The organism is Microbacterium amylolyticum (assembly GCF_011046975.1).
Taxonomy (GTDB): domain Bacteria; phylum Actinomycetota; class Actinomycetes; order Actinomycetales; family Microbacteriaceae; genus Microbacterium; species Microbacterium amylolyticum.
In genome coordinates this window covers 1,087,119-1,201,589 of the sequence record NZ_CP049253.1, presented here as the reverse complement: position 1 = coordinate 1,201,589, position 114,471 = coordinate 1,087,119, and the positions used below count along the sequence as shown (strand labels likewise).

106 protein-coding genes and 3 pseudogenes (2 of these 109 running past the window's edge) are annotated in these 114,471 nt (G+C 65.1%); 77 read left to right on the top strand and 32 right to left on the bottom strand.

The window, feature by feature from the left end; genetic code table 11:
* A protein-coding gene (locus G6N81_RS05800) for an alpha/beta fold hydrolase (RefSeq protein WP_165134330.1) crosses the window boundary here: on the top strand, positions 1-293 show its final stretch. Its footprint begins 439 nt before the window's first position; only the last 293 of its 732 coding nucleotides appear in the window; the start codon falls outside the window, past its left edge; the stop codon is at positions 291-293.
* Positions 294-381: 88 nt separating this feature from the next.
* The gene (locus G6N81_RS05795; protein WP_165134327.1) at positions 382-2,049 is read left to right on the top strand and encodes a hypothetical protein; all 1,668 of its coding nucleotides are present in this window, start codon (positions 382-384) and stop codon (positions 2,047-2,049) included.
* On the opposite strand, the gene G6N81_RS05790 is transcribed toward G6N81_RS05795, so the two are convergent.
* Together G6N81_RS05790 and G6N81_RS05785 are read right to left on the bottom strand one after the other, a co-directional pair.
* A complete protein-coding gene (locus G6N81_RS05790; RefSeq protein ID WP_165134324.1) occupies positions 2,038-3,015 on the bottom strand; it encodes a bile acid:sodium symporter family protein in 978 nt (325 codons plus the stop codon). The two genes, G6N81_RS05795 and G6N81_RS05790, sit on opposite strands and share 12 nt — an antisense overlap.
* Positions 3,016-3,112: 97 nt before the next feature.
* Positions 3,113-4,942, bottom strand: coding sequence for a helicase HerA-like domain-containing protein (locus G6N81_RS05785; RefSeq protein WP_165134321.1), 1,830 nt, complete (start codon positions 4,940-4,942; stop codon positions 3,113-3,115).
* Between the two features lie 103 nt (positions 4,943-5,045).
* Between G6N81_RS05785 and G6N81_RS05780 the strand changes: the two genes are divergently transcribed.
* From G6N81_RS05780 to G6N81_RS05750, 7 genes are all read left to right on the top strand, one after another.
* A complete protein-coding gene (locus G6N81_RS05780) occupies positions 5,046-6,212 on the top strand; it encodes an exonuclease SbcCD subunit D (RefSeq protein ID WP_165134318.1) in 1,167 nt (388 codons plus the stop codon).
* Positions 6,209-9,271, top strand: a complete 3,063-nt coding sequence (locus G6N81_RS05775; RefSeq protein ID WP_165134315.1) for an AAA family ATPase — start codon at positions 6,209-6,211, stop codon at positions 9,269-9,271. The genes G6N81_RS05780 and G6N81_RS05775 overlap by 4 nt, the downstream gene beginning before the upstream one ends.
* Before the next feature lie 9 nt (positions 9,272-9,280).
* The gene (locus G6N81_RS05770; protein ID WP_165134312.1) at positions 9,281-9,457 is read left to right on the top strand and encodes a hypothetical protein; all 177 of its coding nucleotides are present in this window, start codon (positions 9,281-9,283) and stop codon (positions 9,455-9,457) included.
* A 54-nt stretch (positions 9,458-9,511) separates the two neighbouring features.
* Positions 9,512-10,120, top strand: coding sequence for a nucleoside deaminase (locus G6N81_RS05765; protein WP_165134309.1), 609 nt, complete (start codon positions 9,512-9,514; stop codon positions 10,118-10,120).
* 97 nt (positions 10,121-10,217) lie between these two features.
* Positions 10,218-11,024 (top strand): MerR family transcriptional regulator, encoded by an 807-nt coding sequence (locus G6N81_RS05760; RefSeq protein ID WP_165134306.1) that lies wholly within the window; start codon positions 10,218-10,220, stop codon positions 11,022-11,024.
* Between the two features lie 100 nt (positions 11,025-11,124).
* A complete protein-coding gene (locus G6N81_RS05755) occupies positions 11,125-13,170 on the top strand; it encodes an NAD(+) synthase (protein WP_165137813.1) in 2,046 nt (681 codons plus the stop codon).
* A 51-nt stretch (positions 13,171-13,221) separates the two neighbouring features.
* Entirely contained in the window at positions 13,222-16,764 is a 3,543-nt protein-coding gene (locus tag G6N81_RS05750) for an AAA domain-containing protein (protein WP_165134303.1), read from the top strand.
* Positions 16,765-16,813: 49 nt separating this feature from the next.
* Here the strand turns inward: G6N81_RS05750 and upp are convergent, their stop codons facing one another.
* On the bottom strand, positions 16,814-17,446 hold the full coding sequence (gene upp / locus G6N81_RS05745) for a uracil phosphoribosyltransferase (protein WP_165134300.1): 633 nt from the start codon (positions 17,444-17,446) through the stop codon (positions 16,814-16,816).
* A gap of 146 nt (positions 17,447-17,592) precedes the next feature.
* Between upp and tadA the strand changes: the two genes are divergently transcribed.
* Positions 17,593-18,054 carry a tRNA adenosine(34) deaminase TadA gene (gene tadA / locus G6N81_RS05740; RefSeq protein ID WP_241245083.1) on the top strand — a complete coding sequence of 154 codons (462 nt, stop codon included), beginning with the start codon at positions 17,593-17,595 and terminating at the stop codon, positions 18,052-18,054.
* A 19-nt stretch (positions 18,055-18,073) separates the two neighbouring features.
* Here the strand turns inward: tadA and G6N81_RS05735 are convergent, their stop codons facing one another.
* On the bottom strand, positions 18,074-19,012 hold the full coding sequence (locus tag G6N81_RS05735; protein ID WP_165134297.1) for an LLM class F420-dependent oxidoreductase: 939 nt from the start codon (positions 19,010-19,012) through the stop codon (positions 18,074-18,076).
* Positions 19,013-19,058: 46 nt separating this feature from the next.
* Positions 19,059-19,385, bottom strand: a complete 327-nt coding sequence (locus G6N81_RS05730) for a cation diffusion facilitator family transporter (protein ID WP_165134294.1) — start codon at positions 19,383-19,385, stop codon at positions 19,059-19,061.
* A 55-nt stretch (positions 19,386-19,440) separates the two neighbouring features.
* Here G6N81_RS05730 and proC point away from each other — a divergent pair, with 55 nt between their 5' ends.
* Together proC and G6N81_RS05720 are read left to right on the top strand one after the other, a co-directional pair.
* Complete coding sequence (gene proC / locus G6N81_RS05725) at positions 19,441-20,280, top strand: pyrroline-5-carboxylate reductase (RefSeq protein ID WP_165134291.1); 840 nt, start codon at positions 19,441-19,443, stop codon at positions 20,278-20,280.
* A gap of 196 nt (positions 20,281-20,476) precedes the next feature.
* A complete protein-coding gene (locus G6N81_RS05720; protein ID WP_378731610.1) occupies positions 20,477-20,860 on the top strand; it encodes an NAD-binding protein in 384 nt (127 codons plus the stop codon).
* Here G6N81_RS05720 and G6N81_RS05715 read toward each other — a convergent pair.
* Positions 20,850-22,202 (bottom strand): TrkH family potassium uptake protein, encoded by a 1,353-nt coding sequence (locus tag G6N81_RS05715; protein ID WP_165134288.1) that lies wholly within the window; start codon positions 22,200-22,202, stop codon positions 20,850-20,852. The genes G6N81_RS05720 and G6N81_RS05715 overlap by 11 nt on opposite strands.
* Positions 22,203-22,207: 5 nt before the next feature.
* Positions 22,208-22,879, bottom strand: coding sequence for a potassium channel family protein (locus G6N81_RS05710; protein WP_165134285.1), 672 nt, complete (start codon positions 22,877-22,879; stop codon positions 22,208-22,210).
* 150 nt (positions 22,880-23,029) lie between these two features.
* On the opposite strand from G6N81_RS05710, the gene G6N81_RS05705 reads away from it, so the two are divergent.
* The 5 genes from G6N81_RS05705 (at position 23,030) to G6N81_RS05685 (ending at position 26,924) form a co-directional block, all read left to right on the top strand.
* Entirely contained in the window at positions 23,030-23,434 is a 405-nt protein-coding gene (locus G6N81_RS05705; RefSeq protein ID WP_165134282.1) for an ArsR/SmtB family transcription factor, read from the top strand.
* Between the two features lie 106 nt (positions 23,435-23,540).
* Complete coding sequence (locus tag G6N81_RS05700; RefSeq protein ID WP_165134279.1) at positions 23,541-24,458, top strand: ABC transporter ATP-binding protein; 918 nt, start codon at positions 23,541-23,543, stop codon at positions 24,456-24,458.
* The gene (locus G6N81_RS05695) at positions 24,455-25,219 is read left to right on the top strand and encodes an ABC transporter permease (RefSeq protein ID WP_165134276.1); all 765 of its coding nucleotides are present in this window, start codon (positions 24,455-24,457) and stop codon (positions 25,217-25,219) included. The genes G6N81_RS05700 and G6N81_RS05695 overlap by 4 nt, the downstream gene beginning before the upstream one ends.
* A 20-nt stretch (positions 25,220-25,239) precedes the next feature.
* On the top strand, positions 25,240-26,322 hold the full coding sequence (locus G6N81_RS05690) for a sensor histidine kinase (RefSeq protein WP_165134273.1): 1,083 nt from the start codon (positions 25,240-25,242) through the stop codon (positions 26,320-26,322).
* Positions 26,319-26,924, top strand: a complete 606-nt coding sequence (locus tag G6N81_RS05685) for a response regulator transcription factor (protein ID WP_206527935.1) — start codon at positions 26,319-26,321, stop codon at positions 26,922-26,924. The genes G6N81_RS05690 and G6N81_RS05685 overlap by 4 nt, the downstream gene beginning before the upstream one ends.
* A gap of 55 nt (positions 26,925-26,979) precedes the next feature.
* On the opposite strand, the gene G6N81_RS05680 is transcribed toward G6N81_RS05685, so the two are convergent.
* Positions 26,980-27,279 (bottom strand): hypothetical protein, encoded by a 300-nt coding sequence (locus G6N81_RS05680; RefSeq protein ID WP_165134267.1) that lies wholly within the window; start codon positions 27,277-27,279, stop codon positions 26,980-26,982.
* Between the two features lie 297 nt (positions 27,280-27,576).
* Here G6N81_RS05680 and G6N81_RS05675 point away from each other — a divergent pair, with 297 nt between their 5' ends.
* The 6 genes and pseudogenes from G6N81_RS05675 (at position 27,577) to G6N81_RS05650 (ending at position 29,481) form a co-directional block, all read left to right on the top strand.
* Complete coding sequence (locus tag G6N81_RS05675) at positions 27,577-27,744, top strand: hypothetical protein (protein WP_165134263.1); 168 nt, start codon at positions 27,577-27,579, stop codon at positions 27,742-27,744.
* A 198-nt stretch (positions 27,745-27,942) separates the two neighbouring features.
* Positions 27,943-28,041 (top strand): 30S ribosomal protein bS22, encoded by a 99-nt coding sequence (locus G6N81_RS05670; protein WP_003792170.1) that lies wholly within the window; start codon positions 27,943-27,945, stop codon positions 28,039-28,041.
* 317 nt (positions 28,042-28,358) lie between these two features.
* On the top strand, positions 28,359-28,649 hold the full coding sequence (locus G6N81_RS05665; RefSeq protein ID WP_165134260.1) for a rhodanese-like domain-containing protein: 291 nt from the start codon (positions 28,359-28,361) through the stop codon (positions 28,647-28,649).
* Positions 28,646-28,906, top strand: a complete 261-nt coding sequence (locus G6N81_RS05660) for a glutaredoxin family protein (protein WP_165134256.1) — start codon at positions 28,646-28,648, stop codon at positions 28,904-28,906. The genes G6N81_RS05665 and G6N81_RS05660 overlap by 4 nt, the downstream gene beginning before the upstream one ends.
* Positions 28,907-28,913: 7 nt before the next feature.
* Positions 28,914-29,129: pseudogene (locus G6N81_RS05655) on the top strand (molybdopterin-dependent oxidoreductase); the annotation flags it as partial.
* Positions 29,130-29,190: 61 nt separating this feature from the next.
* Entirely contained in the window at positions 29,191-29,481 is a 291-nt protein-coding gene (locus G6N81_RS05650; RefSeq protein WP_165134253.1) for a Dabb family protein, read from the top strand.
* Positions 29,482-29,543: 62 nt separating this feature from the next.
* Here the strand turns inward: G6N81_RS05650 and aspS are convergent, their stop codons facing one another.
* Both aspS and G6N81_RS05640 read right to left on the bottom strand, forming a co-directional pair.
* On the bottom strand, positions 29,544-31,322 hold the full coding sequence (gene aspS, locus G6N81_RS05645; protein WP_165134250.1) for an aspartate--tRNA ligase: 1,779 nt from the start codon (positions 31,320-31,322) through the stop codon (positions 29,544-29,546).
* A gap of 81 nt (positions 31,323-31,403) precedes the next feature.
* Entirely contained in the window at positions 31,404-32,612 is a 1,209-nt protein-coding gene (locus tag G6N81_RS05640; protein ID WP_241245082.1) for an LCP family protein, read from the bottom strand.
* Between the two features lie 184 nt (positions 32,613-32,796).
* Here G6N81_RS05640 and G6N81_RS05635 point away from each other — a divergent pair, with 184 nt between their 5' ends.
* A complete protein-coding gene (locus tag G6N81_RS05635; protein WP_165134247.1) occupies positions 32,797-33,753 on the top strand; it encodes a DUF368 domain-containing protein in 957 nt (318 codons plus the stop codon).
* On the opposite strand, the gene G6N81_RS05630 is transcribed toward G6N81_RS05635, so the two are convergent.
* Positions 33,750-34,382, bottom strand: coding sequence for a histidine phosphatase family protein (locus tag G6N81_RS05630; RefSeq protein ID WP_165134244.1), 633 nt, complete (start codon positions 34,380-34,382; stop codon positions 33,750-33,752). The genes G6N81_RS05635 and G6N81_RS05630 overlap by 4 nt on opposite strands.
* Before the next feature lie 18 nt (positions 34,383-34,400).
* On the opposite strand from G6N81_RS05630, the gene G6N81_RS05625 reads away from it, so the two are divergent.
* The 8 genes from G6N81_RS05625 (at position 34,401) to G6N81_RS05590 (ending at position 42,763) form a co-directional block, all read left to right on the top strand.
* Positions 34,401-34,823: a DUF3054 domain-containing protein gene (locus G6N81_RS05625; protein ID WP_165134241.1), complete on the top strand. Its 423-nt coding sequence runs from the start codon at positions 34,401-34,403 to the stop codon at positions 34,821-34,823.
* A complete protein-coding gene (locus G6N81_RS05620) occupies positions 34,814-35,422 on the top strand; it encodes a TlpA family protein disulfide reductase (protein ID WP_338144007.1) in 609 nt (202 codons plus the stop codon). Before G6N81_RS05625 ends, G6N81_RS05620 begins: the two co-directional genes overlap by 10 nt.
* A complete protein-coding gene (locus G6N81_RS05615) occupies positions 35,419-36,180 on the top strand; it encodes a cytochrome c biogenesis CcdA family protein (RefSeq protein ID WP_165134235.1) in 762 nt (253 codons plus the stop codon). The genes G6N81_RS05620 and G6N81_RS05615 overlap by 4 nt, the downstream gene beginning before the upstream one ends.
* Positions 36,161-37,840 carry a cytochrome c biogenesis protein ResB gene (gene resB, locus G6N81_RS05610; RefSeq protein WP_165137809.1) on the top strand — a complete coding sequence of 560 codons (1,680 nt, stop codon included), beginning with the start codon at positions 36,161-36,163 and terminating at the stop codon, positions 37,838-37,840. Before G6N81_RS05615 ends, resB begins: the two co-directional genes overlap by 20 nt.
* Before the next feature lie 38 nt (positions 37,841-37,878).
* The gene (gene ccsB / locus G6N81_RS05605; protein WP_165134232.1) at positions 37,879-38,871 is read left to right on the top strand and encodes a c-type cytochrome biogenesis protein CcsB; all 993 of its coding nucleotides are present in this window, start codon (positions 37,879-37,881) and stop codon (positions 38,869-38,871) included.
* A gap of 134 nt (positions 38,872-39,005) precedes the next feature.
* Positions 39,006-39,791 carry a DeoR/GlpR family DNA-binding transcription regulator gene (locus G6N81_RS05600; RefSeq protein ID WP_165134229.1) on the top strand — a complete coding sequence of 262 codons (786 nt, stop codon included), beginning with the start codon at positions 39,006-39,008 and terminating at the stop codon, positions 39,789-39,791.
* Positions 39,792-39,822: 31 nt separating this feature from the next.
* The gene (locus tag G6N81_RS05595) at positions 39,823-40,797 is read left to right on the top strand and encodes a 1-phosphofructokinase family hexose kinase (protein WP_165134226.1); all 975 of its coding nucleotides are present in this window, start codon (positions 39,823-39,825) and stop codon (positions 40,795-40,797) included.
* 1 nt (position 40,798) lies between these two features.
* Positions 40,799-42,763: a PTS fructose transporter subunit IIABC gene (locus tag G6N81_RS05590; RefSeq protein WP_165134223.1), complete on the top strand. Its 1,965-nt coding sequence runs from the start codon at positions 40,799-40,801 to the stop codon at positions 42,761-42,763.
* A 74-nt stretch (positions 42,764-42,837) separates the two neighbouring features.
* Here G6N81_RS05590 and trxA read toward each other — a convergent pair whose 3' ends face one another.
* Positions 42,838-43,212, bottom strand: a complete 375-nt coding sequence (gene trxA / locus G6N81_RS05585) for a thioredoxin (protein WP_165134220.1) — start codon at positions 43,210-43,212, stop codon at positions 42,838-42,840.
* 97 nt (positions 43,213-43,309) lie between these two features.
* Here trxA and G6N81_RS05580 point away from each other — a divergent pair, with 97 nt between their 5' ends.
* A complete protein-coding gene (locus G6N81_RS05580) occupies positions 43,310-44,098 on the top strand; it encodes a DsbA family protein (protein WP_165134217.1) in 789 nt (262 codons plus the stop codon).
* A gap of 4 nt (positions 44,099-44,102) precedes the next feature.
* The gene (locus G6N81_RS05575; RefSeq protein ID WP_165134215.1) at positions 44,103-44,939 is read left to right on the top strand and encodes a cytochrome c biogenesis CcdA family protein; all 837 of its coding nucleotides are present in this window, start codon (positions 44,103-44,105) and stop codon (positions 44,937-44,939) included.
* 50 nt (positions 44,940-44,989) lie between these two features.
* On the opposite strand, the gene G6N81_RS05570 is transcribed toward G6N81_RS05575, so the two are convergent.
* Both G6N81_RS05570 and G6N81_RS05565 read right to left on the bottom strand, forming a co-directional pair.
* Positions 44,990-47,992: a YhgE/Pip domain-containing protein gene (locus G6N81_RS05570; protein WP_165134213.1), complete on the bottom strand. Its 3,003-nt coding sequence runs from the start codon at positions 47,990-47,992 to the stop codon at positions 44,990-44,992.
* Positions 47,989-50,712 (bottom strand): MMPL family transporter, encoded by a 2,724-nt coding sequence (locus G6N81_RS05565; protein ID WP_165134211.1) that lies wholly within the window; start codon positions 50,710-50,712, stop codon positions 47,989-47,991. The genes G6N81_RS05570 and G6N81_RS05565 overlap by 4 nt, the downstream gene beginning before the upstream one ends.
* A gap of 78 nt (positions 50,713-50,790) precedes the next feature.
* On the opposite strand from G6N81_RS05565, the gene G6N81_RS05560 reads away from it, so the two are divergent.
* Complete coding sequence (locus tag G6N81_RS05560) at positions 50,791-51,441, top strand: TetR/AcrR family transcriptional regulator (protein WP_165134209.1); 651 nt, start codon at positions 50,791-50,793, stop codon at positions 51,439-51,441.
* Between the two features lie 67 nt (positions 51,442-51,508).
* Here G6N81_RS05560 and G6N81_RS05555 read toward each other — a convergent pair whose 3' ends face one another.
* The 3 genes and pseudogenes from G6N81_RS05555 to G6N81_RS12940 all read right to left on the bottom strand — a co-directional run.
* Complete coding sequence (locus G6N81_RS05555; RefSeq protein WP_165134207.1) at positions 51,509-52,495, bottom strand: o-succinylbenzoate synthase; 987 nt, start codon at positions 52,493-52,495, stop codon at positions 51,509-51,511.
* Between the two features lie 60 nt (positions 52,496-52,555).
* Complete coding sequence (locus tag G6N81_RS05550; RefSeq protein WP_165134205.1) at positions 52,556-53,638, bottom strand: lactonase family protein; 1,083 nt, start codon at positions 53,636-53,638, stop codon at positions 52,556-52,558.
* 316 nt (positions 53,639-53,954) lie between these two features.
* Positions 53,955-54,179 (bottom strand): annotated as a pseudogene (locus tag G6N81_RS12940) (LLM class flavin-dependent oxidoreductase); the annotation flags it as partial.
* A gap of 89 nt (positions 54,180-54,268) precedes the next feature.
* On the opposite strand from G6N81_RS12940, the gene G6N81_RS05540 reads away from it, so the two are divergent.
* The 8 genes and pseudogenes from G6N81_RS05540 (at position 54,269) to G6N81_RS05505 (ending at position 61,590) form a co-directional block, all read left to right on the top strand.
* A complete protein-coding gene (locus G6N81_RS05540; protein WP_206527910.1) occupies positions 54,269-55,168 on the top strand; it encodes a 1,4-dihydroxy-2-naphthoyl-CoA synthase in 900 nt (299 codons plus the stop codon).
* A 7-nt stretch (positions 55,169-55,175) separates the two neighbouring features.
* Complete coding sequence (locus G6N81_RS05535; RefSeq protein WP_165134200.1) at positions 55,176-57,308, top strand: UvrD-helicase domain-containing protein; 2,133 nt, start codon at positions 55,176-55,178, stop codon at positions 57,306-57,308.
* Positions 57,305-58,432 carry an AMP-binding protein gene (locus G6N81_RS05530; RefSeq protein WP_165134197.1) on the top strand — a complete coding sequence of 376 codons (1,128 nt, stop codon included), beginning with the start codon at positions 57,305-57,307 and terminating at the stop codon, positions 58,430-58,432. The genes G6N81_RS05535 and G6N81_RS05530 overlap by 4 nt, the downstream gene beginning before the upstream one ends.
* Positions 58,433-58,523: 91 nt before the next feature.
* Positions 58,524-59,165, top strand: coding sequence for a GntR family transcriptional regulator (locus tag G6N81_RS05525; RefSeq protein ID WP_165134194.1), 642 nt, complete (start codon positions 58,524-58,526; stop codon positions 59,163-59,165).
* A 250-nt stretch (positions 59,166-59,415) separates the two neighbouring features.
* Positions 59,416-59,778 carry a PIG-L deacetylase family protein gene (locus G6N81_RS05520; protein ID WP_206527909.1) on the top strand — a complete coding sequence of 121 codons (363 nt, stop codon included), beginning with the start codon at positions 59,416-59,418 and terminating at the stop codon, positions 59,776-59,778.
* Positions 59,775-60,152, top strand: a pseudogene (locus G6N81_RS05515) (RraA family protein); the annotation flags it as partial. The gene G6N81_RS05520 and the pseudogene G6N81_RS05515, both read left to right, overlap by 4 nt.
* A 113-nt stretch (positions 60,153-60,265) precedes the next feature.
* Entirely contained in the window at positions 60,266-61,222 is a 957-nt protein-coding gene (locus G6N81_RS05510; RefSeq protein WP_165134191.1) for a PrpF domain-containing protein, read from the top strand.
* The gene (locus G6N81_RS05505; protein WP_241245081.1) at positions 61,219-61,590 is read left to right on the top strand and encodes a VOC family protein; all 372 of its coding nucleotides are present in this window, start codon (positions 61,219-61,221) and stop codon (positions 61,588-61,590) included. Before G6N81_RS05510 ends, G6N81_RS05505 begins: the two co-directional genes overlap by 4 nt.
* Before the next feature lie 53 nt (positions 61,591-61,643).
* Here the strand turns inward: G6N81_RS05505 and G6N81_RS12560 are convergent, their stop codons facing one another.
* Positions 61,644-62,735: a hypothetical protein gene (locus G6N81_RS12560; protein WP_206527908.1), complete on the bottom strand. Its 1,092-nt coding sequence runs from the start codon at positions 62,733-62,735 to the stop codon at positions 61,644-61,646.
* A 156-nt stretch (positions 62,736-62,891) separates the two neighbouring features.
* Between G6N81_RS12560 and G6N81_RS05495 the strand changes: the two genes are divergently transcribed.
* Entirely contained in the window at positions 62,892-63,959 is a 1,068-nt protein-coding gene (locus G6N81_RS05495) for a hypothetical protein (RefSeq protein WP_165134188.1), read from the top strand.
* Between the two features lie 150 nt (positions 63,960-64,109).
* Here the strand turns inward: G6N81_RS05495 and G6N81_RS05490 are convergent, their stop codons facing one another.
* Positions 64,110-67,067 (bottom strand): AfsR/SARP family transcriptional regulator, encoded by a 2,958-nt coding sequence (locus tag G6N81_RS05490; protein ID WP_165134185.1) that lies wholly within the window; start codon positions 67,065-67,067, stop codon positions 64,110-64,112.
* Positions 67,068-67,144: 77 nt separating this feature from the next.
* Between G6N81_RS05490 and G6N81_RS05485 the strand changes: the two genes are divergently transcribed.
* Complete coding sequence (locus G6N81_RS05485; protein ID WP_165134182.1) at positions 67,145-68,110, top strand: 1,4-dihydroxy-2-naphthoate polyprenyltransferase; 966 nt, start codon at positions 67,145-67,147, stop codon at positions 68,108-68,110.
* Positions 68,111-68,129: 19 nt separating this feature from the next.
* Here the strand turns inward: G6N81_RS05485 and G6N81_RS05480 are convergent, their stop codons facing one another.
* Entirely contained in the window at positions 68,130-68,303 is a 174-nt protein-coding gene (locus G6N81_RS05480) for a hypothetical protein (protein WP_165134179.1), read from the bottom strand.
* A 22-nt stretch (positions 68,304-68,325) separates the two neighbouring features.
* Between G6N81_RS05480 and G6N81_RS05475 the strand changes: the two genes are divergently transcribed.
* Positions 68,326-68,706, top strand: a complete 381-nt coding sequence (locus G6N81_RS05475; protein WP_206527907.1) for a helix-turn-helix transcriptional regulator — start codon at positions 68,326-68,328, stop codon at positions 68,704-68,706.
* A 56-nt stretch (positions 68,707-68,762) separates the two neighbouring features.
* Here the strand turns inward: G6N81_RS05475 and G6N81_RS05470 are convergent, their stop codons facing one another.
* Positions 68,763-69,059 carry a DUF4229 domain-containing protein gene (locus G6N81_RS05470; protein ID WP_165134176.1) on the bottom strand — a complete coding sequence of 99 codons (297 nt, stop codon included), beginning with the start codon at positions 69,057-69,059 and terminating at the stop codon, positions 68,763-68,765.
* 69 nt (positions 69,060-69,128) lie between these two features.
* On the opposite strand from G6N81_RS05470, the gene G6N81_RS05465 reads away from it, so the two are divergent.
* The 5 genes from G6N81_RS05465 to G6N81_RS05445 all read left to right on the top strand — a co-directional run bounded on the left by G6N81_RS05465 (position 69,129) and on the right by G6N81_RS05445 (position 73,746).
* A complete protein-coding gene (locus G6N81_RS05465; RefSeq protein WP_165134173.1) occupies positions 69,129-69,521 on the top strand; it encodes a PLD nuclease N-terminal domain-containing protein in 393 nt (130 codons plus the stop codon).
* Positions 69,487-71,211, top strand: coding sequence for a 2-succinyl-5-enolpyruvyl-6-hydroxy-3-cyclohexene-1-carboxylic-acid synthase (gene menD / locus G6N81_RS05460; protein WP_165134170.1), 1,725 nt, complete (start codon positions 69,487-69,489; stop codon positions 71,209-71,211). The genes G6N81_RS05465 and menD overlap by 35 nt, the downstream gene beginning before the upstream one ends.
* A gap of 156 nt (positions 71,212-71,367) precedes the next feature.
* Positions 71,368-72,447 carry a carbohydrate-binding protein gene (locus G6N81_RS05455; protein WP_165134167.1) on the top strand — a complete coding sequence of 360 codons (1,080 nt, stop codon included), beginning with the start codon at positions 71,368-71,370 and terminating at the stop codon, positions 72,445-72,447.
* Complete coding sequence (locus G6N81_RS12935; protein WP_165137807.1) at positions 72,408-72,494, top strand: LPXTG cell wall anchor domain-containing protein; 87 nt, start codon at positions 72,408-72,410, stop codon at positions 72,492-72,494. Before G6N81_RS05455 ends, G6N81_RS12935 begins: the two co-directional genes overlap by 40 nt.
* Before the next feature lie 133 nt (positions 72,495-72,627).
* Positions 72,628-73,746: a glycerate kinase gene (locus tag G6N81_RS05445; RefSeq protein ID WP_165134164.1), complete on the top strand. Its 1,119-nt coding sequence runs from the start codon at positions 72,628-72,630 to the stop codon at positions 73,744-73,746.
* On the opposite strand, the gene G6N81_RS05440 is transcribed toward G6N81_RS05445, so the two are convergent.
* Complete coding sequence (locus G6N81_RS05440; RefSeq protein ID WP_165134161.1) at positions 73,743-74,297, bottom strand: DUF402 domain-containing protein; 555 nt, start codon at positions 74,295-74,297, stop codon at positions 73,743-73,745. The two genes, G6N81_RS05445 and G6N81_RS05440, sit on opposite strands and share 4 nt — an antisense overlap.
* Positions 74,298-74,331: 34 nt before the next feature.
* On the opposite strand from G6N81_RS05440, the gene G6N81_RS05435 reads away from it, so the two are divergent.
* From G6N81_RS05435 to G6N81_RS05420, 4 genes are all read left to right on the top strand, one after another.
* On the top strand, positions 74,332-75,585 hold the full coding sequence (locus G6N81_RS05435; RefSeq protein WP_241245080.1) for an isochorismate synthase: 1,254 nt from the start codon (positions 74,332-74,334) through the stop codon (positions 75,583-75,585).
* 90 nt (positions 75,586-75,675) lie between these two features.
* Positions 75,676-76,335: a class I SAM-dependent methyltransferase gene (locus G6N81_RS05430; RefSeq protein WP_241245122.1), complete on the top strand. Its 660-nt coding sequence runs from the start codon at positions 75,676-75,678 to the stop codon at positions 76,333-76,335.
* A 50-nt stretch (positions 76,336-76,385) separates the two neighbouring features.
* Complete coding sequence (locus G6N81_RS05425) at positions 76,386-77,447, top strand: polyprenyl synthetase family protein (protein WP_165134155.1); 1,062 nt, start codon at positions 76,386-76,388, stop codon at positions 77,445-77,447.
* 55 nt (positions 77,448-77,502) lie between these two features.
* Positions 77,503-78,876 (top strand): FAD-dependent oxidoreductase, encoded by a 1,374-nt coding sequence (locus G6N81_RS05420; RefSeq protein ID WP_165134152.1) that lies wholly within the window; start codon positions 77,503-77,505, stop codon positions 78,874-78,876.
* 102 nt (positions 78,877-78,978) lie between these two features.
* On the opposite strand, the gene G6N81_RS05415 is transcribed toward G6N81_RS05420, so the two are convergent.
* The 5 genes from G6N81_RS05415 to G6N81_RS05395 all read right to left on the bottom strand — a co-directional run bounded on the left by G6N81_RS05415 (position 78,979) and on the right by G6N81_RS05395 (position 83,418).
* Entirely contained in the window at positions 78,979-80,433 is a 1,455-nt protein-coding gene (locus G6N81_RS05415; RefSeq protein WP_165134149.1) for a DEAD/DEAH box helicase, read from the bottom strand.
* 225 nt (positions 80,434-80,658) lie between these two features.
* Complete coding sequence (locus G6N81_RS05410) at positions 80,659-81,522, bottom strand: MurR/RpiR family transcriptional regulator (protein ID WP_206527906.1); 864 nt, start codon at positions 81,520-81,522, stop codon at positions 80,659-80,661.
* Positions 81,500-82,177, bottom strand: coding sequence for a PhnE/PtxC family ABC transporter permease (locus G6N81_RS05405; protein WP_165134146.1), 678 nt, complete (start codon positions 82,175-82,177; stop codon positions 81,500-81,502). Before G6N81_RS05405 ends, G6N81_RS05410 begins: the two co-directional genes overlap by 23 nt.
* A 105-nt stretch (positions 82,178-82,282) precedes the next feature.
* Positions 82,283-82,921: an amino acid deaminase gene (locus G6N81_RS05400; protein ID WP_165134143.1), complete on the bottom strand. Its 639-nt coding sequence runs from the start codon at positions 82,919-82,921 to the stop codon at positions 82,283-82,285.
* A gap of 5 nt (positions 82,922-82,926) precedes the next feature.
* Positions 82,927-83,418, bottom strand: coding sequence for a YajQ family cyclic di-GMP-binding protein (locus G6N81_RS05395; RefSeq protein WP_165134140.1), 492 nt, complete (start codon positions 83,416-83,418; stop codon positions 82,927-82,929).
* Between the two features lie 72 nt (positions 83,419-83,490).
* Here G6N81_RS05395 and G6N81_RS05390 point away from each other — a divergent pair, with 72 nt between their 5' ends.
* Genes G6N81_RS05390 through G6N81_RS05375 form a run of 4 tightly spaced genes read left to right on the top strand, consistent with a single transcriptional unit; the run spans position 83,491 to position 86,236 of the window.
* Complete coding sequence (locus G6N81_RS05390; RefSeq protein WP_241245079.1) at positions 83,491-83,958, top strand: S-ribosylhomocysteine lyase; 468 nt, start codon at positions 83,491-83,493, stop codon at positions 83,956-83,958.
* Positions 83,955-84,653, top strand: coding sequence for a 5'-methylthioadenosine/S-adenosylhomocysteine nucleosidase (mtnN, locus tag G6N81_RS05385; RefSeq protein ID WP_165134137.1), 699 nt, complete (start codon positions 83,955-83,957; stop codon positions 84,651-84,653). The genes G6N81_RS05390 and mtnN overlap by 4 nt, the downstream gene beginning before the upstream one ends.
* Positions 84,650-85,525, top strand: a complete 876-nt coding sequence (gene truA / locus G6N81_RS05380; protein WP_165134134.1) for a tRNA pseudouridine(38-40) synthase TruA — start codon at positions 84,650-84,652, stop codon at positions 85,523-85,525. The genes mtnN and truA overlap by 4 nt, the downstream gene beginning before the upstream one ends.
* A gap of 36 nt (positions 85,526-85,561) precedes the next feature.
* On the top strand, positions 85,562-86,236 hold the full coding sequence (locus tag G6N81_RS05375) for an endonuclease/exonuclease/phosphatase family protein (protein ID WP_165134131.1): 675 nt from the start codon (positions 85,562-85,564) through the stop codon (positions 86,234-86,236).
* Between the two features lie 9 nt (positions 86,237-86,245).
* Here G6N81_RS05375 and G6N81_RS05370 read toward each other — a convergent pair whose 3' ends face one another.
* Complete coding sequence (locus G6N81_RS05370; protein ID WP_165134128.1) at positions 86,246-87,016, bottom strand: HAD-IIB family hydrolase; 771 nt, start codon at positions 87,014-87,016, stop codon at positions 86,246-86,248.
* Positions 87,017-87,258: 242 nt separating this feature from the next.
* Between G6N81_RS05370 and rplM the strand changes: the two genes are divergently transcribed.
* From rplM to G6N81_RS05335, 7 genes are all read left to right on the top strand, one after another.
* Positions 87,259-87,705 (top strand): 50S ribosomal protein L13, encoded by a 447-nt coding sequence (gene rplM, locus G6N81_RS05365; RefSeq protein WP_165134125.1) that lies wholly within the window; start codon positions 87,259-87,261, stop codon positions 87,703-87,705.
* A gap of 27 nt (positions 87,706-87,732) precedes the next feature.
* A complete protein-coding gene (gene rpsI, locus G6N81_RS05360; protein WP_165134122.1) occupies positions 87,733-88,200 on the top strand; it encodes a 30S ribosomal protein S9 in 468 nt (155 codons plus the stop codon).
* 8 nt (positions 88,201-88,208) lie between these two features.
* Complete coding sequence (glmM, locus tag G6N81_RS05355) at positions 88,209-89,570, top strand: phosphoglucosamine mutase (RefSeq protein WP_165134119.1); 1,362 nt, start codon at positions 88,209-88,211, stop codon at positions 89,568-89,570.
* A 248-nt stretch (positions 89,571-89,818) separates the two neighbouring features.
* Positions 89,819-93,400 carry an LPXTG cell wall anchor domain-containing protein gene (locus G6N81_RS05350; RefSeq protein WP_165134116.1) on the top strand — a complete coding sequence of 1,194 codons (3,582 nt, stop codon included), beginning with the start codon at positions 89,819-89,821 and terminating at the stop codon, positions 93,398-93,400.
* A gap of 66 nt (positions 93,401-93,466) precedes the next feature.
* Complete coding sequence (locus G6N81_RS05345; protein WP_165134113.1) at positions 93,467-95,029, top strand: SpaH/EbpB family LPXTG-anchored major pilin; 1,563 nt, start codon at positions 93,467-93,469, stop codon at positions 95,027-95,029.
* Between the two features lie 131 nt (positions 95,030-95,160).
* Positions 95,161-96,084, top strand: a complete 924-nt coding sequence (locus G6N81_RS05340) for a class C sortase (protein ID WP_241245078.1) — start codon at positions 95,161-95,163, stop codon at positions 96,082-96,084.
* Between the two features lie 267 nt (positions 96,085-96,351).
* Positions 96,352-98,712, top strand: a complete 2,361-nt coding sequence (locus tag G6N81_RS05335) for a carbohydrate binding domain-containing protein (RefSeq protein ID WP_165134110.1) — start codon at positions 96,352-96,354, stop codon at positions 98,710-98,712.
* Positions 98,713-98,881: 169 nt separating this feature from the next.
* Here the strand turns inward: G6N81_RS05335 and G6N81_RS05330 are convergent, their stop codons facing one another.
* A complete protein-coding gene (locus tag G6N81_RS05330; RefSeq protein WP_165134107.1) occupies positions 98,882-99,811 on the bottom strand; it encodes a Ppx/GppA family phosphatase in 930 nt (309 codons plus the stop codon).
* A 139-nt stretch (positions 99,812-99,950) separates the two neighbouring features.
* Here G6N81_RS05330 and coaA point away from each other — a divergent pair, with 139 nt between their 5' ends.
* The 11 genes from coaA (at position 99,951) to G6N81_RS05275 (ending at position 111,363) form a co-directional block, all read left to right on the top strand.
* Complete coding sequence (gene coaA / locus G6N81_RS05325; protein ID WP_165134104.1) at positions 99,951-100,895, top strand: type I pantothenate kinase; 945 nt, start codon at positions 99,951-99,953, stop codon at positions 100,893-100,895.
* A 370-nt stretch (positions 100,896-101,265) separates the two neighbouring features.
* Positions 101,266-102,855 carry a substrate-binding domain-containing protein gene (locus G6N81_RS05320; protein WP_165134101.1) on the top strand — a complete coding sequence of 530 codons (1,590 nt, stop codon included), beginning with the start codon at positions 101,266-101,268 and terminating at the stop codon, positions 102,853-102,855.
* A 115-nt stretch (positions 102,856-102,970) separates the two neighbouring features.
* Complete coding sequence (locus G6N81_RS05315) at positions 102,971-104,572, top strand: helix-turn-helix transcriptional regulator (RefSeq protein ID WP_165134098.1); 1,602 nt, start codon at positions 102,971-102,973, stop codon at positions 104,570-104,572.
* A gap of 101 nt (positions 104,573-104,673) precedes the next feature.
* Positions 104,674-106,527, top strand: a complete 1,854-nt coding sequence (gene glmS, locus G6N81_RS05310; protein ID WP_165134095.1) for a glutamine--fructose-6-phosphate transaminase (isomerizing) — start codon at positions 104,674-104,676, stop codon at positions 106,525-106,527.
* A 121-nt stretch (positions 106,528-106,648) separates the two neighbouring features.
* Positions 106,649-107,005: a holo-ACP synthase gene (locus G6N81_RS05305; RefSeq protein WP_165134092.1), complete on the top strand. Its 357-nt coding sequence runs from the start codon at positions 106,649-106,651 to the stop codon at positions 107,003-107,005.
* Positions 107,002-108,126 carry an alanine racemase gene (gene alr / locus G6N81_RS05300; protein WP_206527905.1) on the top strand — a complete coding sequence of 375 codons (1,125 nt, stop codon included), beginning with the start codon at positions 107,002-107,004 and terminating at the stop codon, positions 108,124-108,126. Before G6N81_RS05305 ends, alr begins: the two co-directional genes overlap by 4 nt.
* Before the next feature lie 94 nt (positions 108,127-108,220).
* Entirely contained in the window at positions 108,221-108,685 is a 465-nt protein-coding gene (gene tsaE / locus G6N81_RS05295; protein WP_378731552.1) for a tRNA (adenosine(37)-N6)-threonylcarbamoyltransferase complex ATPase subunit type 1 TsaE, read from the top strand.
* Between the two features lie 50 nt (positions 108,686-108,735).
* Entirely contained in the window at positions 108,736-109,356 is a 621-nt protein-coding gene (gene tsaB / locus G6N81_RS05290) for a tRNA (adenosine(37)-N6)-threonylcarbamoyltransferase complex dimerization subunit type 1 TsaB (protein WP_165134071.1), read from the top strand.
* Positions 109,353-109,853 carry a ribosomal protein S18-alanine N-acetyltransferase gene (gene rimI / locus G6N81_RS05285; RefSeq protein ID WP_165134068.1) on the top strand — a complete coding sequence of 167 codons (501 nt, stop codon included), beginning with the start codon at positions 109,353-109,355 and terminating at the stop codon, positions 109,851-109,853. The genes tsaB and rimI overlap by 4 nt, the downstream gene beginning before the upstream one ends.
* On the top strand, positions 109,850-110,923 hold the full coding sequence (gene tsaD, locus G6N81_RS05280) for a tRNA (adenosine(37)-N6)-threonylcarbamoyltransferase complex transferase subunit TsaD (RefSeq protein WP_165134065.1): 1,074 nt from the start codon (positions 109,850-109,852) through the stop codon (positions 110,921-110,923). Before rimI ends, tsaD begins: the two co-directional genes overlap by 4 nt.
* Positions 110,923-111,363, top strand: a complete 441-nt coding sequence (locus G6N81_RS05275; RefSeq protein WP_165134062.1) for a hypothetical protein — start codon at positions 110,923-110,925, stop codon at positions 111,361-111,363. The genes tsaD and G6N81_RS05275 overlap by 1 nt, the downstream gene beginning before the upstream one ends.
* A gap of 80 nt (positions 111,364-111,443) precedes the next feature.
* Here G6N81_RS05275 and G6N81_RS05270 read toward each other — a convergent pair whose 3' ends face one another.
* The 3 genes from G6N81_RS05270 to G6N81_RS05260 form a co-directional block, all read right to left on the bottom strand.
* Positions 111,444-112,766 (bottom strand): ABC transporter substrate-binding protein, encoded by a 1,323-nt coding sequence (locus tag G6N81_RS05270; protein ID WP_165134059.1) that lies wholly within the window; start codon positions 112,764-112,766, stop codon positions 111,444-111,446.
* Positions 112,767-112,865: 99 nt separating this feature from the next.
* Positions 112,866-113,504 carry an EamA family transporter gene (locus G6N81_RS05265; RefSeq protein ID WP_378731545.1) on the bottom strand — a complete coding sequence of 213 codons (639 nt, stop codon included), beginning with the start codon at positions 113,502-113,504 and terminating at the stop codon, positions 112,866-112,868.
* 57 nt (positions 113,505-113,561) lie between these two features.
* Positions 113,562-114,471, bottom strand: the 3' portion of a protein-coding gene (locus G6N81_RS05260) for a mechanosensitive ion channel family protein (protein ID WP_165134056.1). It continues 185 nt past the right edge of the window; only the last 910 of its 1,095 coding nucleotides appear in the window; its start codon lies beyond the right edge, outside the window; its stop codon occupies positions 113,562-113,564.

Below are 114,471 nucleotides of genomic sequence, written 5' to 3'. Positions count from 1 at the left end.
CGATTCCCGTTCCTGCGCGCGTGGCATCTGATCCGATCCGGCTGACGAACGAGCGCCGGTGGGAGGTGCCCGTGACGGTGCTCGCGACATCGTTCCCGTGTGATCAGATCACCCAGCTGATGGAGTCGGGGCACCCGATGACCGCTGAGCTGATGGCGATCCGCCAGCTAGAGATCATCGACCTCCCCACGGGGCACTGGCCGCAGCTCACAGAGCCGGAAGAGACCTCCAGCGCGCTGGCGGAGGCGCTGGAGGAGACGGGCTCGATCGAGGCGGCGAGCTTCGACTTCTGATGCCGGGCTGACCCCCCTTTCTCCGCGTGCTCCGGCGCATACTCTCGGTCGCCGCTCGCACAAATGTTTACGCGATAGCGTGAAGGAGATGCGACACGTTTCAACCGCCGCGCAGGCGCGCGAGCTCTCAGAGGAGATCGTCGCGGGTCGCCCGCGCCCGCTCGTGCTGATCAGCACGACGTTCGCCGGTGCGTATGAGTTCGACCCCGATGTGATCGCGAGCCGAATCGGACCGACCGCCGAGGTCGTCACGGCGGAGTCGGGTGATGCCACGCGCGTCTTCGAGGCGCCTCCTCTGAAGACGCGTGCGTTCAACGGCGCTGCGCGCGTGTTTCACGCCGATGGGATGGCGGGCCCGATTCGGTTCATGCCACGAGACAGCGTTGAGGACCTCATCGGTGATGTTCCGATGGAGGCCAGGCTTTCTCTGGCGCCGCGCCAGCAGCCGCGGCGCGAATCCGCTCGCATCGTCAGCGCCGATCCGACACTGGGTGTTTTTGGCAACCTCGATAACGGCGCCCTGGTGAAGGTGGTGTGCGAGGGGCCCGATGACCTGCACCTTGCCGTTGACACGGGAGTCGTTGTGGAGGGGGAGCTCCGCGATCACACCCTTCACGTTCTCCGCGTTCCGTTCGACCCGTGTGCCTACCCGGAGGGAACGGTCACGCTCGGTCTCGTGACGGGTGCCACAGAACGCCGCGCGCGGATCATCCTCCACCCCGATCAGGACGAGATCGTGCTGCGTCGCCGCGACGTGTTCCTCGATCCGGACGACGCTGACGTTGTCTCAGATGTTGTTTCCGTTGGCGATGTCGTCCGCGTCGGTGTGCGGTGGGAAGACGGCGAGATGGCGCTGTCTCTCGTCGAAGTGGACGGCGAACTGACCCCACCCGCCGCGTTCGTTGCAGGGGGACTTCCCTGGTTGTCCGAGCACGACGGCGAGGATGACGCAGACGAGGCGGAGGCCGAGCCGACAACTGAGGAGCCCTCGCCCAGAGCGTCGGAATCGACGCCTGCTCCCGCCCCATCCATATCCGACCGAGTGGTTCTCGAGCAGGTCCGCAGCATTGCGCACGACGTGCGCGAGCTGCAGCACGGGATGTCGTCTCTCCACTCGCTCGTTGCGCGACTGGACCCTCCCCGGCAGGTCGCGGACGCGGGCGGAAACGGTGGTGTGTCGCGGGCGCAGTCGGACGCGCTGAAACGAGACCTGGCCAAAGCGGAGCGTGCCCTTGCCGAGGCACGCGAGGCGCGAACGTCTGCCGATCGCTCACGGCGCGAGGCAGAGAAACGCGCGCAGACCGCCGAAGCACGGCTGGGAGGACCGAGCCGTGCGGAGCGACAGGCCCAGTGGCCGAGCGTCGAACAGTGGCTCCGACATGAGATCTACCTGGCATGGGTGGGGCGCGTGCACGCAGGGGAAAAAGCGCGGATGCCGCTTCCCCCGTACGACATCGGCCCTGATTTCCCGGGGGATCTGACGGCGCTGACCGAGCCGCAGTTCGGCAAGACCTTGCGCGCCATCATTGACGTTCTCACCGGACGGGCAGAGCAGGTGTCCGGCCGTGACCTGCACCGGTTGCGTACATCGGACGCGGGCGGCTCACCCTATGTGACGCGCGAGGATGGCGCGTCGGCGTACCGCTGCGCGATCGAGATCAACACGCCGTCCGCACGCCGCCTGCACTACTGGCAGCGCCCGGATGGCGTGATCGAGCTGGCGCGCGCCCGAGAACACGACGCGTCAGGAATGTGAGCCGCCTTCGTCGGTGATCGGGCGACGGCCCATCACCATCGCGAAGATCGCCCCGGACAGGTTGTGCCACACGGAGAAAACGGCGGCGGGAAGCGCGGCAAGCGGTGAGAAGTACGTGGCGGCGAGGGACGCAGCCAGACCCGAGTTCTGCATGCCGACTTCCACGGCAATTGCGCGCCGTTCGCGCTGCGACATGCGCAAGGCTATCGCCGAGAGGTAGCCGAGCAGCAGCCCGAATCCGTTGTGAAGGAAGACCGCCAGGAAGACGAGCAGCCCCGCTTCCACGATGCGGTCGGAGCTCGCGCCAACAACGGCGGCGACGATGAGCGCGATCGCGGTTGTCGACACCCATGGCAGAAGCGGCTGAGCGCGCTCGACCAATCGCCGCAGCAGGAGTCGCACGATCAGACCGGCGACAACGGGCAGAAGAACCGTCTGCAGAATCGACACCATCATCGACGTAAACGGAACCGACAGGAACTGCCCCGCAAGCCAGAGCGTCAGCAGCGGCGTCAGAATGGGCGCGAGCAGGGTCGAGCATGTCGTGACGGTGACGGACAAAGCGGTGTCGCCACGAGACAGGTAGGCAACGACATTGGACGCCGTCCCGCCGGGAGCGCAACCGACGAGGATAACGCCAGCGGCAAGTTCTGCCGGCAGCTGGAGTACGAGCACGATGATCCAGGCCGCCAGCGGCATGATCAGGTACTGCAACACCACGCCGATCAGGATCATCCACGGCCGCTTCGCGATGCGGGTGAAGTCGGGGAGCGTGAGAGTGAGACCCATTCCGAACATCACAACGCCGAGCAGCCAGGGGATGATCTGCCCCAGTGGCGCAACAACGGTGGGAAGCGTGAAGCCGATGATCCCGGCAACGATGACGAGAATCGGAAAGACCGTGACGGCGAGCCGTGCGGCCCGATCAGTGCTTGGCGACGGGGTGGAGGTAGCGGGCGCGCTCATCCCTCTTGATTACCACGCTCGCCCTTCTCTCGCGCAATTTGCGCAGGGGGAGGGGTGTCACAAGACTCCTGAGCGGCAGATTGATTAGGGGCGGCCTTTACCGTCGCCGCCCGTTGCCGAACAGCCCACGGACAACGCCGTTGACGACCTGTTTGGTGAGGGCCGAGCCGAGAACTTCGTCGAGGACCGACTTTTGGGGGCGGCGGGCCGCGGTTCTGGTGCGCGGTGTGGCCTGCTGACGCTGGGACGCAGCGAGCGCCTTGGCATACTCCCGGTCGGCTTTTTCACGCTCTTTGTTGGCCTCAGCTTCCGCCTTGAGGCGCGCCGCCTCTTCTTCCGCTGCCCGCTCGGCGGCGTCCGCGGCGTTCATCTTGGCCGTGAGGATCTCGTGTGCGGACTCGGCGTCGATAGCGTCGGCGTACTTGCTGAGCAGGGGCGACGCCAGCATCGTTTTTTCGATCGTGCCGTCGGGGGCGATCGTCATGAGCCCTGCCGGGGCAAGAACGCGTGTCCAGGCAACGGGGGTCGGGGCGCCTTTTTCGTTCATGACGGTGACAATCGCCTCGCCCGTTCCGAGCTCCTGCAGCACCCGATCGAGGTCGTAGCCGGACGTCGGGTATGTGCGCACCGTTGCCTTCAGCGCCTTTGCGTCATCCGGGGTGAAAGCGCGCAGAGCGTGCTGAACACGGGAGCCGAGCTGGGCCAGCACATCGCTCGGGACATCCTTGGGCGTCTGGGTGATGAAGAACACGCCAACGCCCTTAGAGCGAATGAGGCGGACGGTTTGCACGATCGATGCCAAGAAGTCCTTCGACGCATCGCGAAACAGCAGATGTGCCTCGTCAAAGAAGAACACGAGCTTCGGCTTTTCCGGATCGCCCACCTCGGGGAGCGTTTCGAACAGCTCGGCCAGCAGGTACATGATGAACGTCGAAAACAGGGCCGGTTTTGTCGCGACGTTGGGCAGTTCGAGCAGATTGAGAATGCCCCGGCCGTCGTCTGCGTGCCGAATGAAATCGGAGACATCGAACTCGGGCTCGCCGAAGAACTGTTCGGCCCCGTCCGCGGCGAACGCGACCAGCTCGCGAAGGATCACGCCTGCGGTTGCCTTGGAGATTCCTCCGATCGCTGCCAGTTCGTCCTTTCCGCGATCGCTGGTCAAGAACGACAAAACGGCGCGGAGATCTTTGAGGTCCACGAGCGCCAGCCCGTTCTGGTCCGCGTAGTGGAACACCAGCTGCAGGCTGGATTCCTGCGTGGAGTTCAGGCCCAGCACCTTGCTCAGAAGCAATGGGCCGAAGCCGGAGACGGTGGCCCGCACAGGAATGCCGCTGTGTCGATTGGATTCCCGGTCGCCGCCCAAGGCAAAGAACTCCGTGGCAGATGCCTTCGGCTGCCAGTCCTGTCCGATGCCGGCGGTGCGGCGCAAAAGCCCCTCGCTGGCTTCTCCGGCGACCGCGACGCCCGAAAGGTCGCCCTTCATATCCGCGGCGAAAACGGGAACGCCCTTGTCTGCCAGCTGCTCGGCAATTCCTTGCAACGTGCGGGTCTTTCCCGTTCCGGTTGCCCCCGCGATGAGGCCGTGCCTGTTGAGCATGCGCAGAGGAATCCGAATCTGCGCCTTGGGATCCGGTGATCCGTTGACGAGGACCCCGACATCGAGCGACTCGCCCGCGAACGCGTAGCCTTCGACGACGGCCTGAACCTGGTCGGCAGTGAGCGGGCCGGTCGCTTCGACGGTTTCCGCCGTCGCCGTAGCGGCAGGCTTGTCGTCCTGAGCCTTCTCCGGGGACAGCCTCGACGCGGCGGCCGCTTCTGCTGCCGCCAACGCCGCATTTTTCTCCGCGAGTTCGAGGGCCGCGCGCGCGGCTTCCGCTTCAGCGCGGAGGCGGACCAGCTCGGCATCAGGAGTTTCAGGCTCGGCCATGCGATGATCCTATCGACGGCGGACAGCCACAGGGAAGGGCTACAACGCACTCCGTCCCTGTGTCTCCCGCAGGAATGTCAGGGCCCATCGATAGCGTGTCACCATGCGGATCCTGCACACCTCCGACTGGCACATCGGGCGCTCATTTCACGGGCACTCGACGCTCGATGCCCTGGGTGGTGTGCTGGAGGAGTTGGCGGGGCAGGTGCGCGACCACCAGGTCGATGTGGTGATCGTCGCGGGCGACATCTTCGATTCCTCCACGCCCGCCGCTGGTGCGTACACCCTGCTCACCAATGTGCTCCAGGCGATCCGCGCTGCGGGGGCACAGATTGTGCTCACCAGCGGAAACCACGATTCGGCGGCCAGGCTGGGCTTTCAGGCCGCCTTTCTGGGGCAGGCGGGGGTGCACGTCATCACCCAGCCGCTCTCGGTTGGCCAGCCCGTCACAATCGAAGACGACAGCGGCCCCGTGCACTTCTACGGCGTTCCCTACCTCGAGCCCGCTCTGGTGCGGCATCTCTGGCCCGAAGCCCAGATGCGCACACAGGAACAGGCGATGCGCCACGCGATGTCACTGATCGCGGCCGATCGCCAGCAGCGTGGCGGTCGCTCTGTGGCGATCGCCCACTGCTTTGCGGCGGGCGTCGAGCCCACCCCACAGCTGGAGCGCGAGGTGCGCCAAGACCTTGCACAGGGCCGCCTGGATGTTGTTCCGTTGATCGATCTGGCCGGCCCCGATTACGTCGCTCTCGGTCATATCCATGGCAGGGCAACCCTGGATGAGCGCATCCGCTACTGCGGCGCGCCCCTGCACTACAGCTTCGGAGAAGGGCATAAACCGCGCGGCTCCTGGCTGGTCGACATCGACGCCTCCGGGCAGCTCGATGTCTCATGGCTGGATCTCCCGGTTCCGCGCCGTCTCACCACTTTGCGCGGCACGCTCCAAGACCTCCTGGACAACACGGAGTACGACGCACACACAAACGATTGGGTCTGCGCCGTCCTCACCGATCCCACCCCGCAGACCGAGCCGATGCGCAAACTTCAGGCGCGCTTCCCCTTCTGCGCCACCATCCAGCCCGATCCTGATCGCACCGACACCGGCCCCGCGCGTACCTACCGCGACCGCGTGCGAAAAGGCGCATCAGACGCTCAGCTGGCCGGCGACTTTCTCGAACTCGTTCGCGCCGGAGACGGCGCAGAAGAAGAGGAAAGACAGCTGCTGGCCGAGGTCATCTCCGAGTATCGCGCGGGGGCTCAGGCATGAGAATCCACCGCATCGACGTGGAAGGGTTTGGTCCGTTCCGCACCAGGCAGAGCATCGACCTCGATGCCTACGCCGACGATGGCATCTTCCTGATCTCCGGGCGTACCGGAACCGGTAAGTCCAGCATTCTCGATGCCGTCTGTTTCGCGCTGTACGGCACGACGCCCCGCTACGACGACACCGAGAAGCGGCTTCGCAGCGATCATGCCCAACCCGGTGAACCCACCGAGGTCGCCGTGGAGTTCACCGTCGGCGATCGCATGTGGCGTATTGAGCGCAGCCCCGGGTATCCGCGTCCGAAGAAGCGTGGCGAGGGCATGACGACCGCTGACCCCTCCGTCGAGATGTATGAACGCATCGACGGCGAATGGCAGGGGAGAGCCGCACGAGAGCGAGAGGTCAGTCACCTCGTTGGCGAAGTCGTGGGCCTGAACCAACAGCAGTTTCTCCAGGTCATCCTTCTCGCGCAGGGCCGGTTCGCACGGTTCTTGCTGGCGAAGAACGACGAACGACAGGTTCTCCTTCGCACTCTGTTCGGTACCCGCCGATTCGAAGAGTACGAAACCTCGCTCGACGACCGCCGCCGTGCTGCTCAAGCAGCCGCCGCCGAGCAGACCCAGACTCTCCGGCTGATCCTCGATCAGGCGGCCGACGACATCGCCGCCGTCGAGCGGCGTGTTGCGGACGGCAACGAATCCGCTCCGCCGTCTGATGCGGCCCCCGCCCCCTCCGTCGAGCACGACATCGCTCGTCTTACCGCGGCCGCAGATCACGCCGAGGGGCTCGAAACCGCGGTAACGCAGAAAGAAGCCGCGCTTCGCGCCGCTCGTGACGACGTCGAAAAGGCCCGCGACGAGCGCCGCGCCGTGCACGAACAACAGACGCGGCGCAACTTAGCTCGCGCGCGGATCAAGCAGCTCGATCTCGCCGCTGCCGCCACCGATACGGTGCGCGCCGAGCTCGCCGCCGCGCGTCGCGCCGAGACCGTCCGCCCCGCGATTGATGCCGCCGACCGCGCCCATGAAGCGGCGGAGACCGCAGCAGAAACGGCGCACGCCGCACGTTCCGCATGGGTCGAGGCTCTGGCCGATGTGCGCACACAGCGCGGCGACGCGGAAGGAATCCCGCTCCCCGCCGAAGACGCCGAACCCGAGATCCTCGACGGCTTCGCCGCCGATGTGCAGCGCCTGATCGGCGGATGGGAACCCCTGCGCCAACAGGAGACGCAGCTGGCCCAGCGCGCTGACGATATCGAGCGGCAGCGCGAGCATCTCGCGACGCTCGAGACGCGTGCGTACGACATCGAGGCACAACGGAACGCGTTGCCGGAGCGCATCGACAGCGTCAACAACGACATCTCTCGGGCCACCGAGCGCGCGTCGCGTCGCGAGGCCGCCCAGAAGCACATCTCGGATCTTGAGGCGCAGTTTTCGGCCCTCAATGAGGTCAAGCGCCTCTCCACCTCCTACGCCCAGGCTGTGCGCGCCGCATCGGCCGCCGTCGAAGCTCGCGCCGCGGCCGAGCACCATCTCAACCAGCTTCACGCGCGCCGGATCGCCGGCATCGCCGGAGAGATCGCCGACGTGCTTGTCGCCGGTGAGCCGTGCGCCGTGTGCGGGTCAACGGAGCATCCCGCTCCCGCGCCGCGCTCTGACGACCCCGTCACCCCCGAGCAGATCGACGCGGCAGACACCGCGCGCGCTACAGCCGCGGGCGAAGCCGACCAGGCGCAGACCGCGCGTCAGCAGGCCGAGCTTTCTCTTCGAGACGCCGAGAACCGTGCCGGTGGCCGCACCGAGGTCGAAATCAGCGGAGATCTCCTGGCCGCGCAAAAGCAAAAGGACGACGCCGAGGCCGCCCTGCGGGAAAAGTCCGCCCTCGAACGACAACGCGACGACCTTGCCGACGCCGAAAAGCGGCTGGAGCGTGAGGGACGCGATATCGCGTCACAGGGAGGAACCCTGCGCGGTAAAATCGAAGAAATCGCGGCCACCTGGGAAAAAGACAACGCAGCGGTCCAGAGCGCGCGCGGCGCTTTCTCCTCCGTTGCCGCCCGCATCGGCGTGGCCCAGCGGCTTGCATCGCGTGCGACGGTCTGCTCAGACAGCCATCGCGAAGCTGACCGATCGCGCGTAGCCGCCCGCACCGCGGCCGAGGCCCGAGAGCAGGTGCTGCGCGACAACGCCTTTGTCAGCGTCGACGACGCCCGCGCCGCTTCTCGCCCCGCTGCGGAGCGCGAGCAGATGGAGCAGCAACTCGCACAAGCAGAGGCCGATCGCGCCGCGGCGCAGCAGACGATCACCGAAACGGCCCATCTGCCCGCCGAACTCGTCGACCTCGACAGTGTCGAACAGGCGCTCCTGGCTGCGCGCGAACAGCATGAGACGGCCGTCGACGCGCGCAGCGGAGCGCAGCACCTCACCCGCGCCCTCCGCAACGCCGCCGCACGGGCAGAGCAGGTGCACGCCCGAATCGCCGATGCGCTGCGCCGCGCGACCGTTGTCACGCGGCTCGCCGACACCGTTGCCGGGCGACCGCCCAACACCAAACGGATGAACCTCGAAACCTTCGTCCTCGCCGCCGAGCTCGAGGAAATCGTCGAGGCCGCCAACGTTCGCCTCGCCGAGATGAGTGCCGGCCGGTATTCCCTGCTGCATTCCGACGCCCTCGCGCGCCGAGGAGCCGCATCCGGGCTGGGCATCGAGGTGATGGACAGTTACACCGGTCAGGCACGCCCGCCGCACTCGCTGTCCGGCGGCGAAACCTTCCTCGCCTCACTCGCCCTCGCTCTCGGACTCGCCGAGGTGGTCACGGGACGAGCCGGCGGAATCCGCCTCGACACACTCTTCATTGACGAAGGCTTCGGCTCCCTCGATGGCGAAACGCTCGAAACGGCGATGCGCACCCTCGACGAGCTCCGCCAGGGAGGGCGCACCGTCGGCATCATCAGCCACGTCGACGCGATGAAGGAGCAGATTCCCGCTCAGCTACGCGTCCGCCACACGCGCGAAGGGTGGAGCATCGTTGAGCAGGACACCCCGACGAGGTCCGCCCCATAGGATGAACGCATGAATAAAGGAACGATCTGGACGATTCTTGGGGTTATCGTCGCCGTTGTTGTGGCCTTCTGGATCGTCAACTTCCTGCTGTCGGCGATCTTCATCCTCTTCAAGCTGGCGATCGTTGCCGTGGTCGCCGTCGTGGTCTACTTCGGGCTGCGGACGCTGTTCGCGTCGCGCAACTAACCAGCGTGCGCTGCGAGACGCATATCTGAAACACATGACGATTAGCCTGATCGCATGTCTCACCCAGCCCTCGCAACATCCTTCGCTCTGAGCCTTCCCTCGTGGGTCGTCGACGAGCTGCCCACCCTTCCCGATGCGCTCCCCACGCACGCCGAGCGAATGGCTCTCGTTAACCGTCTGGCTGATCGCAACTGGCGTGAAGGCAACGGCGGGCCGTTCGCCGCGATCGTCGTCGAGCGCGACAGCGGGCGCCTCGTCTCGGTCGGCGTCAATGTTGTCCTTTCCACCGGCATCTCGTCTGGACACGCTGAAGTCACGGCGCTGGGTCTGGCCCAGCAGTCACTCGGCGCCTGGGATCTCGGTGGCGAAGGCCTGCCAGAACACGAACTCGTCGTCAACTGGCGGCCCTGCGTCCAGTGCTACGGCGCCGCAATGTGGTCGGGAATCACCTCCCTCGCTATCGCAGGCCATGGCCCCGAATGCGAAGAGATCACCACCTTCGACGAAGGCCCCATGATTCCCACGTGGGCAGAGGACTTCGAGGCGCGCGGTATCACCGTCACGGTCGACATCGCCAAGCCCGAAGCTGTCGCCGTTTTCGAGGCGTACCGAGAGGCGATCGACCATGGCAACATCACGGTGTATAACGCTCGCGGCGCCTGAGCACATCAGAACACGGGCCGGCACAGGCAACGGCTCTGGGCACCGGCATGAGATCGTGTTTGACTCTGACACTGTGGCAGATGGAACAAATGGAGTCATGTTATCCATCGGAGTCTTTGCGCAGATCGGTCAGGTGACGCATCGCATGCTGCGGCACTGGGATGCGTCCGGCCTTCTCGTCCCCGCCCACGCGGACGAGTTCTCGGGCTACCGGTCGTACGATCCGTCGCAGTTGGAACGACTGCACCGCATCGTCGCTCTCCGCCAGCTCGGATTCGGCCTCGCCGACATCGCCGACTATCTCGACGCGGGTGTTGACGCCGAACGTCTCGCAACGCTGTTGCGGATACGGCGTGAGGAGATCGCCCGCGAACACGAGCTGGCGGCAGCGCGGCTATCGGACGTCGAGCGCAGACTCCACCTCATCGAACAGGAGACGTCCATGACCACCATCGAGATCATTACGAAGCCGCTTCCCGCCGTTCGCCTTGTTGCCGCGAGCGGTGTTCCGACCGGCGGCGACGTTGCCACTCTCGTCACGGGTCTCTTCGACCGCGTATCCGATGCCGTCGGCAACGTGAAGGGCGCTTTTGACGTGCCGATCGCGCAGTACGACCTCGCCGACGGAGAGCTGCACGTGACAGCGGGCTACGAGTGGAAGGGTGATGCCCCGGACGGGGCGAGCATCGTGGAACTGCCATCCGTTCGCGATGCGGTCTGCGGGATCCACATCGGTCCGATGTCGGGAATCGGTGCGAGCTGGCAAGCCGTTCACGTGGAGATCGCCGCCCGCGGTCTGGTTCCGGCCGGTCCGTGCCGCGAGTTCTACGTCCGATCCCGTTCGGATGATCAGTCCGACTGGGTGACGGAGCTGCAGCAGCCCGTCGCACCGGCCCGATCCTGAACCGACGCGACACCAGCGCCCCCGGCGGCGAGGGGTTCCCCAGAACCGCTCGCCGCCGGTCCGCGCGTGCCAGACTGGTCGGGTGAGCGGATTCGATTTCATGAACGCGTATGGGCACGGCTTCGCGCGGGTCGCTGCCTGCCACACCCCCGTTCGCGTCGCTGACCCCGACGCCAACGCCGAGGCCGTTCTCGCGATGGCACGCCGGCTTGACGACGAATCCGTTGCCGTCGCGGTGTTCCCCGAGCTGTGCCTCACGGGGTACGCCATCGATGACCTGGTGATGCAGGACGCGGTCCTCGAAGGAGCGCTGCGCGCCGTTGAGTACATCCGGGATCAGTCAGCGTGGATCATGCCGGTTCTCGTCGTCGGCGCACCGATCGTGCGCGGCGGACGCATCTACAACTGTGCCGTGGTGATGTCCCGCGGTGAAATTCTTGGCGTCGTTCCGAAGTCCTCCCTGCCGAACTACCGCGAGTTCTACGAGCGCCGCTGGTACGCGCCCGGCGACGATCAGCGCGGAACGATCACTCTCTTCGGAGAGGAGATTCCCTTCGGCCCGGACCTGCTGTTCACCTGCTCCGACGTTTCCGGTCTCACGATCCACGTCGAAGTGTGTGAGGACATGTGGGTTCCCGTGCCGCCCTCGGCGAAGGCCGCCCTGGCCGGCGCCACGGTGCTGCTGAACCTCTCTGGCAGCCCGATCACGATTGCGCGGGCGGAGGAGCGCCGCCTGCTCGTCCAGTCCGCCTCTTCACGCTGTATCGCGGCGTACGCATACGCCGCCGCTGGGCTGGGGGAGTCGTCGAATGACCTCTCCTGGGACGGGCAGACGATGATCTACGAGGGCGGCACGCTGCTCGACGAGACCGAGCGATTCCCCGAAGGGGCCACCGCGTCGATCGCCGACGTTGACCTGGACCGGATCAGACAGGACCGCCTACGGCAGGGAACGTTCGACGACAACCGCCGCACGAACGCTACCGACACCGATTTCCGGCAGATCTCCTTCGAGCTGCGCCCGCCGAAGGGAGACATCGGGCTGCGACGAACGGTCGATCGCTTCCCGTTCGTGCCAGCGGACGCTTCGCGCCTCGCACAAGACTGCTACGAGGCGTTTAACATCCAGGTCGCCGGCCTCGTGCAGCGCATGCGCCAGATCGGCGACCCCAAGCCCGTTATCGGCGTCTCGGGCGGCCTCGACTCCACGCATGCACTCCTCGTCGTCGCCAAGGCGATGGACCTCATGGAGCGTCCCCGCGCCGACATCCTCGCGTACACAATGCCGGGCTTCGCAACGAGCGATCACACAAAGGCGAATGCGATCGCGCTCGCCGAATCGGTAGGGGCGTCGATCGAGACGATCGATATTCGCCCCGCAGCAACAGAGATGCTTACGCAGATGGGACACCCCGCCGGTTCCGGCGAGCCCGTGTATGACGTGACGTTCGAAAACGTGCAGGCCGGTCTGCGGACCGACTATTTGTTCCGTCTGGCGAATCACCACGGCGGCATCGTGATCGGAACGGGCGACCTCTCGGAATTCGCTCTCGGCTGGGCGACATACGGCGTCGGCGATCAGATGAGCCACTATGCCGTCAACACCGGGGTGCCGAAGACGCTCATCCAGCACCTGATCCGGTGGGTCATCTCCGAGGGAGAGGCGCAGGGGGTCACCGCGCGCGAAACGGAGGTGCTGCGTTCGGTTCTCGGCACCGAGATCAGCCCTGAGCTGGTGCCGGCGGGCCAGGACGGCAAAGCGCAGTCCACCGAAGACACGATCGGTCCGTATGCCCTGCACGATTTCACCCTGGCGCAGGTGCTTCGGCACGGCACGCGGCCGTCGAAGATCGCTTTCCTTGCCGCGCATGCGTGGACGGATCCGGATGCGGGCCGCTGGCCGGCGGGCTTCCCCGAAGACGAGCACTATGCGTACGACCTCGCGACGATCATCCGCTGGGAGCGCGTATTCCTCAAGCGATTCTTCGGTTTCGCGCAGTTCAAACGTTCCGCCATGCCCAACGGTCCCAAGGTCTCCCACATCGGTTCGCTCTCCCCACGGGGAGACTGGCGTGCGCCGAGTGACGGCAACGCCGCGGCATGGCTGGCTGAGCTCGACAGCAAGATTCCCGAAGAACTGCGCTGAGGCGAGCCCGCCGGGCGGTGTTTCGTCACACCACCCGAATACGGTGGAGACATGCGCATCGCTTCTGACCCTCGTCGCCTCATCTGGAGCGCGAGCGATCTCACGGCCGCGTCAGAATGCGAGTTCGGGTGGCTCCGCCAGATCGACGCGAGGCTCGGGCGGTGTGCGCCCGTTGACGACCCCGAAGATGCCATGCTGCGCCGCGCGGCGCAGCTCGGAGATGCGCACGAGCTTCGCACGCTTGAGCGCTATCGTGAACGTTTCGGTGACGCGGTTATCGACATCGCCCGCGTTTCCGCATCGGATGACGACGCCATGGGGGTGGCCGTCGCTGACACCAACGAAGCGCTCGCCGATCCCACGGTGCAGGTTCTGTTCCAGGCGGCGTTTCGCGCCAACGACTTCGTCGGATTCGCCGACTTCCTGGTGCGTGACGAAGACGGACGTTGGCGCGTACAGGACACCAAGCTCGCCCGCACAGCGCGGGTGACGGCATTGATGCAGCTATCGGCATATGTCGATCGCCTCGATCAGCAGGGCATCCCACGCGCCGACAACGTGGACCTGCTGCTCGGAGATGGCACAACCTCCGTGCACCGCACGGCGGACCTCATGCCGCTGTTTCATCTACGGCGCGAGCGTCTGCAGGCGCTCATCGCCGATCGCCGTATCGACGCCGACACCAGCCACCCCGCGATCGCCTGGGGCGACGCGCGCGGAAAACTCCGCATTCTGGCCTGCGGTGCGTGCGCAGCGTGCCGTGCCGAGATCGAACAGCAACGCGACATCCTCCTTGTCGCCGGTCTGCGCCCCGCCATCGCCGAACGGCTGCGCGCGGCGAGCATTCACACCATCGATCAGCTCGCTCAGACAGACGCGGCTCCGCCGCGGATAGCCAACGATACGTTCGACTCCCTCCGCACGCAGGCGCGTCTTCAGCTCGCCACCGAACAACGTCCTGACGATGAGCCGCTGTACGAGGTCGTCAATGAAGCCGCGCTCGGCGCGATGCCACGCCCTGACCTCGGAGATATCTTCCTTCACCTCGATCGTGATCCGTTTTTCGCGGATCGCGCGGATGACGGCCGCACCGAATGGGGGCTGAGCTATCTGCTTGGCTGGGGTGATATGCGCCAGCAGCACTCGACGTTGTGGGCGCACGATCTGCCCGGAGAACGACGGGCGCTTGAGCGCTTCTGCGACTTCCTCCAACAGCATCGACGCGCGCACCCGCAGGCGCATATCTTCCATTTCCGGCCCGACGCACCGGCCATCCTCGCCCAGATGGCGGCGCGCCACGGCTCGCGCGAGACCGATATCGACCGATTGCTCGGCGATGAGACATTCGTCGACCTCTTTCCGATCGTGAAGAACGCCCTCCGGATCGGAACGCGGTCGTATGACATCACGGCACTCGAACCGCTCATCATGGGGCCCGAAAGACGCGAGCGGCAGGGCGAGCCCACGCACAGTGCCCTTCGGTATGTCGAGGCGCGTGCGCTGCGTGAAGCGGGGCACGATGATGACGCGCGGGACATCATGATGTCGATCGCGGCCGACAACGGCTACGCGTGCCTCACCACTCGGCGGCTGCGCGACTGGCTCGTCGAGCGCGCAAAAGAAGCCCGGGTCACACCGGCTCGCGAGGATGGCCGCATCAGCGATTCGTACGAACCCTCCCCGCGCGCGCTTGCCCTCACTGCGCGCGCCGACGAACTGCGTGACGTGCGTCTCGCGCAGGATCCGGCGTCCTCCGCGAGCAACGATGAAAACGCACTGCGGCTGGCGGCAGCGGCGATCGACTATTACCCGCGTGAAGCGCGTTCCTTCTGGCAGGCGCACTATGAGCGGCTGCGTGAGCCCATTTCGCTGTGGGGAGAAACGAAGGACGTCATTGTCGTCGATATCCGCCGCTCGGACGTTCTGGACGACTGGCACATCCCCGAGGGCAGCCGCGCTGAGCGGCGGGTGCTCGAACTGCGCGGAGCGCTGGCGCCCGGAACGCGGCTCAGCGTGGGCTCCACGCCCTCGCTTCTGTACACATCACCCGCGCCGTTCCCCACCGAGGGGTCTCAGCGATGGCTTCATGTTCCTCACGAGGCGCGTGTCGTCGACGTCCTCGACGACGGTGTGATCGTCGAGGAATACGCGATCGGCGGACGCACGTGGCGAGAGCTTCCCGTCGCCCTCACCCCGCCGTCCCCGCCGAAGGCCGGCGCGCAGCAGGGCGCCATCGAAGCATGGGCCGATGGCATCCTCACCCGCGGCACTCACATCGGCGCCTCCGACGGCGCCTTCCCCATTGATCCCGCCACCGATCTGTTGCGATCGCTCCGCGCCGATCACCACTCGGGGCGCGTCGTGTCGTCATCGATCGGCAGCGACATCGACGCGATCGTGTTTTCGCTTCTCAGCGTGCCGACGTACCTCGCCGTCCAGGGCCCGCCGGGAACGGGAAAAACCTACGTCGGCTCTCACGTGATCGCCCGGCTCGTCAACGAGCACGGCTGGAAGGTAGGCGTGGTCGCTCAGTCCCACGCCGTCGTTGAGAACATGCTCGACCGCGTCGTCGCGGCGGGAGTGCCGCAGGGGCACGTGGGAAAGGTTCTCAAGGGCGCTGCCCGCGCTGACGGGCAGTCCTTCACGGTGCTACCGCGTAACGGGCTCAGCGCGTTTCAGCAGCAGCGCACCAAGGGATACGTGATCGGAGGAACAGCCTGGGACTTCGCCAACGTCACGCGCGTCGGGCGTCGTGAGCTCGATCTGCTCGTCGTCGATGAGGCGGGACAATTCTCTCTCGCGTCAACGATCGCCGTGTCGATGTCGGCGCGGCGGCTTCTCCTCCTCGGCGACCCACAACAGCTGCCCCAGGTCAGCCAAGGGACGCATCCGGCGCCGATCGACCAGTCGGCGCTCGGCTGGGTAATGCGCGACCAACAAGTGCTACCCGAGGGGCACGGATACTTCCTCGCGCGCACCTGGCGCATGCACCCCGACGTTGCCACTCCGGTATCCCATCTGTCCTACGGCGGACAGCTGCGGTCACGCCCCGGCGCCGACCTGCGCCACGCCGAGGGAATCGAACCGGGCGTGCATCCCATCCCCGTTCTGCACACGGGAAACGCCACAGACTCACCAGAAGAAGCCGAACAGGTCGTGCGCATCGTCCGCGACGTCATCGGGCGGCCATACGTCGATATCGACATCGACGACGAACAGGAAGCGACGCCGTGCGAACCCCGGCCGCTCGATCAGGCGGATGTCATCGTTGTTGCCCCCTACAACGCTCAGCAGCAGACCGTCGAACGGGCGCTCGCCGCAGCCGGATTCCGGGATGTCCGGGTGGGAACGGTCGATAAATTTCAGGGCCAGGAAGCGGCCATCGCCATCATGACCCTTGCCGCTTCCTCCGGCCGCGATGCCCCGCGTGGAATCGACTTCCTGCTGCTGCAGAACCGCTTGAACGTAGGCATTAGCCGCGCCAAAGTGGCGGCCTATCTGGTGCACAGCCCGCTTCTGCTGGACGATCTGCCGTTCCGCGCCGAGTCCGTCGCGCGTTTGAGCGCCTTCGCGCGGCTGGTCGGCCGGGGATAACACTCAGGCGCCGCGCCCCGAGGGGACGCGGCGCCTGAGAAGGTCGCGGTTAGACGGTGCCGTAGAGGCGGTCTCCGGCATCGCCGAGGCCCGGAACGATATAGCCCTTTTCGTTCAGGCCATCATCCATCGCCCCCAGCACGAGGTTCACGTTGCGATCGCCGACGAGCGCCTCCAGCGCCTGCACGCCCTCGGGAGTTCCGAGCAGGCAGACCGCCGTGACGTCCGTTGCTCCACGGTCGAACAGGAACTTGATCGCCGCGGCAAGAGACCCGCCGGTGGCGAGCATCGGGTCCAGAACGAAGCACTGTCGTCCCGCGAGATCGTCGGGCAGACGCTCCGCGTATGTTGACGGCTTAAACGTTGTCTCGTCACGAACGATGCCGACGAAGCCCACCTCGGCGGTCGGCACGAGCTTGGTCATGCCCTCCAGCATGCCGAGCCCGGCGCGGAGAATCGGCACGACGAGTGGCTTCGGGTCGGCGATCTTCACGCCGTTGGTCACCATGACGGGGGTTTCGATTTCGCACTCTGCAACGCGGACATCGCGGGTGGCCTCATAGGCAAGCAGCGTCATCAGCTCTTCCGTCAGCTGACGGAACACGGGCGATGATGTCGACTTATCGCGCAGAACGGTCAGCTTGTGGGTGATGAGCGGATGATCCGCAATGTGCACGCGCATGGTTTAAGGCTACGGGACGGGCATCCGATTCTTCCTAGAGTTCTCGGCATCTCGTACCCTCCCACCCGCATTTCATGATTTCTGGCACTTTTCGGCCCCGGCCCGGGGCCGAAAAGTGCCAGAAATCATGAAATAGGCTCGGGGCTATGGAGCCGCGTGAAGCCGATGTCAGGGCGATGCGACGCGCGCTCGCGCTCGCACACGAGGCGGCGGGCGCCGGGGAGGTGCCCGTGGGCGCGGTTGTGGTCGGCCCGGAGGGGCAGATCATCGGGCAGGGCCGGAACCTGCGCGAGAACACCGCCGACCCGACGGCGCACGCCGAGGTCGTCGCGATGCGCGAAGCCGCTTCGGCGATCGGGTCGTGGAACCTCGACGGCTGCACGCTGGCGGTCACCCTCGAACCGTGTCTGATGTGCGCGGGGACGCTGTTGCAGGCCCGCATTTCTCGCGTGGTCTTCGGCGCGTGGGACGACAAGGCCGGCGCCGCCGGATCGATGTATGACGTCGTGCGTGATCGCCGGCTGCCCCATCGCGCCGAGGTCGTCGGCGGCGTCCTCGAAGAAGAGACCCGAGCGGTGCTTGCGGAGTTCTTCGAGGAACGCCGCTGAGGAGACACGCCTGAGCGGATCAGCGCAGCTGGGGCAGCACCTCTTCGCCGATAAAGGCAATGTGGTCGAGATCGGTCATGTCGATGAGCTGGAAGTAGATCCGTTCCGCACCCTGCTCGATGAGGCGTCCCGCCCGTTCGACGATGTCGTCGGCGGAGCCAGCAAACGTGTGATCCTGGCGGAACTGCGCCAGGTCAACGCCCGTTGCGGCGGCGCGTCGCTCAACGTCCTGCGTGGTGGCGCCGCCCAGAGTCGTCAGGGCCACCGTGAGCTTGAGGCTGGCGGGATCGCGATCGATCCGTTCGCACGCCTCGCGCGCCCGTCCCCACCGATCGACGACGACCTCTTCCGGCTGGAACGCCACATTGAACTCGGTTGCGTGTTCTGCGGCGATACGGGGCGTGCGCTTGAGGCCCGCGCCGCCAACGATCACCGGGATGCGGGACTGCACCGGCTTCGGGAGGGCGGGGGAGTCCGTGAGCTGATAGTGGTCGCCGTCGAACGAGAACGTGGCGCCGGCTGGTGTCTGCCACAGCCCATTGACGATGGCGAGTTGTTCTTCGAGGAGGTCGAAGCGTTTGGCGGGGAATGGAATTCCGTATGCCGCGTGTTCGTCGCCGAACCACCCGGTTCCGAGACCGAGCTCAACGCGGCCTCCCGACATCTCATCCACCTGCGCAACCTGGATCGCGAGGATTCCGGGAACGCGGTAGGTCACGCTGGACACGAGGGTGCCGAGGCGGAGCGTTGTGGTTTCGCGTGCGAGGCCGGCGAGGGCGGTCCAGGCATCGGTGGGCCCGGGCAAGCCATCGACGAAGTCACCCATCGCCAGATAATGATCCGAACGGAAGAAACCGTCGAAACCGGACGCTTCGGCCTGCCGTGCCATGACAAGTTGGGTGGCGTAGGACGCCCCCTGCTGGGGTTCGGTAAAGACGCAGAACTCAGGAGTGGCCATGCGCCCATCCTGGCATCATGCCGTCGCGCCAGGGAACCGTTTTCCGCTAATCGCTGGACTTGAAGACGAACGCCTCGGTCGGCGGCTCGGTCGATCGCGGTTCAACGAAGATCTCGGGTTCCAGAACCACGTGCACAACGGAGGCTTCTGCTTCGCGCACGCGCTGTGCGACACGGGCGATGTCGGCCGTGACGTCCCGCAGAGCCTTGTTGTGGGGGACACCGATGTGCGCGGCGATGACGAGCTCACCGGATGCGGTGGGGAGGGCGCGGATATCGAGTACCTCGCGCACTTCTGGCCCCTTTTCGATCGCGCAGATGATCGCATCGAGCTGAGAAGCGGACAGGGCCTGATTTCGGTCGTGAGCGCTCATGACCGAAGCCTACTCCGACCCCGTTCATTTCTCAGGTATGCCTTAGCGTGGGGATATGGCTGAAGCACTTCCCTCTGTGGCATTTGTCGGCGCTGGTTCGATGGGCGGCTCCATCCTCAAGGGCCTTGTCGCCAGCGGAATCCCCGTTGACGGCGGCATTTATGTAACTAATCGCTCGGCGGCGAAGGCGGAGGCTCTCTCCTCGCTGGAAAACGTCACGAGCATCGCGCTGGAAAACACGCCAGACGGCAACGTCGACGCGGTTGCCGCGGCGCGTGTTGTGCTCGTGGGCGTGAAGCCGTACATGATCGCCGACCTGCTGGACCAGATCGGACCGCATCTGCGGGAGGACGCGATCGTTGTGAGCCTCGCGGCCGGCATCACGATCGCGCAGTTCGAAGACAAGCTCGGGCGCACCTCGGTCATCCGGTCGATGCCGAATACGCCGTCGACCGTTGGCAAGGGCGTGACGGGCCTTGCGGCTGGCACATATGCCAGCGAAGACGACATGGCGATCGTTCGCCGTCTGTTTGAAACCGTTGGCGACGTTGTTGAGGTGTCGGGGGACGATGGGATTGACGCGATCTCCACGATCTCCGGGTCCGGTCCCGCCTATGTCTTCCTCTTCATCGAAAAGATGATCGAGGCCGCGAAACACCAGGGTTTCGACGACGACACAGCGCGCCTGATCGCGGAGAAGACCTTCATTGGTGCGACGACGTTCCTCGAGGCTTCCGGACAGCACCCGGCCGACCTGCGTCGAGGCGTGACCAGCCCGAAGGGCACAACGCACGAGGCCGTCGAGACGTTCCAGGCGGCAGGCCTGGGGGATCTCTTCGTCCGAGCGACCGACGCCGCCTACGCGCGTGCGAAGGAACTCGCCGCCGAGGGGTGATTCTCGCCCGCGGCGCAGCGCTCCGCTGGCGAGAAACGGGCCCGATGGTGCTCCGGCGGCGCCGGCAGTTCGCGGGTATCACGCCGGCTCTTGTGCCCGGTCGCAGAAGGAGTAATGTCAGCGCTCGTGATTCGATTTCGGGCGCCGAAGGCGCTGTCGAACAGGGGGGCGTGGCCTCCACCCTGCACAGGCGATTGTGACGGGCTTCGGTGTTGCTCTTGCTGTCGGAACTGTCCTTCTGTGGCTACCGGTTTCGGCGGCTGACGCGCACCGCACGACCTTCGTCGAGGCGCTGTTTACCGCGACCTCGGCCCTGTGCGTGACCGGCCTGGGTCGATTCGGCCGAGCCGTGGCGCTCGAGTTGATGGCGCGGGGGACAGAGGTGCTCGGCATCGACGCATCGGAAGACCGAGTTCAGGAGCTCAACGGTGCGCTGACACAGGTTGTGCGTGCGGATGCGACGAAGGAGGACACTCTTCGTCAGCTCGCTGTTCATGAGTTCGATCGTGTTGTGATCGCCATTTCCACCGACCTCAAAGCGTCGATCTCGTGCGCCAACGAACCGAGCATCACCCGATGATTGGTCGTTCCTCGGGGTAGGTGAAGTGCACATCGCGCTGTCGCGCGGTCAGCGATGCGGCGAGGGCGATGGGGCCAACGCGGCCCGTCAACATCAGAATCGAGAGCACGATCTTGCCGAAGCCGTCGAGCTCGGCGGAGAGCCCGACCGACAGCCCGCACGTCGCAAATGCCGAGATCACCTCGAAGAGAATGTCGGCCAGCTGGGCGTTGTTCGTCATCGCGATCAGCAGCGATCCACCGAGAACGAGTGATGCCCCGAGGAACGTCACCGAAATCGCAACGCGCAGAGCACCCTCGGGAATGCGTCGCCGGGCCGCCATGACATGGTGCGTTCCCTTCGCCTCAGCGACGATCGCGAGGAACAGAACGGCGAGGGTGGTGACCTTGATCCCACCTGCCGTTGACGCCGATCCACCACCGACGAACATCATCGCGTCCGTGATCAACATCGACGCCGTTGACATCTCGGAGGTATCGACGACGTGGAACCCGCCGGATCGCATGTTGATCGAGGCGAACAGTCCTTGGAAGAGGCGGTCGCCCACCGCACGATCACCGAGCGTCGCGGGATTTGCCCACTCGGTCACGAGCCATCCCGCCATGCCGACGACGAGGAGAATGGACGTCGTCACGAGAGTGAGCTTGGTGTGCAGCGACCAGTGCTTGACCATCCACTTCGCCCGAACGAAGTTCAAGAACACGGGGAAGCCGAAGCTGCCGACAAAGACACCGATGGCAACGGCGCCGAGAACGACGTAGTTGCCATCGAGATCGGCAAGGCCGCCGGAGTGCACGACGAATCCGGCGTTTCCGAACGCGGAGATCGCGTAGAAGATTCCGTGCCAGATGCCGATTAGCCAGTCGCCATCGGCCACGATGAACGCCGGGATGAGCACCGCCATCAGGGCGCCCTCGGCGATGAATGTCACCGCGAGCACGATGCGCAGCAGACGCCAGACATCACCGAGGTCGCTGGCTCCGACCATCTCGCGCGCCATGATCTTGCTGCTGAGCCCAAGCCGTTTCGTGACAACGCGGGCGAAGAGAAGAGCGATGGTGACAACGCCGAGTGCGCCGACCTGGATCGCCGCGAGGATTACGATTTCGCCGAAGAGCGACCAGTGGTCGGCCGTGTTGACTGTTGTCAGACCGGTGACGGTCACAGCGGACACCGCTGTGAAGAAGGCATCGGACAGTGGTGTGATCTGGCGATTCGCCGACGCGATCGGGAGGCTCAGCAGCGCCGTGAAAACCAGTGCCGCGAACGCGAAGACGAGAACCGCGGTGCGCGCGGGCGACCGGCGGATCACATCCCTGAAGAAGCCGAGAACGACCCGCATGGCCGTCAGCGGTCGAGTGCGGCGAAGCGCTCGACGTTGGCGTTGGTTCCGGAGACGATGATCAGATCGTGGTTGGTGACAACCGTTCCGGCCTCGGCGTAGTGGAACGGTTTCCCGGGGCTCTTCACACCGACCACCGTCACCTTGTACTTCGATCGCACACCAGACTCCATCAGAGGAACGCCCCGGATGAACGTCGGCGGGAACATCTTCGCGAGCACGAAGTCGTCGTCGAAGCGGATGAAGTCGAGCATGCGCCCGTTCACGAGGTGCGCGACACGCTCGCCGGCCTCACGCTCGGGGTAAATGACGTGGTTCGCGCCGACGCGCGAAAGGATCTTTCCGTGCGACTGCGAAACGGCCTTCGCCCAGATTTGCGGCACCTTCAGATCGACGAGATTCGCGGTAATCAGAACGGAGGCCTCGATCGACGAGCCAACGGCGACGACGGCCACCTGAAAGTCTTCTGCGCCGATCTGCTTGAGGGCCTCGAAGTTGCGCGCGTCGGCCTGCACCGTGTGCGTGACCCGCTCCGACCACTTCTGCACGAGGCCCAGGTCGGTGTCGATCGCGAGAACATCGCGATCGAGTCTGTCCAGCTCTCCGGCGCAGGCGGCGCCGTAGCGCCCCAAACCGATGACGAGCACGGGCGCGTCAGAGCTGATCTGCTCAACCAAAGAAGGGCCTTTCAACGATTCCGCAGAGCGGAAATGTCACGTGCCGCGGGGGGTTGCGGCGTGTGCGACTCTACAACGCAAGCCTCCAGAGCACACGAACCTTTCGCATTCCGATATCGAATATGCCTCGAATGCCATACTGTGATGGCTATGGCGGACATCTTCGACGTGATTGCAGACGGGACCCGGCGCGACATTCTGCAGTTGCTGCTGCGTCGCGATCAGGAAACCGAGGCCGGGACCAGCGTCTCGGAGATCGTCGGCGAGCTGTCAGTGAGCCAACCCACCGTCTCCAAACACCTTAAGGTGTTGCGCGAGGCCGGGCTGGTCAGCGTGCGAGAAGAGGGGCAGCACCGGTTCTACCGGCTGGAACCCGAACCCCTCGACGAGGTGGACGATTGGCTCGTTCCGTTCTTCGTCGATGAGTCGGATCTGGCGGCCGAGGCAGCGCATTCGATTTATGCGCCGCTTCCCGAGCAGGCATCCAAGCTGGCCGAGTCGCTCGGACGCACGGCCGCGGTTGTACAAACGGCGCTCAAGCGACTCGGAGCCTGAGCTTTCGCTCGACGCGTGTGTCTGCAGCGCTCGTGTGACATTCGTCACCGTCAATCGATGACACGCGGGGATCGCCACGGCGGCTGATCCGCGACACGCTGGGGGAATGGACACCTCACTGGCTGTCGCGATGAGCGGCGTCGTTAAAGAGTTTCGAACGAGCGATGGCGCTTTTCGCGCCGTTGGCGGAGTCGACCTGGAGATCGCGCGCGGCGAAATCGTCGCCCTGCTAGGTCCGAACGGCGCGGGAAAGACAACGTCTCTCGACATGGTAACGGGGCTGACAGCTCCCACCGCCGGCAGTATCACTGTGCTCGGACGGAGCCCGCGCGCCGCAATCCGTGAAGGTCTCGTTTCCGCCGTTTTGCAGTCTGGCGGGTTGCTCCGAGACCTCACCATTCGAGAAACGATCACGCTCATCGCGTCGACGTTTCGTGATCCGCGGCCCGTCGATGAGGTCATGGATCGCGCGGGCCTCACAGCGCTTCATAAGCGCCGGGTATCGAAGTGCTCGGGAGGAGAACAGCAGCGTCTGAGGTTCGCCCTCGCACTCCTGCCGGATCCTGAGCTCCTCATCCTCGATGAACCCACCGCCGGAATGGATGTCGCGGCGCGCGCGGAGTTCTGGGACACGATGCGCGAAGATGCGGCCGGCGGGCGTACCGTGATTTTCGCGACGCACTACCTCGAAGAGGCGGATGCCTTCGCACAACGCGTCGTGATGATGGCGGCGGGCGCAGTCGTCGCCGACGGAACGACCGCTGAGATTCGTTCGGCAGCGGCGGGCAGGCGGCTCACGGCATACGTCGCTCCGGCGCAAGAACGGGAGGTGGTTGCTCGCCTGAGCGGCCACGACGCCGTTGTCTCGGTATCCGGTGATGCGGGTCGCATTGTGATCCGTTCGTCCGATTCGGATGTCGTGGCACGGATGCTCCTCACCGAGCTCGGCGCGCGAGACCTGGAAATTTCGGGAGGGTCGCTTGATGACGCCTTCCGTGCCATCACGGACGGAGCAACGCGATGAACGCCACGTACTTCCGCATCGAGCTGACGCGCATCACGCGCGACATTGCGTCGATGTTCTTCATCGCCGTCCTTCCCGCTCTGCTCTTCGTGATTTTCGGGGCTGTGCAGGAGTACGGCCAGGAGTCGGCCGGCCATGGCAACGTCTCCTTCTATGTCATGGTCGGCATGGCGGCATACGGGGCCATCACCGCAACAGTGGGCGTCGGTGGGTCAGCCGCTGTTGAGCAGATGCAGGGATGGGGGCGGCAACTCGGCCTGACACCCATCGCTGATGCGACGTTTGTCACAACGAAGGCCGCAGCAGGCTTCGTCATCTCCGTTGTTCCCGTCGCCATCATCTACGTGCTGGGCGCGCTGACGGGTGCGGTGGCCGAAGCGCACGTGTGGGTGCTCAGCGCGGTTATCGTGCTCGCGGGAGCGGCAGTTTTCAGTTTCTACGGCCTGATGGTCGGGCTGTTGTTCCGCAGCGAGGGCGCTGTGAGCGCGGCAAGCGGGTCGCTCGTGATCCTGGCGTTCCTCGGCAATGTGTTCTTTCCGCTATCCGGTGTTTTCCTCGAGATCGCGAAGTTCACGCCCCTGTACGGGTACGTCGCCCTGGCGCGGTATCCGTTGACCGAGGGATGGATCGCGGCGACCGGGTCGAATAGCGAACCGACGCAGGATCCGCTGTGGGTGCCGATTCTGAACCTCGCGGTGTGGGCGACCGTCTTCGTCGTCTCGACGCTCCTGCTCGCGCGCCGGGGTCGCTCGCGGCAGTGAACGATGCCACGATAAACGCCATGAATGGCAATGGGCGCTCACGGGACCCGTGGGAAACGTTCGCGCCCGTTTTCGGAATCGTGTGGGTGGTTTTCCTCTTTTTCCCGATCTCGGCGGCCCTGCGCTCGGATGCGCCGGGGCGGATGATCGCCGTTGTTCTGCTGGTGCTCTTCGGTGTCGTGTACATCGCCGCTTTTATTTGGATGAACGCGAGCGAATCGTGGGAGCAGTCTCGGCGGCGCGGGCTGCCGGCGGCAGGAGTGCTCATTGGCCTCATGGTCGGTGCGTGGGCACTCACGGACATCGGGGCGCTCGGAGCGACGGCGTTCATCATCTCGCTGACGATGTTCGCCGGGCCCAAGGCGCAGTCGATCACGATCGCCACGATCCTTCTCATCACGCACGTGAGTGTTCTGCTGTTATCGGGGGACATCGCCGAGAACTGGGTGTTGTTCGTTCCGCCCGCCCTCGCGTACGTGACAACGGCTACCGTTCGCCTGCTGGTGGCCGCCTCGGAGAGGCACGATGCGATGGAGCGGCAGATCGCCGTTGTCGCCGAGCGTGAGCGCGTCGCCCGCGATGTGCACGATGTGCTTGGACACAGTCTCACCGTGGTCACGGTGAAGGCGGAGCTCGCGGAGCGCCTCGTCGACATCGACGCGGAGGCGGCTAAGCGCGAGATCGCCCAGATCCGCAGCCTGTCGCGTGAAGCGCTCGCCGAGGTGCGGGCCACCGTGGCAGGGTTGCGGGTCGCACGCCTGTCCGACGAACTGGAGGCGGCGCGCGCGGCGCTTAGCGACTCCGGAATCAGCGCATCGATCGCCGGTGAGGCCGAGAGAGTTGATCCGCGGCACCGCATCGTCGTCGCCTGGGCGCTGCGTGAGGCGATCACCAACGTTGTGCGACACTCACGGGCGTCCCGTTGCGAGGTCACGCTGATGCCGGACGGCATTGTGATTGAAGATGACGGTATCGGGACACCGGCCGACGTCGCCGCCACGGGCCTGCGAGGGATTCGTGAGCGTGCGCGCGCCGCGGGTGCCACGCTCACGGTCGACCAACCCGCGACCGGAGCAGGAACGCGTGTGGAGGTGCGATGGTGATCCGGATCTTGCTGGCTGACGACCAAGCTCTTGTTCGTGGCGCGCTCGCCGCGCTGCTCCGACTCGAGCCGGACATCGATGTCGTTGCCGAGGTGGGACGTGGTGACGAGGTTCTCGCCGCTGCGCATAACACCTCGCCCGATGTCTGCCTTCTGGACATCGAGATGCCAGGAGCGGATGGCATCGCTGCTGCCGCTGAGCTGTCGTCGGAGCTGCCCGGTGTGCGCACGATCATCGTGACGACCTTCGGGCGCCCCGGCTATGTGCGCCGCGCATTGGAGGCGGGGGCGAGCGGGTTCGTCGTCAAAGACACTCCTTCCGCAGAACTCGCCGATGCCGTGCGACGGGTCCATGCCGGGGAGCGGGTTGTCGATGCCGCGCTCGCCACGGAGTCACTGATCAGCGGCGCCAACCCACTGACGGAACGCGAGCGTGATGTGCTTGCGGCGTCGCTCGACGGTGCGCCTATCGCCGATGTGGCGCAGGTGGTTCATTTGTCGCAGGGAACTGTTCGCAATTACGCGAGCGCGGCGATCGCGAAGACGGGAGCGGCCAACCGCGTCGAGGCCGCTCGCGCTGCCCGTGACCGCGGTTGGCTGTAAATAGTCCGCTCGCGAAAGGTGTGGTGGCGACCCGCGCCCCTTTCGCGAGAGGGCCTCAGAACTCGATGCCGCAGAGTTCGTTGAGCTGCGCGGACGCCGCGTCGACCTCGGCGGCAATGGCTTCGAACTCGACCGCGTTCTCGTCGATCACGGCCGACCATTCCCCCATCGCCTGCGTGGACTCTTCGAACTGCGCCATGTCCTCAGGGTCGTTCAGGTCGAGTTCCTCGAAGTCGGGCATCTCCGGCATCCCGTCGGCAACGCTCTGAGACCCGCCGCCGGAGCAAGCGGCAAGTCCGGCGGGAATCAGGGCGAGGGCGCCGATGGTGGCGGCGATGCGTCGGATGGTCGTCATGGGATCCTCCGGTCGGAGTGGAGGAGAAAACAGAGGTATCGGACGTTCCCCCGCTCCACCCGACGAACGACCAGAGTGCCGGTCGGTCTGCGCGACTCAGCGCTGATGACGCCTGTGGCTGAACAGCCATGCACCCCACGACGCGGCAAAGACGAGGATGCCAGCGCACCGGACGATCGCGATGTCCGCGTCGGACGGCGCCCGATGAGAAGACCGAGGATGACCACAACGTCCCTTGCCCGAGGTCGCGACCCTTTCCGCTCTGGATGACACGCCGCGAGGGAGGGAGAGGGGAAGATGGCCATTGCGCTCGTTGTCATGGGCCGTGAACGGTGGAATGAGGCGGCGCTCGAGGGCGACATCGCTGCCGCACGTGCGCACGGTTTGTCAGATGAGGAGGTTGTTCAGCGCGAGAGCGCCCTCCACGACACGGTTATCGGGGCGGACGATGTTCCGCGGCTGTGACACACGCGCTCGCAATCGGGCATGACCTGGGCCGGCGCGGCGAACCCGCTCTCGGCAGGGATGGCGGAGTCTGAGTGCTGGCCGAATTCTCTCTCACCGGGGGATCCTGTAGGATGACCCGAGGCACTTTTTCTGCCGTGCCCGGACGTCGGCACCACGTCGTGCCAGGCGTCCAACCTAGACATTAGTGAGGTTCCCATGGGTTCTGTCATCAAGAAGCGCCGCAAGCGTATGGCGAAGAAGAAGCACCGCAAGCTGCTTCGTAAGACCCGCCACCAGCGCCGCAACAAGAAGTAAGGCGCACGTCCATTTACGCCGGTTCCGTCACCAGACGGGCCGGCGTTCTTGGTTTTGGGGGACTGTCTCGACATCGCCGGGTGCGGCGACACGGCAGGAACGGATGGCGATATGGACGAGCCGATGGATCAACCCGAGCAGACCGAGGCGCCCATGATGGAGCCCTGCGAGATGTGACGTCCGGCGCTGCCTCGTGCAACAACACAGCGAGGCCCAGACCGATCTCTTCCGGGGAAACAGCGTCGGATATCTCCGGGAGCGGTGAGATTGGTTGGTGAAATCGACTGCGCAGTGTTGCGGTGCGAGACAATGGAGACATGGACGAGATCACTGTCGCCGAGCTCGCGGCGCGCACGGACACCCCCCTCATCGACGTGCGGGAAGAGGCCGAATTCGCGGCAGGGCGCGTCCCGGGGGCCATCAACGTGCCGCTGTCACAGCTGGGGGATCGGCTCGAGGAGCTGCCGCCGGAGTTTGACGTGATCTGCAAGATCGGTGGACGCTCGGCGCAGGTGCAGGCTGCCCTCGAGCCGCGCGGATACGCGGTGACCAATGTCATGGGCGGAACCGATGCGTGGATCGAGGCCGGCTACGAGGTCGAAAAGTGACCGAGCTGACCATCATCGGGAAGCCGGATTGTCACCTCTGCGATGTTGCGCGAGACGTCGTCGAACAGACGCTTGCCGACCTCCCGGAGGACCTCGCCGAATCCATCGAGGTGACCGAGCTGTCGATTCTCGACGACCCGGCGCTGTATGAGACATGGTGGGAGAGGATTCCCGTTGTACTCATCGACGGCGAACTTCATGCCCACTGGCGCCTTGCCCAGGACCGTCTCTCGAAAGCGCTGTGCGCCCGTTCGTGAAGGAAGAGGCTCGTCGACCGCGACGAAGTGGGTCGTGGACGTCGAGGTCACGCGCTTCGACCGGGCACGTGCCTATTGGACGGACCGCGGCTGGTCGGAGCGCGGACCCATCAAATTGCACTCGCGGATCGATGTGCCACGGCAGGATGCTGTTGACGCAGGCGAGACGGTGGTGGCGGGTGTCGCCTGGCAGCAGCACACCGGTCACCACACCGTGCGGATCACGGCACGCTAACCCGACCGGCTCTAGGCTGATAAATCCACCCCCTCGCAAAGGAGCTCCTGTGATCCGCCACATCGTCCTGTTCCAAGCAGCAGATGGAACACCCGTATCGCAATTGCAGGAAGCCGCCGACGCGCTCGAGGCGCTCGTCGGAAAGATCCCCGGCCTCATCTCGATGACGGCGGGCGTGGAGGGCGTTGGCCTTCCCGGAAACTACGACCTCGGGCTCGTGGCCGAACTGGAAGACGAAGCGGCGCTGACCGTCTACGCCGACCACCCCGCGCATCTTGAGGTCGTCGCTTTGGTCGGCGCCTTCAAGGTGGGGCGCGCGGGCATCGACATCCGCGTCTAAGCGGCCCGCACAGCACTCGGCCCCCGCATCCGTTGGGATGCGGGGGCCGAGTGCTGTGCGGGTTACGCCTCTTCGTCGTCTTCGGGGGTGAAGTCGACGCCGGTCTCGGCGCGCTGCTCTGCCGGAATGGGGGCGGGAGCCGCTGTCAGCGGGTCGAAGCCGCCACCCGACTTCGGGAACGCAATGACTTCGCGGATCGAGTCGGCGCCAGCGAGAAGCGACACAACGCGGTCCCAGCCCAGGGCGATGCCGCCGTGAGGGGGAGCGCCGAAGGAGAACGCGTCGAGCAGGAAGCCGAACTTCTCCTGCGACTCCTCCTTGCTGATGCCCATCACATCGAAGATGCGCTCCTGAACATCGCGGCGGTGGATACGAATCGAACCGCCACCCAGCTCGTTGCCGTTGCAGACGATGTCGTATGCATAGGAGAGCGCCTCGCCCGGGTTCTCCTCGAAGGAGTCGAGCCATTCGGGCTTCGGCGAGGTGAACGCGTGGTGCACAGCGGTCCACGCCGAGTTGCCGAGGTCCACATCGTCATCGTCCTGGCCAGTGGGCTTGAACAGCGGTGCATCGACAATCCAGACGAACGCCCAGTCGCCGTCAACGATCTGGCCAGTCTGCTTGGCGATCTCCACGCGGGCGGCGCCGAGGAGGGCACGAGCCTCTGAGGTGGTTCCGGCGGCAAAGAACACCGCGTCGCCCACCTTCGCACCCGTTGCTTCCGCCAGGCCGGCGCGCTCGTCATCGGAGAGGTTTTTGGCCACGGGGCCGCCGAGCGTTCCGTCTTCGAGGAACGTGACGTAGGCCAGCCCGCGCGCGCCGCGAGACTTCGCCCAGTCCTGCCAGGCGTCGAACTGGCGACGGGGGAGGCCAGCGCCGCCCGTCATGACGACGGAACCGACGTATTCCTGCTGGAAAACGCGGAACGGGGTGTTCTGGAAGTACTCGGCCAGCTCGACGAGTTCGTTGCCGAAGCGCAGATCGGGCTTGTCCGAGCCGTACAGGCGCATCGCATCAGCGAAGGTCATGCGGCGGATCGGCGTCGGGATCTCGACGTCGATCAGGCTCCACAGCTCCTTCACGAGCTCCTCGCCCAGCGCGATGATGTCTTCCTGGTCGACGAAGCTCATCTCGATGTCGAGCTGGGTGAACTCCGGCTGACGGTCGGCGCGGAAGTCTTCGTCGCGGTAGCTGCGGGCGAGCTGGTAGTACTTCTCCATGCCGGCCACCATGAGCAACTGCTTGAACAGCTGGGGCGACTGGGGCAGCGCGTACCAGGAACCGGGGTTGAGGCGCGCCGGAACGAGGAAGTCGCGGGCGCCCTCCGGGGTCGAGCGCGTCAGCGTCGGGGTCTCGACCTCGACGAAGTCGTGGCCCTCGAGCACGCGACGTGCCGCCTGGGTGGCCTTCGAGCGCAGACGCAGAGCGGCTGCGGGAGCAGGGCGGCGAAGATCGAGGTAGCGGTGCTTGAGGCGTGCCTCTTCTCCGATCGTCTCCTGGCCATCGAGCGCTGTCGATACCTGGAAGGGCAGCGGCGCCGACTCGTTGAGGACCTCGACCTCAGCGGCGATGACCTCGATGTCGCCGGTGGGGAGGTTGGGGTTTGCGTTGCCGTCCGGACGGGCCGAGACCTCGCCAACGATCTTGAGGACGAACTCGCTGCGAAGCGGGTGGGCGATGGCTTCGTCACGGATGACGACCTGAGCGATGCCAGAGGCGTCGCGGAGGTCGATGAAGGCAACGCCTCCGTGATCGCGACGACGATCGACCCAACCCGAGAGGGTGACGGTCTGACCGATGTGCTCGGCTCGTAGTGAGCCGGCCGGATGTGTGCGCAGCACGGAGAATCCTCCAGATCGAGAAAACGGGATGCCCGCCATCCTATTGCGCGAGCCTGTAATCCGCGTCTGTGTGCAGGCGCGCTATCCGCAGATCGCCGCGTCTGCCGTGCGGGCGGTGGCTTCGATCTGATCGGCGGTCGACTCAGCGTCCGTGAATCCGTCGGTGAAATCGTCGGGGGCGGGGGTTGCCTCGGCGATCATGCCGGTTTCCGGATCCTCGACCATGTCGGCATCCTCATCCTCGGCAGGCGCAAGGTTGATGGGTTCGTCGGCAATGAGGGCGTCCCACACGAGCTGGGCTTCGGGAGCGGGATCGATCCGGTTCGGGTCGCTGACGGCCTGTGCCCACGGCATGGTCACAAACGTGATGTTCTCCATGCCAACGGCGTTAATCCGCATCGCGAGACCGGCCAGGCGCGTCACGGAGTTGAGGCCCTCATCCACGGTCAGAGAGGACGTGATCGCGTCGACAAGCCCGTACAGGCGATCGGGGCGGGCGAGTACTTCGGTTGCGGTGGCTCGCTGAACGATCGCCGACATGACCATCTGCTGATTCTCGAGGCGCGAGATATCGCTCCCGTCGCCAATGACATAGCGAACGCGGGCGAGCGCAAGCGCGTCCTGTCCGCCCAGTTCCTGCTGTCCTGCCGGCAGATCGAGCATCGAGTGGCCATCGCGAATCGGCTCGTCGAGACACACTTGGATGCCACCGACCGCATCCACGACCGTTTCGAATCCGTCGAAATTCAGCGAGACCACGTGGTCGATGTCGACGCCCGTTAACGCCTCGACGGCCAACACCGAGCAGTGCTCACCGTAGTTATAGGCGACATTGACCAGCCCGTAGCCACCGGCGAACGCTCCATGGCCGACGTCCTGGCATGCGGGCATCGTCACGAGCGTGTCGCGCGGAATCTGCACGGCGTCGATGCGCTCGTTGTTTCCCGCGATGTGCACCAGCATCATCGAGTCACTGCGACGCGTGCCGTCATCATCCCCGAAGCGTCCTTCGCCCGCGTCGCGGCCGTCAGACCCGAGGACGAGAACATTCAGCGGTTCGGTTCCCACCTGGACGTTCGCGCCGGACAGCGACGATTCGAAATCCTGTCCCGCGCTGAGCTGCACAACCGTGAGGTTGCCGTTGAGGCGCGCAATTGCGGCAATCGCGATGAACGCGAGAACGACGATCACGGCGAGAACGGAAAATAGCACCGTTCGACGGCGTCGGCCGACGCGCAGCATGTCCGTGGCGGCGTGTTGCGCCAGGGGCGGGTATGAGGGAGACGTCACAAGTGCATACTCAACCCGGTTTTCGTCATAAATCTCAATTCGGTAACGCAACTGCCACGAAGTCCTCAGCAGGCGCATACGCAAAACCGCGGCGGGAGATGCGCTGATCGCGCCGATCGAGTCTTCCCAGGAACCCGCCGGTCGCGCGGGTAGTGTCGGGGCGGACCATCACGAGGGAGCACGAATGACGAACGACACCGCACAGGCACCTGCGCCGCGGAGGGGGAGCCTTGCACAGGCCCCACTCAACGTTGTCCGGGGCGGTCTGATCGGCCTGGCGGAAACTGTTCCGGGCATTTCCGGCGGCACCGTTGCCCTCGTGGTCGGCGTGTACGAGCGCGCACTCGATGCGGCGGGTGATCTCGGCGGCGGCTTCGCCGCTCTCGTGAAGGGACCCGATCACTGGCGTGGGTTCACGCGCCGCATGGCCGCCGTGGACTGGTGGCTCATCGGCCCGCTTCTGGTGGGAATGGTCGTCACGGTGTTAGCCGCGGCCGGAGTTGTCGTCGGCTTCGTCGACGGGCACCCGGAGAACTCTCGCGGCCTGTTTTTCGGCCTCGTCGCCGCAAGCCTGATCGTGCCGTTTCAGATCATGCCGAAGGGGGTCGGTCGCGGGCGGATCGCGATCGACATCGCCACGGTCGTCGTCGCCGCCGTCATCGCGTTCGTGCTCGTCGGGTTCGCCGGCGGCACCGCGATCGCCTCGCCGCCGTTCTGGGCCGTGTTCCTCGCCGCTGCTGTTGCCGTGTGCGCCCTCGTGGTCCCGGGCATCTCCGGATCGTTCTTCCTGCTCGCCATCGGCCTGTACTCGCCGACGTTGACGGCCGTCGACGAGCGCGATCTGGGCTACATCGCCGTGTTCGCGGCCGGGGCGATCGTTGGTTTGCTAACGATCGTGAAGATTATCCGCACGCTGCTGCGCACCCGCCGCCGCGCCACCCTGCTGGTGATGGCCGGCCTGATGCTGGGCTCGCTCCGTGCGCTCTGGCCCTGGCAGGGCGGTGAGCACTCCGCCGATGGCGCGGGATCGCTTCTGGCGCCAACGGAGCCGCTCGTTCCGATCATCCTCGCGGTTGTCGGAGCCGGCGTCGTGATCGCCCTGATCATCGCCGAGCGCGTTCTGCAGAAGCGCGCCTCTTAAACGGCCCCGAGGTCGATGCCTGCTGCGGCGGGCTCCGCGTAGGCCACCTCGGCGAATCCAGTGGGGCCGGTTCCCGGCCGTTCGAAGCTCGTCACACTCGACAGCGCGCATCGCCGCTTGGTGGGGGAGTGCGCGAGCGTCTCTCCGGCGACCGCGAGATGGGCGATCCAGATGGGCGCCTGGTGCGAAACGATGACAACATCTCCGCCGTCGGCCGCGTCCCATGCCGCGTGCATCGCCGTGACGACGCGCTGCGAAATCGACGCAAACGGCTCGCCCCAGCTCGGCTTCGACGGGTTCACGAGAAGGCGCCAGTTGAGCGGGTTGAGCACCGCTTTTTTCATCCGCTTTCCGGCGAAGGCATTCCACGGTTCGATCACGCCCTCGTCGATCACGGGGGTGAGATCGAAGATCTCGGCGAAGGGCTCGGCCGACTCCTGGGCGCGCTGCAACGGTGAGCAGACGAGCCGCGTGACGGGTCGTTCGAGTGTCGAGATGTGCTCAGCGGCGGCATGGGCCATGCCGCGGCCGGCCTCGCTGAGGCCGTAGCCCGGGATCCGTTCATAGAGAACATGCTGGGGATTGTGGACCTCTCCGTGACGGACGAGGTGGAGGCGCTCAGCTGGCATGGCGCCTACGCTACCGGGGTGACCTCCCCTCTGCGGTTCCCCTGGCCTCTGGCGCTCGGCATCGATGCCGTGCTCGTGACGTGCTTTGTCGTGTTGGGGATGGGAAGCCACCACGATCGGTGGGGCGTGGCGGATCTTGCGCTGGTGGCGTGGCCGTTCCTCGTTGCGCTCGCCGCGGCCTGGGCGGTTCCGGTCGTTCGCCGGAGGCCTCGTGGACTGGGGCTTCCCGCGCTGATCGTCGCGCTGGTGACGGCTCTCGGCGGACTCGCGCTGCGGGTGTTGACCGGTGGGGGATTCGCCCTGTCTTTCGCGATCGTCACCCTCGTCGTCATCGCGGCTTTTGTGTGGGGATGGCGCGTGATCGTCGCGGTCGCGGCCTGGCTTCGTCGACGCTCAGCCTCCTCATTACTACAACGCGTAGAATTACTCGGGTGCCCCTGACGAACCTGATCCGACGCGCCTGTGCCGCCGCTTCGATCGCGATTCTTGCCGCGACGATCGCCGCCTGTTCAGTCGACCCCGTCACGAAGCAGTACCTCGAGGGCGAAAACGCCGGTTACATCTCCGGAGAGTTCCGTGTGACGGAAATCGCACCGGAGGATCGTAGCGACCCCGTTGCCTGGGCCGGCGTGACGGAACACGGCGACGACCTCACGAGCGTCGACACCGCCGGCAACGTCACGGTTGTGAACTTCTGGTACGCCGCGTGCGGCCCCTGCATCGTCGAGGCCCCCGATCTCGAGGCGGTCTGGCAGGAGTACCAGGATGAAGACGTCAGCTTCGTGGGCGTCAACACCTACGACCAGGCGGAGACGGCGATCTCCTTCGCGATCGACAACGACGTCACCTACCCGAGCATCATCGACGTGAACTCGGGGGCCGTGAAACTCGCGTTTGCGGCGGCGACGCCGATTCAGGCGACGCCGACGACGCTCGTCCTTGATCGCGAGGGACGGGTCGCCGCTCGCATCGTCGGTCAGCTTGAGGGGCCGTCGATCCTTTCGACCCTCGTGCGCGAAACCCTCGAAGAGACCGCATGAGCGTCGAATACCTCGTCGGCGCCGGGACCCTCTGGGCGGCTCTGCCGATCGCGCTTCTTGCCGGACTGATCTCGTTTCTCTCGCCCTGCGTTCTCCCCCTCGTGCCCGGCTATCTCGGTTTCATCTCGGGATCCGTCACGCCCGCACGCGAAAACGCTGACGGACAGCTACGCCTTGCCGCCAGGGGCCGGCTTCTCGGTGGTGTTCTGCTGTTCATCGCCGGATTCACGGTCGTGTTCATAGCGATGAACGTGCTGGGCGGAAGCGCCGGAATGTTCTTCCTGCAGTACAACGACATCATCACGCGCGTGCTCGGCGGCGTTGTGATCCTCATGGGGATCGTGTTCCTCGGCGCCTTCGGTGTGATGCAGCGCGCGATCAGGCCGAGTCTCAACGGAGACCTGGGGCTCGTAGGCGCGCCCCTTCTCGGCGTGGTCCTCGGTATCGGCTGGGCTCCGTGCATCGGGCCAACGCTCGCCGTGATTATTGCGATGTCATACGGCACGGGCGATCCGTGGCGCGGCGCGCTTCTCGGCCTCGTCTACTCCCTCGGCCTCGGCATCCCCTTTATTCTCGCGGCGCTCGGCTTCGGCTGGGCCAGCCGCTCCTTCGCGTTCTTCCGCCGGCACGTGCGCGCCATTAACGTCGTCGGGGGATCGCTTCTGATTCTCCTGGGCGTGCTCATGGTGTCCGGCATCTGGGGGATCCTCATGTCACGTCTTCAGGTGGTGATCAGTGGTGTCGTCCTCCCGATCTGACCTCGCGAACAACTCGGATGCGGATCCGAAGCGGCCGTCCGACCACATCGATGCGGCGCTGTCCTCGGCGCCCGTTTCGCCCAAACTGGGCGTGATCGGGTGGATTCGCTGGGGCTGGCGGCAGCTCACGAGCATGCGAACGGCGCTCGTGCTGCTCCTTCTGCTGGCAATCGCCGCGATTCCGGGGTCGATCTTCCCGCAGCGGATGGCGAACCCCAACGGCGTCACGCAGTGGCGGTCGGACAACCCGGATCTGTTCCCGATCCTTGATGCCCTGCAGCTGTTCGATGTGTATCAGTCGGCATGGTTCTCGGCGATCTATCTGCTGCTGTTCATCTCGCTGATCGGCTGCATTCTTCCGCGAACGAAGCACCACTTTGCGGCGCTGCGTTCGAAGCCGCCCCGCACACCAGCGCGGCTGTCACGGCTGGCGGATTTCCGCTCCGAGACCGTCGCCGGCATTGATGCGGATGAGGCGATCACACTGGCGGAGAAGCGCCTGCGCAAGCAGGGCTACCGTGTGAGCCGATACCGGGACGGCGGATCGACATCCGTTTCTGCCGAGCGTGGATACTTGCGCGAGACGGGCAACCTCGTCTTTCACGCATCGCTCGTCGGCATCCTCGTGACGGTCGGCGTTGGCGGTCAGTTCGCCTACACGGGGCAAAGCGTCATTATCGAGGGCACGACGTTCGTCAACACGCTGTTGAACTACTCGTCGATGAACCGCGGACGCTTGGTGTCGGACGACGCGCTCGCGCCGTATTCCATGACGCTGGACACGTTCGATGTCGACTACGTTCCCTACGGCGAAGCCGGGCGTGGACAGGCGATGAATTTCTCGGCCAACGTCACGATCCGCGAACCCGACGGATCCGCCGCCGAAGAGTCGGTGCGCGTGAACCACCCGCTTCGTGTTCACGGCGACGCCATCTATCTGCTCGGCAACGGCTACGCGCCGACGATTACGGTGCGAAACGGCGACGACGACATCGTGTTCCGCGACCATGTGCCGTTTCTCCCACAGGACAGCAACATGACGTCCCTGGGCGTGATCAAGGTCACAGACGGTCTTGAGGAACAGATGGGCTTGGTCGGGTTTTTCTACCCCACCCAGAACGAAATGGAAACGGGTGCCTTCACGTCGATCTTCGGCGATCTGCTCAACCCTGTTGTCACGCTGAACGTCTTTGAAGGCGATCTCGGCATTGATGACGGAACCCCGCGCTCCGTCTATGCGCTCGACACGTCCGACATGGAGCAGCTGACGGGCGGCGACACGGAGATCGACTCGATCGAGCTGTCGCCGGGGCAGACCGCTGAACTTCCCGGCGGTCGCGGCAGCGTGACGTTCGAAGACGAGACGCCAGAGGACGCCGAGTGGAACGAGACGGGGTACACACAGTCCGTCAAACGGTTCGCCTCCCTGCAGATTCATCACGATCGATCCACAACGTGGGTCTTGGTGTTCTCCACCCTTGCCGTCGCCGGCCTGATGACGGCCCTGTGGGTTCCGCGCCGTCGCCTCTGGGTGAAGGCCACTCCCACCGGGGAGGACGTCACACTCGAATACGCTGGTCTCGCCCGCGGTGAGGACCCCGCGATTCGCACTGCTGTCGATCACCTCGCCACAGGGCACAGCGAACAGCTGCGCTCCTGACCGGCTCCATCGCTCACACCTGAACCAAGGATCGTCACATGTCCGTCGTCCTCCTTCCCGCAACCATCGCCTGGGCGCCGTCCGCGAATGCCGCCGTGCTCGACTCGTGGTCACGCGTCATGCTGTGGACGGCGATCGCCGTGTACGTTTTCGCCTTCATCGCGTACGCCGTCGACCTCGCGAACCGTGCCGGAGCCACCGCGAAGGCGCGTGACCGTGTCGGTGCAGCCGGCGAAGCCATGCCCGCGGTGCCGCAGGATGAGGGGACGCAACGTCCCGAGCGACGCGTGATGGCGCGGGTGGGGGCAACGCTGACGTGGATGGCGTTCCTCCTGCACCTGGGAGCGACGATTTTCCGCGGACTGGGCGCCGGGCATGTGCCGTGGTCAAACATGTACGAGTTCGCCATGACGGGAACTCTTCTCATGACGGCCGTCTACCTCGGGACACTGTTCTGGCGCGATCTGCGCTTCCTCGGCACGTTCATGACGGGCCTCATCACGGTTCTTCTGGGATCGAGCATCCAGTTCTACACGCAGATCGTTCCCCTGATGGACCCGCTGCAGTCGGCGTGGCTCGTCGTGCACGTCTTCGTCGCTTCGCTGTCCACGGCGTTCCTGGCATTGGCGTTTGCGCTCAGCGTGTTGCAGCTGCTTCAGGCGCGACGCGAGGCGAAGGCCGAAGCGCCCGCGCGGAGCCTTCTGCGCACGTTGCCGGCGGCGGAGACGCTCGAGAACCTCTCGTATCGCCTTGCGATCATCGGCTTCGTCTTCTGGACCTTCACACTGATCGCCGGTGCGATCTGGGCGCAGGAGTCCTGGGGTCGGTACTGGGGCTTCGACACGAAGGAAGTCTGGACCTTTATCATCTGGGTGCTGTATGCCGGGTACATTCACGCGCGTGCGACGCGTGGCTGGCGTGGCACACGGTCGGCATGGTTGTCGATCGTCGGCTTCGTGGCCGTGATCTTCAACTTCACGATCGTGAATATGTTCTTCGAGGGCCTGCACGCATACAGTGGGCTGAACTAAGGCGTGAAGAAGGAGCCCGGCCGGAAAATATTCCGGCCGGGATTCTTCGTGCGCGTGCGGGAACGTGCGCCACTCGGAATGTTGTTTTGTGTTGCTCTGTGTTGTAATCTGTGGTTAGTCCACAGGGGAGTGACATGTACGCAACGGAGCGCCAAGAGAACATCGCGCGAGAAGTGCGCCAGAACGGCAACATCTCCGTGCGTGACATCGCCGAGCGATTCGACGTCACAACCGAAACGGCCCGCCGCGATCTCGCCGCCCTCGAAAAGCACGGCCTCCTGCGCCGCGTTCATGGCGGCGCAGTGTCCGCCGAGCGCGCAAGCATTACGGAAACGGGCGTCGCCGAACGCCAGCACTCTCACGAAGCGGAGAAGACGCGCATCGCCACGCTCGCCCTCTCCGCCGTTCCCGCCGGATTTCGCGGATCGGTGCTCGTGGATGCCGGAACGACAACGGGCGCACTCCTTGAACCGCTCGCTGCGCGCCTCACAGGCGGCCGTGCGGAAATTGTCACGAACGCCGTCGCCCACGCCGCGGCGCTTGCTGGGCGAGACGGCCTCGACCTGACGGTGCTTGGCGGTCGCGTGCGCTCCGTCACCGGTGCGGCCGTGGGAGCAACAACCGTCGCCGCCCTCGAAGCGATCCGGCCCGACATCGCCTTCGTCGGAGCGAACGGCCTCAGCGCGGCGTTCGGTTTGAGCACCCCCGACCCCGACGAAGCCGCCGTGAAACGGGCAATGGTTACCGCCGCTCGTCGCACGATCGCGCTCGTCGACTCCTCCAAGTTCGACGTCGAGTCCCTCCATCGATTCGCCGAGCTCTCCGAGATCGATGTTCTCGTCACCAACGAACAGCCGAGCGCCGACCTGGCAACGGTGCTCGCCGCGCACGACGTCGAGGTCTGGGACGGTACCCCGTGATTTCCGCCCGCCGCCGAAAGGATCCGGCATCATGATCGTCACGCTCACCGCCAATCCGTCGCTTGATCGCACGGTGGAGCTCACCGCGGCGCTCGCCGTCGGCGAGGTCCAGCAGGCCGCCGCCGCACGGGAAGACGCCGGGGGAAAGGGCATCAACGTGGCTCGTGTGCTCGCAGCCGCGGGTGATGACGTTCTGGCCGTGCTTCCGCTTGCTGAGGGCGATCCCTATGCGGCGGCGGCTGAGGGCCTCGTGCCGCTCGTCGCCGTTCCCGTTTCCGGTCGCGTCCGCGCCAATCTCACAATCACCGACCCGGAGGGCACAACGACCAAGCTCAACCTACCGGGCGCCACTCTTTCCGCGGCCGAACAGGAAGCGCTTATCGACGCCGTCGTCGCTGCGTGCGCCGAGCACCACCCCAGCTGGCTCGCTCTGTGCGGTTCGCTCCCGCAGGGAACGTCGCCCTCCTTCTACGTCGATGTCATCCGTGCTGTGCGCACGCGCGTCGACGCTCCGCCCCTCATCGCCGTTGACACCTCGGGTGATGCCCTGACCGAGACGGTCGCACACGGCTACCCCGACCTGATCAAGCCGAATGAGCTGGAACTGGCCGAGTTGGTCGGACAGACGCTACCCGCCGATGTTCCCATCGAGCAGGCCGTCAACGTTCTTGCCCGTGACCTCGTTCCCCACAAGGTGGGCGCGGCGCTCATCACGCTTGGCGGAGACGGTGCGGTCCTCGTGCGCGACGACGTATGGCACGCCTCGATTCCGCCCGGGGTCCAGGTCCGATCAACCGTCGGAGCCGGCGACAGTTCCCTCGCCGGATTCCTGCACGCGTTTTCCCGCGGGGGCAGCGAACAAGAGTTGCTCGTCAGCGCCGTTCGCCACGGATCCGCAACAGCTTCCCTCCCCGGTACGCAACTCGCGACACCGGATGACCTCCCCGGCGGCACCGTTGCCGTCACGCACCTTTCCGCAGCACACACCTCCCAGAAGGGGACCTGACATGTCCACCATCACTCCGGCCCTCGTCAGCCTCGACGAGAACCTCGGCTCCGACAAGGAATCGGTGCTGCGGGCGCTCTCCGCGCGCTTCGCCGCAGAAGGCCGTGCAGGCAGCGCCGACGACCTCTTCGTCGCCGCCTGGGCGCGCGAGGAAAAGGATGCAACGGGTCTGCCCGGCGGCATCGCCATCCCGCACGCCAAAGCCGCTACCGTCACCGAAGCCTCACTCGCCTTTGCTCGGCTGACACCCGGTGTCGACTTCGGCTCGTTCGACGGCCCGAGCGACATCGTCTTCATGATCGCGGCGCCCGACACGGCTGCTGAAGAGCACCTCGCGGTGCTGTCGCAGCTCGCCCGCCACCTCATGAACGAGGACTTCACGGATCAGCTCCGACGTGCAACGACCGACGACGAGGTCGTCGCGATCGTCCGCGAGGCGATCGGCGAAACCGACGCACCGGCACAGGACGTCGCGGAACCCGCTGCGGCACCAGCCGCGGACGGCCTGTCCATCCTCGCCGTCACCGCCTGCACCACCGGAATCGCCCACACCTACATGGCCGCCGACGCTCTCGCGAAGGCCGCCGGCGAGGAGGGCGTCGAGTTCGCCGTTGAAACCCAGGGGTCGAGCGGCTTCACCCCCTTCACACGGGAGCAGATCGCCGCCGCAGACGCCGTGATCTTCGCCGTTGATGTCGACGTTCGCCAGCCCGAACGCTTCGCCGGGAAGCCCGTTATCCGGCGATCGGTGAAGGCCGGAATCGAGCACCCCCGGGACATCGTTGTCGCCGCGGCGCAGGCAGCAACCGATCCCAACGCGGAGCGCATCTCTGGTGACCCCGCGGCCGCGACGGCGCCGGCGCAGGCGGAGAGCTGGGGCAAGCGCATCCAGCGCATCCTCATGACCGGTGTCAGCTACATGATTCCGTTCGTTGCCGGCGGTGGACTGCTGATGGCTCTCGGCTTCCTCTTCGGCGGTGCGGACATCACGGACAACGCAAACAGGTTCGCCCTCGAGAACGCCCTCTGGAACCTCCCCGAGGGCGGACTGACGGCGTACCTCGGTGCTCTCTCGTTCACGATCGGCGCCCTCTCGATGGGCTTCCTCGTTCCCGCCCTCGCCGGCTACATCGGCTTTGCGATCGCCGATCGCCCCGGTATCGCCCCCGGCTTCGTTGCCGGAGCGGTTGCCGTGTTCATGAACGCCGGCTTCCTCGGCGGCATCGTGGGTGGTGTGCTGGCCGGACTGGCCGCCTGGTGGCTCGGAACGCTCAACGCCCCGCGCTGGCTCCGCGGACTGATGCCCGTTGCGATCATTCCGCTGCTCGGATCGATCTTTGCTTCCGGTCTCATGCTGCTGTTCCTCGGCATGCCGATCGCCGCGCTCATGAACCTCATGGAGGGCGGACTGACCAACCTGGCGCAGTCGGGCCTGCTGCCGATCGTCGGCGTCATCGTCGGCGTCATGATGTGCACCGACCTCGGTGGCCCCATCAACAAGGTGGCCTACGCCTTCGCCGTTGCCATGCTCGGCCAGGCCACCGCGGCCAACCCCGAGGGGTACTACATCATGGCCGCCGTGATGCTGTCGGGCATGGTCCCGCCGATCGCGATGGCGCTGTCGTCCACTGTTCTCGCTCGCTCGCGTTACTCGGCAGCCGAGCGCGAAAACGGCATGGCGGCATGGCTGATGGGCTTCTCGTTCATCTCCGAGGGTGCGATCCCGTTCGCCGCAGCCGACCCGCTGCGCGTTCTCCCGTCGGTGATCGCGGGAGGGGCCGTGACCGGCTTCCTGTCGATGCTGTTCCTCGTCCAGTCGCAGGCACCCCACGGCGGCATCTTCGTTCTGTTCGCGATCAGCCCCATCTGGGGCGCGCTCGTGGCGCTGTTCGCCGGTGTGATCGTGTCGGCCATTCTGGTGAGCGCGCTGAAGTCGATCGGCGCAAAGCAGGTCGTCGAGGCCTGATCCGACCCGGAGAAACACGAAGGTCCGGCCAACCGATTATCTCTGCTGGCCGGACCTTCGTGTTTCTCAGGACATCAGTTGTCGGCGTCAGCCTGCTGTTCAGCGACCTGGCGGCGAACGTCTTCCATGTCGAGGCCGCGCACAGCCTCGATCACCTGATTCAGCCCCTGCTCGGGCAGCGCACCGGGTTGGGCGAAAACGCCGATGCCATCGCGGAACGCCATGATCGTGGGAATCGACCGGATCTGGAACCCGGCCGCGAGCTCTTTTTGGGCCTCGGTGTCGATCTTTCCGAACGTGATGTCGGGGTTCTCTTCCGATGCCTTTTCGAACACTGGGCCGAACTGTTTGCACGGGCCGCACCAGTCGGCCCAGAAGTCGAGGAGGACGATGCCGTCCTGTTCGATGGTGTCGTTCAGGTTGTCCTTCGTGATCTCTGTTGTGGCCATTCCCCGAGCCTACGCGCCGTATGCGGCACGGGCACGGTCGGTCTCGTTTTGGCCACAGCGTCGGGCCGCCTCAGGAAACGGTGATGGGATGGAGCCGATGAATACCACCTCCCGCACCGCCGGCCGATCGTCCCTTCTGCGATGGCTGGTTCCCGTCGTGATTGTCGTGATCGCCGTCGTGTTGATCGCCATCGTCGTCATCCAGGCGGGACGGGATAATGACGCGCCTCCCAGTAGCGCGCCGTCGGCGCAGGTGACGGCCACGCCGCCCGCCGCCGAGGAGACAACGGAGCCCTCCGCTTCGGAGCAGACGGAGGAGCCCGAGCGCCCCGATGCCACCATGTTCGAGCGCCGAGTCGAGGGCGATCCGCACACTCTGGGCCCCGTCGACGCCCCGGTCGGACTTGTTGTGTACAGCGACTACCAGTGTGGATTCTGCGCCTCCTGGAACGCGGACACCCTGCCCGAGCTGGCGCGCTACGCCGAAGACGGCAAACTCCGCATCGAGTGGCGTGATGCCAACGTGTTCGGCGATGCCTCCGTTCGCGCCTCGACCGCCGCCTACGCGGCCGGGCTGCAGGGGGCATTCTGGGAGTACCACGACGCGCTGTTCCCCGATGGGGCGAAGCGTTCCGCCGACCAGCTCAGCGAGGATGCTCTGGCCGAGACCGCACGCGACCTCGGACTTGATGTTGAGCAGTTCCGGGCCGACTTCGCCTCCGAGGACGCCGCGATGGTGATCCAAAATGACATGGCCGAGTCACGCGGAATCGGTGTGACGAGCACCCCCAGCTTCCTCCTCGGTGGACAGCCGATCGTCGGCGCACAACCCACCCAGGTGTTCGTCGACGCGCTCGAACAGGCTCTCGCCGCGGCCGGAGAGTAGCTCCGTGGAGATCGGTTTCGTCGCGGCGTTCTTCGGAGGCGCGCTCGCGCTGCTGAGCCCGTGCAGCGCTCTGCTGCTGCCGGCGTTCTTCACGGCGACCGTCGGCGCGCGAATGCGGCTGCTGGTGCACGGGGCCGTCTTCTATGTCGGCCTCGCCGCGACGCTGGTGCCGATCGGCCTCGGCCTGGGCGCGCTGGGCACTCTTCTGGCCGATCAGCGCGGCGCCGTGATCGCCTTCACATCGATCGTGCTCGTCGTGCTGGGCGTGCTGCAGGTTCTGGGGTTCGGTTTCGACCTTTCGCGTGCCGTTCCCGGCATGAGTTCGGTGCAGCAGAAAGCTCACGCCGCCAGCGGTCTCTTCCGGACCCTGCTCCTCGGGGCCGCGGGTGGCATCGCCGGATTCTGCGCCGGCCCCACCCTCGGAGCAGTGCTGACGATCGCGCTCGCGCAGGGGAGCGCTGCGATCGCCGGCGTGCTCCTTGCTGTGTACGCGGCGGGCATGGTTGTCCCGCTGATCATCATCGCCGCACTCTGGAATCGGCTGGGCGATCGGGGCCGGCGCGTTCTGCGCGGCCGCACCTTCCGCGTCTTCGGACGCGAGTTCCACACCGTTTCCGTGATCACCGGATTGTTGATTATTGCCGTTGGCGTCCTCTTCTGGACGACGAACGGGCTGGTCAGCGTTCCGTCGCTGGTTCCCGCGTCCGTTCTGGCGTCGCTCCAGACGAGCGGCGCTGTTCTCGCGAATCCGATCGTCGACGTTCTCGCGATTATCGCGGTCGCGGCCCTGGCGCTCGTCGCGTGGTGGGCGGCACAGCGCCGCCGCACCCCGCGAGCGTAGCCGTCCGGTTGGCTCGCACCCCGTTTGCGAGAGGGGCACGAGCCAACCGGTCACGCCGCCGCGACGACCTGTTTCGCCGGCAGCGTGCGGCGCGCCTGAGTTGCGATGATGCTCGCCGCGAACGACAGCGTTGCCCAGATGATCAGCGCGACAACGGCTCCTCCCACTCGCCCCGATCCTGTCACCTGAGACAGAAGTGCCGTCACGGCGGGCGCGGCAGGAAGAACACCCGCGATGTCCACGAGGAACGCGGGCGCGGTCGAGATGATGCCGACAGCGATCGTCAGGGCACCAGCGATCGCTGCGAGCCAGCGGCCCGCGCCGCCGAACACGGCCACGAGAGCCTGGTGTACGGCCGCGAACGCGACACCGATGAGGGCGCAGAGGCCGACGATCGCCCATCCGGTTCCGAACGTGTAGTCGCTGACGAAGTTGAGCACGACGCTAACGAGGAGTCCCTGGACGGCGCCGATCGCGGCACCGGGGAGAAACGCGAGGCCCGCGAGCGAGAACGCTCCTCGGCGTGAGGTCAAAGCACCGCTGCTCACGGGCCGCAAGGCCATGAATGTCGCCAGCCCGCCGAACCACAGCACGATCGCCGCGAGCAACGGCGCAGCAGCATTTCCGAAAACGTCGAAGCCAGCATCGCCCGATGAAACCGGCGCGCTCACGACCGACGCGAGGTCGGACGCTTCGTCGTTCGTAAACCGGGGGAGCTGATCGACGGCTTCGCCCAGGCCGTCGCCGAGTTCGCCGGCCCCGCTGGAGAGTTCGCCGATTCCGTCAGACAGCTCACCAGCGCCGTCCGCGATCGCGCCCGTTCCGGTTGCCAGCTCCTGGGCACCGTCGCGCGTCTGGAGTGCGCCGAGACCGAGCTGGTCAGCGCCGCTTCCTAGGGCGAAGGCGCCACCAGCAAGCTCATGGGCTCCGTCAGCGAGGCCCCCCGCACCGCTGGCGATGGCACCCGTTCCGCTTTCGAGCTGACCGGCGCCGTCGACAAGCTGGGGCGCCCCGTCGGCCAGCAGTCGCGTGCCGCTAGCCAGCTCCGCCGCGCCGGGAGCGAGCTGGTCGGCGCCGTTCGCGAGTTCGTGCGCACCGCCGGCCACCTGCTGTGCGCCGGGGGCGAGCTGGGCCAGGGCTGAACCGACCTCGGAGACGCCGCCGGAGAGCTGTTCGGCTCCCACCTCGAGCTGGTGGACGCCTCCGCTCAACTGCTCTGTGCCGTCTGCCACCTGTCGTGCGCCGGGCGCGAGCAGGGCGACGGCATCGGCAACCTGAGCTGTTCCTCCGGCTAGTTCGCGTGCGCCGGGAGCGAGCATCGCCGCTCCGCTCTCGAGCTGCTGGGCGCCCTCGTGCGCCTGTGCGGCGCCGTCTGCGAGGGGCGTGATGCCGCCGGCGAGTTCCGTAACGCCCGCCGAGAGCTGCTGCGCTCCCTCGTCGACCTGCGTCGAGGCCTCGGCGAGTGCACCTGTTCCGTCGGCGACGTCGCGCGCGCCCGGTGCGATGAGAGCCAGTTGCTCGCAGACCGCCTCGCCGCCGCCCATGGCGACGCAGTTCGCGGCCAGTTGCTCGATGCCGTCCGCGACGCCCGCTGAGCCCGCGGCGAGACCGGGGCTGACGCCGTCACCGCGGAGGCCCGTGGCGATCGCTGTTGTCCCCTCGGCGACGCCGCGTGCTCCGTCGGTGAGTCCGGGCTGCTCGCCCGTTCCGTTAACGCCGTTCGCAAGCTGTTCCGCGCCGTCCGCGAGCTCACCAATCGAGGGAACGAGCCCCGGCTGTTCGTCGGTTCCGCTGAGCCCCGCGACAAGCGCGTCGACACCGTCAGCCAGCTGCGTCGCGCCACCGGCAAGCCCCGGGGAATCGTCTCCGCCGATAAGGGCGAAACGGAGTTCTTCGATACCAAGGGCAATCTGATCGGCCCCGGCCGCGAGTCCCGGCTGTTCGTCTGTTCCCACCAGGCCGGTGCGAAGATCACCGATTCCATCGGTCAGCTGCCGCGCTCCATCAGCCAGTCCGGGCTGGCCGCCGGCTCCCTGCACACCGGCGGAGAGCCCGCTGATGCCGTCGGCGACTTGTTCTGCGCCATCGGCGAGACCGGGCTGCTCGCCCATTCCTGAGAGCCCGTCGCGGATGGCGCTGATTCCGCCGGCAATCTGATCGGCGCCGTCTGCGAGCCCGGGCTGGCCGCCTGCGCCGGTGAGCCCTGCGGCGACCTCGGCGAGTCCGCGCGTCAGCGCCGCGGCTCCTCCGCTTAGCTGCGCTGCGCCGCCCGCGAGATCGTCTGCCCCCGCGGCCAGCTGGGAGGTTCCGTCTCCGAGCTGGAACGCGCCATCGGCGATGTCGTTCGTTCCTCTGGCCAACTGGGCGATGCCGTCCGCAAGGGAGAATGCGCCGTCTGATAGCTGTTCTGCGCCGCCGGAGAGTTCGGATGCGCCGTCCTGAGCGCTCGTGGCGCCGTCCGCGAGTTGGTGGGCACCGTTTGCCGCTTCTCCCAGCTGATCGCCGAGTTCCGTGAAGCTGAGGAAGACGTTCTCGAGGGTGGCTTCAGATATCGTCGCGCCCATGGTCTGCGCGGCGATTGTGGCAACCTGCTGGGTGATCAGGCCGTCAACCATGCGGGCGTCCGTGGCCGTTTCGACCTGGATCGTTGCCTGTTCGGGAGAACCATCTCCCTGGAGGGCATCGGCGGGCGACATCATCGCGGCGCTGAAGCCGGCGGGGATTGTGATGACGGCCTGGTACAGCCCATCGGCGATGCCGTCGGCGGCATCTTCGTCGTTGGAGATTACCCAGTCGAGGTTGCTGCCGAGATCATCCGATCCCGTCACGAGTCCCGCTGCGAGCTGCCGGCCGAGGGGAATGGGCTGGCCGTCGATTTCGACGCCGTCGTCGTTGTTCACGATCGCCGCCGTCATGTTGTCGAGGCGATCGGCGGGGGAGAACAGGGCGCCAACGAGCACCCCGCCGATGAGGGCGGGCAGCAGGACGATGCCGACGATCGTCACCCAGGTGATGGGGCGGCGGGCGCTTTCGCGTTCGAGAAGGGAAGTCATGCGTTCACCTCGGTGGGGATCGTTGCGCGGGTGACGGTAAGAGTGGAAGCGCCGGGACGGCCGGCGTTGTCGAGGAAACGCGTACCGCTGTCAGCTGAGTGGGCCGTGACGACCACGGTGAGCGGTTGGGTTTCGTCGTCCGCTCGGATCACGGCGGCAATGTCCTTGCGCGCGGTGGGGCTGAGGTCGTCCGCCCCGTCGATCAGGACGATGCGTGCGTTGGCGTCCAGTGCCGATCGTATGGCGGAGCGAGGGTTCGGGGCGCTCTGCAGCAGTGCGAGACCGACGTTGGCGCGTACCCATCCCGCGCGGGATGGCAGGAGGCGTTCGCCCACGCGCAGGAGGCTGTTGTCGTCGGGTGAGACGCGCCCGGCGAACGCCAGAAGGACGGCGCGGGACACGTGGGGGTCGTCCGACGCGAGCACGAGGGATTCCCCCTCGGCGACGCTGACATCGATGCCCTCGACGATTGCGTGATCATCTGCCCGGATTGTGAGGCTGCGGGCGGCGATCGCTGCGGGGCGTTCTGGCCAGCCGGCCAGTTGTTCCTCGCGTTCGACCGCTTCTCCCTCGATGTCGAGGTGGGGCAGGCGGCGGGCGAGCCAGCGCGGCAACCACCAGGCCTTCGTTCCGAGCAGTGCCATGATGGCGGGGACGAGCGTCATGCGAATGAGGAACGCGTCAACGGCGATGCCGACCGCAAGGGCGAGGGCGATCGGTTTGATGTTGCTATCACCCTCGGGGACGAACGCGGCGAACACGGCAAACATGATCACAGCGGCGGCCGTGACGACGCGCGCGGACGCGGTGTAGCCGGATCGGATCGATTCGATGGCGACGTCGCGGGTGGCGCCGAAGCGCTTGGAGCGGTGCACGTACTCTTCGCGCATCCGGGAGACGAGGAACACCTCGTAGTCCATGGCGAGTCCGAAGAGCACTCCCATCACGACGATCGGCATAAAGGCGATCACGGGGCCTTCCTTCGTGACGTGCAGTGCCTCGGCGCCCCAGCCCCATTCGAAGACGGCGGTAACAACACCGAAGGCCGCGAGGATCGACAGCAGGTAGCCGAGTGTTGCCTTCAGCGGCACCCAGAGCGACCGGAACACGATCGTCAGGAGTACGAAGGAGAGCCCGACGACGAAGATGCCAAAGGGCAGGAGAGCGTCAGCCAGTTGGTCAGAGATATCGATGGCAACGGCCGTGAATCCGGTGACCTTGATGTCGATTCCGAACTCGTCGTGCCATTGCTGCTGGTGAGAGCGGAGCTCGCGAACCAGGTCACTTGTTGCAGGGTCTGACGGCCCGGTTTCGGGGATGACCTGCACGATCCCGGTATCGGCGGTTTCGTTGGGGGTCGCGAGAACAACATCGGCGACGCCGTCGATCTTCGCGACCTCGTCTCCGAGGTCTTCCATGAGCGTCAGCGGGTCGTCGCTGGTGATGATCGTTCCCGTGAGGATGAGGGGCCCGTTCACGCCCTCTCCGAAGTTCTCAGCGGCGAGGTCATAGGCCTGACGTGCCTGGTTCTGTTCCGGCAGCACACCGGCGTTCGGCAGGGCGAGCTGGAGGTTCGCCGCTGGCAGGGCGACGATGCCGAGGCCAAGAACAACAGAAACGGTTGTGACGATGGGGTGCTTGGTGACGAGCGTCACCCAGCGGCGGGCGAAACCGCGATCAGCCGGCTTCTTGGGGGCGCGCCCCGCCGCGCGATGACCGACGAAACCGAGGAAAGCGGGCGTGAGACTGACCGAGATCAGAACGGCGATGGCGACGGCTGCTGCCGCGGCGATACCCATCGTTGTGAGGAAGGGGATTCCCGCGAACCCGAGCCCGATCAGAGCGATGAGCACGGTGACACCCGCAAACACCACGGCGGAGCCCGCTGTTCCGGTTGCGCGCGATGCGGCGTCCTCCGGCGTCGTCCCCGCGCGGATGGCGTCCTGCGCCCGGGCCGCGATGAACAGAGAGTAATCAATCCCAACGGCCAGGCCGAGCATGAGTGCCAGCATCGGCGTTGTCGCCGACACCGTTGCGAACTGCGTTGTGGCGAGAAGGCCGAGCATCGAGATCCCGACGCCGATGAGAGCAACGGCCAGGGGGACGCCCGCCATGGCGACGGCGCGGAAGGCGACGATCAGCACGATGAGCGCCACGATCACGCCGATGACTTCGACAATCGACAGCGCGGGCAATTCTGCCGCGTAGAGGTCGCCGCCGAGCGCCGTGATAGAGCCCGGCGGGAGTTCGTCGCGAAGCTGATCGACCCGGTCTTCCACGGCAGTTGTGACGGCGGGGTCGATGGTTGTTGCCTGTCCGTCGAGCTGGAGCTGGACGATGGCTGCGTTGCCGTCATCGGAGATCGAGCCGTCGACAAGGCCCTCGTAGGGGGAGGTCACGGCGGACATCTCCGGTACCTGTTCGAAATCGGCGATGGCGGCCTCAATCGGCTCGCGATATGCGGCGTCGTCGACGGCGGCGCCGTCTGCCGTGACGATGATGATCTGTGCGCCGGTGCCGGCCACCTGCGGGAAGGTGCGGTTGAGCTGCTCCAGTCCCTCCTGCGATTCGGTTCCGGGGATGGAGAAGGAATCGTCGAAACCCTTGTTCAGGGTTAGCGCCGAGCCTCCCATGATCACGAGAAGCAGAATCCAGGTCCCGAGAACGCGCCAGGGGTGGCGGAAGGACCAACGTCCGAGGGATGACAGCAGGGTGGACACGGATGAGCCTCCGGGTCGATGTCGGATCTCGATACAGATGTGTATCGAATACATTTGTGTATCGTAGCGGGTGTGGAGATGAGTGACGCACAGGTTTCGCGCGATGCGCCGCGCGGCCGTAATCGTGAGGCGACGACGGCGCGCCTTCTTGATGCGGCCGCCGAGGTGTTCGCCGAGGTCGGGCTGGGAGCGGCGTCCGTCGAAGCCATTTGTGAGCGCGCCGGATTCACTCGCGGGGCGTTCTACTCCAACTTCGCGTCGAAGAACGAGCTGTTCCTGCGCCTTGCCGCCCGCGTCTCGCACGAGCGCACGGCGGCGGTGCACGAACGCGTGATGAATCTCGAGCAACCGCTCGACCCGTACCGTGTTGAGGACCTGGTGCGCGTGCTCGGAGATGTCACCGAGGACACGTTTGAGATTCTCCTCTTCACCGAAATCGCTGCACAGGCGATGCGCGATGCCGAACTCGGCGCGATGCTCCATGCCGAGAACGAGCGCATGACCGACCAGGTTGCGCAGATCATCGCAACGATCGCGGACCGTGGCGACATCCGTCTCCGCGTTGCGCCGCGCGATGCCGCCCGTCTCTTGCTGGCCGTGTGGAGCGATGCGACACAGCGCGCAGCCCTTGAGCGCGCGGATGCCGAGCGAACGATTGCGTTGCGTGCCGACGATGTCGGGCGGGCCGTGCGCCTGATTGTCGACATCTCGGCGTCACCAATCGAGTAAAGCGCGGCGGCCGTTCGTCACCACACGCTTGCGGTGCGGACCACCGCGGGAGCGTGACCCGGTCCTGCTAACGCGACGTCAGTTCCTGATGGCAGGCGCGAATCCGAGCCTCCCACCAGGCGCGGCGTTCTGCGCTCGCCGCATGCTCATCGAGGAGGTGGCCATCGGGCGTGATGCGGGCCACGGGAATATAGCCGTCGACGGGCTTCAAGGGGGTGGTTGTTACGTCCGCGGCGAGGAGCGAGGCTGTTCCGAGTCCGCAGTCGTAGTCGAGTGTCGGAAGCGCCGCGGCGAGGTGTGCGCCCTGGGCGAGGCCGATGGAAGTGTCGATGGCTGAAGAGACGACGGCGGGCAGACCCGTGCGCTCCACGATGTCGAGGGCGCGACGGACTCCGCCGAGCGGCTGGGCTTTGATGACCATGAGGTCGGCGGCTTCTGCGCGGGCAACGGCGAGTGGGTCTTCAGCGCGGCGGATTGATTCGTCCGCGGCGATCGGGATGTCCCAGTCGATCAGACGTCGACGGATCTCGGCCAACTCCTCCACGGAACCGCACGGCTGTTCGGCGTACTCGAGGTCGTAGGCGCTGAGCGCGTGCAGCGCGGTTTCCGCTTCATCCACATTCCACCCGCCGTTGGCGTCAATGCGCACACGCCCTTCCGGGCCCATGGCGTCGCGAACGGCGGCGACACGGGCAACGTCGTCATTCAGAGTTTGGCCGCGTTCGGCCACCTTGACCTTGGCGGTTCGGCACCCGTCGTACCGGGCAAGGACGGTGGGAACGTCACCCGCGTCGATGGCGGGGATGGTGGCGTTGACGCCGATTCGGTCGCGCCGCGAGGCGGGCTGCGGGTCGAAGGCGAAGTGGATCGCCGACTCCAGCCAGGTCGCGGCCTCCGCCGTGTCGTACTCGAGGAAAGGAGAGAACTCCGCCCACCCCTCCGGTCCTTCAAAGAGAGCGGCCTCGCGGTGATCGACGCCGCGGAATCGCGTGAGAAGAGGAAGGGTCACGACGCGCAGCGTGCCCAGCAGATCATCCAGCGCCGGCAGGTTCATGTGCCCATCCTGCCGTGCGGTGCGCCCGGACGCGAGTGATGTTCCGCGCGTCGAATCGAGTTAGCCGATCGGCAGAATGTGCTGCGGCGTGGGGTGTTCGAGCCGATGGCGCACGCGGCCGGGCAATCCCGTTCGTTCGTCGAGGGACAGCGAGACGATTGCGTTCGAGTTTTGTCCGGCGACGAGCAGGGCATCACGCACGATGACGTGGTGGCGGGGCACGCTGATGCCGGAGTCCGCCGTGGCAATCGGACGGAGCGATTCGCCATTGCCCTCGACACGGAGCACGGCGATTGCGTTACTCTCCCCGCGCAGACCGGCGTACACGAACTGGCGGTCGCGTGATGCCGTCAGCTCGGCCGCCGTGTCGCCGAGGAGGCCTCCCGCCGGGCAGGCGGAAACGATTCTCCACGCGCCGGCGCGGTCGGGGGCGAGGGTGAAGACCTCGCACGAGAACTCCGTGACAACATGCAGGTGCCCGCTCGGGTGGACGAACATGTGGCGTGGTCCGACACCGTGCGGGAAAACGATCTGGTGATCGGGAACGAGGCCGCGTGTGCCAAGGCGCCAGATTCGGACGAGGTCGTAGCCGAGATCTGTTGTGGCAACGCGCCCGTCGGGGAGGAACGCGGCGGCATGCGCCCGCGTGGGGCGTTCCTCCTCCTCGTTCGGCTCTTCGCTGAGGAGGAAACCTGACGGAGCCGCCTGCGACACCACTGCCCGATAGGGGTCCTCTGCGGCGGGCGCGAGCGACGGCTTGTCAAGCGAGCCATCAGCGCCGAGCGGAATGTGAACGACGCGGCCATCACCCCAGCACGAGGCGATCAGGCACGTTCCGTCGGGTGCGACGGCAAGGTGGCACACGGCCTCGCCGGCGGGGACTGTTTTTCCGAGCGGGGTCAGCGACTCCTCGCCCGTGCGCCGGTACGCGCCAACGCGGCCGCTGCCTTCCAGCGCGGCATAGACAACGTCGAGGTGTGGATGGCGCGCGAGCCACGTCGGCGATGGAGCCTCGACGGCCAGGCCGCGGAGGGCAAGATCACCGCTTGCTAGCGGCGAATCCGCATCGCCTGCCGTGATCGCACCGATTCCGGTTCCATCGGCGCCCATGTCTGCGCCGCGTGCGCCCGTCCAGAATCTCATTCGGCCATCCTGCCGTATGTGGGCTAGGGCGTGTCTCACAATTGATCGCCGACTGCGCAGGCCGTGAGCACGCGCCTCGCGGCGTTGTCATCGGTCGACGATGCCCCGCATCGACTCCCTCTTCCGCCTGGCGATGCACGCACTCACGGCCTTGCTCGTTGCGGCTCCAATTATGAGACACGCCCTAGTTCTTGCTGTCGCGCCAGGCCAACCACCGTGAGACGAGGTCAGTGTCGATGTCCGGCCCGGAAACGCCGAGCGTGAACAGGCGCACTCCCGCGTCGAAGAGCGCATTTACGGCGTCCTCGTCACGCCCCTTGAGCTCGTTCGAGAGCACGAGGGCACCCAGCTCGATGCGCTCGGTCTGCTCTGCCCACGCGGCCAACATTGTCCACGATTCGAAGTGTGTGCCGTCGGGATCGCCGCTCAGCGTGAAGAAGTGATCCCAGTTGAACAGGACGTCGACGCCCAGGTCTTCCAGGCGCGCGGCGGCGTCGCGGATGCCGGCGTACGAGGTGTGGTGCTGGGGCTGGATCTGCACGCCGAGGCGAGTCGGAACTTCGGTGTTGACCTTGCCGACAGATAGGCCCCGTCACGCCGCTGCGGAACGCCCGGCGTAGGCTGGGAGGCATGGTGTCCGACATCTTCGATCCCGAACTGTGGGATCCCGCGCCGCACTCCGACGGGTATCGCGACATTACGTCGCACGTGTCGAAGGACGGCCGTATCACCCGTATCGCGTTTGACCGCCCCGAGGTGCGCAACGCCTTCCGGCCGGCCACCGTGGACGAGCTGCACCGGGCGCTGGAGATCGCACGCACGGACGCCAGGGTGGGAGTTGTGCTGCTCACCGGCAACGGGCCGAGCTCCAAAGACGGTGTCTGGGCATTTTGTTCGGGCGGCGACCAGCGCATTCGCGGCCGCGATGGCTACAAGTATTCCGACGCCGATGGTGAGGTCACGGATCCTGCCCGCGCCGGACGCCTCCATATTCTCGAAGTGCAGCGGCTGATCCGGTTCATGCCGAAGGTCGTGATCGCGGTTGTTCCCGGGTGGGCAGCAGGCGGAGGACACTCCCTTCACGCGGTGTGTGATCTGACGATCGCCAGCCGTGAGCACGCAAAGTTCAAACAGACCGACGCCGACGTCGGTTCCTTCGACGCGGGGTACGGATCGGCCTACTACGCGAAGCAGATCGGCCAGAAGTTCGCGCGTGAGGTCTTCTTCCTTGCGGAGGAGTACTCCGCGACGCGCGCCTACGAAATGGGCGCCGTGAACCGCGTTGTCGCGCACGACGACCTCGAGAACGAGGCGATTGCGATGGCGCGAACGATCCTCGGGAAGTCGCCAACGGCGATCCGCATGCTGAAGTACGCCTTCAACGCGGCTGACGATGGCATGGTCGGCATGCAGCTGTTCGCGGGGGAGACGACGCGCCTGGCGTACGGCACCGATGAGGCCGTTGAGGGGCGTGATTCCTTCCTGGAAAAGCGCGACCCCGACTGGTCGGCTTTCCCGTATCACTTCTGAGATCGTGGTGGCGCGGGAATGGCGTCCATCGCCCTGGGCCCGTCTCTTCATTCGCAGCGGCGACTGGGCGATCCGAGTGGATCGCGAGCGCATCGCGATTAGGTGCGGCGGCGACGTCGTCACCACCCCGCTGACTGGGGAGAGCCTGCGCCTGCGGCGGGGACGGGTGTGGAATGACATTGTTCTGCCCGGCGGCGATCAGATACTCACCGGTCTGAGCCGCCGGGACCGGGCGACGCTGGAGAACGAGATCGGCGTGCGCCTGCTCGAGAGGATGTGCACGGAATGGTCTGCCGCCTTCGGCCGGTCCGTTGCGGACAGAGTGCGACACCGGCGCTGGATGGCTGAGCGATTCATCGGTGACTGGGATCGCACGCGTATGGCGCTTGTCCGCGACAAGGAGGCGTCGTTTCAGGCGCTCCGGGGCCGTGCGCGGCGCGGAGGGCTCGACGAGACGGCGGCGGCGGCCGTGCACGCTGTGCACACGCCCTCCTCTGTGCGCGACGCGGTCGATGACGAGAACGAGGCGATTTTCCGGGCTGAGCTGAAGGCCGAAAGGCACTTTCTCCGTTCGATCGAGAAGACGCCGCTCACGCGCGAGCAGGCGCGGTCGGTGATCACGTTCGACAACCGCGTGCAGCTCGTGGCCGCAGCAGGGTCCGGAAAGACATCGACGATGGTGGCGAAGGCCGCCTGGGCCGTGCACAAGGGCATTGCCCGGCCCGATGAGGTCCTCATGCTCGCCTTCAACCAGGCCGCGGCGCAGGAGCTCGAACAGCGCACAACGGAGCGTTTTCGGGCCGCAGGACTCTCCGGAACGGTGCGCGCGATGACCTTTCACGCCTTCGGGCTGCGCGTGATCGGGGAGGCGACGGGGCGAAAGCCGTCCGTCTCCGAGAGCGTCGTCTCGGATGAGGGCACCTCGCTCATGACCACCCTCATCGCGCAGCTGGCAGCCAGCGACCCCGCGTTCGCGGCCGCCTGGCGCATCGTGGGTGACGGATCAGAACAGCTCGTGCGCACGGCCCTGTCCCACGCCAAGAGCAACGATCTTTCCGACGCTCAGCTTCGCGAGCGCGCCCGGGCCACCGAGGACCTCGAGCTGGCCGAGGCATTCGTCACGGTTCTGACGGCGGTGCGTGCCGCGTGGGATGCGCATCTTCGTGCGGAGGGAAGCGTCGATTTCGATGACATGCTGAACCAGTCCGCCGAGCTCATCGAGAGCGGACGATGGTCATCGCCGTATCGCGTCGTTCTTGTTGACGAGTTTCAGGATGTTTCGCGCGCCCGCGCCCGCTTGGTCAACGCTTTGCAGAACGGTGGCGAGAGGCATCTCTTCGCGGTCGGGGACGACTGGCAGTCGATCTACCGTTTTGCCGGTTCCGATATCACCGCCATGACGCGCTTCGAGGACATGTTCGGCCTCGCACAGGTCCTGAAGCTGACGCGAACGTTCCGCAGCGGCGCGGAGCTGAGCCGTGCGGCGGGCCGGTTCGTGATGAAGAACCCGGAGCAGATTCGTAAGACGGTGCGGTCGACCCTCTCGCATCCCGATCCGATCGCGCTCGAGTTCGTCGCCGGATCGGGGGACGCCCGCGAGGCGATTGCTCGGCATCTCGCTCAGATCGCAGCGCGCCTCGGCCCGGATGACACGGCAACCGTGAAGATTCTGGGGCGCTTTCGGCGGGACGAGCAGTTCCTCCCCGACACGGCCGACGACCGGTTGACGATCGAGTTCCAGACCATGCACGCGTCAAAGGGGCTGGAAGCGGACCACGTCATCCTGCCCGCGATGAACCAGGGCGGATTCCCCTCGACGCGGGAGGAGGACGCGCTCCTGCGGCTGGTCCTTCCGAGTGGCGACGCCTTTCCCTTCGCGGAGGAGCGGCGCTTGTTCTACGTCGCGCTTACACGGGCGCGGAAGAGCGTTCTGCTGGTGGCAGACGAGAACCGGCCATCGGAATTCGCGATGGAGCTTCTCGCTGATGGTGTTGTCACGGCGAACCGCGATGTTCACGTCTGCGTGCAGTGCCGACGCGGGGTACTCGCGCGACGGCGCGGTGCCTCGGGGGATTTTCTCGGCTGTTCGCGCTTTCCCGCCTGTCGCCACACGGAAGAGCATGCGAGGGTGGCCACATGAAACTCGAGCGGATCAGCAGCGACGATCCGCGTGATGTTCTGCGCGCGCTCCGCGGTGCGGTGCTCGGGGCCGGGCCCGCGATCGCCCTGGGCGGCGCACCGAAGCTGCCCGAAATCGTGCCGCCCGGAACCGGCGTTGTGATCACAACGTCGGGATCGAGCGGTGTCCCCAAGTCTGTCGCCCTGTCACGGTCGGCTCTCACGGCGGCGGCAATGGCTACGGCGGCGCGCATCGGTGACGGGCACTGGCTTCTTCCCCTGTCCGGAGGGTATATCGCGGGGGTGCAGGTGATGGTCCGCGCGCTGGTTGCGGGGCGTGATCCGGCAATCCTCGCCGGTCACTTCTCGGCGAGCACCTTTACGCATGCCGTCGGCGGCATGAATTCCTTCCGTGATGGCGCGCGGGTGCCCCGTTACACCTCCCTCGTTCCGGCACAGCTGCGCACGCTCGTTGACGCGGCAGAAGAGGACGAACGAGTCCGCGAAGCGCTGGCGTCGTTCGAGACGATTCTCATCGGCGGGCAGCGCCTTCCCGATGCCCTGCGGGACCGCACGATCGCTCTGGGCGCCCGCGTTGTGCGCACGTACGGCTCAACGGAGACCAGCGGCGGGTGCGTCTACGACGGTGCTCCGCTGGACGGGGTGGAGGTGGCGGCGCGTGGCGGCGAACTCCGAATCTCCGGTCCGCAACTCGCCGACGGCTACCTGGGTGACCCCGAACTCACGGAGAGAGTATTCGTCACGGAGGCCGGTCGCCGCTGGTATCGCACCGGTGACGCCGGTGACGTCGTAGACGGCGTTGTCGACGTCTCCGGCCGCGTTGACAATGTGATCATCTCCGGTGGGGTGAATGTGTCCCTCGATCGCGTTGAGCGCATTGTCCGAGAGATTCCCGGCCTCGACGATGCCGTTGTTGTTGGCGTCGAACATGACAAGTGGGGACAGGTGCCCGTCGTCGTCGCGCGCCCAATCGTCGACCTCGATGGCGCGCTCGCTGTGATCCGTGCGGCGTGCGAGCGCGAACTCGGTGCGCCCGGTCGTCCCGATCGTGTGGTCTGGCTGGAGGAAATTCCGCGTTTGTCCAGCGGAAAGCCGGACCGACGCGCTCTTCGCCGGATGGTCTGACGGCGGCGATTCACGCGCCAGATTGTCGCCCTTTTTGTCGCCATTCTGCCTAGACTGGCGGGGCCAGTGAGGGCGAACCGGGAGGACGAACATGGGCGAAGCGGAGATTGCGGGCCACATTCGCGCGGCGATCATGTCGGGCGAAATGGTGCCGAACCAGCGCCTCGTCGAGGCGGATCTGACAGAACGATATGGCATCACACGTTCCGCCGTTCGCGCGGCGCTCGTGGTGCTTGAGGGGGAGGGTGTTGTCGAACGCCTTCCGAACCGGGGCGCACGGGTGCGGCAGATCTCCCTGGAGGAGGCCGTCGAAATTGTCGAGGTGCGCGAAGGGCTTGAGGTGCTGTGCGTGCGACGCGCCTGTGAGCGGCTGACTCCGGCCGATGCCGAGCAGTTTTCGGCGCTGGGGGATCAGATGTCCTCCGCCGTCCACGAGGGCGACCTGCCGCGGTATGCGAGCCTCAACCAGGACATGGACCGGCGGATCTGGGAGCTGAGTGGGCACGAGACGGCTGCGGTGCTGTTGCACCGCCTGCGTGCGCAGTCGGCGCGCCACCAATTTCGCCTCGCGTATCAGCCTGGTCGCGCAAAGGAATCGCTGGGGGAGCACCTGGCGATTATTGACGCGCTGCTGGCGCGGGATGCGGACCGGGCAGAGCAGGCAACGCGGCAACATCTGTCCGGCATCCTCGCGGCGCTGACGCTGCGCAGTCAGGCGGCTGCGGCGGTGTGAACGACGGCGGCCACTCATGTAATTGTCGACAATAAGTAGAACAATTTCGTTTGCAGGGCCAAGATGGATCCCAGGTCATCGATCGAGGAGGATCCATGGGGCACCGGGCCGCGTCTTTACTCGTCGTCAGTGCGCACGCCGGCGACTTCGTCTGGCGTGCGGGAGGGGCAATCGCCGCGTCCACCCCACGATCGTCCTGACGCACCCGCTCGCCGACCCCTATAACGGTGATCATCCTGCCGCCGCACGGATGGCGTTACAGGCGCGAATCCTTGCTCAGGCGATCGGCGTTGCCGGTTCCGATGGCTCGTATCCCGGCCCCGACGACATCATCGGGGCGCCACCGGTGTTCTTCTTCGAACCACACCAGCCCGAGCAGTGCGACTTCCGGCCCCACGTGCTGCTCGACATCACCTCGTCGTTTGAAACAAAACGCGAGGCGATGGAGTGCCTGCCCGCACAGAAGCACATGTGGGAGTACTACACACAGCTCGCGATTCGTCGCGGTGTGCAGCTGCGCCGCAACGCCGGCCCCAATCTCGGCCTTCCCCACAACACGATGGGAGAGGCGTATATGCGTCATCTCCCCCAGGTCACATCGGAACTGGCATGAGTGCGGCAACGGACCTCGGTGTGATCGTCACGGACATCGCACGAACCGACAGCGGAATCATCGATGCGCTGGCGGCGCACGGCGTTGCCACCGTTCATGAGGCGATCGGCAGACGCGGCCTCGTCGACCCGTCGATCCGTCCCATTCAACAGGGGGTAAGAACGGGGGGATTCGCCGTGACCGTGCTGTGCTGGCCCGGCGACAACCTCATGATTCACGCGGCAATTGAACAGTGCCGAGCGGGCGACATCCTCGTGATCGCCACCACCTCCCCGTCCACCGACGGCGCCTTCGGCGATCTGTTCGCCACCGCACTCCACGCCCGAGGCGTACGCGGAGTGATCACAACGGCAGGCGTTCGCGACACCGCTGAGCTTCGTGACATGGGATTCCCGGCGTGGTCTCGCGCAGCTCAGCCTCGATCGCAAGGGGCTGCGTGGGCTCCTGGACGACCTCGGCGTCAGCTATATGTCGCAGGCGGAATACGATGCCCGCTGACGGGATCCGGTGCATGCTCATGCGCGGAGGAACCTCGAAGGGGGCCTACTTCCTCGCAGAGGATTTGCCGGGGGACAGGCGCGAGCGTGACGCCCTTCTGCTGCGGATCATGGGATCGCCCGACCCGCGACAGATCGACGGAATCGGCGGCGCGCACCCGTTGACATCCAAGGTCGCCGTGATCTCACCATCAGACGTGGACGACGCCGATGTCGACTACCTCTTTCTGCAGGTAGGTGTTGACGAGCCCATCGTCACGGACAGGCAGAACTGCGGGAATCTGCTGGCAGGGGTTGGTCCCTTTGCCATCGAACGGGGACTCGTCCCGGTGGGCACCGAGACAACCCGGGTGCGCATTCACATGGTCAATACGGGCGGGCGCTGCACGGCCACCGTCCGCATGCCGGGCGGCGTCGTCTCCGAAACCGGCGACCTGGCGATCGAGGGCGTGCCGGGAACCGCCGCGCCGATCGGTCTGGACTTCCTCGACGTCGAAGGTTCATCGACGGGAGCACTGTTTCCCACCGGGTCCGTTCGTGACGAGATCTACGGTGTTCCCGTCACCTGCGTCGACGCGGGGATGCCGTCCGTGATCGTCAGCAGACCACGATCCGGAGGTGCGATCACCGCGCGCACGTTCATTCCGCACCGCGTGCACCAGTCAATCGGGGTTCTGGGGGCGCTGACGCTGGCCGCCGGTGCGCTCGCCGTGGGATCCGTCGCCCACGATTGCGCGGCGCTTCCCGCCACGGACGAGCCCTTTGTCGCCGAGCACCCGACAGGGTCGTTCGCCGTTGACGTTGCCCTTGCCCGCGAAGCGGGCCGCTGGCGCCTGACCCGCGCCGCCTCGCTGCGCACCGCGCGCACGCTCTTCGACGGAAGAGTCTTCCCCGCACACCCGACATCATCGTTATCGTCATCGCCGTCAGAGAGGACAGCATCATGACCCATTACACCTCCTTCGACGTGGCCCACCTCGGCAGCGACGACTGGACCAAACACGGCGATCGTCTCCACCACATCGCGTTTGCGCCGGACACCCGCGAGGACATCCTCAAGGCCGCGGACATCTTCCTCGAAAACGGCATCTACATCGAGTCCGGTCCGCACAAGCACGCGATCAACCAGACCTTCTTCCTCTACGTGTGGGAGCCGGGCGGCAATCGCATCGAGTTCGCCAATGCCGGAGCGCGGCTTCTGCTTGACCCGGACCAGCCCGTTGTCGAATGGAGCGAAGAAGAACGCAAAAAGGGCCAGGCGTGGGGGATGAAGACGATCGAGAGCTTCCACACGCACGGCACTCCGGTCGTCTAGGGGCGATCGCCGGCTGGAACGAGTGTTCCGGCCGGCGATCGCACATCGGTTCCCTACGCCGTCGGCGGTGTGTTCGGCGGGGTCCCTGCCCCGGGAGGCGCCGGGGGTGCGGGAGGCGCTGGTGTGGTCGGAGCAGGTGGTGCAGGCGGTGCCTGCGGCGATCCGAGCGCGGGTGACGCCGGCTGCTGCGGGGGCTGTGAGCGATTCTTCGTTGCCCACTCGCGCGCCTTGCCCGCCATATCGCCGAACTTCTTGCTCGCCTGCGACAGCTTCGCCTCCCACTCCGGGTTCGGCACCTGCCCCGCGATGATCTTGGGCCAGGCGACGAGGATTGCGGCAACGGCGAAGGGCTCGAGAAGCGCGACCTTCGTCGCCCAGGCGAGGGAGAACGCGATCAGGAGAGCAACGAGATTTCCCTGCACGGGAAGAATCCAGATGAACAGGGCGATCGGGGCGAGGTAGACGAGGAAGATCAGGACCGTCAGCCCCCACACTCCCAGCGTGAGCTTCACGGAGTTCTTGAGGAAGCGCGGGTAGTTCTGTGCGTAGAGGATGAGGCCCTGGCGGCTTGTCTCCCAGGGGTTGGTGGAGCGCACGCGAAGGTTGTGCGCAATGATCGCCTCGTCCACGTACGTCAGCGAGTTGGTGACGATCGCACTTCCGATCCCCGCAACGGCGCGCAGGCCGGGGATCGGCAAGATCCCGGCGACGAAATCGACCAGCCGCGTAAATGCCTTCAGGACGGCGCTGATGATCGCGTCGATTCCCGCGAACACCGACATTTCGACGAAGCGTTCCTTCACAGCCTGCTGCCCGAACGCGACCTGTCCCTTGCCAGCGGGCAGAGGGCGACCGTCGATCGCCTCAACGAGCACGGCAATATGGGCGCCCTTAACCAGATAGAGCAAGTAGCGGCGCAACACGCGAAGAACGCCGCCGCATGCAGCAAAAGCAATCAGCCCACCGACGAAGGCGCCTCCGCTGGCAGAGCCCCCGATGACGCCGATCGCGGCGCCGATACCGGCGCCGATGCCCGTGATGATGATCCATGCGACTGCGATCCCACCGTAGACAAGGATCCGAAATAGCAAGAAGGGCGTCGTTTTTTTCAGAAGCGCGAGTGCTTCTTTATAGGTGAAGTCCATTTTTCCTCCCCGGAAGAACGTGTGTGCCGAGAGTAGCGCTGCCCCTGTAAATCGTGCGTAAGTGTGGGTTTTACGGAGCGATTACACCCCTCGTCTTACGATGACGATATCGCCAGAACGGCGGTGGACGCATCACATCGAACAAGGGAGTGAAACATGCGGGGGATGATGATGGTCGGCATGGTCGGAACAGTTCTACTGTTGTCGAGCTGCGGAACGCTGGAACAGGTGCAAGATGTGACAGACGCGATCGACGCAGCAGCGGAAGAAGTCGCCCAAGCGCAAGAGCAGGATTCCGGCAGCACACCCGACGACGGTGGCGGCGAGACAGAAGGCGTGAACGAACCGAGCGTTGACGTCGCCTTCGATGACCGAGAATTCGACGTGACGGTGTACCAGTCTGAGCTCGAGTACACCCTCGAACGAATGCGAACCCTCGACGAGGTCGATGCCGAGAGCAGAACGCAGGACCCGGCGGTGAGTATCGCCTTTGACCTTCGCATCACCAACCCGCGCGCTGAATCCATCCAACCGATGGCGCCGATCGCGTTGCGATGGGAACACGGGCAGGACACGTACGAGGCACACGCGAGCGGGATTCTCGACAGTGTGCCCGGCAACGCATCGAACGCAGGAGAAATGATCGTCACGCTGAGCAGCGATCAGTGGGAAACGTTCGATCCGGACGCGGCGTTCTTGATGATTGGTGCGCCGGGGCAGAGTATCTCCTCGATTGCGCTGGGGGTTGACTATGGCACCATCACCCGGCTGCCCGTCGACATTGAGAGCCTCGTTGGGGAAGAACTGGTTTTGCAGAAAGAACACCTGAATACGACGATCACAATCACGCTCGCAGAGGTGAACTGGCGACGCGGAAACGGAATGCGGCCCGACGGAGAGGCCACTCTCGCTATCGAGTACTCGATCGTCAATTCTGGCGCGAGCATGTCATGTTTTGAAGCACGGGACTGGCAGCTGCTTCTTCCGGATGGCGGCACGGTTCTCGCCGACGGCGTATCGGATCGTTGCGTGCACGCGGGGGACTCGCTTCGCGACATCCGAGCGTCTTTCACGGTCGCCAGTGACTACTGGGGTGACTATGTCCTGACGCAGGCGCACCCTTATATGCACTGGGACGAGCCTGTTGAGGTGGCGCTGCCGTTCACCGCCGAGGAGTCAGAGGGAAAGACAGCTGCGGAGCGCGCAGGAACGGCCGCGCCCTAACGAAGGAAGAATGTGCGGTGCGGTGCCGAAACGAGCGCATTTCGGCGCCGAGCACACCGTTTTTCCTTCGTGAGGGAAGCGCGCGGCGTCGATGTTGATGCGACGCCGCGCCCGCGCAAGGCTCGAATACGCACCGAACGGCAGGTGCTCCTACGCCGGAGCGCGGGCTCCCAGCGCTTCTCCGGCGAGGGCGAGGGCATCAGGCCCCGTCTGCGTCGCCCCCGCGGTGTGCTCAGACGTGAATTGCTCGGTGCCCAGAACATCCTTCAGCGAGGCACGAAGCTGTTCAAGACCGGGAACGGTCTGCGTCCCGGGACCGACTCCTTCGCGATCGCGCAACGCGGACGCCGCTCCGAGAAGTCGCGCCGCCGACAGCAATGCACCGTCGCTCTCGAGGAGCGTCGCGGCCAGCTCGAGAATACCGGGCACCCACCAGGCGTCCGAGAAATTGTGCTCTTGAGCGATACGGATCGACGAGATCAGATTGGTGACAGCGCCATCATGCTCGTTCACCGCGTGCTCGCTCAGGGCCACGCTCCAGAAACTGCGGCACAGTTCTAGCTGATCGCCGAGCTCCGTGCGGATCGTTTGGGCAGCATGCGCGAATGATCGCGCGAGCTCTGGTGCGTCATCTTCTGCGGCGATGTACGAACGACGCTCGAGCACGAGGGCCTCGAAAGTCCGAAGACGCGCACGTCGCGCGGCCGAGAGCGCATCCACCAGAGCACGGTCGGCAGCAGCGAGTCGGCCCAGCTTTTGCTGTGCAAGGGCCAGGTTGAAACTCGCCCGCAGGATGCCGACTGGATCACCCTCGCGGCGGGCGATCACCAGGGCCTCGGAGAACACCCCGGCGGCCGAGTCGTGGTCGCCCTCGTGAGACGCCGCGGCCCCCAACAGCATCAGCGCCGTGGCGACGCTGGCGCTATCCCCGAGTTCTTCACGAATGTCGCGGCACCGCGTCGCATCGCGAATTACCAGCGCGGGGGCGTCGCCGGCATCGAGGTGAAACCAGGCGGACGTTTCGAGAAGATCAGCGAGAAGGGCGGGGGCGAGATCGGCCGCGAACGCGGCATCGAGGCGAGTGCGCGCCTCGTCGTGGAGGCGCTTGGCCGTCCAGTACTGGCGAAGCTGAACGCACATCACCGCGAGTGCGGCGCGATCATTCCGCTGCGCATCGTCGAGCGCCGCGCGCACGTCGTTGATGTGAGCATCGACGCGAGCGAAGAGCGTTGCTTGATCAGGCGAGGCCACGGCGGAGCGCGCCCCCTCCAGGAGGTGACCGACGGCTTCGGCTCCGCGTGCCCTGACATCAACCTCTTCGCCTGAGGCGTCCAGCAGAGATTGTGCGATGGAATGAACGGGACCCGGGAGCCGATACCGGCGCGGGTCGCCAGCGACAACGCGGAGCATCGCGCTTGTCAGGAGCTCGTCGACAGCATCGACCAGGGTCTCCTCGGTGACGCGGCCACCACTGCAGACGTGGCGGATCCCGTCGAGGGTGGGCGGATCGCGGAAGACGGATAGCCGGATGAGGAGCGTACGCGCCGTCGGTGAGAGCGCCCCGATCGTCCACGCGAGTGCATCGGACAACGAACGCTGCCGTGTCGGACGATCACGATCGGTCGCGCGCCAGGGGGCGTCTGAACGGAGCTGGTCGAGCACATCGTCGAGCGAGAGCACACCGCAGCGTGCCGCGGCAAGTTCCAGGGCGAGGGGATGCCCGTCGAGCAACTGGCAGATCCGGGCGACCGTCGTCGCGTTGTGGGAGCCGAGCGCCACCGTCGGGTCCGCCGTTGTTGCGCGCCGTAAGAGGAGCTGCGCGGCGTCACTGGCCGCACACGCATCGACGGTGTCGGTGGACGGAACATCGAGCATGTCGAGGGGGTACACCGTCTCGCAACGCAGGTTGAGCGGCACACGGCTCGTGACGAGAGCGGACAACGCCGGGCAACGCTCGAGGAGTGCTGAGATCACGTGTGCCGTCTCGTGCGCGAGGTGTTCAGCCGCGTCGAGGATGATCAGAACGCGTCGGGAGCCGATGTCTTCTCCGAGGCCGTCGATGCTCTCGGATCGTGAATCGAGCGCGGACGCGATGCGGCGCGGCAGTAGAAGGCCATCGGTGAGACTGCCGAGTTCGACGAAAGCGACTCCTCCAGGAAAGTCCGCCGCGGAGACTCGCGCGGCCTCGGCGGCGACGCGCGTCTTTCCTGCGCCACCGATGCCCGTTATCGTTACGAGGCGTTCACGAGAGAGGCGCTCCGCGACGTGTGCGACGTCCCGGTCACGTCCGACGAACGGCGTCGTGAAGCCCGGCACGTCCACCCGCGCCGATGCGGGTGGGGCGAGGCGCGGATCCTGGGTGAGAATCGCCGTTTCGAGATCGACCAGCGCCGGGCCGGGGTCGATTCCGAGATCATCGCGAAGAGTGCGCTGCGCGGCACGAAACGCCTCCAGCGCATCGGCCTGTCGCCCCGCCCAGAACAGCCCGGTCATCAGAAGAGCCCATGCGTTCTCGTCGTACGGTCGGTCGTCGACGAGATTCTCAAGCACGGCAATGTTGATCGGAGTGTCCGCGCAGTGAAGGTCGGCCTGCGCGTGAAGGAATGTTGCGTCGCTGCGCATTCTGGTGAGTTCGTCGACGTCAGCGGCGAGGGGAACATCCGCGACAGCGGGCACACCGTTCCAGAGAGACAGTGCCGTGTGAAGCGCCGTTCTGGCCGCGCGAAAGCTGCCTGCCCCGACCAGCGCCCGTCCCTCCTCTACCAGCCGGCCGAATTCGATGGCGTCGATGTGTGATGGCAGAGCAGCGAGGCGGTACCCGGCATCCGTTGTCTCAATCAGCTGCGCTCCGAGCTCGCGCCGGAGCTGAGAAATGATGACGCGAAGCGACGTCGAAACGGTTGACGGAGCGTCATCGCCCCAGACGCGCTCGATCAGGTGATCCCGCGTCACCGGATCTCCGCCGGCGAGAGCCAAGGCGAGAAGAACGGCCTGACGACGTTCACCCCGAACGGTGATCCTGTGGCCGTCGTCGTCTACTTCGGGCTGTCCGAGCACCCTGACGTGCACACGCCTCTCCACGCCAACCGTCGAGATTCCCGTCGACATAGATTCGCCTTCCCTCCGTGCGAACGTAGCGCGGAACGGCGGCTGGCGGAAGCAGGGCCGAGAAGTACGATCGATGCGTGGCCTCCTCAAAGCACCAGAAGCACATCAGCGGCAACCCCGCCAAGCGATCAACGCAGATCGATGACTCGGGGGCGCCAGTCGGGCCCGTGACGGCTCGCGACTGGATCGGCGCTGCGCGTCTGCGCACGTTGCCGCTGGCGATTACTCCCGTGCTCATCGGGACGGGCGCTGCGGTTCTCGCCAGCCCCGATAACGCACTCCGCGGCGTGATCGCGCTGCTGTGCCTTGTTGTGGCGGTCGCGCTGCAGATCGGTGTGAACTTCGCGAACGACTACTCCGACGGTGTGCGGGGAACAGACGACTTCCGTGTTGGCCCGGCGCGGTTGACGGCGTCGGGACGCGTTCCGGCGAAAACGGTGCTCATCACGGCGCTGACGTTCTTCGGCCTTGCCACGGTGGCGGGGCTGGCGATTGTCATTCACACCCAGCAATGGTGGTTGCTCGCTGTCGGCGCCGCCTGCATCATCGCCGCGTGGTTCTATACGGGGGGCAAGCGTCCGTACGGCTACAACGCCCTCGGCGAGCTCTTCGTCTTCGTCTTCTTCGGCCTTGTTGCGACGCTGGGCACAACGTGGGTGCAGGTTCAGTTCCTGCCGCAGGAGGCCTGGTTCGGCGGGGTTGCGGCGGGTGTTCTTGCGTGCGCTGTTTTGCTGGCGAACAACCTTCGCGACATCGATCAGGATCGTGTCGCCGGAAAGCGCACACTCACGGTGATCATCGGCCGCACGTGGACAAAGGTGCTCTTCACCGTGTTCATCGCGATTGCGTTCGCGATCGCCGCCTGGCTGGCGGTGTTCTATCCGCCCGCGTGGTTGTCGTTCTTCGCCCTGATCCCGGCGGCCGTTGCCATCACGATCGTGTGGAGCCACCGCACGCCCCGCGAACTCGTCACGGCTCTCGCCCTGACGTCGATCGCGTCCCCCATTTATGGCTTCTTCCTCGCCTGGGCGTTCATCGGCTGAGCGCCCGCACCGGGCAGGGTCACAGGAGCGGTCGGAGCTCTTCGCGGATCCAACCCCGCAGTGAGCTGGGGGTGGTGGTGATCACCGAGCGGCTTTGCTCGGGGGTGAAGCCGTCTCGTCGTCCCGTGGACATTCCGAGGATCGCCTCGGCCATCGGGGCGGGCATACCTGCCTGAACGTACTGCTCGCGCATCTCTTCATCCGTGATGCGCTCGATGCGCCTTCGCGATCTGGGCTACGACGTGCACTCGCGTCCGGGACCAGGGGCTGAGTACGCGCTGCGACCGAGCATGAAGATCCCGCCGTTGTTGCTGAGCCCAGACGAGGTTTCGACCATCGTGACTAGCCTGCTCATCCTCGAAGCCTGGTCGCCGGACGATTCTTCCGCCGCGACGGCTCGCACAAAGCTCGAGCAGGTGCTTCCCGCACGTTTGCGGAGGCGTGCCGCGGCTGTGGCGTTATCCACACAAATATCGCGCGAGGCGCCCGCTTCCGTTGACTGGGAGATGGTCGGGACGATCGCCGATGCCGTCGCAACAGATGCGCGACTGACGTTCGACTACACCGATCAGCATGGCCGGGAATCCCTCGGTTGAGGGCTGGCTCACGAGCAACTTTGGTGCGAATCAGTGATGTCCACGACGTGACCTGATCAGGACACCTCGTCGCTTTGTGCGCCCTCGTTGGCCTCATCTTCGATGTCTGCGTCGATCTCGGCTGGCGTTTTCGGACGCTTCTTGGCCTGCTGGCGCTCGTAGATGCCTTCCGACACCTCGCCGAGAGGTTTACGCAGGAAGATTATCGAGAGGCTGATGCCGATCATCGCGGCGAAGAGCGTTGCCAGCCACCACATGCCCCAGAACGCGGGAAACAGCATCATGATGCCCAGGGGGACCAGGAAGAACGCCAGGCGCAGGATCGTATACACAACGACGGATCGAATCTTCACGCGACCCAGGGTACGCAGATGACCTGTGTGTGCGGGCCGTCCATAGGGTCTGCCTCATAGGATGGGTACGTGGCCCGTTTTCTCATCATCCTGTCGGTCGCGGCAGTCGTGTTCACGATCTTCGCGATCGTCGACTGCGCGACGCAGCCCGAGACCCGGCATCGCGGCGTTCCCAAGGGGGCGTGGGTGGTCATTACCCTCGTTCCCGTGATCGGCGGAATCCTCTGGCTGACGATTGGCCGCGCCCGTAAGGGACAGCAGCCCCCGTCGCGGCCCGTTGCTCCCGACGACAACCCGGGTTTCCTCACGGCGGCAGACGAACGAATTCGTCAGATCGAAGAGGAGCTCGCCATGCTCGACGCGGAGGAGCAGTTCAACGCTCCCTCGGCGGAAAAGCCGGGCGATGGCGATGATGAAGTCGACGAGGATGACGACGACGGGCAGAGCCCCGTTCGGAACTAACGTGTCGGCGTCATCGCCCGCGATGAACGCGGCCTGCGAGCTGCTTGACTCCCTCGTTTCCCTCGGTGTGCGGCACGTTGTGCTCAGCCCCGGTTCCCGTTCGCAGGCGCTCGCGCTCGCCGCAGCAGACCTCGAACGGCAGGGCAGGATCTCGCTCCACGTTCGCATCGACGAGCGCGTTGCCGGATTCATGGCGCTGGGCATCGGGCGCGAAACGCGCGTTCCTGCGGCCGTGATCTGCACGTCGGGAACGGCGGTCGCCAACCTGCTTCCCGCAACGCTTGAGGCGTTCCATTCCGGCGTTCCGTTGTTGCTGCTGACAGCCGATCGCCCTCTCGAGCTGCGCGGAGTCGGCGCCAATCAGGCCACTGATCAGCCGGGGATCTTCGGAGATTCCGTACGCCTTGCGGTGGATGCGCCGACGCCGGATTCCGAGTCCGATGTCGGCGACATGGTGCGGCTTGCCGCTCGCGCCTTCGTTGCGGCGGCGGGGGAGAGCGTTCAAGGCCCCGTCCACCTGAATCTGCCGTTCCGCGAACCCCTCGGTGGGGCGATCCCCGAGTGGTTCGCGAGCGGAGGACGAGGCTCGGGCGAGCCCGTGCGGCAGGCGCGGCAGCTGATCCCCGAAATGCCCGAGCCCGTGACCGTTGCACCCGGACCGCGCACCGTGGTTGTCGCCGGGGCGGATGCGGGGTCTGACGCCGAGGTGATCGCGCACCAGGGCAGGTGGCCGTTGATCGCCGAGGTCGTCAGCGGAGCGCGTTTTGGGCGTCGAGTGGTGAACGGCTACCGCGAAGCGCTCCGTGACCTCGACCTGGGCGGGCGCATCGAGCGCGTGATTGTCGTCGGTCACCCCACGCTGGCCAGAGAGACCGCCGCGCTGCTGTCGAACCCCGATGTCGAGATCATCGCTGTTCGCGGCACAGGAGAACCGCTGAACCTCAACGGTAAAACCGTGCATGCGGATGCGGTTGCGGTCGGTGCGGGGGAGCCCGACCGCGAGTGGAACTCCGCATGGAGCAGGTTTTCGCGCGCGCACACCGTTGATCTCGATACGTCGGCTCCTGATCTGGACGGGCTGCAGTCCACCGACCCGAAAACGCGGCTGGGCGCTGTTCGTGCCGAGCTTGATGCCGTTCGCACGCCACTCGACCGCGTACAACTGGTCGCGGGGGTGTGGCGGGCGACATGGCCGCACGATCGCCTGATGTTCGCTTCCAGCAGGCTCGTCAGGGTTGCCGACGAGGTACTGGGTGGCAAACGCATCCCGGTACACGCGAACCGCGGTCTCGCCGGAATCGACGGAACGATCGCTACCGGTCTGGGGATCGCGCTCGCCGCCCGTGCCACCGGTGACGTCGGAGTCACCCGCATTCTGACAGGTGATCTCGCCTTTCTGCACGACGTCGGCGCGCTGTTGATACCTGCGGGGGAGAGCGCCACGCGTGTCCAGGTGGTTGTCGGTAACGACGGCGGAGGCACGATCTTCGACGGCCTTGAGGTCGCGAAGTCAGCGGGCGACGATGCTATGCGGCGCGTGCAATACACCCCGCAATCGGCCGATCTCGCGGCGCTCGCCTCGGCCTACGGCTGGGAACACGTCACGGCAACAACTCGGGCCCAGCTGGACGAGGCGCTCACCTCGGTGATGACCGCGCCTCGCATCATCGAAGTCCCTCTGACGCGCTGAGGTCCGACTTCCGTCGATACAGGAGCGGAGGTTGCCATGACCGAACCTCATCCGCTGTTGTCGAACCGGTTCGGCAAGGCTGCCGGCAGAAGGAGACATCGTGGCCACTATCGGAGACGTCGCCCGCGTTGCGGGCGTCTCGCGCAGCCGAGGCTGTTGACGGAGTACACCGCATCCGTTGTCGACGGCCGCGTTTCGGTCGATTTTGATGGACAGGACCTGCCGCTGATCAAGGAGGCCTCCGCTTATGAGGTCATCGTGACTCCGGCGGGCGAAGGGGAGACCACACAGGTCGACCCGATCGCCTGGGCCGGCTCCTACGAGGCCGAGGACGCCAGCTTTACCGGCTCCGGCCACTCGATCAACACCGACACGGGATCGACGAACAACGTCGGCGCCTTCTACAACTCGGGCGGCGCCAACGTCGGTGGTCTGCGCACGGGCAGCGATGTCACGATCAACTTCGACGTGACCGTTCCCGTTGCTGGCGAATACGATCTGTCGGTGTTCGCGAACGCGTTGAACACCTTCGGCGCTGTTTCGGAGAACGGGCCCACGAATGTATTCGTTCGGGTGAACGATTCGAGTGAGCAGGAGATCTTCCTCCCACTCGGCTACAAGTGGCAGGTCCGGGACCATGCTGAGACAACGGTTGTGCTGGAAGCGGGGCTCAACACCGTGACCCTCGCGGCGCAGAGCACCGAGGGAGCTGGCGCCACGATCGGTGACGCGATCGTCGCGGATGACGATGACGACGCTGACGCGACCGGCGATACAGACGGTAGCGATGCTGGAGCGGATGCTGAGGGTAGCGATGCTGCGAACGGCTCCGACGGCAGCGGCGCCGGGCCGGACGCCGCCGATGACGGAGACGATCGCCGGATCCCCGGTCCGATCGACCTCGCAGATCTGACGGCAGACAAGCAGACCCTGGCCATTCAGATTGCGGACGGGCGCATTACCGGAATGCTGGACGATGATCGGGCCGGCGATGAGGTGGTGTTCTACGTTCACTCGGAGCCCGTTCTGCTGGGCGCGGCCGTTTTGAACGGCAACGGTGCGGCAACCTTCGACCTCCCGGACCTAGATGAGGGTGAGCACCACCTCGTCGCGCTGGAGCTCGACGGCACCCTTGCGGCATGGAACACATTCGAGATCAGTGAAGAGCCGGGCTCCTTGGGGCAACAGGCGGTCAGATCGCGGGCATCGCGATCGGCGCCGGAGTTCTCGCATTGATCGCGGGTGCGGGCTTCCTGATCATCCGTCGCCGGACGGAGGTCTGAGGAGCAACCGCTCTGCGGGACATCACACACTGAGGTGGGGAACTGGCTGAGCCGGTTCCCCGCCTCAGTCGTTGTGATCGTCTGCGCAGGCGACATGACGAGAGCGGCTGCCGGATCCGGCAGGATGGTGCCTATGACTCATCGCCGTGTCGTTATCGCACCCGACAGTTTCAAGGGAACCGCCACCGCCGCCGACGTCGCGGTGGCCATCGCCGAAGGCTGGGTGCGGTCAGCTCCCGCAGATCACCTCGACCTGCGCCCCATGGCAGACGGTGGTGAGGGAACTCTCGACGCATTCGAGAAGGCCGTGCCCGGCGCCACCCGCGTTGCCGTTCGTGTCACGGGTCCCACGGGGTTTCCGGTCGATGCCTCCTGGTTGCGCCTGCCGGCAACGGATGAGCTTCCGGGAGGAACGGGAGTCGTTGAGCTCGCGAGCACGTGCGGTATCGAGCTACTCGGGGAGGAACGCTGCCCCTGGGACGCGGCAACACTCGGCTTCGGCCAGGCGATTGTCGCCGCCCTTGACGCGGGCATCTCGCGCCTCATTCTCGGAATCGGATCTTCTGCGTCCACCGATGGCGGCGCGGGCCTGCTCACGGCTCTCGGCGCCCGTTTCCTCGGTAATTTCGGCGCGTCGATCACCTCTGGCGCTCGGGGCCTGACGGACCTCGCTCGTGTCGACGTGACCGGTCTGCGCGCTCTGCCCGCGGGGGGCGTGCTCGTCCTCAGCGATGTGACCAACCCCCTCACGGGCCCGCGCGGGGCCGCCGCGGTATTCGGGCCGCAGAAGGGCCTTACCGCGCCCGACGACATTGCCCGTGTTGATGACGCCCTCGCCCGGCTCGCGGGCCTCGTCGGGCGTGCCGATCTCGCAGGGGCACCCGGGGCGGGAGCCGCGGGAGGCACAGGATTCGCTCTGCTCGTGTGGGGCGCTCAGCTGACGGCGGGAGCCGAGGAGATTTCGCATCTGACAGATCTCGCTGATGCCATCGGCAGCGCCGACGTTGTCGTCACCGGCGAGGGGAAGTTCGACGGACAATCCGCCGCAGGGAAGGTCCCGTCGCACGTCGCGGGCCTCGCCGGTGCGGCCCGCATTCCCGTTGCGCTTGTCGCTGGACAGATCGATGGTGACACCACGGCATTCCGCGCCGCGGCATCGCTGACGGACATCGCCGGGTCATCCGACGCTGCGATGGCTGATACGCTGCGCTGGCTTCGTGACGCGGGGGAACAGCTCGCCGCCGAGCTCTAAAGCTTCAGGGCGTACAGAACGTCGAACCACGTGTGGGTCGTCGCCTCATTGAACGGGGCATCGCGCGCTGCGACACGGCGCTTGAGGTCCTGAGCGAGCGGCTCGAGACGATTGACCACGTGAAGCGGATATCCGTACTCGGCGCGATGTTCCTCCCACTCATCCTCATCGTCGATGTAGATGCCGCGGTCGTCCGTTCGCCGCACGACGTCGAGATCCATATCGATCGCCGACGGCTCCGCACCGACCCACTGCGCTTCCCATGCGACGTCGATATAGATGCGTGTGCGCTGAGGCGCCGCGTTCACCGTCAACACCCATTCCGCGCCGTGATCGCTTCCGGGCTCGGGGTCGGGGAGGAGCATGACGCAGTCGGACTTCAGCAGAGTGTCCCGGCCCGGCCGGTGGCTTCGCCAGCCCGCCCGCTGCCCGAACCACGCGCCCCACTCATCGCGACCGAGGTAGATCACATCGTGTACCCAGTGCGGTCCGCCATCCCACTTGCGCCAATTGATGTGCATCCTGGTGCCGGGAGGGGACGTGGTACTCATCCTTCGACCATAGTTCGCGAATATGATGTCCCGAGTGACCGAACCGCTCTCCTTGCCGCGCCTCGTTGCCACAACGCGCGAGATTGAACCCGCTGACACGCTTTTGTTCGCGTCGGCCGAGAGTCCTCTCGTCTGGACGCGCAAGGGCGACGGCATGGTCGCCTCCGGGCCCGATCTCCTGCACATCGATGTCGCCGAAGACGGGCGCATCTCCGCGATCGCTGATCTCTGGCGAGCGGTCTCCCAGGCAACGGAGGTCGATGACGAGGTGAAGATCCCCGGAACGGGCCTGGTGGGCTTCGGCGCGATCGCGTTTGATGACGAATCGGAACTGCCGTCGACGCTGATCGTTCCGACCACGATTGTCGGGCGCCGGGGCGGCCGAGGGTGGGTCACCCGCATTGCCGTTGCTGACCGTCTTGACCCCGCCGAGTTCGGCCCGACCGATCTGGGGGGCTCCTGGTCCGCCACACTCGGGCCCGGCGCCATGGACCCCGCGCGCCACGAGATGGCGGTGCGTGAAGCGTTGGCCACCATTGAGCACGGCGATCTGCGCAAAATCGTGATCGCGCGCGACATCATGGGGTCGGTTCCGCGCGGATCCGATCTCAGGCGGCTGGTGCGCGCGCTCGCGAACGACTATCCCGACACCTGGACCTATGCCGTCGACGGGATGATCGGGGCGAGCCCGGAAACGCTCGTCACTGTGCACGGCGGAGCTGTTTCTGCGCGGGTGCTGGCAGGAACTCACCCCCGTGGAGCCGACGCAGCAGAAGACACCGGAATCCCCGACGCGCTGCTCTCGAGCGAAAAAGACCGGGCGGAGCACCGCTTCGCCATCGACGACGTCCTCGCGTCGTTGAAACCCCACACAACGAACCTCACACCCGCGGGGGAGCCGTTCGCGCTCGAACTGCCCAACCTGTGGCACCTCGCGACCGATGTCAGCGGTGAGCTTGCCGGCGGCGCCTCCGCGCTTGACCTCGTACGGGCGCTGCACCCGACGGCCGCCGTCGCCGGAACTCCCACCGATCGCGCGATCGAGGAGATCCGCCGCATCGAGCCGTTCGATCGCGGGAGGTACGCCGGTCCGGTTGGCTGGATCGACGGTAACGGCGACGGCGAGTGGGCCATCGCGCTGCGCGGGGCGCAGTTCGGCCCGCCAACCGGGCGCAAGCGCACCGTCACGGCTCACGCGGGTGGCGGAATCGTTGCCGGCTCCGACCCCGATGCGGAGTTGTTGGAGACGCGCGTGAAGTTCCGTCCGATTGTCGATGCTCTCGCCTAGGAGAGCAGTCTGATCTGGCGGTCGTAGACTCGGCGGGTGACTTCTCTTCAGCGGCCCGACCTCGGCAAAGACCCTCAGCAGGTAAGCGGCATGTTCGATCAGGTCGCGAAGCGATACGACCTGACGAACATGGCCATGACCTTCGGGTTGGACGCGCTGTGGCGAGAAGCGACGACCAACGCCGTCGCTCCGCAGCCGGGCGAGCGCATCCTCGATCTGGCCGCGGGAACCTGCCGTTCCTCCGCGTCGTTCGCGCGTCGCGGAGCCGAGGTCGTCGCCGCCGACTTCTCTCCGGGCATGCTGGCCGAGGGAAAGAAGAACTTTGGCGACGTGCGGGGGATGAGCTTCGCCGAAGCCGACGCAACGAACCTGCCGTTCGATGACGAGTCCTTCGACGCCGTCAGCATGTCCTACGGACTGCGTAATGTGAACGACCCGAAGAAAGCGATCGCTGAGCTGCTGCGCGTGACCAAGCCCGGTGGGCGCATCGTCATCAACGAATTCTCCACTCCTCCCAACCGCGTCTTCCGTGGGCTGTACCGGTTTTACAACGACCGGATTCTTCCCGCCGTGGCGCGGACCGTCGGCTCGAACGGCGAAGCCTACGACTATCTCAACGAGTCGATTCGCGATTGGCCCGCGCAGCACGAGCTCGCCGAGTGGTTGCGCGAGGCTGGGTGGACGGACGTGGGCTACAAGAACCTCAGTATGGGTATCGTCGCCCTTCACCGCGGTCGTAAGGCCGCGTAGCGTGGCGCAACACGGGCGGACCTCCGTCTCGCCGCGGGTAGGCTAGACGAGTGACTTCGAGCCCCGCTAACACGGGCTCGCGCCTGGCGAGCCGCTTCGGCCTCAGCGACCGTATCTTCGAGGGCCCTGCCGCGAAGAAGTTGGCCTCGACCATCGAGACCGGCCTGGTCGAGGTGGAAGAGAAGCTGGCGCGCGAGCTCTCGTCGACAGACCCCCTGGTCGACGCAACGGCCCGCTACCTCTACGAGGCGGGCGGCAAGCGCGTGCGCCCGATGCTGGTTTTGTTGACGGCGCAGCTGGGCAAGGGCATGACACCAGCCGTTCGCGATACGGCCGTCGCCCTCGAGCTCATGCACCTCGGCTCGCTGTACCACGACGATGTCATGGACGGCGCTGATCGCCGCCGCGGAGTTCCGTCTGCGCACCGCGTGTGGGACAACAACACCGCCATCCTCACGGGCGATCTGCTGCTGGGGCGTGCCAGCCGCGTGATGGGCCGTGCGGGCGAAGACGCTGTCGACCTCCAAACCGAGACTTTCGAGCGACTCGTCATGGGGCAGCTGCACGAAACGGTCGGCCCGCGGGGCGACGAAGATCCGATCGATTTCTACCTGCAGGTTCTTGCCGATAAAACGGGTTCGCTCATTGCCGCTGCCGCACAGGCTGGTGCGTACTTCTCGGGAGCAAAGCGGGAATACGCCGACGCTCTGAAGGACTACGGCGAGAAAGTTGGCGTCGCCTTCCAGCTCGCCGACGATGTGATCGACCTGTCCGCCGATGCCGAGGAAACGGGCAAGGTTCCCGGAACCGACCTTCGCGCTGGCGTCGTCACCATGCCGTATCTGCTGCTGCGCGCGAGCGACGTTGCTGCCGACATTGATCTCGCCGATCGCATCGATAGCGGTGTCCAGAAGATCCGCGACGGCGCAGACCCTTCCATCCTCGACGGTGAACTGTCCGAGCTGCGCGACCACGCGGTCACGGCGAGAACACACGAGCTTTCCCTCCAGTGGACCGACGATGCCGTCGCCGCTATCAAGGTTCTTCCGCGCGGCGCTGTTCGCGAGGCTCTGACCCGTTTCGCCCGTCAGCTCGCTGACCGCACCCGTTGACTTGTCGATCGTCGGCCATCGTGCCGCATTCCCCGAAGAGAAGGATCCGCCCCGCATGACCAAGCTCCGCCTTGCCATCGTCGGCGCCGGCCCCGCCGGAATCTACGCCGCTGACATCCTCTTGAAGACTGAGCGCAGCTTCGACGTGTCGATTGACCTGTTCGAGCACCTGCCCGCTCCGTACGGTCTCGTTCGATACGGCGTTGCGCCCGACCACCCCCGCATTAAGGGTGTTGTAACGGCTCTGCGCGGCGTTCTCGACCGCGGTGACATCCGGATCTTCGGCAACGTGCACTTCGGAGAGGACATCACTCTCGATGACCTCAAGAAGCACTACAACGCCGTGATCTTCTCGACCGGCGCGGTTCGCGATGCGGACCTCGACATCCCGGGGATCGATGCGGGTGAGTCTTATGGCGCGGCCGACTTCGTGAGCTGGTACGACGGGCACCCCGATGTGCCCCGCACCTGGCCGCTGACGGCGGAGCACGTCGGCATGATCGGTAACGGCAACGTTGCTCTCGACGCGGCGCGCGTTCTCGCGAAGCACGCGGACGACCTGCTGTCGACCGAGATCCCGAACAACGTCTACGAGATCCTCAAAGAATCTCCCGTCACGGACGTTCACGTCTTCGGACGCCGCGGCCCTGCTCAGGTCAAGTTCACGCCGCTCGAGCTGCGTGAGCTGGGCGAGCTGAACGACGTCGACATGGTCGTCTACGACGAGGATTTCGATTACGACGAGGCGTCGAAGGAAGCCATCGCCACGAACAAGCAGGTCAAGGTCATCGACCGCGTCCTGCAGAAGTGGCGTGAGCTGCCCAGCGCGAACAACGCGGGCGGAACGGCGTCGCGCCGCATGCACCTGCACTTCTGGGCGCGGCCCGTCGAGGTGAAGAAGGACGCAGACGGCAACGTCGCGGCTCTCGTCTACGAGCGCACCAAGGCCGACGGCGCCGGTGGCGTCGAGGGAACGGGCGAGATGCGCGAGATTCCTCTCGGCCAGCTCTACCGGGCGATCGGATACTTCGGTTCGCCGCTGAAGGACGTTCCGTTCGACGCGCGCCACGGCGTCATTCCGAACCACGAGGGCAAGGTTCTCCAGGAAGACTCCAACGAGATCCTCCCCGGCGTTTACGCAACGGGCTGGATCAAGCGCGGTCCCGTCGGTCTGATCGGCCACACCAAGTCGGACGCGATGGAGACGGTGACGCACCTCGTCAACGACCAGGCATCCTGGTGGCAGCCGGAAGACCCGTCGGCTGAGGCCATCCCGGCGCTCCTCGAGAGCCGCAACGTGAAGTGGACCGACCTGGCTGGCTGGCACCGTCTGGACCAGCACGAGGTTGCCCTCGGCGAGCCTCAGGGCCGCGAGCGCGTGAAGGTCGTCCCCCGCGACGAGATGGTGAAGATCTCCCGCGGCGAGTAGCAGACAGAAAAAGGGGGTCGGGGAGCAAAATTGCTCCCCGACCCCCTTTTCATGATTTCTGGCATAATTCCGACCCAGACCGGGCCGGAATTGTGCCAGAAATCATGAATTAGAGGACGCCCGGCGGGGGCGGCGACCGCCCTGGGGTGCCTGACCGCTGCGGCTCGGCTGAGCCGACTGCGCGGGGCGGCTGCCCTGACCGCCACGAGACTGTCCGCCGCGTCCACCTTCGCGACGCTGACCGCCCTGGCCCTGACCGGGCTGGCGGGCTTCACGCTTGCGGCGTGCGTTGGCGCCCTGCGACTGGCCGCCACCGGTCGAACCAGCCGCGGGAGCGTTGCCGGATCCGGGGCCACCCGGGCGGGGCTTGACGAGAGGTGCAACCTCACCGACGAGCGTCGTGACGGCGGGCGATGCCGTCGTCACGGGCTGCGGGGTGACGCGAATCGCTGCCTTGCGCAGCAGCTGACGCATGTCCTCACGCTGGCTCGGAAGCATGAGGGTGACGACGTCACCCGCGTTGCCGGCACGAGCCGTCCGGCCCGAGCGGTGGAGGTATGCCTTGTGCTCGACGGGCGGCTCGACGTGAACGACCAGGTCGATGCCGTCGACGTGAACGCCGCGCGCCGCGATGTCGGTGGCGACGAGAACGTTGACCTCACCGGACGACAGCTGCGCGAGGTTCCGCTCGCGGGCGTTCTGCGAGAGGTTGCCGTGCAGGTCGACGGCCGGAATGCCGGCCGAGGTGAGCTGCTTGGCGAGGCGTTTTGCCTGGTGCTTCGTGCGGGTGAAGAGGATACGGCGCGAGGTGCCGGAGGCGAGCGCCTTGACAACGTCGGTGCGTTCTTCTGTCGACGACACCTCGAAGACGTGGTGCGTCATCGCGGCAACGGGCGACTCTGCGGAGTCCACCGAGTGGGCGACCGGGTCGTGCAGGAAGCGCTTTGCAAGCTTGTCGACACCGCGGTCCAGCGTTGCCGAGAACAGCATCCGCTGTCCGTCCTTGCGGGTCTTCTCCATGATGCGCGTGACGCCGGGAAGGAAGCCAAGGTCTGCCATGTGGTCGGCCTCGTCGAGAACCGTGATTTCGACACGGTCGAGCTGCACGATGCCCTGGCCCATGAGGTCTTCGAGGCGACCGGGGCAGGCAACGACGATGTCGACGCCGCGACGGAACGTCTGTTCCTGGGGGCGCTGCGAGACCCCGCCGAAGACGGTGGTGACGGTGAGGCCGGCGGCCTTGGCTAGCGGAGCGATCGACTCGGCGATCTGGTTGGCCAGCTCACGCGTGGGGGCCAGAACGAGACCGGTCGGACGGCCGGGGCGCGTCTGTCCGGCGCCCGAGAGGCGGGCGACGAGCGGGATCGCGAATGCGAGGGTCTTGCCGGAGCCCGTCTTGCCGCGGCCGAGGACGTCGCGTCCCGCGAGCGTTGTCGGCAGCGTGGCGGTCTGGATGGGGAAGGGCGTGGGGCGATCGATGGCGACGAGGGCGTCGACGAGGTTCGCGGGAACGCCGAGGTCGGCGAAGGATGTTTCCTGCACGGTGGCAGTGGTCATGCGATCTTCTCTCAATGAGTACCCGAAACGGCGCAGAAAAGCGCGCGGATCAGGTGGAGGAGGGGCGAATGCGACGAGCGTCGAATCCGATTCGCCACGGAGGTTGCGGACGGAGCATCATGCTCAGAACAGCCGCGACGACGAGCACGCAGGGGCGCTCAGTGATCCACCATAGAGCACCGAGCCTGTGAACCTGTCGGCGGCTCGTGCCCGTGGCGCGAACCCCTATTCGCGCAGCGTGTCCGCGAGCTCCTCGAGAACGGCGGTTCGCGCCTCGTGTCCGCGTTCTCCGCGGCGGGCGATTAGCGCGTCGACAAGTGCCTCTGTCACGAGCATCAGGGCGGCTCGCGATGTGTGCAGCAGCTCGTCCTGGAACGAGTCGTTAACCGGGGGGACGATGAGCACGGCGTCCGCCTGTTTTGCGATTGCCGAACGCGCAAAAGAGGTGACCGCGATGACGGTCGCTCCGCTCTTTTTTGCCGCGTGCGCAACGGACAGCGTTTGGGCGTTTGCGCCGGATCCGGAAACAATGAGACACACGGATGATGCCCCGAGCTGACGCGCGGCGATCCGCTGTGCGAGGGGGTCGCTCAGCTGCTCAGCTGATCGACCAGCGGCGGTGAGTCGGAGCACGAGGTCGAGCCCGAGCGGCGATGACAGTCCGTTGGCGACGACGAACACGCGAGGGGCCGTGTCGAGCGCGTGCACGAGCGTCTGCAGCGCGTCCTCGGTCACACCCGACAGTGTGTGGCCGAGACGATTCGCGAAGCGTTCGAACGACGCACGCATCCCGCCGAGAAGGGTGCCGTCCGCGAGCATGTCGCCGGACGATGCTTCAAGGGCGACTTCGCCGGCGATGGCAACGCGCAGTTGCGGGTAGCCGTCGTATCCGAGGGTTTGCGCCGTGCGAACGACGGTGGCGCGCCCGACGCCTGCGGCGTCCGCGACGTCCTGCGCCGTGCGTTCGACGGCGGACGCAAGGTCGGCGGCGATCGTTTCGGCGACGCGCTTCTCTCCCGGGTGCATCGACGGAGCGAGCGCGACGATGCGGGCTGTTGGCGGTGCGTCAGCGTTTCCGTCCCACACCACGTGCCACCGGTCCTTCCATGATGCGGCGGCGCAGTGCGCCGGAGACCCCGTCGATGATCATTGTTGCGACGATGCCGACGATCAGCAACATGCCGACCGTCTCCCACTGACGATAGTTGGTGTAGTTCGACAGCATGCTTCCGATGCCTCCGGCCCCGACGAGACCGAGAACCGCGGAGGTGCGGATGTTGATTTCGAAACGGTACAGCGCGAACGAGATCAGCGTTGGCATTGCGGCGGGCCACAGCGCCCAGCGGATCGTCGCCAGGCGGTTGCCTCCCGCCGCTTCGACGGCCTCTGCGGTGTCAGAACGAAGAGATTCGATCGTTTCGTACACCCACTTCGACTGTGTGCCGATACCGGCAATGGCGAGGGCGAGAGCTCCAGTGAAGGGGGTGAGTCCCGTCACGGTCAGGAGGACAAGGGCGATGATCACTTCCGGAACCGCGCGGATCACATTCACGAGGGCGCGGACGGCGCCGCGCGTCAGGTTGTTCGGATTGGTGGGTGTGGCGGCCAGGAGCGTCAGGGGAACAGAGGCGATGGCCGCCACGGCTGCGCCGACGAGCGGTGCGATCTGGCGTGCGTATGCCAGAACGGGGCCGTTCCCGACGGCGATGGTGCCGTCGAAGTCGAAGATGATGGTCGAGCTCACACATGCTCCCTGCGATCGTGGACGATGCGTTCACGCTAAGAGTCTTGTATGAACGAAACGGTCACGGCAGTGCGAACATCTGGTTGCGAGAGGGAGCCTGTGCGTTCAGTCGGCGGACACGTGGTCCCGCGGCGACGGCTTCAGAGCCGCGTTCCATCGCAGTTTCGGCGCCTCGGCGGTGGCCTCGTTCGCGAAAGCGCGCGCGTCCGCGACGGGGAAGAACGTCACGAGACGAAGGCCGTCATGATCATCCGCCACGCCATAGACGAGAACACCCGACCCATCCGCAACAGGAGGAGTGATGACGGTGCGGGTGCGAACGCCAAGCGCGCGCTGATCGATTACCGTCGAGCCGGCCGGAGGAACGAGTAAGAGCGGCATCGCGGCGTTTGAAACGCGCTCAAGAGGTGTTGCGTCGAACGACCCGTCCAGCCGGAACTCGCTCTCCGCATACTGAAGCGTTCGAGCGAGGTGGCCGTCATTCCAACGATCGCTCTTATACCCGTAAGGTGTCTGCACCGTGGAGAAGAGGTAGCCGTAGACGTGCAAAAGGCCGGCATTTCCGATGGGGAAAACCGTCTCGATCCCAGCCGCGGCGTGGAGACGGGCGAAGAGCTCGCGAGGGATAACGGGTTCGCCGACCTCCTCGTCGATAATCGTCGACCAGCCCCACACAGAGAACCGCCCTGCGCGCGCGTCAGCACGGACGCACGGCAGGACGGCTTCGAGAGTTGGAATCACCACTCGCGTCAGCGGTAGTTCGTGAACTGGAGATCGACGTCGAGGTCCTTGCCCTTGAGTAGCGCGATGATCTCCTGGAGGTCGTCGCGGCTCTTCGAGCTGACGCGCACTTCCTCGCCCTGGATCTGGCTCTTAACGCCCTTCGGGCCCTCATCGCGAATGATCTTTCCGATCTTCTTCGCGATGTCCTGCGCAATGCCCTCCTTCAGGGAGGTGACGATCTTCACCTGCTTGCCGGACTCGAAGGGCTCGCCCGAGTCGAGGCTCTTGAGCGAGATGCCGCGCTTGATCATCTTCGACTGCAGTACATCGAGGGCCGCGGTGGCGCGGTCCTCGGTGTTGGAGACGATGAGGATCTGCTCACCCGACCACGCGACCGACGTTTCGGTTCCGCGGAAGTCGTAGCGCTGCTGGATCTCCTTGCTCGCCTGGTTCAGGGCGTTGTCCGCTTCCTGACGGTCGATTTCCGAGACGATGTCAAAAGATGAATCCGATGCCATGAACAGAATCTTACGGGGGATGATCGCCGGCGGGCGTGAACGGCTCGGAGGCGAACCCCGTAGCCTGTGTATGTGACAGAACAGCGCATGAACGTCGAGTCGTTCAACCTCGACCACACCCTGGTGGCCGCCCCGTATCTGCGTCTCGCCGACCGCAAGCAGCTTCCGCACGGCGACGTGATCGTCAAGTACGACGTGCGCTTCACACAGCCGAACCGTGGGCACCTCGAGATGCCGGTTGTGCACTCGCTGGAGCACCTGTTCGCGGAGAAAAGCCGCAACCACTCCGATGCGGTCGTTGACTTTTCTCCCATGGGCTGCCAAACGGGCTTCTACCTGATTCTGCAGGGCGATCACGATGTCGCTGATGTGGCCGCTCTCGTCGAGAAGACGCTGGGCGACATCACCGATGCGGTCGAGGTTCCCGCCGCCAATGAGGTGCAGTGCGGATGGGGCGCCAACCACACGCTGTCCGGCGCGCAGCAGGCCGCGCGCGACTTCCTTGCCAAGCGCAACGAGTGGATGCAGGTGTTCGCGTGACCGCGATCGTCATCCAGGTGGCGATGGAGGAAGAGGCGCAGCCCTTCCTCGACGCGGCCAGCGAGGTCAGCGAGCCGTTCACGGTGGGCGGAGCCGAACACCGCGGCATCGTCATCGGCGGCGCAACAGTTGTGCTTGTTCGCAGCGGTATCGGCATGGTGAACGCGACGGCGGCGGCAACGGGAGCACTTCACCGATACGGACCCGACGGCGTCGTTCTCATCAGCGCGGGGAGCGCGGGTGGGCTTGCCGCCGGCATCCAGGTGGGAGATGTTGTGATCGCGGATCACACGGTCAACGTTGAGGCATCGGCGCTGGCGTTCGGATACGTGCCGGGCCAGGTTCCCGGAATGCCGGCAACCTACGACACCGATCCGCAGCTGGCACAGGCATTTGCCGACACCCGCATCGACGACATCTCGGTGCGGCATGGCGCGATGGGGTCGGGTGACAAGTTCGCCACGAACGATATTGCCGTCGGCCTGCGAGAGACCTTCCCGCAGTTGCTCACGATCGACATGGAAACTTCCGCCATCGTCGCCACGGCGCGGGCGTATGGCGTGCGCTGCGCTGCCGTGCGCGCGGTGAGCGATCTGTGTGCACCAGACGGGTCCGAGTTCGCCACGCACATCGATGGTGCGGCGGAACGATCAGCGCGTGTCGTCATTGACGGGCTCGCGCGACTGGCCGCATGAGCGCTCGCCGCATCCGCCTTGATGTCGCCTACGACGGAACGCGGTTCAAGGGGTGGGCTCGCCAGCCGGGGCTCCGCACGGTCCAGGGCGAGATCGAAGAGGCGATGGTGCGCGTTCTGCGCAGCGATGTACGTCTCGTTGTTGCCGGTCGCACGGATGCGGGTGTGCACGCCAGCGGGCAGGTGGCGCATGCGGACCTCGACGAGGAGCAGTGGCGTCGGGCAACCGTTCGCCGTCGCCGGAACTGGTCGGACGAAGATCCGATCGCTTTTTTGGCGCGCCGCGTGCAGGGGGCACTGGGAGCGCACTCCGATGTGGCGGTGACGCGCACGTCGACGGCCCCGGCGGGGTTCGACGCGCGATTTTCCGCGACCTGGCGGCGGTATCAGTACCGCGTCGCTGATGACGTCGGGGGATACGATCCGATCGCCCGCAGGAACACGACGTTCGTTCGTGCGCGGCTCGATGTGGATGCGATGAATGAGGCCGCTCGTTCCTTGATCGGCTTGCACGACTTTGCCGCCTATTGCAAGCCGCGGGAGGGCGCAACGACGATTCGCACGCTCTTGGAGTACGACTGGCATCGCGACGATCGTGGTGTGCTCGTGGCGAATGTTCGCGCCGATGCGTTCTGTCATTCGATGGTGCGTGCCCTGGTCGGCGCGTGCGTCGCGGTCGGCAACGGCCGTCTCGAAGTGTCCGATGTGGCGCGTTTGCGTGACGAGCTCACGCGAACCAGCGAGTTCAGCGTGCTCGATGCGCGCGGTCTGACGCTGATGGCTGTTGGTTATCCGGCCGATGATCAGCTGGAGGCTCGAGCCGAGCTGACGCGTCGTCGGCGAGACGCCGGGGAGATCATTGCTGATTCATAGCGCGATAGAGGGAGGTGTGTCTATCGTGAGATCACGATGCGCGTCTTGTCTTATAACCTCCGCAAGCACTCGGCGGCCAGCGAGCTACACCAGCTCGTCGAACGCTGGGAGCCGAACGTGCTCTGTCTGCAGGAAGCAAAGCCGAACGACCTCCCGAGCCGCCTCGGCGGGCTCCGCCTGGCGGCGGCAACGGACAAGAATCGCCTCGGCCTTGCCGTCTACTTCCGCGAGAACACCTTCCGGTACGTCGACTCCGTCTCGTTGGGGCTCAAGAAGTCCCTTCATGACATCGTTCTCCGGCCCGCGCACGAGAGGCTTCTCGGCGTTCAGCTGTACGACATCGACGCCGCACGCGAGGTGACAATCGCCTCGTTTCATGCCGCGCCGCTCACCGCATTGAACTCACTGCGTCGTTCGCAGATTCGATCGGCGCTTCAGGCGCTCGAACAGCTGGGCCCCGGAACGCCGACGCTGATGGTCGGCGACTACAACTACCCGATCTTCAAAGAGCGTCTGAGCGATCGCGTTCGCGAGCACGGGTACGACCTCACGCTCAGCGACGTGCGCACGTACACGCGGTATCGCTTCTTCCGCGGCCACTACGACTTTGTGACATCGCAGGGACTCTCGATTGACGACGTTGTGACGCTGCCGCAGGGCGTCAGCGACCACCTGCCGATTCTCGCTCGCGCAGAGTACCGACGCCGCTGAACCGGCTTCTCATCCGCGAACGGGGAGCGTCGGCAGCAGGTCGTCGAGCTTGTCGGCGGTGTCCTCCCAGCCGTCGACGGCGATGCACGCGACGCCCATTGCCAGCACGGGATAGTCGTTGCCATCGACGTCAAGACGGTCGCCGTAGAAGAGCATGTCGTTGAGAGCAATACCCGTCTGCTCCGAGAGCTGGTTCATCCCGTAGGCCTTGTCGATGCCCTTGCGGGTGATGTCGACCGATGTGGAGCCGCCCGAGCGCACCTCGAGATCGGGGATGCGAGCCTGGACGGCATCGCGCAGGGCCGACTTCTTTTCACTGCTCGGGTCCCAGGCCTTTTTAGCATCGACGGGAGCAGCCTGGCCCAGCGCAGAGAAGGTGATCTGCGAACCGCGGTCTTCGAGAATCGGCCCCCAGGTGTCGGTTTCCCAGTAGCCGAGGCGCTTCGCTTCTTCTTCAACGGCCGCAAGGGCGCGAGACTTCTCATCGTCCGTGAGCACCCGGGAGTACAGCGGTTGGAAGTCGTCGCCGTCGTGCCGGAAGTATTGTGTGCCGCACGTGGGCAGGAGGTGCACATGCTCGAGGCCTGCGGCGTCGCGCGGCAGGCGCTCAACCAGCTGGGAGCGGAACTGCGTGATCTGCCCGCCCGAGATGATGGCCACCTCAACGCGCGCCGCCAGATCGACCAGTTGCCTGGCGATGCGCGGGTCGATCGGAGACTTCGACGGAGCAAGAGTGTCGTCGAGGTCGAACGCGACAAGGAGGGGCGCAGTGGTTGTCATGGGACCATTGTCGCCGATCGCCGTCCGTGCAATCGCGAAGAACTCGCGTCGGACTCCCAGGTGAGGGTGCCGATTCCGGTCGCGGATCGGTGGGCTATCCGGTAGTCTTGATCGCTGGTGCGCACGTGTGCACCAACCGAACGTGAGCCCTCCACCGGCAGAGTTGCTTGGCTACCGCCGATGGCAACCGCCCCGGAGTGGGATTCACGAACACCTCCGTTCGACAAGAAAGCAGCACTATCGTGACGCGCACTTACACCCCGAAGGCCGGTGACGCCCAGCGCGAGTGGCTCGTGATCGACGCAAACGACGTCGTTCTCGGTCGCCTCGCCTCGCAGGCTGCCGCGCTTCTCCGCGGCAAGCACAAGACCACGTTCGCTCCTCACATGGACATGGGGGACTTCGTGATCATCATCAACGCCGACAAGGTTGTCCTCACGGGCAACAAGGCGCAGCAGAAGCGCGCTTACCGCCACTCGGGCTTCCCGGGTGGTCTGAAGTCGGTGACCTATGAGGAGCTCCTCGCGACGAACCCCGTTCGCGCCGTCGAGAAGGCCGTCCGCGGCATGCTCCCCAAGAACACGCTGGGCCGCGACCAGCTCGCCAAGCTCAAGGTGTACACGGGTGCAGAGCACCCCCACGCCGCGCAGCAGCCCAAGACGTTCACCATCGACCAGGTCGCTCAGTAAGCGCCGCGGCCCTAAGGATCAACTCTCGTGACTGAAGAAGTTCAGAACTACTCCACCGAGACCCCGGCCGAGGCCGAGACGGTCGTCGCGGAGCGCCCCGTCGTTTCCGTTCCGGGTGCGGCCGTTGGCCGTCGCAAGCAGGCCATCGCCCGCGTGCGTCTCATCCCCGGTGAGGGCTCCTTCACGGTCAACGGCCGTGCACTCGAGGAGTACTTCCCCAACAAGCTGCACCAGCAGCTGATTACCGACCCCTTCACGTTGCTCGGCCTCACGGGCGCGTACGACGTTATCGCTCGCATCGACGGTGGCGGCCCCTCGGGCCAGGCCGGCGCGCTGCGTCTGGCGATCGCTCGTTCGCTCAACGAGATCGACCGCGACAACAACCGTGCCGCCCTCAAGAAGGCTGGCTTCCTGACCCGTGACGCTCGCGTCATCGAGCGCAAGAAGGCTGGTCTCAAGAAGGCCCGCAAGGCTTCGCAGTTCTCGAAGCGCTGATCGAGCCGATGGCTCTGTTCGGCACGGATGGCGTGCGGGGTCTTGCCAATGGCGAGACCCTCACCGCCGACCTTGCTCTCTCCCTGGCCCAGGCGACTGCTGTCGTCCTGGGCCAGGGGCGTTCCGCAGAGGCACGTCGTGCCGAGGGGCGTCGGGCGAAGGCGGTCATCGCCCGCGATCCTCGTATTTCGGGCGAGTTCCTCGGTGCGGCTGTTGCAGCGGGGCTCGCATCGAGCGGTGTTGATGTGTATGACGCGGGCGTGATTCCCACACCCGCTCTCGCGTTCCTCGTCCGCGACTTCGATGCCGACTTCGGCATCATGATCTCCGCGTCGCATAATCAGGCTGCCGACAACGGCATCAAGATCTTTGCCCGCGGTGGGGTGAAACTTCCCGATGTCGTTGAAGATCGCATCGAGCGGTATCTGGATCGGCCCAAACTGCAGCCAACGGGCGCGCACGTTGGTCGGATTGCTCGCTTCGCCGATGCCGAGGACCGCTACGTTCTTCACCTGCTCGGAACGCTTCCCGCGCGTCTGGACGGGCTGCACGTCGTCATTGACTGCGCTAACGGCGCCGCCTCTGGTGTTTCACCGCAGGTGTTCGCGGATGCGGGCGCGCGCGTCACGGTGATCGGAGCCGATCCCAACGGCCTCAACATCAACGAGGGCGTCGGTTCAACGCACCTCGAGGTCTTGCAGCACGCTGTTGTTGCGCACGGCGCTGATGTCGGTATCGCGCACGACGGCGATGCTGATCGTTGTCTCGCTGTTGACGCTGCGGGCGCGGTGATCGACGGTGACCAGATTATGGCGATCCTCGCCGCGTCGATGCATGAGCGCGGAATCCTCGCGGGTAACACGCTTGTCGCGACCGTGATGAGCAACCTCGGACTCAAGCTGGCGATGGCAGACCTCGGTATTGCCATCGTGGAGACCTCGGTCGGCGACCGCTATGTGCTCGAGGCGATGAGCGCCGGCGCATACTCGCTGGGCGGCGAACAGTCGGGCCACGTGATCATGAGCGAGCACTCGACAACGGGCGATGGTCTTCTCACCGGCCTGCAGATCGTTGGCGAAATGGCCAGAACGGGTAAGACTCTCGCCGAACTGGCAGCGGTGATGCGGGTGTATCCGCAGACGCTCATCAACGTGAAAGACGTTGATAAGACGCGCGTAGAGGACGATGAAGAACTCCAGGGCGCCGTTCGTGCGGTGGAGTCTGAACTGGGCGAAACGGGTCGGGTTCTGCTGCGCGCGAGCGGGACAGAGAACCTGGTGCGCGTCATGGTCGAGGCTGCAGACGCCGAGACCGCGCGGTCTCTCGCGGAGCGACTGGAGGGCGTTGTTCGCGACCGTCTCGCGCTGTAGAACTCTTTCGCCGCTGTGAGAGCGGTTGAGATGGCCGGACGGGTCGACATCAATGTCGACCCGTCCGGCTTTCGGTCTTTCTGGGGTGCGGTGCGAGCTTCACATCATTTTTCACCCTGACATTTTCGGCATCGACTGCAAGCGCTTACAATGAACGCATTGCCCGGATGGACAGCTTCGTTCGGGCGCTCTAAGGTGGAAAATTCGAGTTCTCCGAACTCGCGGTGCCGAATGAGGGGGAGAGGGTGATGGCGCTAGGCGCGCACAAATCACGACCGCTACGGGGCGGGTTGATCGCCGTTGTCTGCGCCGGGGCGCTCCTCGCGCCCGCCGGCCACGTATCGGCATTCGCGGCAGGCGATCTCGTGGCGTTCAATGGACAATCGTCGGTGTACATTGACGAGCCGTTGCAGGGCGGCACGCTCGGCAGCTGGGAGCTCTCCGGTTACAACTGGCAGCCCGACTTTACGACGGTGCTCGAAGACAACGCTCGGGAACGGAGCATTAACACCAACAACTGCCAGGGGATCTGGCCGCTCTGCACGGCTGTGCGCAATAACGAGCGGGACTCGCGGTGGTTGACTCTCACAACGGACAACACGCGCGATGGTCTCGGCGAGGCTGCGACGGCCTTGCACTCCGGCACCATCCCCTCTGACCTCGGCGTGGTACTCGAATACGACCAGCGCATCTATCGTACGAACGATGGGCGCATGGGAGGTTTCCCCGAAACGCAGGGCGGCGGCGATGGCATCGCCGTCTATCTTGCGGATGCCAATCCTTCAACGTACGGCAACCCCGGGGTTGATGTTACGCCCGACGAACCCGGTGGATACGGCGCAGGTCTCGGTTACTCTGCCGTTTCAGACACCGGGGACAACTGGTGTTCCGCGCAACAGGGCGTTGCCGGCGGGTACATCGGCATTGGCTTCGACGTATACGGCAATTACCAGAAGGCCGACGGCGCGAACGAGTTTAATGCCTATGTTCGGGCGACTCGTCCGAGGAGTATCGCCAACGGACATCCGGATGCTTTCGTCGGCGAACTCGCCAACGGCGACGTTCCGCACTCGAACCGCGTGCCACAGTCGATCGGGCTGCGTGGCTCGGGCGTGCGCTTCAACGACCACCCGGCATGTGATCCAAACGCGACGAGCGCATTCCCCGGTCTTCTTAACGCTTATGGCGCGATTGAGCTCGACGAACCGCTCGTGACGTCGCCCGATGTCCACTCGCTCTTCCAGGTCAAATGGGAAGGGGGGCCCAACGACAACGCTGACCTCTACGAGGGCGTGTACACAGAACCGGGGCAATCGGGTGTAGCCGTACAGGCCGAGGAGGTTCCTGCGGCGCAACTGCCCATGGGATTTGATGACCCGCGCGGTTACGTCAAGTTCAGCGTCCCGTCAAGTATCTCAAGCTTCAACTTCGCGTACACCAGGAACGGTACAAGCGCGGGCGCGCCGGCTATCGGCATCACGCAGGATGTATCGCTGGGGCCAAACGGGGCATACGCACCGTTGAACCGCACCGTCGGAGGTTACCGGTGGCTTGCCGGAACTGACAATTTGTCGACGTACCCGAACCCAACGACCGTTTCCCACGTCAATAGCAACGAAGCCACGCGCCTCGGCGCGGTGATCGACAACGCCAGGGGTGACTCCCGCGAGTACCGCCGCGTGCGCATCACTCTGACGCCCGATGGCAGTGGCACACGCCTCGTCCGGGTGTACTGGTCAGAGAAGCTTGACGTCGCTGACGACAAGTGTTACAGCGAAGAGGGCGCCGAACTGCCGGGCCGAACGGCGAATGGGGTGATAGACACCTGCGTTGATCCCGTTGTTGGCGAGGAAGCGGGCACGTGGTTCCATGATCGCGCCCAGCCGCTCGAGTACGAAGAAATGTTCAGCTACGACTTGGGCGACAGCGACGTGCAGGCTGAACTTCCTTCCCAGTTCCGTCTCGGGTTTTCGGCATCGACGGGGTGGGCAGTGAATCACCACCAGATTCGCAACCTGAGCGTGACGTCGGTTATCGACCTTGAGGTTGAAAAGCAGGTGGCCTTTATTGGCGACAACACCGATGCGACGATGGTTTCCGAGTGGCTTGATGAAGACACGGGAACGCTCGGTGAAAACGTCGCGTATCGCATCGCCGCATGGAATAACGGCCCGAGCGATGTCGATCAGGCGTATCCCGCAACGCTGACAGACGGACTTGAGGAAGTGCCTTTCCAGAACGTCGATGATGTTCTGTGGACCGCGCATGCTCAGGATGGTGCCGCAATCTGTGCAGCGTGGAACGCCGTGACGGTCACATGCGACGAATGGGTGACGGAACTCTCCGGCGTTGGTCCGCTAACCGTGGATGAACCATTGCGTTGGGCCGCTCCGTCGCGCACAACTGCGCCGACGGCAGGTATCTCTGTGACCTTTGTCGGTGCCGTATCAGACGGCGACGCCTCGAGTCCGCAGATCATCCCCGGCGACTGGTACGACAATGTGGCGCACGTGGCGGCGAGCGTTCACGGTGGGCCTCGCGAAGACGATCTCTCCAATAACTCTGATGACGCGCGCATCCGCGTCGTTCCGCAACTTCAGGTGAACAAACTGTGGTCGATCGATGACGTTGTGTACGTTGACGGCGAGCAGCCTGATGAGTACGTTGCCGCACTGGAGATCGATCCGCTTCCGGACGGCGTGGACGAGCCGGAATTCGACGGCGTGTATTCGTTCGGGATCGACATGCTCGACAACGACGACAACCCGGTTGTCATCAACGAATCCGTTGACGTACCTGTTGGCTGCTCTGTTGACGCGGCCGTGACATCCGTCAATGGCGAGGAAATCGACGCAGACCTGGCCTACGAACACGTGCTCACAGCGAGTCCGGCGTTGAACGTTATCGAGCTGACGAACACCGTCGAGTGTCAGAGTCTGACGTTACGAAAGAGCGTTGTGAACCCGACGCAGGCGGTGAGCGTCATCGGCGGCCCCGACGAGTGGATTCTGTCGGCGACGTTGCTGGGTTCGGATGCTGTGATCGATGAAGCACCGAGCGTGGAAATCGCGGGCGTTGATCCGAGCGTCAGCCTGGCAACCTCGACAACTCCGGTTGACGAGGGCAGCTATCAGCTTCAGGAACTGCCGCTCGCGGGGTCTGCAGCCGATCTTGGCGCGTACATCGTTGAGCAAGAGTGGTCGTGTACCTATCCGGATCCGACAGACCAGGATCCTGATGCGATCGCAGAGGCAACGGTCACGCCCGAAGGGGTGGTCTCGGTTCCCGGCGGAGCAGACGTCACGTGCGAGATCGTCAACGCGACCGCTGAAATCACGGTTCTGAAGTGGGCGGAGGCAAGCCATTTCGAGCCCCAGGATTTCACTCTTGAAGTGCGACAAGCCGCAGGGGGCCCCTCTGACCCGGCTGTTCTGAGTGCTGAGGGGTCGTCTGAGCAGAGCATTGACAATTCGACTCTTGTCGTCCCGGGAAACTCATACGAGATTTCGGAGTACGCCAACAATCCACACCTGCCGTTCCTGCAGAAAGCGTTTGAGCAGTACGTCGCATCGGCGGAGTGCCCGGCTTCGCCTCAGCTGAGTGATCTGGAAAACCCGGCGTGCTGGAGTGAGAGCGACCCGCAGTCGGTCAGCGTCAGTTCCGGAGAACGTGAAATCTATCGGTTTGTCAACATCGCACCCAATGCGCCAGAGATGCCGCTTACGGGTGGAAAGTCGGCGACGATGTTCTTCGTCGTGGGTTTTCTGGTCATTCTGAGTGGAATGGGGGGAATTCTGCTGAAGAGGTGGAGGGGGAGAATTCATAGCTAATTCGATGAGTGCTTTCGCAAATCGATACATCTGTACCCATTCCGTGGGCGTAAAGTAGGGAAGAGAATGACAAAAACGAGTTTCACGAAGCGGGGGCTCGCCACTCTTGGCGTCGCTGGCCTCCTCGTCGCAGGATCGAGTTCACTCGCGAGCGCCGATGTCGGACCTGACCAGCCGGGTGCTCCCGAGCAGGGAACACTCACCATCCACAAGTACGCCGGCGAACCTGTTGCGGGCGCAAGCAACGACGGCACCCCCATTACGGGAAGCGAGTTGGACGGTCGCGAGTTGCTGGGAGGCGTCACGTTCGAAATCCAGCGCGTCGGTGTTATCGACGGCGGCGTGTGCGTCGAACTCGACCTCACCGATCCCGATGCGTGGGAATCTGTTCCCACCTCCGGAGTTCCGGCTTTCGGCGCAGCTGACGGCGACCTTTGCGCCTTCGGCGCACCCGTGTCTGCCACGACGAGCGACGTCGAGGGTCCTGATTTCGGAACTGTCCAAACCACGCTCGATGTTGGCTTGTACTACGTCGAAGAGACCGATCCAGGTAGCAACCCGGTCGTCGAGGGCGCAGCACCGTTCTACGTGACGATTCCGATGCCGACGGTGACGGATGACCCGACCGAGTACGACTGGAACTATGACGTCCACGTCTACCCCAAGAACCAGCTGTTCGACGCACCGGAAAAGACCATTACAGAGCGTCCTGACGACCTGACGGTCGGCTCCAACGTGACGTGGAACCTGAGCGCCACAGTGCCGACACTGAACGACACGGCCTTCACCGAGGCCTCCATCACCGATACGTTGAATGATCGACTCGCCTATGTCTCGTCGGTCGTGACGGTCGATGGCGTTGTCGTGTACTCCGACGTCGATGGCGTTGACGTCGATGTTCCGGGCATTGTCACGCGCTCCGGAGAATCGGTATGGACCTTTACCGACCCGGAGGGACTCGCGTTCCTTGACGGAAATCAGGGCGCTGAGCTGCTCGTTGAGCTCGTCACAGAGGTGACGGGTGGCGAAGGCGAGATCAGCAACGGTGGCGATGGCATCGACAACCCGGCTTCCTTCTCGTTCAACGAGACTTCGGTTCCCACTCCGTTGGCGTACACCTACTGGGGACAGTTGCAGATTACGAAGGTTGACGAGTCGGACAACGCTCGAACGCTTGCGGGCGCGGAGTTCGCTATCTACGAGCTCGCTGACGGCGCGACGGAATGCCCCGCGGAGCCTGCAGGCGATGCGGTTTCGACGGGCGTTTCTGGCGCGGACGGCGTCGTGTTGTGGACGCAGGCTGACGGCTCGGAGGTCTCTCCTGTCAACCTGTGGGTGGCAAACTCGAACACTGAGCTGACGGACCCGGCAAAGGACTACTGCGTTTACGAGACGCAGGCTCCTGCTGGATACACCGCAACGGGGCCTGAACTCGTTGAGATCGTTGCCGGCGGACTGACCTCGGCGAGCGACCTTGTGTGGGAGAACCCGCAGCGAGAGGGCCCTCCGCTTCCGCTGACGGGAGCTGGCGGTACGGTCGCCATGACGTTCGGCGGTCTGTTGCTGGTCGGGCTGGGAATGGCGAGCGTGATGCTGACGATGAAGCGTCGTCGTCAGGCCACAGTCTAAAAGACCTGGATCTGGGCGGCTGATTCAGTGACCCCAGATGGGTGACGGCGTAGCGTCCCGTGTTGTTTGCCGGAAAGGTAAACCGCGACACGGGACGCTACGTCTTTGAACGACGTAGGAGTGAGCACCTCATGGCAACATCAGCCCTTTTGCCTGACGACTCTGCGCCGGGGCAACATCAGCCCGCGGCGCGTTCAGCGTGGCGTATGCCATGGATGAGTGCGCTCTCGGTGCTTCTCGTGCTCGCAGGTGTGTGCCTGTTTCTGTATCCGCACATAGCGTCGTGGTTCAGCCTGCGTGAACAACTGCGAGTGATTGATCTCCAGCTCAACAACTGGCAGGACCTTGGTGAGCACGAGGAGCGTGTTCGTCAGCACGACCTTGACCAAGCTCGTGCGTACAACGACGCCCTGGTGTCGGGCGCGATGTTGAATGCGAACGCCAACGTTCCCGCCCGTAGCGCGGGAGCCGACGACGCAGACCTCGACTACTTGGGGCTCTTGAACCGGTCGGGTAGCGGACTGATGGCACGTTTGAAGTTCGATCGGCTGGGGATCGACTTGCCCGTTTACCACGGAACGTCAGACGAGACACTCCTCAAGGGTGTCGGGCATTTGCAGGGTACCTCGCTACCGGTCGGTGGCGAAGGTTACCGATCGGTGCTCACGGCGCACCGTGGGTTGGCCTCGGCAACCATGTTCGACAATCTCGTCGACGCGCGGATCGGGGATACGTTTGTTGTCGAGGTTCTGCATGAAGTTTTGACCTATCGAATCGTTGAGACGCAGGTTGTTGAACCAGACGAGACCGAGGCGATCTTTTCCATTCCCGGACGTGACCTGGTCACGCTGGTGACGTGTACGCCGTTGGGCGTCAACACCCACCGCGTGCTGGTAACCGGGGAGCGTGTGGCACCGACGCCGCATGAGGATCTGATCGCGGGTGGGCAGCCGTCGGGAACGCTGGGTTTTCCGTGGTGGGGAATCGTGCTCGGCGGAAGTGTTGCAGCCAGCGGAGTGTTCGTGTGGCGCAGCGGTGTTCCTCGCGACGTGTGAACCCTTCCCGTTCGGACATCGCTCGGCTTGTGCGCAGGGAGAGGACGAACCGCAGGGCCACATCTTTGGAAGCGCTTCCTCGCGCTATTCGCGGAGGCATTGCACCGTTTCAGTATTCTGTCGGCGCTCGTTGATGGGATTCATGCGTTTGTTGCAAACGCTTGCAGTGCGTGTGAGCGCGGGGTAATCTCCCTGGTGGCACGTCGAAGTGTCAACGAAGCGTAGGGCGACGGCGCCACGCTCGTACGAGAGTTATGGAGTTACTTGATGGAAGACGCTCTTTCCGCAACCGGAAGACGCCGGCGGCGTCGGGGACTCAGGGGTCTCGCCATTGCTGGCGCGCTCGCCTTGGCCGCACCGCTGATTGCCTTGACCACGCCCGCTGAACCAGCGCAAGCTGCAGCGCCGGGGCCGAAGGACACAACCGCGGTGTTGTTCTCGTACACCTGGGATGCAATCGCACGAGAGTGCACCGAGAACCTGGGGCCGGCGGGATACGGATTCGTTCAGACGTCCCCGCCCCAGGAACACGTTCTGGGCTCAGAGTGGTGGACGTACTACCAGCCGGTTTCTTATAAGTTGGAGTCGCGTCTGGGTACTGAGGCGCAGTTCCAGTCGATGATTGACACGTGTAATGAAGCGGGCGTCGGTGTCATCGTCGATGTGGTCATCAACCACATGGCAGGAAAGCCTGAGGGCGGCGTTGGCTGGGCGGGAACTCCCTTTACGCACTATTCTTACGAGGGTACGTACGGTGATCAGGACTTCCACTCCTGCCGTCGCGACATCAGGGACTACCAGAGCCGCTGGGAGGTGCAGGAGTGCAACCTCGTTGGCCTGTCCGACCTGAACACGAGCTCGGGGTACGTTCAGCAGACAATCGCTGACTACCTCAACGACCTCGCGAACCGTGGTGTTGCTGGCTTCAGAATCGATGCAGTCAAGCACATTTCTGCCGATGACATGTGGGGAATTTGGAATCGCGTTGAGAACCGCGATTCGCTTTATGTCATGCAGGAGGTCATTCGCGCAAACGAGCCGGTGCAACCCGAGGAGTATCTCGGGATTGGTGACATCCACGAGTTCTCCTTCGGGCGGAAGCTCAAAGAAGCATTCGATGGGCGTAGCCTCAACTGGCTGATCGAGGGCGCCGGCATCGGCGGTACGTGGGGCGGTTTCCTCCCGCACGATGACGCGGCTGTCTTCGTGGACAATCACGACACTGAGCGCAACGGTGAGACGCTGTCCTACCGTGATGGTGCAGCCTACGACCTCGCTCAGATCTTTACTCTTGCGTGGAACTACGGTTCGCCCTCGATTCACTCGGGATACTCCTTCGGAGGCGACTACAACGTCGGGCCCATTACCGACGGCTCGGGGCGCGTGATCGACCCCGTAGAGGGCCAGGGGAACTGGACCTTCAAGCACGCGCAGAATGACATTGCCAACATGGTCGGCTTCCGCAACACCACGTACGGCGAGGGCATCACGGACAAGTGGTCGAACGGGTCGAATGCGATTGCCTTCGGTCGCGGTGATAAGGGATATGTCGCCATCAACCGTGGCGGCAACCTGAACAGGACATTCACAACGAGCCTCCCCGACGGTGAGTACTACAACGTGATCACTGCGGAGAACAATGGCGGAACCTGGTCCGGTCAGACGGTGACAGTTTCTGGTGGACAGTTCACGACGACGGTCCCGGGCGATGGTGCGGTGGCCATTCACGTGGATGCAATGGTGGAAGAACCCAAGCCGAGCGAATTGACGGTCTTCTACTCGACGGATGCAGAGTGGGACTCGTATTACCTGGACTACCAGATCGGCGAGGGAACTGACGGCGCCGGATCGGCGACGATGGCGGCAGCGTGTGAAGGCTGGGTATCGGCCGTTGTGGAGACGAACGGCGAAGACGTCAACGCGTCCTTCAACGACGGTGCCGACGCAACGGATGACAACTCCGGTGCTGGCTATATACTTTCGGGCACTTTGGCCGCAGTATCGGACGGAGATGTCTCAACGCAGGACCCCTGCCTTGTGCCGGGCGAGGACATCAAGGTGTTCTATTCGACGGATTCGGGTTGGTCGAGCCCGTACGCGCACTACAAGGTGGGTTCGGGCTCGTGGACGAGCGCTCCGGGCGAGAAGATGGAGATTGCCTGCTATGGTTGGGCGGCTCTGACGATCCCGTCGAAGGGTGCTGACGTGACGGCTGCGTTTAACAACGGCGCTGGTTCGTGGGACAACAATGGTGGGCAGGACTATGTCTTGTCTGGTCAGATCGCTGCGGTGAATGCTCAGGGTCAGGTTTCGCACACGGATCCTTGTGACGCGGTGACGAACGATCTGACGGTGTTCTACTCGACAGACTCCGGCTGGCAGAACTGGTACGCCCACTACAAGGTGGGTTCGGGCGCATGGACAAGTGCGCCGGGTGAGGAGATGACGATCGCGTGCTGGGGGTGGGCATCGCTCACCATTCCATCGGATGGGGCGGACGTCACTGCTGCGTTTAACAACGGTAACGGAAACTGGGACAACAATGGGGGGCAGGACTACCGATTGACCGGTCAGGTTGCTGCTGTTTCTGCGAACGGAAACATCACACACACGAACCCGTGTAGCTGATCAAGCAGGGGGGGCGGCGCTTTCGAGTACACCTCGAGGCGTCGTCCCCCTGTTACGGGTCAGAGCGTGACACCGACCGAACGTCGGAACAGCCCGATGCTGTCGGGGCGCAGACTGTCGGCCGCGCACGTATGGCGGCGCGGAGCAGAGAACGATGCGACCTGGGGCGTCACCACCCCAGGTCTTCGATATAGCGCAGCAGAACGCCTTCGCGAAGCGCCCAGGGGCTGACCTCGAGCTCTTCAACATCCATTGCCTTCATCGCTTCGTGGAGCACGACGGCGCCCGCCGTGATCTGGAACGTACGGTCGGCGGTGATTCCTGGGAGCTCCTGTCGCGCTTCGGCCGGGATGCGTCCGAGTACGGGAATCCATGCGCCAAGCGCGGCGCGTGGGAGCACCCACCTCTCCATGCCCGACCAGCCCGGGCGTCTATAGCCCACAAGCCGCGACAGGGAGCGCACCGTCTTGCTCGAGCCAACGACGTGGTCAGGCTGAGGAAGCGTGTGAAAGCTCTTTGCGAGGGGTTCCAACACCTGAGCGGCGTGTTCCTCCAGCTTCGCGATGCGTTCATCGCCGGCGGGGTCTTTGTCGAGGTACGCGACCGTCATGCGTCCCGCGCCCAGCTGAACCGACTCAGCCAGTTCAGGTAGTTCTTCCGAGCCGCCGGCGATTTCGAGGGATCCGCCACCGATGTCAAACATGAGGATCTGGCCCGCTGACCACCCGAACCAGCGGCGGATCGCGAGAAAGGTAAATCGTGCCTCCTCCGTGCCCCCGAGTACTTGCAGCGGCTGACCAAGCACCTTTTCGATCTTCTTGATCACCTTGGGGCCATTCGCCGCCTCCCGCACGGCGCTCGTTGCCGTCGCCAGCAGTTCTTCGACGCCTTCCTTGGCGGCAGCCTTCTTCGCTTTTTTGACGGACTTCACGAGCGCCGCGAGGCCTTCGTCGGAGATCGCGCCGTGTTCGTCGATGAACCTCATCAGCTTGAGCATCTTTTTTGAGCTCGTCGTTGCGAGAGGGCGGCCGCCTGGCCTGGCATCGGCGACGAGCAAGTGCACGGTGTTGGAACCGATGTCAAGAACCCCGAGTCGCATGGGGAAACCGTACCGCCTCGCTGGTGACGATGGTTCCCAACCAACCATCCATGTCGTTGCGCGGAGTACGCGAAGGGACAGATCACTGTGAGGCCCATCCCAAAAGGACCGGTGCGGCATTGCCGGTACGATGTTGCGGATGACCCCCGCAAGCTCAGCCCTGCAGCTATCGCTCTACCGCGACATTCCTCGCGCGGAGTGGGCGCGGCTCGCGCGGGGGATGGAACAGCCCCTGACGGAGCAAGAGGTTGTTCAGATCCGCGGTATCGGTGACCGACTATCGCCGGCAGAAGTACGCGATGTGTATCTGCCCATCAGTCGACTGCTGAGCGGCTGGGCCCGCGGCACCCGAGAAATCGGCAGAGAAGTCGGTGCCTTTCTGGGCGAAGACCAGCCGCGCATCCCATTCGTCGTTGGCGTCGCAGGGTCCGTTGCCGTCGGAAAATCAACGGTTGCCCGTCTTCTCCGCGAACTCACCAGCCGATGGTCGGAAACGCCGCGCGTCGAACTTGTGACGACGGACGGGTTTCTCTACTCGAATGCCGAGCTGGAGCGCCGTGGGTTGATGAACCGCAAAGGTTTTCCTGAGTCATACGATCGGCGAGCCCTTGTCGACTTTGTGACGCGCGTGAAGTCAGGCGAAGCCGAAGTACGAGCTCCGTTCTACTCGCACATGAAGTACGACATCATGAACGACGCGTCGGTTGTTGTGCGCCAACCGGATATCCTCATCATTGAGGGGCTCAACGTGCTGCAGCCGCCACCCGCTCCGAATGATGTTGCCGTCAGCGATCTTTTCGATTTTACGGTGTTCGTTGATGCCGACCGTGCGCATATTGAGCGGTGGTACATCGACCGCTTTCTTCAGCTGCGTCAGGGAGCCTTTTCGAATCCCGCGTCGTACTTTAACGTGTTCGCGCATCTTTCTGATGCCGAGGCCGTGGAAACGGCCCGTGGCATCTGGCGCGACATCAACTTGCCGAACCTGATCGAGAACGTCGAACCTACGAAGCATCGTGCAACGCTGGTGCTCCGCAAGGGGATCGACCATTCGGTCGAGTCGGTTCTGCTGCGCAAGCTGTAGCTCACGGCCGCCGCTCGATGCCCCTCGGGGCGTCGTTGTCATATTTCATTTGTATGTAAGCGTTTACGCCTTATGCGCGTGAACCGTTCACAGGGGGAGATGCTTCCTGCTCTCAGGGAAGCCGGTTCTTGTTGCCTGAGCCCAGGGTTCGTCGCGACAGGTGCGGCGTGCGAGCACCCATCTGAGAGATGGCTGTGTGTATAGTAGCTACTGATAATCCCTGATCAACAGCGCAGTGTGGCCTGTTGGAACAACATCGCCTATGTGCAACGGAGATCTGATAGCGATGCAGTCCAGTCTTCACTTCGGAGGCGCCGGAGTTGCGGAAACTCCGACGAAGAGCTTTGGTAAGCGCTTGCAGTTAGCGGCCTTGACTGCACTCAACGTGCTGCTGGTTGTCGCCGCCATCGTGATCGTCAGCAAGCTGCTCACACACGGGGTCGGCGAGCAGCCGGTGGGCGCAGTCGCAGCGGCCGAGTCCTGTGAGGCCCGCGACAGCGTCCGTGTTGTCGCAGATCCGAAGATCGCGGGCGCACTCGAACACATCGCGGCGAAGGTCCGTGAGAACGACTGCATCAGCGTTGACATCGTCGAGGAGGACAGCGATCACACCGCGGTGCGGCTTGGCGCAGGGCAAGACCTCGAGTTTGATGCGTGGGTCCCCGATTCGGATCTGTGGCTGCTTCGTGCGGAAGAACTGGCCAATGTCTCGGGGGAAGAAATCACCGTCACCACGCGTGACGTCGTGGCAAGCACACCGATTGTGCTCGCGGGGACGGAATCCACCGCGATGGCCCTCGAAACGCTGGAGGTCACTTGGCAAGGCATCAGCGATGGGATCGTCTCTGTTGTGCTACCGGATCCGGCTGGCGCCGCTGCGAGCGTCGCGGCGCTGTCTGCTCTCCAGCACGCTGTCGGTGACGACTTCACGGCCTTTACCGCACTGGTCATGAGGCTTCACAGCAATATGGTGGACGCATCGCAGGATGGGCTCGAAGCCGTTTCGGAGTCGGACCGGCCGACAATCGCCATCACCACGGAGCAAATGGTGCGGGCATACTCCGATGGCGCCCCTACTCCGCTTGTTTCCGTTTATCATCCCGATGTCTCCACCGCGTCCGCTGTGCCCCTCGCTACCGCAGACAATGTCTCCGACGACACGAGCCACGCACTCGGGGTGCTGATAGAAGCCATCCATGCGTCCCCTGAGCTGCTTGCAGAGCACGGGTTCCGCGATGCGTCCGGGCAGGCTCACCACATGGCCGAGAACGAGGTGATCGTTCCGGTGAGCGCCGAATCTCATATCGATGTCCTCGACACCTGGGGCCAGCTCACAGCGCCGTCTCGAATGTTGTCCGTCATCGATGTGTCGGGATCGATGAACGATGTGGTGGGAGGGAATACTCGGCGAATTGATCTCTTTTCCGAGGCCGCAGTTCTTGCCGTCAACGCGCTTCCGGACAACACCGATATGGCGACGTGGATTTTCTCCAGCGGGCGCGACGGCGACAAGCCCTGGGAAGAAATCGTTTCGTTCGGATCGCTTGGCGATCCGCAGCACCGGCAACTCACGATCGACACGGCGCGCGACCTCGAACACCGCGTCGTGGGAGGCACGGGGCTCTACGACACGGTCTTGGACGCCATGAGATTTATGCGAGAGTCCTACGAACCTGACAAGGTGAATCTGATTCTGCTCAATACAGACGGCGTCAACGAAGACCATATTGGGGTGGAGCTTCCCGAGCTCCTCGACGAACTTCACGTCCTGCACGACCCCGAGAATCCCGTCGTGGTGATCGCCGTTGGATACGGCCCCGACACCGATCAGCAGGTTCTCACGCAAATTGCCGAGGCAACGGGAGGCGCTGCTTACCACGCACTGCATCCAACGGATATCGCCCAGGTTCTTATGGAGGCGGTGACGCAACGAGCCTGTCGCCCAGATTGCGGCGGGTAAGGCGACACCAGAAGACATCGGACCGCGCGAAACGTGCTCGGTGGGAGAGAACACCTGGGCCGAAGGACGACCGATTTGCGCGCAACGATATGAGAAGAAAAATAACGGGGGCGTAATGGCGCGTACTTCGAAACGAGCGAGGCCGGACGAGATCGCTCGCGCCGCGACACGTGGCGACGTCGCGGAACTTGAACGGCTGAGCGATCGGCTGTGGTACGAGTTGCCCGCAGCGTACGGGAACGAACTTCTGGCATTTGCGGGGAAGCTTCCCAAAGGCATGCTGGAGAAGCATCCGAGGATCCTTCTCGCGGCGCACCATGCCCTGTACCTCAGTGACGATGATCGAAGCACGGCTTGGCGGGGCTTGCTGGTCTTCTACGTGAACTACGGGGCACGCTTCGCCGCAAATTTCGAAACTCATTCTCACCCGTCCGACATGCTTGAAGCAGGGGTGATCGGCCTGATCGGCGCACGTTTGCGCGGCGACTACGGATTAGCGGAGGACATCGCGAAGCGACTCTCGGGATATCTTGCGGAGGTGCCCAATGACGGCTCTGAACAGTGGTCGGAGCTCGGTGGGCGGCGCCCGGGCTGGCTTGAGCTTCAGCGCGCGTACACGAACGCGCTCAAGGGCGACATGCGAACGGCCGCAGTCCTCGCACGATGCGCGTACGAAGCCCGTGGCGAGCCCCCTTACCGACACTTCGCAGGCCTGGGGGCGGCCGCGTTGGCGGCATTGCTATCGGCTCTGGAAGGACGACGCGAACACGCGAAATCCTGGCTGGCAGAGGTCGCGAGATGTGGCGACCCCTTGACGACGTTGGAGCCGTTGCTGATGGTGCCTGCTCAACTGGCCTCGGCGCACTTGGCAATGGATGCTCTGGACGAATCCGGTGCGCGGGAGGCGCTGCGGTCATTAGACGGTGACTCCGGAACGTTCGAGCCTTGGCCATACGCGGCGGCGGCACAGGCACGCTTCGGGCTGTTGTTCGGGTCTCCCGCGGCAGCTCTTGCCCGGCTGGATGCCAGTGTTCGTGAGCACGGGGCGAGCACGCGACTACATCATCTTGCGGGAGGAATACTCGGAAGCGCGCGGGCAGAGCTGTTGTTGGACATGGGGGAGGGGGAAGCGGCGATGCAGTTGTTCCGTCAGTTTCCCGGTCGAGATTCCGCCCGCGTGCTCGCCGCGCGCATCCATCTTCGCGCGGAGGAATACAGTGACGCGGTACGCGTGGCGGCACCCTTGCTCTATCGCGTTGACACCTCTCACCGTGACATGCTGGATGCCTTCCTTGTCGTTGCTGCTGCTCAGTATTGTCTCGGGGAGATCGACGACGCCGGCACACTTTTTTCCCATGCGTACGAATACTACGAGTTGACTCAGAACGCCTACGCGTTCCTGCAGGTCGAACGGCGCATCATGTCGCGCCTGTGCGAGTTGACGGGAGTTGTTTTTCCGGTCAGGGGCGATAACACGTATGCGCCCGTTGAACGCGTACATCTGACTCCGCGGGAGACAACAGTTTTCGCGGCGCTTGTGACGGAAGATAGCTTGTCGACGATTGCGCACCGTATGGCGGTTTCGCTCAACACCATTCGTAGCCAAACTCGGAGCATCTATCGCAAGCTGGGGGTACACACGAGAAGAGATGCTGTCGCTCAGGGCATCCGCCGGGGAATTTATCAGCCGGAGGATGATGCTTCGCGATCGTCGTGACGTGCGGAGGGCGGCTCCACGGATCACTTTTCATCGTCCGGCGAGGGGGCACATCGCGGCGCTCGCCCGTTTGTCAGCAGAGCGGACATAGGATTGCCCGCATGTGTGGCATCGTCGGATACGTCGGACCCCGTGAGAGTCAGAGCATTCTGGTCTCCGGGCTCGCGCGCCTGGAATACCGCGGATATGACTCCGCGGGCATCGCTGTTATCGACGAAGGGGGAACCCTCGGGATGCGCAAGCGTGCGGGTAAACTTGCCCGCCTGCGCGAGTCGCTCGACGAGGCCCCGCTCGGCGCCGGAACAACGGGAATCGGTCACACACGCTGGGCCACGCACGGCGGCCCGACCGACGACAACGCGCACCCGCACCTTGCCGATGACGATCGCCTGGCGGTGATCCACAACGGCATCATCGAGAACTTTTCCGAGCTCAAGAAGGAGCTCATCGCCGAGGGGTATTCCTTCCGTAGCGAAACCGACACCGAGGTGGCAGCCGTTCTGCTCGGCCGCGAGTACCGCACGGCCGGCGGAGACCTCGAGGCCGCCTTCCGCGCCGTTGTCAGCCGGCTCGACGGCGCATTCACGCTGCTGGCGATGCACGAAGACAGCCCCGGCGTTGTCGTCGGCGCGCGACGTAACTCGCCCCTTGTGATCGGCCTCGGCGACGGCGAGAACTTCCTCGGCTCCGACGTTGCCGCTTTCGTTGAGCACACGCGGAGCGCTCTCGCGATCGGTCAGGACGAGATCGTCACGATCACTCCGAACTCCGTTGTCGTCAGTGACTTCGACGGCAATCCGGTCGAGGCGACGCCCTTCGACGTGTCGTGGGACTCCGCAGCCGCCGACAAGGGCGGATGGTCGAGCTTTATGGCCAAGGAGGTCTCGGAAGAGCCCGAGGCCGTTGCCAAGACCGTGCTCGGAAGAATCAGTGGCGATGACATCGTCATTCCCGAGCTCGAGGGGATGGACGAGCTGTTCTCCGGCATTGATCGCGTCATCGTCCTCGCGTGCGGAACGGCCTATTACGCCGGCCTCGTCGGAAAATACGCGATCGAGAAGTGGGCGCGCATCCCCGTCGATGTGGAACTCGCGCACGAGTTCCGCTATCGCGATCCCATCGTCGATGCGAAGACGCTTGTTGTGTCGATCAGCCAGTCGGGTGAGACGATGGACACGCTGATGGCCGTTAAAGAAGCGTCCCGCCTCGGCGCGCGCACGCTGTCGATCTGCAATACGCAGGGATCGACGATTCCCCGCGAATCCGATGCCGTTGTGTACACGCACGCCGGCCCCGAGGTCGCTGTGGCCTCGACGAAGGCTTTTGTCGCGCAGATCACCGCCCTGTACCTTCTCGCTCTTCACGTTGGACGCATTCGCGGATCGCTGGCACCCGAGGTGGGTGCGGAAGCCGTCGAGCAGCTGGAGTCGCTGCCCGAGAAGATCCAGTGGATCCTCGACAACGAGCAGGAGCGCACAGAACAGCTCGCCCGCTGGATGGCGGACACACGATCGGTTCTGTTCCTCGGCCGCCACGTTGGGTATCCGATTGCGCTCGAGGGTGCGCTCAAGCTGAAAGAAATCTCCTACATCCACGCCGAGGGCTTCGCCGCCGGCGAGCTCAAGCACGGTCCCATTGCGCTGATCGAGCCCGGCCAGCCCGTTTTCGTCGTCGTGCCTTCGCCGCGCGGTTCCGCCACGATGCACGCCAAGGTCGTCTCGAACATCGAGGAGATCCGCGCACGCGGCGCCCGTGTGATCGCCATCGCCGAACAGGGCGACTCGGCGGTTCTGCCCCACGCCGACGAGGTCCTGCGCATTCCGCTGGCCGCACCGCTGTTCGAGCCGCTGCTCGCGGTCGTCCCGCTGCACATCTACGCCATGGGCCTTGCCACGGCGAAGGGTCTCGACGTGGATCAGCCGCGCAACCTGGCCAAGTCCGTCACCGTCGAGTAAACGGTTCTCGTCTTGCATCCGGATCGCTCTCCGAACAGGTGAACGGTCCGGGGCCGTGAGGAGCAGGCTTTTCGGATCACCGCGGGGCGGAGTATCGTCGGCGTGCCGGGAGAGGGGCATCATGATCGTCGGAATTGGCGTGGACATGGTCAACATCGAGCGATTCGAGGGACAGATCGCCCGTTCCCCCCGCCTCATGGAGCGCCTGTTCACTCCTCACGAGCGCGAGCTCCCGCTGCGCTCCCTCGCCGCCCGCTACGCCGCAAAAGAAGCGCTGATCAAAGCGCTCGGCGGCTCAGAGGGCGTGTTCTGGCAAGAGATCGAGGTGCCGCGGCTCGGTGAGCGGCAGGCGCCGTCGTATGTTGTTGACGGGGAAACCGCCCGCACTCTCGCAGAACGGGGCGTGACACAGACCCACCTCTCGCTGTCACACGATGGCGGGCTTGCGCTGGCCTATGTCGTTCTGGAGGGCTCATGACCGGTTCGTTGCCGCGCGGCATCATGCGCGAGGCGGTCATCAACCGCGGCGCGATCGAGCACAACGTCCGTCAGCTCCGAGCCGCGGCGAAGACCACCGAGTTCATCGCCGTTGTGAAGGCTGACGGATACGGACACGGTGCCGTCACGGCTGCGCGCGGCGCGATTGCCGGCGGGGCGACGCGCATCGGCGTTGCCGAAATCCCTGAGGCGCTGAGACTGCGAGACGCCGGAATTGATGCGCCGATTATTGCGTGGCTGCATGCGCCGGACACCGCCTTCGGACCCGCCATCGCTCAGGGAATCGAGCTCGGGGTGTCGAGTCTCGATCAGCTGCTGCGGATCGCCGAACACGCGCAGACGCAGCCGGCGCTTGTCCACATCAAGGTCGAAACGGGGCTGGGGCGCAACGGCGTCGCACCCGCTGATCGCGCCGCGGTGTTTGCGGAGGCGGCGCGTCTGGCAGCCGCGGGCCGCATTGTGATCGAGGGCATCTTCAGTCACCTGTCCGGCACGAGCATGGCCGATGACCGCGATCAGGTGGCCGAATTCGAGCGGGCGCTTGCCGAGGCCGATGACGCCGGGCTGCAGCCACGTCTTCGTCACCTCGCCGCAACGGCGGCGGCCATCGCGCTACCGGAGGCGCGCTTTGACGCGGTGCGGGCGGGCATTGGGATCTACGGGCTATCGCCGTTTGAGGATCGTTCATCCGCTCAGCTCGGCCTTCGTCCGGCAATGACGTTGCGGGCACGTGTTGCCGCCGTGCGTCGCGTCGGCCCGGGACACGGCGCCTCCTACGGATACGAGTACCGGTCGGAGCGTGAGACGACGTTCGCGCTGGTTCCTCTGGGGTATGCCGATGGTGTGCCGCGGCAGGCCTCCGGCGTTGGGCCGGTGCGCATCGGCGGGCGCCGGTTCACGGTGGCGGGGCGCGTGGCAATGGACCAATTCATTGTCGATGTCGGAGACACACCGGTGCGTGTCGGTGACCAGGCGGTGCTGTTCGGAGATCCGACAACGGGTGCACCATCAGCGAGTGACTGGGCGGAAGCGGCAGGAACGATCAACTACGAGATCGTCACGCGCATCGGCGCGCGCGTCACCCGCACCGTCAATTCATGATTTCTGGCACGATTCGGCCCCGGACCGGGGCCGAATCGTGCCAGAAATCATGAAAAGGGGCGCTCGGGGAGAAGGGGAGCGGGGAACCATGGGGATGAACGAACTGATCGGTCGGCGGCGCGTCGCTACGAGCGCCGCGATGGAGGAACTCGGCCGCGCGATCGGCGGCGGGCTGCGGGCAGGGGACCTCCTTGTCCTCACCGGCCCGTTGGGCGCGGGGAAGACCACGTTGACCCGCGGAATCGCGGAGGGGCTTGGCGTTCGGGGGCCCGTGCAGAGTCCCACCTTCGTTATCGCCCGCACCCACCCTTCGCTCGTCGGCGCAGCGCCTCTTATCCACGCTGATGCGTATCGCCTCGGGGATGCCGCGGAGCTGGAGGACCTCGACCTCGATCTGGAGGCGGCCGTGACGATCATCGAGTGGGGGCGCGGCAAGGTGGAATCCATCGCGGACTCCTGGTGGGACATCGAGATCGAGCGACCGGTGGGCGCCGCGGACGACCCTGAGAACCTGGACCGTGACGCCGACCGCATCGTGTCGATCACGAAGTTCCCCTGAACGCCTCCCAGCCAGGCGTTTCCTAGCTGAGCATGGCTACTGTGATATCGATGATTCTCGCGATTGACTCCTCCCTCGGCACCTCTGTTGCCGTCGTCGATTCGGCGACCGGTGTCGTTGCTGCGCAGGCAGACAGCGAGGGAACTCGCGGTCACGCCGAGGTGGTTGGAACGCTCATCGCGCAGGCGCTTGCGGAGGCGGGGGTCACCGCCCGCGATGTGACCGCGGTTGCCGCGGGGATGGGACCCGGTCCTTTTACGGGCCTGCGCATCGGAATTGCCGCTGCCCGCGCGTTCGCTGTTGGCCGCGGGCTGAGTGTCGTCCCCGTTGTCAGCCACGACGGTCCGGCGCTCGACGCGATGGAGGGCGGCTCGGACGACGTCACGGTTGTCACTGATGCGCGCCGCCGCGAGCATGCCGTGACGGTGTATGGCGGCCGTGATGGCGATGGCCTGCCGATTCGCGTGACGGAACCGCACCTCGTGCCGAGCGCCCAAACACCGGCGAGCGCATCAGGGGCAGGCATCACCACGCGGATCTCGGCGGGGGCGATCGGCCGGATTGCCGCGCGGATGATCAGCGCCGGCCGCGTCGACGCCGCGATGGAGCCCCTGTACCTGAGGGCACCCGATGTGACGGCGCCGGGCGCGGCGAAGCGGGTGTCGACATGACGATTCGTGTGGCGACGATCGCCGATGTGGGCGCGATCATGGCGATCGAACAGGCGAGCTTTCCGGCGGATGCGTGGAGCGAGTCGCTGATGCGTGCCGAGCTCGAGAACATTGCGCACGGTCGCTATTTTGTTCTGGAACAGGGCAACCATGTGCTCGGGTACGCGGGCCTGCGCCACCTCCCCGGTGGCAAGGACGCGGACGTGCAGACGATCGCAGTGTCCGACGCAGCCCGTGGCCGTGGCCAGGGTCGGGCGCTTCTTCGCACTCTTCTCGAGGAGGCCGATGCGCGTCGTGCCCGCGAGGTGTTCCTCGATGTGCGGGCCGACAACGCGGTCGCCCATGCACTGTATGTATCCGAGGGGTTCACAGAACTCGGACGGCGCCCGCGTTATTACCAGCCCGACGATGTTGATGCGGTGGTCATGCGACTCGACATTGCGTCATGGCGGGGCGCGCAGGCAGCGAACCAGAAAGAACAGGGAGCCTGCTCATGAACGAGCCCCTCGTCCTGGGCATTGAGACGAGCTGCGATGAAACCGGAATCGGGATCGTTCGCGGCCGCACGTTGCTGTCGAACACGATCGCTTCCAGCATGGACGAGCACGCGCGCTTCGGAGGTGTTGTTCCCGAGGTCGCTGCGCGTGCGCATTTGGAGGCGCTGCAACCGACCATCGAGAGAGCTGTGGCCGACGCGGGCGTGAGCCTGGCGGATCTTGACGCGGTTGCGGTCACGAGTGGCCCTGGGCTCGCTGGGGCACTGATGGTGGGAGTGGGAGCCGCCAAGGCGCTCGCGCTGTCGCTGGAGAAGCCGCTGTACGCTGTGAACCACCTCGTCGGGCATATCGCCGCAGATATTGTTGCGCCCGACTCGGAACGGATCGAGTATCCGACGATCGCGCTGCTCGTCTCCGGCGGGCATACATCGCTTCTGCACGTGCGCGATCTGACAACCGACGTCGAGCTACTGGGCGAGACGGTGGACGATGCCGCGGGGGAGGCCTTTGACAAGGTCGCGCGCCTGCTCGGTCTGCCGTATCCGGGCGGTCCGCAGATTGATCGCGCGGCAGAGGGCGGCGACCCGCGGGCGATTCGCTTTCCTCGCGGTCTGAGTCGGAAGAGCGACCTCGAGAAGCATCGTTGGGACTTCTCCTTCTCGGGTCTGAAGACCTCGGTGGCGCGGTGGGTGGAACAGCACCAGGATTCGGGGGAGGACCTTCCTCTGGCCGATGTTGCGGCCAGCTTTCGCGAGGCTGTTGTTGATGTTCTTGTCACGAAGACACTCGATGCCTGCCAGGAGCGCGGCGTTCCCCGTCTGTTGTTAGGCGGCGGCGTGATCGCCAACGCACGCCTGCGGGAGGTTGCGCTTTCCCGTGCCGCGGCCCGCGGCGTTGAGGTGCGGATTCCACCGCTGAGCTTGTGCACGGACAACGGCGCGATGATCGCGGCGCTGGCGGCGCAGCTGATTGCGAGCGGACGCCAGCCGTCGACTCTGGGCTTCGGCGCAGATTCCACGCTTCCTGTGACAGAGATTCAGGTCGCCGAGGCGGGGCAGGGGACGGCGTGATGCCGGCGCGGGAGATCGAGAACGATGGGGCCGACGAGCCCCAGGTCTCCCCGCGCCAACCTACGGAGGAGGAGCGGCGGCTTCAGGAGGTCGCGACCGGCTCCCTGTCGGTTATCGCCTCGGACACGTTCGGGTGGATTGATCCTGCCGTTGCCCATAGCCCGCTCACCCGCCGTGATCGGCGAGAGGTTGTCACTCGGCTGGGCGTTGCTGCCCTGTGGTGGTCTGCCGTTGGACTCATCATTTCCTGGTTCGGCCCGTGGGGCGCCGCTCCGGCGGCTGTCGGAATCGTTCTCGGGATCGTTGCGCTGCTCCGTCCGACGGAGCGTCGGCGCTGGTGCTGGAGCGGTATTGCGCTCGGGATGACGGCTATCGCTTTCAGCGCCTACTGGCTGTTGTGGATGCTGCCGCAACTCGGGGCGATCGACCCGGTTCTGTAGCCGCGTTGCGCAGGGCGCACGCGGCAACGCTCCGGTCCTCTGTGCGGAAGACCGGAGCGTTGCCGCGTGACGTGTCGTGATCAGCTCACGGGCACGTAGGTGTTGTCGTCCTGGTAGACGTAGATGTTGATCGTGCCCTCGGTGGGGTCGCCGACCCGGTCGAAGGCGATGTTGCTGGAGATGCCGTTGTAGTTGGCGACGCCGCCGCCGATGATGATGTCTGCGCAGTCCGCGAAGGTTGTGCAGGTCTCACCGTCGCCGGTTCCGCCCGAGACCTCGTAGAGCGCGTCGGCGATGTCGTGTGCGTCGACAGACTGCATGCGCAGTGAGGCGAGCGCGAGCAGGTTGACGGCATCGTACGACTCGGGGCCGTAGGTGTAGTCGGTGAGAGGGTCGGTTCCCTCATCCTCGAGGAAGGCGGTCAGGGCGTCGACCCAGTCCTGCACCTGCTGCGGTGTGGGGCCGGGGTAGGTGCCCTTCATGCCCGTGAGGAGTCCGTCTTCGAAGTCTGCCGAGTAGTCGGCGAGGTTGCCGTCGACGAGGTACATCTGCTCGACGGGGTAGCCCTCATCAACGAGGTTCGGGAGGATCGTCTTCGTCTGGTCGAAGGCGATGATCGAGATCGCGTCGGGGTCTTCTGCCAGGACTTCGGAGATCTGCGCGTTGAACGTTGTGTCACCCGCGTTGAAGGTGGGGCTGGCGACAACCTCGCCGCCGGCGCCTTCGAAAGCTTCTGTGACGTAGCGGGCGAGGCCCGTTCCGTACGAGTCGTTGAGCACGATCAGTCCGAGCGTCTGATGCCCGTCGCCGGCGATCATGTTGCCGTGGACGGCACCCTGGAGAACGTCGCTGGGCGCGGTGCGGAAGTACAGCTCGTCGGCACGCGATGTGAACTCATCCGAGGTGTTCGCGGGCGAGAACAGGATCGTGTCAGCACCAATGACCTCGTCGATGAACTGCAACGAGACACCGGATGATGCCGCTCCGATGATCGCCGAGACGTCGGCGTTGAGCAGGCGGGGCACCTCGGTCTCGAACGCGCGGTTGGTGAGGTCGCCCGAGTCGCCCCATTCGATGTCGACCGTGAGGCCGGACTCTGCGCTGTACTCGTTGATGAGGTGCTGTGCGTAGGCGACGCCGGCTTCCTCAGGCGGGCCGAGGAATGCGAGGTCACCCGTTTGCGGAAGCGCCGTTCCGAGGGTGAGGGTGTATTCCTCGGGGTCGAAGGCTTTCGGCGCTGGCAACTCGGGGAAGCTGTCGGCGGCGTCGTCTTCCGCGTCTGCCGTGGTGTCGGTGCCATCGCCTGTTGCGGGCGCGTCATCGCTGGTGCTGCATCCGGCGAGTACGAGCGCGGCAACGCCGGTGACCGCAGCGACAGAGGCGAGCTTGCGGGATCGAACCATGCTGGTTCCGTCCTTTCGTCTGTCCGCGGGCCGGTGGGGTGTCAACTGAACGCCGCGGGTTTGGCGCGAACGTACCGACGCATTGTTTCCAGGATGTTTTCAGGCTCGAACGACGGAGTTCGGATTTGTTAACGTGCGGCGATGCGCGTCTGTCTGGCCTGTCGGGACATGTCGACGATCAGGATGATGCAGGCGATCCACACGATGATGAATCCCGCCCATCGTTCCGGTGGCATCTCCTCGTGAAGAAGAAACGCTCCGGTCATGAACTGCAAAAGAGGTGCCGCGAATGGCGGCAACGCCGACGGCGACCCACTGCAGTGGTCGCAGGCGTTCGTGAAGAAACACGACGGCGAGCAGAATCGTGGCGATCGGGTTGATGAAGTATCCGAGGCTGGCTTCGAGAACGTGCCCGGTCTGGGCGGCGAAGAGGAATCCTTGCCAGTTCGCGTAGATGAGGATGCCGGCGACGAGCGTCCACATCAGCAGCCGGGGTGATCGGAAGACGGCGAGGACAAGGAGCCAGCTCCGTGTGACCGTGAGCAGCACAGCGCAGAACACCAGCGAGAGCACAACACGCCAGCCGAGGGTCTCCCAGGGGCCCGTTGGCGCGAGGGCGACGAAGTACAGCGGGAGCAGGCCCCAGAGGGCGTAGGCGGCAAAGCCGTAGCCGACGCCGAGGCGCGTCTGCGTCGACAGGTCGCTGGTGTCCACTACGGGGGTCGAGTGGGTCGTCACCGCGTCAGACTACGCCCGGGAAAGGGCATGTTTACGCCGCTGAACGATCGAATCCCGTCAACTGTGCGGCAGCGTCTCGATGCGCGTGTGGGTGAGTTCCTGCGGTCGCTGGGTGGCGATGAAGGCTACGAGCTTTTCGCGGACCTGACACCGGAGTGCCCACAGGTCGTCGCCGTTTGCGGCCGTCATAGTGGCGCGCAGTTCGGCGACGCCGCGCTGTGCGTCGGAGACGATGAGTCCCCAGCTTCGGCGATCCCATTCGGGGGAGTCGTCAAGGATCAGCGCGAGCTCAGCACGAATGGCTTCGACGTTGATCGAGTAGTCAGCCTGCAGAAAAACGGTTCCGGTCAGAGCTGTTTGGCTGCGTGTCCAGTTGATGTAGGGCGTTGTCGTGAAGTGCGTCGACGGCAGGACGAGGCGCCGATCGTCCCAAATCTGCACGACGACGTAGGTGAGGGTGATCTCCTCGACGGTTCCGAATTCATCACCGACTTCGAGGGTGTCGCCCACTTTGAGGGCGTTGGAGAACGTCAGCTGTAGGCCGGCGACGAGGTTGCCGAGTGTGGATTGGGCGGCGAGGCCGGCGACGATTGATGCGACTCCGGCCGATGCGAACAGAGAAGCACCGAAGGTCTCGGCGCCGTCGATTGTGAGAAGCATGGCGCCGACGGTGAGAACCGCGACGACCGCGATCACCAGGCGGCGGATCATCTTGATCTGCGTTTTCCGGCGGCGCAGCGTGAAGTTGTCGACAGCCGAGGCGTCCTGCCGCACCATGGCACTGTCGATGAGGAGGATGAGGATCTTCGCGATGATCCACCCGACGACGCCGATGAGGCTGAGCGTCAGGCCGTAGCGGACGCCGGCTTGGAGCTCCGCCAACCCTTCGGGGAAGAAAGGCGGGACAGCGGTGCGCCAGAGGAGAACCGTGACGAGCCAGAAGATCGGCTTCGGGAAACGTGTGCGC

What these genes read in the sequence shown, in the direction of transcription:
- G6N81_RS05580 (WP_165134217.1), top strand. Translation starts at nt 43,310, where the DNA reads ATGAATACCACCTCCCGCACCGCCGGCCGATCGTCCCTTCTGCGATGG.
- G6N81_RS05345 (WP_165134113.1), top strand. Translation starts at nt 93,467, where the DNA reads ATGACAAAAACGAGTTTCACGAAGCGGGGGCTCGCCACTCTTGGCGTC.
- G6N81_RS05480 (WP_165134179.1), bottom strand. Translation starts at nt 68,303, where the DNA reads ATGCGCGAGCAGTACGTTCAGGCAGGTATGCCCGCCCCGATGGCCGAG.
- rimI (WP_165134068.1), top strand. Translation starts at nt 109,353, where the DNA reads ATGACGATTCGTGTGGCGACGATCGCCGATGTGGGCGCGATCATGGCG.
- G6N81_RS12560 (WP_206527908.1), bottom strand. Translation starts at nt 62,735, where the DNA reads ATGGACTTCACCTATAAAGAAGCACTCGCGCTTCTGAAAAAAACGACG.
- G6N81_RS05715 (WP_165134288.1), bottom strand. Translation starts at nt 22,202, where the DNA reads ATGCGGGTCGTTCTCGGCTTCTTCAGGGATGTGATCCGCCGGTCGCCC.
- G6N81_RS05785 (WP_165134321.1), bottom strand. Translation starts at nt 4,942, where the DNA reads ATGGCCGAGCCTGAAACTCCTGATGCCGAGCTGGTCCGCCTCCGCGCT.
- tsaE (WP_378731552.1), top strand. Translation starts at nt 108,221, where the DNA reads ATGAACGAACTGATCGGTCGGCGGCGCGTCGCTACGAGCGCCGCGATG.
- G6N81_RS05690 (WP_165134273.1), top strand. Translation starts at nt 25,240, where the DNA reads ATGAATGGCAATGGGCGCTCACGGGACCCGTGGGAAACGTTCGCGCCC.
- ccsB (WP_165134232.1), top strand. Translation starts at nt 37,879, where the DNA reads ATGTCCGTCGTCCTCCTTCCCGCAACCATCGCCTGGGCGCCGTCCGCG.
- G6N81_RS05630 (WP_165134244.1), bottom strand. Translation starts at nt 34,382, where the DNA reads ATGCCAGCTGAGCGCCTCCACCTCGTCCGTCACGGAGAGGTCCACAAT.
- proC (WP_165134291.1), top strand. Translation starts at nt 19,441, where the DNA reads ATGGCTGAAGCACTTCCCTCTGTGGCATTTGTCGGCGCTGGTTCGATG.
- G6N81_RS05635 (WP_165134247.1), top strand. Translation starts at nt 32,797, where the DNA reads ATGACGAACGACACCGCACAGGCACCTGCGCCGCGGAGGGGGAGCCTT.
- G6N81_RS05730 (WP_165134294.1), bottom strand. Translation starts at nt 19,385, where the DNA reads ATGAGCGCTCACGACCGAAATCAGGCCCTGTCCGCTTCTCAGCTCGAT.
- G6N81_RS05520 (WP_206527909.1), top strand. Translation starts at nt 59,416, where the DNA reads ATGGCGTTACAGGCGCGAATCCTTGCTCAGGCGATCGGCGTTGCCGGT.
- G6N81_RS05315 (WP_165134098.1), top strand. Translation starts at nt 102,971, where the DNA reads ATGGCGCGTACTTCGAAACGAGCGAGGCCGGACGAGATCGCTCGCGCC.
- alr (WP_206527905.1), top strand. Translation starts at nt 107,002, where the DNA reads ATGACCGGTTCGTTGCCGCGCGGCATCATGCGCGAGGCGGTCATCAAC.
- G6N81_RS05305 (WP_165134092.1), top strand. Translation starts at nt 106,649, where the DNA reads ATGATCGTCGGAATTGGCGTGGACATGGTCAACATCGAGCGATTCGAG.
- G6N81_RS05475 (WP_206527907.1), top strand. Translation starts at nt 68,326, where the DNA reads ATGCGCCTTCGCGATCTGGGCTACGACGTGCACTCGCGTCCGGGACCA.
- G6N81_RS05335 (WP_165134110.1), top strand. Translation starts at nt 96,352, where the DNA reads ATGGAAGACGCTCTTTCCGCAACCGGAAGACGCCGGCGGCGTCGGGGA.
- coaA (WP_165134104.1), top strand. Translation starts at nt 99,951, where the DNA reads ATGACCCCCGCAAGCTCAGCCCTGCAGCTATCGCTCTACCGCGACATT.
- G6N81_RS05275 (WP_165134062.1), top strand. Translation starts at nt 110,923, where the DNA reads ATGCCGGCGCGGGAGATCGAGAACGATGGGGCCGACGAGCCCCAGGTC.
- G6N81_RS05270 (WP_165134059.1), bottom strand. Translation starts at nt 112,766, where the DNA reads ATGGTTCGATCCCGCAAGCTCGCCTCTGTCGCTGCGGTCACCGGCGTT.
- G6N81_RS05680 (WP_165134267.1), bottom strand. Translation starts at nt 27,279, where the DNA reads ATGACGACCATCCGACGCATCGCCGCCACCATCGGCGCCCTCGCCCTG.
- G6N81_RS05530 (WP_165134197.1), top strand. Translation starts at nt 57,305, where the DNA reads ATGAAACTCGAGCGGATCAGCAGCGACGATCCGCGTGATGTTCTGCGC.
- G6N81_RS05550 (WP_165134205.1), bottom strand. Translation starts at nt 53,638, where the DNA reads ATGAGATTCTGGACGGGCGCACGCGGCGCAGACATGGGCGCCGATGGA.
- G6N81_RS05420 (WP_165134152.1), top strand. Translation starts at nt 77,503, where the DNA reads ATGACCAAGCTCCGCCTTGCCATCGTCGGCGCCGGCCCCGCCGGAATC.
- G6N81_RS05495 (WP_165134188.1), top strand. Translation starts at nt 62,892, where the DNA reads ATGCGGGGGATGATGATGGTCGGCATGGTCGGAACAGTTCTACTGTTG.
- G6N81_RS05765 (WP_165134309.1), top strand. Translation starts at nt 9,512, where the DNA reads ATGTCTCACCCAGCCCTCGCAACATCCTTCGCTCTGAGCCTTCCCTCG.
- G6N81_RS05350 (WP_165134116.1), top strand. Translation starts at nt 89,819, where the DNA reads ATGGCGCTAGGCGCGCACAAATCACGACCGCTACGGGGCGGGTTGATC.
- G6N81_RS05375 (WP_165134131.1), top strand. Translation starts at nt 85,562, where the DNA reads ATGCGCGTCTTGTCTTATAACCTCCGCAAGCACTCGGCGGCCAGCGAG.
- G6N81_RS05695 (WP_165134276.1), top strand. Translation starts at nt 24,455, where the DNA reads ATGAACGCCACGTACTTCCGCATCGAGCTGACGCGCATCACGCGCGAC.
- G6N81_RS05790 (WP_165134324.1), bottom strand. Translation starts at nt 3,015, where the DNA reads ATGAGCGCGCCCGCTACCTCCACCCCGTCGCCAAGCACTGATCGGGCC.
- G6N81_RS05330 (WP_165134107.1), bottom strand. Translation starts at nt 99,811, where the DNA reads ATGCGACTCGGGGTTCTTGACATCGGTTCCAACACCGTGCACTTGCTC.
- G6N81_RS05795 (WP_165134327.1), top strand. Translation starts at nt 382, where the DNA reads ATGCGACACGTTTCAACCGCCGCGCAGGCGCGCGAGCTCTCAGAGGAG.
- G6N81_RS05445 (WP_165134164.1), top strand. Translation starts at nt 72,628, where the DNA reads ATGACTCATCGCCGTGTCGTTATCGCACCCGACAGTTTCAAGGGAACC.
- G6N81_RS05560 (WP_165134209.1), top strand. Translation starts at nt 50,791, where the DNA reads ATGAGTGACGCACAGGTTTCGCGCGATGCGCCGCGCGGCCGTAATCGT.
- G6N81_RS05675 (WP_165134263.1), top strand. Translation starts at nt 27,577, where the DNA reads ATGGCCATTGCGCTCGTTGTCATGGGCCGTGAACGGTGGAATGAGGCG.
- G6N81_RS05735 (WP_165134297.1), bottom strand. Translation starts at nt 19,012, where the DNA reads ATGGCCACTCCTGAGTTCTGCGTCTTTACCGAACCCCAGCAGGGGGCG.
- G6N81_RS05770 (WP_165134312.1), top strand. Translation starts at nt 9,281, where the DNA reads ATGAATAAAGGAACGATCTGGACGATTCTTGGGGTTATCGTCGCCGTT.
- G6N81_RS05750 (WP_165134303.1), top strand. Translation starts at nt 13,222, where the DNA reads ATGCGCATCGCTTCTGACCCTCGTCGCCTCATCTGGAGCGCGAGCGAT.
- G6N81_RS05760 (WP_165134306.1), top strand. Translation starts at nt 10,218, where the DNA reads ATGTTATCCATCGGAGTCTTTGCGCAGATCGGTCAGGTGACGCATCGC.
- G6N81_RS05490 (WP_165134185.1), bottom strand. Translation starts at nt 67,067, where the DNA reads ATGTCGACGGGAATCTCGACGGTTGGCGTGGAGAGGCGTGTGCACGTC.
- glmM (WP_165134119.1), top strand. Translation starts at nt 88,209, where the DNA reads ATGGCTCTGTTCGGCACGGATGGCGTGCGGGGTCTTGCCAATGGCGAG.
- G6N81_RS05570 (WP_165134213.1), bottom strand. Translation starts at nt 47,992, where the DNA reads ATGACTTCCCTTCTCGAACGCGAAAGCGCCCGCCGCCCCATCACCTGG.
- G6N81_RS05600 (WP_165134229.1), top strand. Translation starts at nt 39,006, where the DNA reads ATGTACGCAACGGAGCGCCAAGAGAACATCGCGCGAGAAGTGCGCCAG.
- G6N81_RS05595 (WP_165134226.1), top strand. Translation starts at nt 39,823, where the DNA reads ATGATCGTCACGCTCACCGCCAATCCGTCGCTTGATCGCACGGTGGAG.
- tsaB (WP_165134071.1), top strand. Translation starts at nt 108,736, where the DNA reads ATGATTCTCGCGATTGACTCCTCCCTCGGCACCTCTGTTGCCGTCGTC.
- G6N81_RS05590 (WP_165134223.1), top strand. Translation starts at nt 40,799, where the DNA reads ATGTCCACCATCACTCCGGCCCTCGTCAGCCTCGACGAGAACCTCGGC.
- G6N81_RS05540 (WP_206527910.1), top strand. Translation starts at nt 54,269, where the DNA reads ATGGTGTCCGACATCTTCGATCCCGAACTGTGGGATCCCGCGCCGCAC.
- menD (WP_165134170.1), top strand. Translation starts at nt 69,487, where the DNA reads ATGACGACGACGGGCAGAGCCCCGTTCGGAACTAACGTGTCGGCGTCA.
- G6N81_RS05755 (WP_165137813.1), top strand. Translation starts at nt 11,125, where the DNA reads ATGAACGCGTATGGGCACGGCTTCGCGCGGGTCGCTGCCTGCCACACC.
- G6N81_RS05700 (WP_165134279.1), top strand. Translation starts at nt 23,541, where the DNA reads ATGGACACCTCACTGGCTGTCGCGATGAGCGGCGTCGTTAAAGAGTTT.
- tadA (WP_241245083.1), top strand. Translation starts at nt 17,593, where the DNA reads ATGGAGCCGCGTGAAGCCGATGTCAGGGCGATGCGACGCGCGCTCGCG.
- G6N81_RS05705 (WP_165134282.1), top strand. Translation starts at nt 23,030, where the DNA reads ATGGCGGACATCTTCGACGTGATTGCAGACGGGACCCGGCGCGACATT.
- G6N81_RS05340 (WP_241245078.1), top strand. Translation starts at nt 95,161, where the DNA reads ATGGCAACATCAGCCCTTTTGCCTGACGACTCTGCGCCGGGGCAACAT.
- G6N81_RS05415 (WP_165134149.1), bottom strand. Translation starts at nt 80,433, where the DNA reads ATGACCACTGCCACCGTGCAGGAAACATCCTTCGCCGACCTCGGCGTT.
- tsaD (WP_165134065.1), top strand. Translation starts at nt 109,850, where the DNA reads ATGAACGAGCCCCTCGTCCTGGGCATTGAGACGAGCTGCGATGAAACC.
- G6N81_RS05395 (WP_165134140.1), bottom strand. Translation starts at nt 83,418, where the DNA reads ATGGCATCGGATTCATCTTTTGACATCGTCTCGGAAATCGACCGTCAG.
- G6N81_RS05670 (WP_003792170.1), top strand. Translation starts at nt 27,943, where the DNA reads ATGGGTTCTGTCATCAAGAAGCGCCGCAAGCGTATGGCGAAGAAGAAG.
- truA (WP_165134134.1), top strand. Translation starts at nt 84,650, where the DNA reads ATGAGCGCTCGCCGCATCCGCCTTGATGTCGCCTACGACGGAACGCGG.
- G6N81_RS05510 (WP_165134191.1), top strand. Translation starts at nt 60,266, where the DNA reads ATGCCCGCTGACGGGATCCGGTGCATGCTCATGCGCGGAGGAACCTCG.
- G6N81_RS05665 (WP_165134260.1), top strand. Translation starts at nt 28,359, where the DNA reads ATGGACGAGATCACTGTCGCCGAGCTCGCGGCGCGCACGGACACCCCC.
- upp (WP_165134300.1), bottom strand. Translation starts at nt 17,446, where the DNA reads ATGCGCGTGCACATTGCGGATCATCCGCTCATCACCCACAAGCTGACC.
- G6N81_RS05505 (WP_241245081.1), top strand. Translation starts at nt 61,219, where the DNA reads ATGACCCATTACACCTCCTTCGACGTGGCCCACCTCGGCAGCGACGAC.
- glmS (WP_165134095.1), top strand. Translation starts at nt 104,674, where the DNA reads ATGTGTGGCATCGTCGGATACGTCGGACCCCGTGAGAGTCAGAGCATT.
- trxA (WP_165134220.1), bottom strand. Translation starts at nt 43,212, where the DNA reads ATGGCCACAACAGAGATCACGAAGGACAACCTGAACGACACCATCGAA.
- G6N81_RS05440 (WP_165134161.1), bottom strand. Translation starts at nt 74,297, where the DNA reads ATGAGTACCACGTCCCCTCCCGGCACCAGGATGCACATCAATTGGCGC.
- G6N81_RS05780 (WP_165134318.1), top strand. Translation starts at nt 5,046, where the DNA reads ATGCGGATCCTGCACACCTCCGACTGGCACATCGGGCGCTCATTTCAC.
- G6N81_RS05370 (WP_165134128.1), bottom strand. Translation starts at nt 87,016, where the DNA reads ATGACAACCACTGCGCCCCTCCTTGTCGCGTTCGACCTCGACGACACT.
- G6N81_RS05775 (WP_165134315.1), top strand. Translation starts at nt 6,209, where the DNA reads ATGAGAATCCACCGCATCGACGTGGAAGGGTTTGGTCCGTTCCGCACC.
- G6N81_RS05555 (WP_165134207.1), bottom strand. Translation starts at nt 52,495, where the DNA reads ATGAACCTGCCGGCGCTGGATGATCTGCTGGGCACGCTGCGCGTCGTG.
- G6N81_RS05615 (WP_165134235.1), top strand. Translation starts at nt 35,419, where the DNA reads ATGAGCGTCGAATACCTCGTCGGCGCCGGGACCCTCTGGGCGGCTCTG.
- G6N81_RS05430 (WP_241245122.1), top strand. Translation starts at nt 75,676, where the DNA reads ATGTTCGATCAGGTCGCGAAGCGATACGACCTGACGAACATGGCCATG.
- G6N81_RS05525 (WP_165134194.1), top strand. Translation starts at nt 58,524, where the DNA reads ATGGGCGAAGCGGAGATTGCGGGCCACATTCGCGCGGCGATCATGTCG.